Raw genomic sequence first — 115,343 nt, forward strand, 5'->3', positions numbered from 1 at the left:
CGGCCGAAGCGTCTTCAGGGCAAGCCAGTAGGGTGAACCACATGGGAGCGACACGCAGGTACGGGCAGGCGTGCCCACTCGCCACGGCGATGGACGTGCTGGGCGAGCGGTGGACCGTACTCATCCTCCGCGAACTCCTGCTGGGCCCGAAGCGGTTCACCGAGATCCTCGGCCGCATGCCGTCGATCGGCCCGAACCGGCTCACCGACCGGCTTCGAACCCTGCACACGATCGGCGTCGTCTCCAAGGCCGAGCCGACGTCGGAGTACACCCTGACCGAGTTCGGCGAAGGGTTGAGAACCCCGATCATCGGACTCGGACTCTGGGGCCTGGGCCTGATGGGCAACGGCGTTGACCCCTCTACCGCCCGTCCGGACATGGTGGCGCTGTGCATGACCGAGGCGACGGATCCCGGTCGCCTGGCCGACTTCGCCCTTGAGTGCGACGTCGATGCCGGCGCAAGGTTCTCCATGACCGTCAGCGACGGAGTCCTCCGGGTCCGGTCCGGACCGTCACCCGCGTCGTCCCCCTCCACGATCGCCTGCGATGCGGGAACGTTCATCGCGCTGTCCCTTGGAAGTGAGACGCCGTCCGACGCCGTCGGCTCCGGCCGCCTGACGACAGGCGGCGACATCGCGGCGGTCGGTCGTCTCTTCGAGGCCTTCGCCGACGCGGCTCGACGGCATACGACAGTTCGGTCGGCCCCGTTGCCGACCTGATCTCCACTCTGCCGCTCCCTGCCGGGAGGGCCGGGTGAGGCCTCAGGCCCCGCGCTTGCGACGGAAGGACGTCCTGCCGTTTCGCCGCACCATCGAGATGGTGGTGGCGAGACGACCGCGGCGCAGGTCGGGTTCGAGGCCCGCGCCCAGTCGGTGCAGTTGGTCGCCGTGCCAGCTGAGGTCGAGCACACCGTCGAGCGCCTTGAGGTCGGCGACCTTGCCGAGCACACGGCGCATCCCGAAGCGCAGCTGGTGTGCGACGACCGCTTCAGCGCGACCCGTGAGGATTACGTCCGCGGCATCGGGCGTCGTGGCGGTGGGCCGGCCCATACCGACAACGTCGCACTCGCCCGTGGCGACGGCGTCCTCCATCGCGTCACGGGAGCGGAAGCCACCCGTGACTGCCAACGGGACCTCGCCCACCAGGCCGCGCACCGTGCGGGCGTACTCCAGGAAGTACGCCTCGCGGGCGCGCGTCGACGCCGCTGAGGCGCCTGTCATCGCCGGCGACTCGTAGTTGCCGCCGCTCACCTCGATCAGGTCGAGTCCTTCCTGCGCCAGAGCCGCGACGACCGAGCGGGACTCCTCCTCGGTGAATCCACCGCGCTGGAAGTCGGCCGAGTTGAGCTTGACGGAGACGGCGAAGCCAGGTGACACCCGTGACCGTATGCGGCGCACGACCTCAAGGACGAAACGCATCCGGCGCTCGGGGTCGCCGCCCCACTCGTCGTTGCGCCGGTTCGACAGCGGGGAGAGGAACTGGTTGACCAGGTATCCGTGAGCGCCGTGTACCTGCACCCCGGCGAAGCCGGCCGTCTCGCACACCGCCGCCGCGGTCGCGAACCGCTCGATGATGTCCTCGATCTCCGCGGACGTCAGCTCGCGGGGTTTGGTGGCGCCCGGCAGGTTGAGCGTGACCGGGCTGGGCGCGACCGGTGTGTGCCCGAGCGCGAGCATGTTGGCCTGACGGCCGGGATGGTTGAGCTGTACCCAGGCCGGAATGCCGGCGTCCTTGGTCGTCGCAGCCCATCGAGTCAGTGCATCGAGGTCGCGGTCGTCCTCGATGACGACGTTGCCCGGCTCGCCGAGCTGGGTGCGGTCGACCATCACGTTGCCGGTGATGATCAGTCCGTACCCGCCCCGGCTCCAGGTCCGGTAGAGCTGTTCGAGGCGGTGGTCCGGGGCGTTGCGCTTGTCGGCGAGTCCCTCGCTCAGCGCGGACTTCATGATCCGGTTCGGTAGCACCTGGCCGTTGGGCAGGGTCAGGTGGCCGTGCAGGGAGGTCATTCAGATTTCCTTCGATCGGGAGGGGCGCGTGGACATGGGTGGGGGTAACGCGGGTTGTCGACCCTGTCCCGGCGTTGCTGGGAAGCGTCGCGGTCAGGCGAGTTGACGCTTCAGGATCTTGCCGGTGGACGTCATGGGCAGCGCGTCGACGAACTGGACGATGCGCGGGTACTTGTACGCGGCGAGCCGCTCCTTCGCCCAGGCGGCGAGCTCCTCCTCGGTCGTGTCATTCCCGGCTTTCTTCACCACGACGGCCTTGATCTCCTCGCCGTGGGAGTCGTGCGGTACGCCGATGACAGCGACGAGCGAGACCGCGGGGTGCTCCATGAGCACCTCCTCGAGCTCGCGCGGGTAGACGTTGAAACCGCCGCGGATGATCATGTCCTTGGACCGGTCGACGATGTAGTAGAAGCCGTCCTTGTCCTTGCGGGCGAGGTCGCCGGAGCGGAACCAGCCGTCCTTGATCGCCTCAGCCGTGGCCGTGGGCCGTTTGTAGTAGCCCTTCATGACGTTGTGTCCCTTGATCGCGATCTCCCCGATCGCGTCGGGGGCGCCCTTGACCTCGGACCAGTCGTCGTGGATGAGCTTCATCTCCACGCCCGGGATCGGCACTCCGATCGACCCGACGCGGGGCTCCTCCCCGAACCGGGAGAAGGAGGCGATCGGGGAGGTCTCGGACAGTCCGTATCCCTCAAGGATCGTGACCCCGAAACGGTCCTCGAACTGCTTGTGGATCTCGGCGGGCAGGGCCGCGCCCCCGGCCACCGCCACGCGAAGGTTCGCGGCCAGGCGGGTGACGTCGACCGTCTCGTCGAGCGCCGCGAGAAGTCCCCAGTACATCGTCGGGACCCCGGCGAAGAACGTCACGTCGTGGGCGAGCATGAGACGCAGCGCGGCCTGCGCCTCGAACCTCGGCTGGATCACGAGCGTGCCGCCGAAGGCGAAGGCGCCGTTCTGGATGACGGTCTGGCCGAAGGCATGGAACAGCGGCAGCACGCACAGGTAGGTGTCGGGGCGCTCCGGATCGGAGGCGAACAGGTCGGTGCCGGTGAGCGCGTTGTCATACACGTTGCGGTGCCGCAGCTCCGCGCCCTTGGGATGGCCGGTCGTACCGGACGTGTAGAGGACCACCGCGGTGTCGTCCTCGTCACGTTCGACCGTCCGGAACGTCATGGGCTGTCCGGCCACGGCCGAGGTGTAGGACTCCGGCGTCTCGTCCCCGGACCACTGCGCGCCGCCACTCTCGATCAGAAAGAACTCGGTGCAGCCCGCGCTCGCCCGGAACCCCTCCCACGCGGCCTCCCCGATCGGCAGCTCCGGCGTGCCCTCGAAGGCGAAGTACGCCTTCGCGTCGGAGTCGGTGAGGTGGTAAGCGACCTCGCGGGCCTTCAACAGCACGTTCAGCGGCACGACCGCGGCCCCGGCCTTGAGGATGCCGAAGTAGATGCTGGAGAAGTGGGGCAGGTTGGGGCAGGACAGTGCGACCTTGTCCCCCGGCTGGATGCCGCGCGAGACGAGCAGGTTCGCGACCCGATCGGCCGCGGCGTCGAGGGCGCTGTACGTGACGCGGTCGTCGCCGAAGACGATCGCGGTGCGCTCCGGGTAGAGGGACGCGGAATCCGTCAGCAGTCGTGACACGTTGCGGCTCGGTTGGTGCATCGTCGTTTTCCTCGTTCTCGGGCCGGGCGGTTGGGGTCCAGCGGTCGGGGTCTAACGGTCGGGGTCTAGACGAAGGCCGGAGGCGGCACGAAACCGTCCAGTTCCCTGCCCAGAAGCGCGGCGAACTCGATGGTGGTGAGATCGCCGCCGCTGGGGCCCATGGCCTGCAGACCGATGGGCAGTCCGCTCCTGCCCTTGCGCACCGGGATGGTCGTCGCCGGCCCCCCGGAGACGTTGGCAACGGCGCTCCACTTGACCTGGTCCCAGTAAGGACGTCGCACACCGTCCACTTCGAAGGGCCGCCCGAACCAGTCGATCAGCTTGTTGTGGTGGGCTGGGGCGGCTGTCGGGGTGACCGGCATGAGCACGATGTCGAAGTCCTGGAAGAACTCGAACCATCGCTGCCGGATCTCGTTGCGCACCATGTGGGCCTGCAGCCAGTGGTAGTGGGACTGGAAGGTTCCGAGCAGGGCGGGACCGGCGTCACCCCGCGGGTGTTGGACGAGCCGGGCCAGCGTCGCTGCGCTGGAGGCAGGAGCGAGGCCGGTGCGGTCGCCCGCGCCGAAGAGCAGGGGCTGGAAGGCCTTCCCATGATTCGTCGCGATGTCGATGGGGAGGCTGGCGGGCTGGACCGTGATCTTCGCGCCGGCCGCCCGTAGCACGGTGACCGCGTCGTCCACGGCAGCCGCGATGTCGCTGTCGACCGGACACGCGGGATCCTCGCCCCAGACGGCAACCCGGAAGTCGATGAGCTTGGTCGCACGCGGCGGTGCGAGCGTGTAGCTGAAACCACCGTCGTAGTCGGCCGGCCCGACCGTAGCCCGCAGGACCGGGACGAGGTCACGGGCGTCGCGGACCTGCGCGCCGCCGCAGCCCATGTCGGCCTCCGTCCACCGTCCCGTGCCTGGGCCGTAGGGCACATGCCCGATAAGGGGTATCGACCGCCAAGTCGACTTGTGCCCGTACAGTCCGTTGAAGTGGGACGGGATCCTGGTCGATCCGCCGATCTCCGAGCCGAAGTCGAACGCTGTGAGGCCCGCAGCGGTGGCGACGGCGCCGCCCCCGGCGGATCCGCCCGAGGTGCGGGTCGTGTCCCACGGGTTCGAGGAAGGACCGAACACCGGGTTGTCGGCCTGGACGTCCTGGTTGCCCGGAGGCATGTTGCTCTTCCCCATGATCACGGCACCGGCCGAACGCAACCGCTTGACCGCCTCGGCGTCCTGGCCGGGCACGTAGTCCTTCAGGTCCGTGCGCCCGCAGACGGTGCGCATCCCGGCTGTCTCGAAGCTGTCCTTGACCGTGATCGGCAGGCCGTGCAGCGGACCGAGGTCCTGCCCCGCCGCCCGCGCGGCGTCCGCTTCCCCGGCCTCGCGACGGGCACGCTCGGGGTCGAGGGTCACCACCGCGTTCAGGGCGGGGTTGTGGGTGGCGATCCGCTCGAGATAGACCTCGACAAGTTCCCGGCTTGAGATCTCACCCGCGGCCAGTGCGCGTGACTGCTCCACGGCGGACTGGAAGGGGACGTCACTCACGGCATGCCTCATCTCTGACTCCGACGGTGCCGAATTGAATGTTGGTCGTAATATTACATTCGGCAGACCATAGACCTGGGGTGGGGTGGAAGGCAATGGTTTTGCGAAACGACAGGGGGATCCTGTGGGGCGGTACGACAAGGAGCACCAACAGGGGGCGCGGCAACGGATCATCGAGGCCGGGCCGGCGGTTCAAACGGAACGGGATCGACGGGCTCCGGCTCTCCGCGCTGATGTCGGATACCGGTCTGACCAGCGGAGGCTTCTACGCCCCCTTCGCATCCAAGGGCGACCTCGTTGCCGATACCGTCGCGGAGGAACCGCGCATGCAGGCCGCGAGGTAGGGCACTCTGTGGCCCGGCGCCAGGGGCTCGAGGATCTCCTTCGCGACTCTCCGTCGCCCGAGCGCCGGGATCAGTGCGGCGTCGGATGCCCGGCCGCCCTGCTCGACGAGATCGGCCCCAGCGGGCTGTATGTCCGCGCTCTGTCCGGCCACCGGCCTTCATCTTATGGTCGTAGTGTTAAGTCAGGGAGACTGGAAACCGCAAGAGGGGCCCACCCGCGGTGAGTTGAGGAGCTCCGCGAACGTCCAGAGGAGATGTAGAAGGCGGCCGGAACCGGTCATCCCCAGCGGTGATCGCGAAGTCTTCCGCTTGCTGCACCCCGTGGTGAAGCGAGCAAGTCGGAAACGACTCCCGGCGCCCGTCGCCACGCGGGCCGTGCCCGATGTCCACGCACGCGGCGGCCAGTGCCTGTTCGCTCGCGGCTGCCTGCTGTCGCAGCGCCTCGGGCATGGTGCCCGCGGGGCCGAGGCGCGTGACGACTCCGCGGGCGTACTGCTCGGCACCCGCGATCGTTTCGGTGAGCACGCCGGCGGCCCACTCGTGGTGAACGGGCCGCCTCGCAGTTTGCGGGCAGGGATCGCCCTGTGCGTTGTCGATGCGTCAACTGAAGTCGGTCATGGAACAACACCGGAGTCGCCGGACGTGATCGAGTCGCTCGTTCCCGGTTCTCGGCGCGGCTCCGATGCCGGGCCGGTTCATCATCGTGTTCGCAGAGTGGTGTGTGCGGTGGTGCCCAGCGGATCGGGCGACAGGGCTCCGCGGAAGGTGCGCCGGTAGGCGAGCGGCGAGACGCCGATGGCGGCGTGCAGGTGTTCTCGTAGTGACGTGCCGCCGGCGAAGCCGACCTGGCCGGCGATCTCGTCCACCGGCAGGTCGGTGGTTTCCAGGAGGTGTCGTGTCCGGTCGACGCGTTGCTGGATCAGCCAGCGTCCTGGGCTCATGCCCACTTCTTCGGTGAAGCGGCGGGCGAAGGTGCGCAGGCTCATGTGGGAGTGCTCGGCGAGTTCCGTCAGGGTCATCGGCTCGTGGATGTTCTCCAGGGCCCACTGGCGGGCGGCGGCCGTCCCGCTGGCCTTGCTCTCGGGTACCGGGTGCTGGATGTACTGCGCCTGACCTCCGTCGCGCCACGGGGGGACGATGCACATGCGTGCCACCTGGTTGGCGACTTCGCTGCCGTGGTCCTTGCGGATGATGTGCAGGCAGACGTCGAGCCCGGAGGCGGCGCCGGCCGAGGTCAGCACGTCCCCGTCGTCGATGAACAGGACGTCGGGATTCAGGGCGACCTGGGGGAACCATTCGCGGAAGAGGTCCGTGACCACCCAGTGTGTGGTGGCGGGCCGTCCGTCAAGGAGTCCGGCGGCGGCGAGGACGAAGGCGCCGGTGCAGATCGACACGAGGCGTCTGCCAGGAGCCGCAGATGCGAGCGCCTCCACCACGGACTGCGGAACCTCCCGGGTGACGGCGGTGGTGACGAAGGGTGGGATGACGACGGTGTCGGCGGTGCGCAGCGCCTCCGGGCCGTGCTCGACGGTGATCGAGAAATCGGAGTTGGTGCGGACCGGTCGGCCGTCGACGCTGCAGGTGAGGACCTCGTAGCGGCCGTTCGCGGCTCCGAAGACCCGGCTGGGAATGCCCAGCTCGAAGGGGTACACCCCGTCGACGGCCAGAACGACGATTCGGTGAGTGTGCGCCATGGCAGGATCCCGTCGGAAGTTGGCGTTCATGCCATGGTAGCGAACACTGGCGGCAGCCACGCTGGACCCATGACGCATACCGACACCATGCGGGCCGTCGGTCAAGACACCTACGATTCCACCGAGTTCGGAGACCAGAGCCCCGTGCACACCATCGCATCCGTTCGCCGCCGCACCCTCGCCGCCGCGATCGCGGCGATCGCGCTCACCGCTGTCGGCGTTGCCCCCGCCGCGGCTGCCGACTCCTCGACGGCCGCCCCACTCTCCCAGGTTCCCGGCCGCGGTGGAGAGCCGGGGATCTCTGCTGCCGGGTACGGCGAAAACACCCGTCTCGGCTACCAGAAGGCGGTCGCCGTCCAGGTTCTGAGAGGTGTCTTCGAGCGGGGAGACATGAGCGTCGTCGACCGTTTCGTACGGCCGGACTACGTCCAGCACAACCCGCTGGCTCCCGACGGTGCCGAGGCCCTCAAGGCTTTCGGGACCGCCTGGCGGCAGCAGTACCCGGATGCCACGTACGACATCAAGCGAGTCATCTCCGAGGGCGACCTGGTACTCCTGCACTCCAGCATCGTCCTGGCTCCCGGTACCCGCGGGATCGCCGCCTTTGACATCTTCCGTTTCCAGGGCGGGAAGATTGCCGAGCACTGGGACGTGCTGCAGGACGTGCCGGCAACCACGGCCAACGGCAACGACATGTTCTCCACGATCAGCCGGCCGCAGACCGAGGCGCCGGGCCCCGCGTACCTCACCACGTACAACGAGAAGCTGGTCACCGCGTTCGTCGAGCAGTACTTGGTGAAGAAGGACCTGTCTGCCATCGACACCTACGTGGGCCCCGAGTATCACCAGCACAACCCGTACATCCCCGACGGTGTGGCGGGCGCGAAGGCCGGACTGGGGGCCTACTACGCACAGTTTCCGCAGCTGGTGGCCACCCCCAAGCGGGTGATCGCCGAGGGTGACCTGGTGGCCGTGCACAGCCACACCGTCAACGTGCCCGGCGAACGCGGCCAGGCGGTCGTGGACCTCTTCCGGGTGCGGGGCGGGAGGATCGTCGAGCACTGGGACGCCGTGCAGGACGTGCCGGAGACCTCCGCCAACGACAACACGATGTTCTGACGGCCTCCGGGGCGTCGTCATTGCCACTCGCCCCTTGACCGTGCGGCCCGTGCAAGGGCCGGCCATTGCATTTCAATCGACTGCACACCCCTCAAGACGCCTCGTTCCTGACGGGTTCCGACGGGACGGCGTATGCGGGCCGGGTGTGCCCAACAGGCCCCATGGAGGTGCCACATGTCTGATCACGCCGCCGTTGAGCTGAGCCCAGAAGCGATCGAATTCGCGGACTGGATGGCCGGACTGGCGATTCCCGAATCGGAGCTGGACGCGACGCGCACCCGGGTGGAGAGCGTCCATCTCAAGGCCCGGGAGCCGGAAGGCGTCACCTATCGGGAGGTGGACGCGGGCGGAGTTCTGGGAATGTGGTGCGAACCGGTCGACTCGAACACCGACTACGTTCTCCTGCACAGGCACGCTGGCGGCTCCGTGGTGTCGTCGGCATTCGTCGACCGAAAGCTCGCAGGTCATATCGCCAAGGCCGCAGGCGTCCCTGTGCTGGTCCTGGACTTCCGGCGGGCGCCGGAACACAAGTACCCGGCTCAGCTGGATGATGCGGAGGCGGCCTTCAACTGGCTGCTCTCCGAAGGATATGCGCCGGGGAACATCATCACCATCGGTCACTCGGTCGGTGGGTTCATCGCTGTTGCTCTGGCGCTTCGCCTCCGCGAGAAGAAGCAGCCGCTGCCCGGCGCCATCGTGTCGATCTCCCCCTGGTGCGACCTCGAGATCGCCAACGAGACCATGGAGACCAACGCCGAGACGGACAAGATACTCAGCAAGGGGATCCTGGAGTTCTTCCGGGAGTCCTGGGTCGGCGGCACGGGCATCGCGTTCACGGACCCGAGGATCAATCTGAACCGGGCGGACCTGAGCGGTCTGCCCCCGACCCTCGTCTCGTGGGGAACCTACGAGATCCTCGCCGGTGAGGACGAGGAGTTCGCCGCTCGCGTCAAGGACGCCGGAATCGACACGGCGACCGTGGTGGTTCCCGGAGGCCAGCACTCGTACGTCTTCGGCGCCGGCCGCGTTCCGGAGGTCGACGCCGCGATCACTCAGATCGGCGCGTGGGTCCGCGAGAAGATCAAGATCTGATCGGCCCGGGCTCAGCCATGGCGGGATCGGGTGCGTGGAAGGTGCGATGGGCGTGCTTGGATGCCCGCTTCACCTCCGGGACATCGCGCCGGGGATATGAGATCTCTGGCGAGGTTGATCTCGCCGGGCTCGGGCGGAGGGCCGGTGCCCAGGTGGCTGGGTAGCACTCCACAACCAACTGGGTGACGGGCCCAGTGAATTCCAGGCGGACTCTTCCGTCCGGCGTTCGCTGGGCCCGGGATCTGTCGCCCCGCCGAGGTTCAACGATCAGCAACTCCCGGCCGCGCGTCCCGATATACGGAACCGGTGAGGACACAACAACCACACCTTCAACGACAGCGCCGTCCGCCCCGTTCCGCATCGACATCGTGCGACCGTGGTGCCGGCGGGTGCGCCGCCGGGTTCATCACCCCTCCTCACGTGGTCAGCAAGGATCGTCCCCAGCAGGGTCGCCGAGGTGGGCCAGTGCCCAGACTCGGAGTTCCTCCAGGGCCGGGCGGATCGCCACTCCGGCCTGCGTCAAGCGATAGCGCACGCGCAGTGGCGGCCCTGGCCTCACCTCGCGCACGACGAGGCCCGCTGCCGCCAGGTAGGCCAGCCGGTCGGAGAGCATGCGCTCGCTGATGCCGGGAACAGCGCGGTGCAACTCCGTGAAGTGCGCGGGGCCGGCGAGGAGCACGGCGATGAGCGGACCGCTCCAACGCTTGCCCAGCAGATCGAAGACGCGCGTGGTCACCGCGTCCACCTGGCGGCTCCTACCCTGCTTGCGCCGCTCGCCCGTGCCGCCCCGCCTCTCCATGGTTCCCTCTCGCTGCGGTCGTGCGGTCGAGGTTGCCACCGACACTGATGGGGAAAGCGGCATCGTGGTCTCTCTTCTTCGTCTGCGGGGTTACCGGCAGGCCGGTGGTACGGTCACCGACGACACGCGTCGGCCAGGAGCTTTCGCGACACGCGAGGCCCGACCGTGCCAGCGGTCGGTTCGGCGGCGGACCGCCGAACCGGTGAGCGAGATGGCCGACCGCCAACGCACCATCGGCTCCCCGCGGAAATCGATCGACACGACGGGGCTCTGAGGGCCGGGTGGGACCCGCCGCAGCCATAGGCGGATGGCACCGCCCCGGACCGTGCGCACGATGCGGGACGGAAAGCAGCGTCGACGGCACGGTGTCCGACAGTGGCAGGATCCGCAGCTCAGGCCGTGGGTACGGCGGGCTGGGCGATGAGGGAGGCGTCACCGCCCTGGACGGCGTTATGGACGCCGGCGATCGCCTCGTGGGGCACTCCGAACGGGACTGCACTGACGTCGGACAGGCGTGCCCACTGCTTCGGGGTGAGCTGAACGTCCAGAGCGCCCAGGTAGTCGTCGAGCTGCGTGAGATTGCGCGGGCCGATGATCGGGATGAACGAGGTCGAAGCCTGGGCGGCACGTTCACGAAGCCAGGCAACCGACACCTGGGCGGGCGTTGCGCCGGTCTCCTCGGCGATGGCCAGGACGGTGTCGACGACGGCTGTCTTCTGTTCGGTGCTCTCGGTGTGGATGACCGCTTTGAGATCGGTCAGCCGCCCCTCGGTGCTGCCGCGGTACTTGCCGGTGAGCAGTCCGCCGCCGAGCGGGGACCACAGGGCGGCGCCGAGCCCCAGGCTCTCGGCCATCGGCAGCAGCTCGCGGTCGGCGGTCCTCTCGATGAGGCTGTACTCGATCTGGATGCCCGCGACCGGTGCCCAGTTCTTGAGCTCCGCGAGGGTGGCGGCGCGGGAGACACGCCACGCGGGGAAGTTGGACAGGGCGGCGTGGAGGATCTTGCCGGACCTGACCAGGTCGTCCAGTCCGCGCAGGATCTCCTCCATGGGCGTGAGGTCGTCGGGGAAGTGGACCCAGTACAGGTCGATGTAGTCGGTGCCGAGGCGCTTCAGGCTCGCCTCCAGCGAAGCGACCATGTTCTTGCGGCTGTTGCCCGTCCTGGAGATGCCGGGCCGCGGGGCGGCGCCGTTGGTGAACTTGGTGGCCAGGACGAAGTGGTCCCGGTCGGCGGCGACGAACTTCCCCACCAGCTCTTCCGACTCACCGAACTGGTAGCCGTCCGCGGTATCGAGAAACGTTCCGCCGGCCTCGGCGAACCGGTCGAACATGCGGCGCGCCTCGTCCGGCTCGGCACCGGCGCCCCAGCCGGTGCCGAAGTTTCCTGTGCCGAGTGCGTACTCGGAAACACGCAGTCCTGTCCGGCGTCCGAAGGTCGTGTAACGCATCAGGTCTCCTTGGTGCTGATTTCGCATCGTGGTCGGGGCGGGCGGTAGCGGATCGGGCGCGTGTCGGGACGGTAGCCCGGCGTGGCGACAGGGAGCGCCGAACCCGCCCTGAACGGATGCGGCGCCGACGAACCACCCATCCGCGGTGGCGCGATGCCATGTGACTAAGTAAGACGATCAGTCTACTTAAGGCTCCACCGTAGCGGGCTTGCCGGTCTATGTAAAACGATCGGTATCCTTAAGGCTGTGACCGAAACTCAGCCAGTACGCCGGCGCCGTGGGCGTGGCGCCCGGGAGCGGATCCTCAGAGCGGCGACCGAGCTGTTCACGGCGCAAGGAATCAACGCGACCGGGATGGATCAGCTGTCGACCGTCGCCGAAGTGTCGAAACGCACTCTCTACACGCACTTCCCCAGTAAGGACGAGCTCGTCGGGGCATACCTGCAGTCTGTGGTGGACGCTCTCCTGCCCGTTCACTCGTCACCCGCCCAACCGGCACGGAACCCGCGTGATCAGCTCCTCGCTGTCTTCGACTGGAAGCCGACGGAATCCACCGCCCCGTTCCGGGGATGCCCGTTCCTGAACGTGAGCGTCGAGGTGCCCGACCCTGGGCACTCCGCCCACCAGCTGGCCGCGGAGTACAAGAGGGAGTTCGCCCGCCGCCTCACGGAGATCGCACGGGGGGTCGGCGTCGCCGACCCCGAAACCCTCGGTGAGCAACTGGCGCTGCTCTTCGACGGCGCGGCCGCACGCGGCACTGTACTCAACAGCAGCCACACCGGCGCGTGCGCGCGATCCATCGCTGAGTTGTTGGTCGATGCGGCCCTCGCCGATGTCGGCCCGGAATCCCCGTGATGAAATTGGCAACCTCCCTGGCGAAAGCGTCACCACTCCAGACGAACGGCGAAGCGGGCCGACCGTCTGGAAGCCGGCCGGAAGCCTCCATTCGCGTGGTGGTGCGCGAGGTGCCGCCCGCCGAGGACAGGCCTTCGCCGAGCGTGTACTCGCGTTGTCGGCCAACCTTGACGACGACGGCACCGTGCCCGTGATCTTCTCCAGCGGACAGGAACCCTTCCTGGAGGAGATCCGGCTGGACAACTACCGTGGTCGTATCGGGCAGCTGCACACGCAGGTTGACTGGGGGTGGGGCGATGTCGCCGAGGCCATGCGTCGAGCAGTAGGGCACTACCAGGAATCCGGAGCCGCTGATCCCGCCTTCATCGTGACCCAGGTCGGTGATGAGCCCTGGGACAAGGCCGAGGTCCGCTCTTTGCTGCAGAACACTGCATCACTTGGAGTCTTCTGGCTGTTCGTCGGGTTCGGGCGCGGCAAGCTTGCGTTCTACAAGAACCTCAACGCATCCGCCTCTGTCACCTTCACCAACGTCGCCTTCTACGACGCGAGCAAGAACCCGGGATCCGTGCCCGACGAGCGGTTCTACGCCGGCCTCGTCGATGCCTTCGCCGCCTGGTTGCGGCACTGAACCAGCTTCGGATTAGCCCGTGCCCACAGCTGCCCCACGGTCGCTGAGTCACCAGCTGAGCAGCCTCATCACCTCCGATCAGGCTGTCTTGAACCTCCAGCGCTACTTTGGCACCGGCCTGCCGCGCGAAGCGGTGCCGTTCACGGGAAGTCGTTTCGAGCACCTCGCTGGAGGGGGTGACCGCCCGGCAGTCGCGAACTCAGTGACCGCTGATGACCTGATCGCGGTGCAGACCTTGTCGGTCAGGATTCCCGCGCAGGCCGCCCTGGACCTCCTTGAAGGCGACCTTGGTGTCCGGGTGTCCAAGTTGCTGAGCAGTGTTCGCTTCGACATCGACATGGTCGAGGCTGCCGACCTGGCCGACGGATCGCCGGCACACACTGCCTGGCACCTTCTTCGTGACCAGCCTGGAATCGGGTGGGTCGCGGCCGGCAAGCTCCTCGCCAGGAAGCGCCCGCGGTTGCTGCCTGTCTACGATCGGGTTGTTCGATGCGTCCTCGGGCGGCCCAAGTCTTTCTGGCTCGACCTGCATGCCGCGCTGCGTGTCGACAACTGGGCGCTGCATCACGAGCTGATGGCCCTACGGCAGGCCGCCGGCCTCCCCGAGACCGTCAGTGTGCTGCGAGTCTGTGACGTGGTGGTCTGGATGCATCACCGTACAGATCATCAACAGGGAAGCTGTATCTGGACCTGAAGTCCGTCGGCCGCACACGGGGGAGCCTCACGCCCGGAGGACAGCTGGATCTCCTGCTCCAGCGACACGCCCTGTGACCTGCGCTGTACCAAAGTGTCAACTATCTCTCTGATTCCGTACCTACAGTCGCTGAACCTAGTTGGCATCGGTGCAGGTCACAAATGTTGCCTGGTGCCAACCAGCAATCCTTGTCACACCGGTGTGATCACCGACGCTAGTTGTCACATACCGAGGATAGGTGGCACCAGAGACCTCTGCGGTGATGGTAGCCCAGCGGCAGCCGTTCAAGATCGATCGAGTGGATACCTTCTGCTGGGTCGCGAGTTCTCCGTCGGCGTCGCCTCCGAGGTTGCCAGGGGATCTTGGAGATGCCGTTCGCGGGTTCGTGGGCAGTGGATACCTGATCCGGGGTCGTCGTCGGCCCGTGCAGACCGACGGCTGCGAGGAGGAAGTGGGTGACGGCCTCGCCGACGGCGAGTGTATTGAAGAGCATCACGCTGAGTGCGGGTACGCCGGGGACGTATCGGGCTTGCTCGCATTCGGTTCGGCCTCGGGGTGCATCTCGATAGCGAGTTCGGTCGGGTCTATGCGGCTGTTGCATCACATGTAGCCGATGCCGCGGGCGATCAAGCGTGTGGCGCTGTGAACCTGCCCGACGTCCGTCCGGAGAGACAAGAAGTCTCTGGCGTCGTTGTGCTTGGGCACACAGCCGCTGGCGTAGAAGCAGGAGGCGTTCCGGTACGCAGGGCCGAACTGGCCCGGTGGGCTTCGGGCTTGTTGTCGGGGCGGTTGCCGGTGGTGTGGGTGAAGGTTACAGAGGCACCGTGGCCGGGGTGTGGCGGACGCTGCCGCCGCTGTCCGGGCGGGTGCAGGTCGCGGATGAGACGGGGCGGGTCCTTGAGGACGTCCTGATCCGTCTCGCCGGGCCGCGGACCCGTGGGTGCGACGGACGCGGTCGCCGCGGCCGAGACTGCGAGGCGGATCGCACGCACGCAGTGAATGTCGGAAAAGACAGCCGGTTTACGGTGTGTGACTCTAGGGTGCATATATGAGGGTTCCCGCGCGTCTGCGCATCACCGTCGACGAGGTGACGTTCGAGCACGGCGACGTAATGGCGCGACACCGTCTATGCCGGGAACGGGCCCAGGTTGACGCAGATTTGCGGGCTGTGACGAAAGCGCGGCGCAGGGCGGGCAGCAGCGCTGCCGCGACCGACGCACTGATCGAGCGATATGTCATAGCCCTCGACCGGCTCGGCAAACGGCTTGGAGAGCACTTCCTGGTTGGGGAAGCCGGTGCCGCTCTCGCTGCGGCGCTGCGGGCGGGGGAAGGGCTGCGGCTCGCGGTTGAGGTCGTCGACCCTGCCCTTACTGATCTGCCGTGGGAGATGACGGTACTGCCGGGGCAGTCGGAACCGTTCGCCCTAGACCGGCGATTGCAGGTGTTTCGTACAGTACCGGACCGGCCCCAGATGGCAGCCCCGCCGACTGCCGGGCCGTTACGGATCCTCGCCGTGGTCGCCAGCCCTGAGCACGGCGACGCCGAGCGGTTGGACTACGAAGCCGAAGTCGACCGGATCCTGTCCGCGACCGATCCCGCAGTCCACGGTGGTCAGGGAGCTCAGTTCGAGAAACTGGAGTGGGGCTCCCTCGCGGCGGTCGAAGCGAAGTTGCATACCGGACAGTTCCACGTCCTGCACGTGACGGCTCACGCCGCTCCCGGGGTACTGATGCTCGAAGACGACGAGGGTTACCCCGACCACGTATCCACCTCCCGCTTTGCCGCAGCCTTGGTGTCCTCGGGTCACGTACCACCTCTCGTCGTGCTCTCGGCGTGCTCTACGGGGTCGGGCATGCAGCCCGGCTTCGAGGACGCGGAAGAGTTCACAGGGATGGCTCGGGGACTGCTCCAGCACGGGGTCCCCGCTGTCCTGGCCATGACAGCGGCGGTGAGTGACCTCTATGCGACCGAACTCGCTGGCATGTTCTACCAGTTACTCGCCGCAAACGCCGGACTCGATCCGCTGACGGCGTTGACCCAGGCTCGCCAGGACCTGGAGAAGGCGCGGAAGCAGGCCGATCGGACGGCACATGGTCGGGCGCAGGTGGAATGGTGGGTGCCGACGCTGTACACGCGGGTAGATCCCGGCCCCCTGTACACGCCCGCCCAACGGCCGGTACCCCAGCGGGCGGCCCGTTCCCCATTCATCGGTCGCCGCGCCGAACTGCGCACCCTGGGACGGCACCTGAAGTCTCCTGAGCCGCACATAGCGCTCCACGGCCTCGGCGGCAGTGGGGTCAGCAGCCTGGCCAACGCCCTCGCCGAACGGTTGCCGGGAGCACCACAGATTGTCCGTATCGGCTGTGACCAAGGTGTTGGTGGTGTCCTCGACAGCATTGCTGATGCCCTGAACCTGACCCCGTGGCAAGGCGTCGGTCCGTGGGCCCGTTACCTCAACATGAATTGGCCTGCGATGCTGCAATGCGGCCCGCTGCTGCTCCTTGCCGAGGTATCCGACGCCACGCTCTTGCCTCCGGGGGAGCCGGACGGAGCCAACTGTCTGCTCGCGGACCAGCAACTCGCCTGGTTCTTCACTGCCTGGACCCAGTTCACGCCGACCATGCCGCTGGTCCTCACCGCCCACAGGCGATTCGACCTTCCCGGTAACCCCCGTGTGCACCAGCATCAGGTCGGGCCTTTGCACCCCGTCGAGGCTCGCCTGCTCGCCCGACGGTTGCCTGCACTGGACGCAGATGCGCAGGACCAAGTTTTGCAGGCGGTCGGAGGCCATCCGGGCATTTTCCAAGGGATCGCGGCGCGGACGGGGCAGGGGCTGCCGCCCGGGAGTGGCGTGGTGGATCGACTCATTGAGTCCTGCATCGACGATGCAGCGGACTCTGTCCGCCTGGCTCCTCCACTTGTGGACGCCGACTGGCGGTTGCTGCTGGACGTGGCGGTATTCAAGGTGCCGGTCGGGGCTGATGCGTTCGGAACACCGGGTCACGGTGCGCTCGACTCCGCGCTGGATCGCCTCTGCGCAGCAGGGCTGGTCGTTCAGGGGGGTGACCGCTACCTCGTCGACCGCTGGGTCGCTCGTGTCCTGCTGCGGGGGCGGCCTGCTGATGCGGCCGACGCGCACCGGCGTGCCGCGGCCTACTGGCGGCGTGACGGGCAGCCCGCCAACCCCGCTGTCTCGCTGCTCCAGGCCCGCGACCATCTGAAGGCGGCCGGCGAACTGGCCGACGCCTTACTGGTCAACGACCAGGCATGCCGGGTTCTGGCCGACCTCGGCCAGTGGTCGCAGGCGCAGCGCCATTACAAAACCGCGCAGGTCTGGGTGGATCCGGCATCCGCAGACGCGGCGCGCATCGCGCGGGGCATCGGTGATCTCTGGGTCCTCGCGGGAGATGACACCAGGGCGCAGCGCTACTTTGACCGTGCCCTGGTCACATTCCGCCGGGTCGGCGACGAGGCAGAGATCGTCGAGACCCTGCGCCGGCTCGGCGTCCTCGCCATTCGCAACGACGAAAAGAGCGAAGGCCAGGGAATGCTCGTTCAGGTGCGGGAACGCGCGGAAGCACTCGGGGCGACACTCGGCATCGCCGACACCTATCGATACCTCGGTCTTGCTGACCTCAAGCAGAATCACTACACCGAGGCCGAAACACACCTGCGACGAGCCCTCGCACGCTATGAAGCCGAACAGGACCACCGGTCCGTCTGCCTGGTGCACATCGATATCGGAGACCTGTACCGTTCGCGCAAAATGTATTGCGAGGCCCTTACTGCCTACCGGAACGCCCGGATGATCACAAAATCTCACCCGTCGGTCGCCGCCGTGGCGCTAAGCCTCATTTGCCTACGTCTGGGCAGCCTTTCTGCGGACATGGGCCTGATTAATGAGGCTGAAGAGCTTTACAACGAGGCGCTGGAGTTGCAAAAGACCGCCATCGACCTGCCCGGCCAGGCCCGAACGTACCGGATGATGGCGGCCCTGCACCGGGATGAGCGTCACAACTTTGAGTCCGCCGTGGAGGCTTTAGTCGAGGCACTGGACCTCGCCGAAGATGTCGACGACGATCAGACTCGGATCGAGGGGCTCGCCGAACTCGCCGATCTCTACAAGTGGCAGGGCAAGCACCACGTTGCGATGGTCACCGCGGCCCAAGCCTTCCAGATCGCGCGCGGGAGCGCCGCACCTTTCGCTATCGAAAAACCTCTGGATGTACTCAACCATGTCCGGGAAAACATCGGCGTAGCAAAGTTTAACGAAGGCCTGAGGACGGCTACCGATTCCGTCACGCTGAAGCATCTGCGTAGGTGGCTTCGTCGGCACCGGAGAATGTACGCTCCCTCACGCGTCATGATCGGGCGAAAGTTGCTGGCCTTTGCCGCAATGCAGGAGCGAACTAAGCCCCGTCGACTCCACGACAATACCCGTCGGTACATAACCGGCTACCTCGCCGAACTGACGTGGCCGATATTCGCGCTCGCCGTGGTAACCGCTGTCGGAGTCCTCGTGACGGGTTCGCTACTGTGCCACACGGGCCAGCTGGAAGCACTGAAGGCTACGCTATTCATGGTCCTGGCAGGCGTCGAGGTCGCCGCAGCGGCGCACATCGCCACCGCACTGCGGGGCCCGCGCCAGGCGCCCAATTGGTTCATCGCCACGGTCGGTCAGCCCGTCGCACCATTGGCCGGGCTGATGAGCTGGCTGGCCGGGCTGGGAAGTCTCCCGGCGGGGCTGGCCGCGATACCCAGCGTGCTGAAACCCCTGTTTTATCCCCGGTGGCAGCTGCAGAGGCCCTACGGGCAGGATTGGCTGTACTGGCCGCAGGTTCAGCTCGGATTCCACGGCTTCGTTCGGCTCTGTGGATACGCGCTGCTTATGTTGCTGGCGTTCATAATGTACGCCGCCGTCACGGTGTGGCTGCGTACGGGCCAGCCCCTCGCGTGGCCGGAGCAGCTTCGCCCAACCGGCCTACGCCGGGCATTTCGCAGCGTGCACATCCAAGTCGTGTTGAGGACAGTGGCGGACGGTCGAAGACGCCAGCACACCCGGGAAGACCTGCTGAAATGGCGGCGAGAGCTGCTCCAGTCAGCGGTGAAAGCACAGCGCTTCGGAGCAACCTCAAGGGTCGTCGACGCGCTCATTGTGGCGTACGACCTCGACATGAATGCCGGAGAGTGGTCGACGACGCGGGAAGCCGCCCACGAACTGGCAACCCGGATGCGCGAGAGTACCGAGGAGGTGATGGGCGCTGCGCCACCCACCGCGGTGCTCAACCTGCTTGGCCAGGCCACCGAACGCGAGCCCGTACGGGCAAGGGCCGCGCTCGCCGCCTACTGCACCGGCTCGATTCTGTCCGGGCTGGCACGCCGAGACGCCGATCGTCATCACCTGCTGGAGGCGGCGGTGCGCGCCGTCACTCTCTACACCGAGCTGGTACCCACTGATACCAGGCGATTCCAGCCGTTCAGCTCCATTGCCAGTGCCGATGCGGCCAAGGTCTTCCATGCTGTCGGGTTGGCGGACATTGCCATCGACTATCTCCGCTCCGCGATCAGCGCTTTCCGGGAACACCCCTGGGGTGTGGGATGGTGGCCAACGGACCTTGTGCGCCTGCATGTTGAACTTGCCCAGAGTTTCGTTGCGCTGCACCGGACCAACGCGGGCACCAGCGTCGTCCACGAAATGCTCGCCGACATCAACCAGTACTTTGCCGGGCCGGATCAGCTGCCCGCTGACCTCGGCACCGCGGTCAACGAGCTACGGGACTGGGCCGACAGAGTCGACAGCGCGAACCGACAGGCCGGCAGGGGACCCCGATGACCATCCCCACGACCGCGTACGCCGTCGCCGTCTTCCTGGTGCTGGTCCTGCCCGGCACCGTCTACGGCGTAGTCCGGGCGGCCGTCTCCGGCACCCGTCCCCACGACCGGGACTGGTCACCTCGGATTCTGCAAGCAATCCTTGTCAGCGTCCTACTCGACACCGTGTACGTGATGTTGCTCGGAAAGGTGGCGGTCAGCTGGGTCAGCGAGGGCACTGGCACCCTGCGGGCGCAGCCTCGCCTCGCCGCTCTCGCCATCCTCTGCCTTGGCCTCATCGTCCCAGCACTGCTCGCCTACATCCGGCATGGAGAGCCACGCTGGCGTCAGGTAACGGTGATGGGCCGGTTCCCGGTCAAAGTGCCGACCCGCGGCACTACAAACTCGCCCGTGCCGACAGCGTGGGATCAGGTCGCCAGCCGGCTGGAGGGCCGGTGGGTGCGGATCAGGCTCAGCGACGGCCGATGGGTCGGCGGCTGGTTCGCCACCAAATCGTTCGTCAGTACCTACCCCGAATCGCGCGACATCTTCATCGAGGACCAGCACCACATCGCCCCGGACGGCACAATCGGCGAGCAGGTGCCCGCGACTGCCGGGCTCTGGGTGTCACTCAAGGACGGTGACATCGTCGAATGGCTGTACCCCTAATCACCTCCCGGCCCCAAGGAGACACTGCGATGCGAGGCATCTGGCCCTTCCGCCGCCGTAAGCACGCTGAGCGCGAATTCGGCGACCGCCGAGACCTACAGGACACCCGTACAGCGACCGCCCGGATCGCACCGCAGAAACCTGCCAGCCCGCCACCCGGGCGCTCGGGGAGCAGTACCGCGTCCGACGACACCCGAACACCGGACACGGACTGACGTAACCGGGTTTGTCAACGGCCGCCATGGGCCGGTTCGTGGCGGCTTCGCCTGTCCGTGCGAGAGTTCAGCCGTAGGAGCAATGCGCCCCTCACGCATCGACCTCGGCCTACTGGCAACTCCCGGGGCCCAAGCAACTGCAGGTCTTCCATGCCCCTCCGACTCCTACTGGCCCTAACAAAGCCTCTTGACGTGGCGGTGGGTGATGAGGCAGACGGCGATTCCGAGGAAGGCTTCGTGGACGTCGTCGCGTCGTTCCCAGCGGATGCGTAGGCGGCGGAAGCCGTGCAGCCAGGAGGTTGGGTCCGCTCGACGGCCCAGCGGAAAGTGCCCAGACCGGTCCCGTGCGGTTGTCCGCGTTCGGCGATCGCGGGCCGGATGCCGCGCTGGCGCAGGAGCCGGCGGTACTTGTCGTGGTCGTAGCCGCGATCGGCGAAGAGCATGTCGGGCCGCCTGCGCGGCCGGCCGACGACTCCGGCCACTGCCGGGATCTTGTCCAGCAGGGGCAGCAGTTGGGTGACGTCGTTGCGGTTGCCGCCGGTCAGTGACACCGCGAGCGGGATGCCCTGCCCGTCGGTGATGATGTGGTGTTTGCTGCCCGGGCGTGCGCGGTCGACCGGGCTGGGTCCGGTTTTGGGCCTCGCCAAGCCGCTCTGACGTGGGAGGAGTCGATCACCGCCCGGGACCAGTCCAGCTGGTTCTTCGAGCGGAGCTTGTTCAGCAGCAGCTGGTGGAGCTGGTCCCAGACGCCGGCTTCGTTCCAGGCCGCCAGGCGGCGCCAGCAGGTCATGCCCGAGCCGAACCCGAGCTCCTGGGGCAGGTACTCCCACTGGATGCCGGTGTGCAGGACGAACAGGATCCCGCACAGGGCCTGACAGTCGGGCACCCGCGGCCGTCCCTCGACCTGACCACGTCCGGCCGGGTCCGGGGACGTCCGACACGACGGGGGATGCGCAGTCGTGCCATTACGGCAGTCGTGCCATTACGTCAGTGAAGGCGGGCGCGTCGCCGGCCTGTCCTGCCGTGAGTACGAAGGCCAGAGGTCGGCAGTTGCCGTCGGCGGCGAGATGGATCTTCGTCGTCAGCCCACCTCGGGAGCGACCGATGGCGTGGTCAGCGGGCTCGTTGGCCGGAGCCCCCTTTTGCGGGCTCCGGCCGCATGTTGATGTGCTCGAACGACGGTGGAGTCGACGGACACCACCCAGCTCAGGTCCTCGTTGGCGTCCGCCTGGGCCAGCAAGGCGGTGAACACTCGCTCCCAGGTCCCGTCGAGCGCCCAGTTCCGCAGACGACTGTAGGCACCCTTCCACGAGCCGAACTCGGCAGGCAGATCCATCCACGGAGATCCAGTCCGGTACTTCCAGACGATCGCGTCGACTACCTGCCGGTGATCACGCCATCGTCCACCTCGGCGAGGAGTCCGGTCCGGCAACAGAGGCTCGATCCTGGCCCACTGGGCATCGGTCAACACGCTCAAGACAACGACAGGCGGCCCGCGCCGCAACGGCTCAGAACCCGGCCATGGACTTGTCAAACACTCCGCCCAGCGCACCGTAAGCGCTGCAGCGAACCGAATGCCTTGCTCTGAGCTTCAGTGAAGATCCGACTGGACCTCGGTCAGTCGATGCCTTCGACGATGCGGAAGTCGCGCTCGACGCCGTCGGAGAGGGCGACCAGCGCCTCCTGGTAGGCCGCACTCTCGTGCGCCGCGACGGCCTGCTCGAAGCTGTCGAACTCGATCAGGACAGTGCGCTCGGCGATTCCGGCGTCATGCGCCACGACCCGACCGCCACGGACGAAGGTCCGACCGCCCCCGGCCTTGACGGCCGGACCGGCCAGCTTGTTGTAAGCAGCCAGTTTCTCAGGGTCTGCAATGGTGCGGTAGACGCTGACCCAGTAGCCCTTGGGCATGGAACCTCCAGTGTGGGGATGAGTGCATCTGACTTACGGGTTGGTCTCGGACGAGCGTCGGCGGGCGAGAGCGAGGCTTGTCAGCGTCGTGATCGCCATGGCGCCGATGCCGACCAGCGCCGCGGTGGTGTAGGCGCTGTCGTCGGGGAAGAGGTGGCCGGGGTCGGTGCCCGCGGCGAGGATCAGGCCGCCGATGGCGCTGCCCAGGGAGTACCCGACGCTGCGGACGACGTAGTTGAAGCTCATGGCGCTCGACGTCTCGCTCTTGGGGGTGACGGCCAGGATGACGCCGGGCATCGCGGCCGAGAAGCCGCCGACGCCGAAGCCGAGCACGCCCATCGCCGCGAACAGTTCGGCCAGGTCCGACCGGGCCGCCGCGAACAGGGCGAACCCGCCGCCGACCACGACGGCGCTGCCGGCCAGGAGCAGGGGGTCGGCGATCCGCGTCCGGACCCGCGGCGTGAGCTTGCCGGCGACGAACCCCAGCACCGAGAACGGGATGAGGACCAGCCCGGCGACGAAGGTCGTCAGTCCGAAGCCGTAGCCGGCGCCGTGCGGCGTCTGCGCGTACCGGGTGATGAGCGTGAGCAGGAGGTACATGCCGATCCCGCCGACGAACATGGCGAGGTTCGCCCCGGCGACCGCCGGGTGCCGCACCGCCCGCACATCGACCAGGGGCGTCGTGCTGCGCAGCTCGATGACGGCCCAGACGCAGAGCAGCACCACCGCGACGACGGCGAGGCCCGCCGCCAAGGCGAGGTGCCGGCTCCACAGATTCCGTTCGCCGGCGAGGAACAGCACCAGGAGCAGCGCAGCGGCCAGGACGACCGCGCCTGCCACGTCCACGTGGGCGGAGCGGCCTTCGGGGGCTTCGGGCATGGAGCGCCACGCGGTCAGGAGGGCGGCGGCGGTGACGACCAGGCCGAGGCCGTAGGCGGCCCGTACCCCGCCGAGCTCGGCGAGCAGTGCGGCCAGCGGGTAGCCGACGCCGGCCCCGATGATCGAGACCACCGAGATCAGGGCGATCACGGCCGCGCTGCGCTCCTCGGGGAGGTGGTCCCGGGCCACGCCCATCATCAGCGCCGTCAGCCCGAGCCCGACGCCCTGGGCCGCCCTGCCGGCCAGCAGCCACGCGAACGGCAGCGGCAGCACGGTGAGCGCGCTGCCGGCGACGACGACCGCCAGCGTGGCGAGGACCGTGGCCCGCCGGTGCGGGCCGGCTCCGAGCCGGCCCAGGACCGGCGTGGCGACGGCGCCGCTGAGCAGCGCGACGGTCAGCGTCCACTGCGCGCTGCCGAGCGAGACGTGGAACGAGGTCGCCACGCTGGTGATGAGCGGCGTCCCGAGGCTGGCGACCGCCGCCACGACCAGAGCGATGAACATCAGGGCGGGGACCAGCAGCCGCGCCTCGGAACGCGCCACCGGGAACGCCTTCACCGCGACCCCGCCGACCGGCTGCCCGGTCACTGCTTCGGCCCTTCGCGGTCCTGGCTTTCGAGCTCTGCCAGATGCTTCAGCGCCGGAAGAGCCGCCACCAGCGCCTCGACCTCGTCGCCGGTGAGCTCACCGATCAACCGCTCGAACGCGTGGACGCCCGCCTGGCGCCGCGTCCGGACATAGGAGGCGCCGGCCTCGGTCAGGTACACCAGCGTGACCCGCTTGTCGGACGCGTCGCCCCGCCGCTCGACCAGGCCGGACTCCTCCATCACCCGTACCAGGGCGGTCATCGCGGGCTGGGTGACGCCCTCGACCGCGGCCAGATCGGTGATGCGCCGCGGGCCGGTCCGGTCCAGGGTGGCCAGGGTGGCGGCGGACGTCAGGCTCATGTCCCGGGGCAGGCGTCTCGCGGCCCTGGTGGCCAGGCCGTAGAGGGCTGCCCCGATGGCGGCGGACGCGCCAGGAGCGGCGTCTTGACGACTCATGCTCGAAGCATAGCTTTTTTATATTTATAGTTTATGGAAATGGTCGACTGGCGCGGGCGGCCTCGACCGCTGGGAGCCGGTGACGTCGCGGTGCGCTGCCGCATCGACTTCAAGTACGCCCTCGGCCTGGAGCTGGAAGACCCCGGCTTCCACCACAGCGTCCTGTCCGACTTCCGCGACCGGCTCGCCGACGGCGACCGCGCCGACCGGCTGCTGGGCCTCGCGCGCACCCGGATCCGGCGGGCCGGCTTGCTCAAGGGCCGCGGCACCCAGCGCACCGACTCCACCCACATCCTGTCCGCCGCACGGGAGCTGACCCGCCTGGAGCTGGTGACCGAGGCGGTCCGCGCCGTCTTGGAGGCCATGGCCCACCACGCGCCGGAGGTGCTGGACGAGCTGGTTACCGCCGAGTGGGCGGAGCGCTATGGGCGGCCGGTGCGCCTGTGTTCCCAGCCCCGCCATCCCGTCGCCCGGCTCGCCCAGGTGGGCGCTGACGCTCGCGAACTGCTCGGGCGCCTCCATGTCCGCTTCCCCGGCGCGCCCTCCCGGCGCAGGCCGAGGTGCTCCGGCAGATCCTGGTGCAGCACTTCCTGGTCGACGGGCGTGGCAGGTTCCGGCCGCGCACCGAGCGCGATGGCCGGCCGCCGTCGCGGGTGCGGCCGCCTCTCACGTGTCCGGTCCTCTGGGCACCATGGTCCCCTCATGTGAACCGGGATCGCGTGCTTGTGACGGCGGCGGTACGACAGGTGATGGTCAATCAGTTTCCAACGTAGCTGTCGATCCAGGACAGTCCACCAAGATCGAGATGGCGACGCGCTCGGGTGACCGCGACATAGGCGAGACGAGCGTCAGTATCGCTGACGGGTTCAGGGATATGGCGCACCTCGGAATCCTGTTGGTCGGTGTCCTTGGGGGTGGGAAGTCGTCACCGATCCGAACCGTTGGCCATTCGCGGCCCTTGGCCATGTGAGCGGTGGAGACGATTACCTCGGCATCCTCCTCGTCGGCGAGCTTGCCGACCGCAGCGAGGATCGCCTCAGGACCGTGCGTGTCGACCAGGTCGACGAAGGGCTGGAGGTCGCCGCCTGCGGGGTCGTACGCCGCGTTCCTGTACTTCGCCCCAGGAAGCGAAGAGGACGAGTTCGGGATGACTGGTTCGGCGGCCTTCTTTGAGGTCGCGTGCGGCCAACGCCAGTGCGGCAAGTGTGTATCCGCCACGGGCCAGGGCGACGCGGCGGCCTTCGGAGAGGAGCCGCATGACCTCGGCCATGGCGCCGATGTTGGTGCGACACAGCACTGCATCCGGGTTGGCGATGTCTCCGACTTGCGTCGGCATCGTCTCGGTTCCGGTCAACCGGAGGGGCGCCTCGGCGAGTTCGAGCCAGCGGTTGGCCTGTTCGGCGAGGAGGGGGCCGAAGCGGAAGGAGCGGGTGAGGGTGAGTGCGGTTGCGTCATCGAAAGCGGTCATCACGTCGCGCGCGCCGCGCCAGCCGTAGATGGCCTGGGCGGAGTCGCCCGCCATGACGAGCTGGGCGTGGTCGCGCTGCGCATGGAAGACTTGTTCCAGGGCGGGGTTGGTGTCTTGGGCTTCGTCGAGGAAGAGGAAGTCCGCTTCGATCTTCGGCTGGGTCAGGGCCCACATTTTTCGATAGGGGTCGTGTTCGAAGTGGACGACGCCCTGGTCGGGGTTCTGAAGGTCGGCCCACGCTTTGACCGCGAACGGAAAGACCACGTCGGCGAGTTGGGTGTGCTCGGCAGATGTCGCCAGGCGGCGAAGCCGCGGTACATGGTGGCGGCTGAGAGCTCCTGAGCCATGTCTCATGAGACATCTGGGCGCAGCTTCGCCGGGGTTCGCTTTGAGCTCCTGGTTCGACGCTTCCGGCGTGCCGGTGGGTGCGTCGCTCCGGAGGTGGGGGAGGCCGGTATGCCACTCGGCCTGCAACGTGGCGATGGAGGACTTCCTCCGGCTGTACTACGGCTCGAAGTGACGGAGTCGCCGCTCAGGCCAAGCGGCTGGGCTGGACGGCGACGACTGTTCGAACAACGGTCGCCGGGACGGATGTACGCCTCGACCTGCTTCGCAGACTTTCCGAGAGGAGCGGCGCGAGTAGTAGGTCTGGCACGCGTGTCACCCCACCGCCTTGTCAGGCCGCGGGGTGACAGGGAGAGGCAGGGGCAGGGGACGGCCGTCTCAGCCGTCAGCGCTCGGTCAGCTGCTGCTCCCCCGGCAGGCGCCGGCCGCGCACGTGTCGAGCCAGGCGGCGAAGTCCGCGTCGTCACGGGTGCCGATGCCGGTGCTGTAGACCGCGTAGGCTCCGGCGTAGTCGCCGGTGCGGAACTTGGTGAGCATGGCCTGCACGTCGTCCGGGTGGTTCTCGATCATGTAGCGGACGGCCAGGTAGCCCCATGGGTAGGTGCGGGTCAGGTCGGAGTTGGCGTACGTGCTCTGCCACAGGGTGCTCAGGGCGTAGGTGTGCTTCCCGGCATCGGAGAGCGCCTCGGTGTCGGGCACGCCCCGGTAGCTGTACGAGACGTACTCGGCGAAGCCCTCGATCCACCAGATGTCCGGGACCGCCTGGCCCGCGGAGAAGTCGCCGTACGTGTCGTAGCGGCCGTCGAGGTAGTGGGTGTACTCGTGGTTCAGGTTCCAGATGTCCGCCGGGAAGCCGTCGCCCCTGCTCTTCACGTAGGCGACGAAGCGGGCCTGGTTGTTGGGGTCGGCGGGGTTGCCCTCCAGGTATTCGCCGCCGTTGTCGGTGCTGTTGCCGAAGATCCAGCCTGAGTATGTCTGGTAGTCCCTGGGGCTCGCGAAGACGACGATCTGGATGTTGCTGTTGCGGTCGTCGGCGACCGGGCCGCTGTCCCTGACAATGCCGTGGAAGTAGGCGTCCTGTCCCTGCACGCTCTTGCAGGCCTCGGCGAGCGCCGAGTCGGTCAGGGACTGGGCCAGGAAAGTATGCCCGTCATCGCACTTGTAGGTGAGGGGGAGTGCCGCCGCGGTGAGCTTGGACGTCAGGTCGCAGGTGTCGTAGTACGAGCATTGGGCCGCGTCGTGCGCGGAAGTCATCTCGGCGGCGCCGACCCACAGCGGAGTGGTCGGGCCGGTGATCGAGGAGGCGCCGAGCAGGCCCTTCACCATCGGCCGCACCTTGTCCTGGAGCCCGGCCGTGTCGAGGAAGCGCGCCGTCTCGGTTCCGGCGTTGGAGGCCATGAAGTACCAGGTCCCGCTCAGCATCGACATGTGGTTCAGGGTGAACGAGTCCAACGTGTCGATGATGCTCGGGTCGGCGGTGACAGCGCTGATGAATGCGGGGTTGAAGTGGCCGCGGAAGAGCGGGGTGAAGACGTCGTTGACGGCCGATTCCATGCTCCAGTAGGCGTCGTAGGAGCTGTCGTAGGCGTTCAGCACTCTCTTGTACGTGTCCAGGTAGCGAGCCTGCTCGTTGGCGCTGTCCGTCAGGATGATGACGTCGCCCAGGACGTTGCCGTGTTCCGAACTGACGTCCATGAAGTGGCAGTTGGCGGTGAACCCGTCCAGTCCGCCTTCGGTGGCAGCAGCCAGGGTCGGGCCGTAGTCGCCGACGTCGGCCGAGTCGTTGTACTGGACGTAGTAGCCGGCGCGCAGGAACAGTACGAGCTGCCACACGTGGGTGGAGTTGTCGCCGGGATACGACTGCGACGCGTCCCGGAAAGCGTTGGCGACGGTCACCATCTGCGCCTGGCGAAACACGTTGCGGGCGTCCCTACCGGTGATGCCGAACAGCGTATTGATGCAGTCGGTGGTCGAGTCCTGGATGTACGCGACCAGTTCGGATTCGGTACGGGTGCCGAAGTCGGCCGGTGTGCACGACGCGGCTGCCGCGTGTTTCGTGGCTCTGGGAGGCCGTACGGCCTTCGAGGTCGAGGGGGTCTGCGGCAACTGCGGGCTGAGCGGCCGGACATGGCCGGCAGCCAGCCGCCCGCTCTGGACGTCTGCTCGATCGGACGCGGCGGTGTTCGCGCCGAGCGGCGACAGCGCGCGCGGTTTGGGCTTGGTCACGGCGGTGGTCAGGGGAGCAGCCGTTGTGGCGGTCTTCGGTCCGGCTGCTGCGAGGGCCGGTGCGGCCAGCAGGCCTGCGATCAGGGCGCTGACCGCCAGGCCGACGGCCAGAAATCTGGACGCGAATCTGGACGCGAATCTGGACGGACATCCGGGATGGAATCCGGGCAGGGCAGGTCGACGACGCATCAATGGTCCTTCGTGAGTGGGGGGCGCTTCGAGCACGAGCGGCGAGGCGTGAGGGGAACGTCCCACTCACAGGGGCCAACGGCAACGGACCGAGGGATACGACAATGGCGGGGCGGGCCATAACATCTGTGCCCGCAGAGGTAGTTGACGGTCAGGGCGGGACGCCGAGCAGGTCTCCGCCTCGTGTTATGGGTGCGGCGGAAAAACGGTATGGGGCGGGGCGGCCCCCTGCTCCCTACGATCCCGGTATGACGACGAAGAAGCCGCTCCACACCGGTTCGCACGACCTTCCGGTCTCCTCAGCGCTCGCCGAGTTCCTCATGGGGAACTGGGAGTCTTCGCCGCGCGCCGATCCGCCCCCGCAGTCGATCGCACCGTGGGCGGCCAAACGGCGCGACCGGCTGTCCGCGCGCTTCCCCGGCGAACGGCTCGTCATTCCCTCAGGCGTCCTCAAGGCACGCAGCAACGACTGCGACTACCGGTTCCGGCCGCACACCGCGTTCTCGTACCTGACGGGTGGGACCGAGCCGGGCAGCGTCCTGGTCCTCGAACCGACCGCCTCCGGTCACGAGGCGGTGCTGCACGTCCGCCCTCGATCCCCGCGCGACACCGGGGAGTTCTACCGCGACCGCCGCTACGGTGAGATCTGGGTCGGCCGCCGCGCCACCCTCGATGAGGCCTCCTCACTGCTCGGCGTGGCGACCCAGGGCCTCGACGACGTGCCCGCCCGGCTGAGCGGCGCGCGGCCGACCCGCTTGCTGCGCGGCGTCGACCCGGAGACCGACGCGCTGGTCGACAGCACCGGCCGTGAAGAGGCCGACCTCGAATTCGCCTCGTTCCTGTCCGAGATGCGCCTGGTCAAGGACGAGTGGGAGGTCGAGCAGCTGCAGATCGCGGTGGACGCCACGGCGGCAGGGTTCACCGATGTCGTGCGCGCACTGCCCGAGGCCGTCCGCCATCCGCGCGGCGAACGCTGGGTCGAGGGCGTCTTCGGCCTGCGCGCCCGTCTCGAGGGCAACGGCCTCGGCTACGAGACGATCGCCGCCGCCGGAGCGCACGCCTGCGTACTGCACTGGATCGCCAACGACGGTCCGGTCCATCCCGGTGACCTGCTGCTGCTCGACGCCGGCGTCGAGTCGGACACGCTCTACACCGCCGACATCACGCGTACCCTTCCGGTGAGCGGCACCTTCACCGCCGCGCAGCGCGACCTTTATGACCTCGTGCTCGCCGCGCAGGACGCGGGTATCGCAGCGGTCCGGCCGGGCGCGCGCTTTCGTGACTTCCACCTCGCTGCGATGCGGGTCATCGCCGAGGGGCTGCACTCCTGGGGCCTGCTCCCGATGACGCAGGACGCGGCCCTTGAGCCCGAGAGCGGTCTGTTCCGCCGCTACACGTGGTGCAGCAGCGGCCACATGCTGGGCATGGACGTCCACGACTGCGCCGGGGCCCGTGCCGGGCAGTACCTGGACGGCGTCCTGGAGGCGGGCCACGTCCTCACCGTCGAGCCGGGCCTGTATCTCCAGCCGGACGACCTGACGCTGCCGCCGGAGTTGCGCGGCGTCGGCGTGCGCATCGAGGACGATCTGGTCGTCACGCAGGACGGCGCCCGCCTCATGTCGTCGGCGTTGCCGCGCACCGCGTCGGCGATCGAGACGTGGATGGGCGAGCTCCTGGCCTGATCCTGCGTCCCAAGGCGCGGGCGCCGCCGTAACTGGCACTAGGAACGCGGCAGATGGAACGTCTGCGCCGCCCACGCCTGGAAGTGCGCCGACCGCGTGATGAGGTCGCGGTAGGACGCGTGCGCGGAGCTGAACAGTGTCTCCGTGATGTCCTCCGTGACCTGGTCGCGGCGCCATGCGAGCAGATAGCGGGTCCACAGCGGTGTGCCGGTCAGCGGTTTGACGATCACGCCCTGGTTCGGCAGGGTCGTAGCCTGCACGATGGAGACGCCGAGTCCCTCGGCGATCATGTCCTGGAGCTGGAGCCGGTCACCGAGGTACTCATGCACGGCCGTAGGCGTGAACCCGGCTGCCGCGCAGGCCGCGTAGAACACACCCGGCCAGCCGGCACCGTCGTCGGGGGTCAGGAACCAGGCCTCGTCAGCGAGTTCGGCGAGGGGGACCTCCATGCGGTGCTTGAGCCGGTGACCGGCGGGCAGGGCTACGAACGCGGGTTCGTTGACGATCTCGCGATGCGCCACGGCCGCGGAGTGCCGCAGCTCCAATCCGGGGTAGTCCGCGGCGATCGCGGCGTCCAGCTCGCCCTTCTCCAAGTGCTCGACTATCTCCGACGACGGGTAGACGCTGCTCACCGTCAGGGTGAGATCAGGCCTCCGGCTGCGTATGCGGACGACCATGCCGGACAGGACGGGCGAGTTGGTCGCCGCAAGGCGCAGGACCCGGGGTGCTCCGACGCCGTCCCGCGCCGGACGGCGCCTGATGGCATCTGCACGGGCCAGAATGTCGCGCGCCTGAGTCAGGATCTCGAGGCCGTACCGGGTCGGCTCGACTCCCGACGCGGTACGCACGAACAAGTCCTCACCGAAGAGCCGCTCGATCCGCCGCAGTTGGGTGCTCATCGCCGGCTGCGAGTACTTCAGGAGCGTCGCGGCTCGCCCCAGACTCCCGGCGTCGGCGATCGCACACAAGGTCCGTAGATGCCGAAGCTCCAGGTCCATCGTCCGGGCTCCTCGTCTCGACGCTCCTGCCGTCCGCGGTCACCGGGCGACTCTAGCGGTGGTTCATCACCGCGCGTTCGGCCTCGGGGTGCACCTGCCCCGGCCAAGGTGACCAGGCACGAGGCTCCCGAACGGCGGAGCGAGTGCACGTGGCATCTGTTCGCCGGCGGCCGGCAACCGACAGAGCGGAGCGTCGGAGTGGGCAGGGTCGGGATCCGCTTCGCCCGGCAGCAGCGAGGTGAGGACTTCGGCGGTGACGGCACTGTGCCCCGGTTCAGCAGTGTCCCACCCCGGTGGAGGGACGACTCGTCGGCCAGTTTCCATCCCGCTGGCCGACGGAGGTGCGCTCGGTCCCGCTGTTCCCCTCCTGCCGGACAACAGGGGCAACTACTTCAACCAGGTGTCCCTGGCCCCCGGAGTATGGCGGGTGGTCGGGAAAACCGGATCCGAGCGTCCGGCCGGCACGATCGACGACCTCCTCGTCGTCGCCGAGGCCTGAACCAGGAACGCCCTTCCCGCCGGGCGGGTGGGCGGCGGCCCACTCCGGTCGGAATGCGGCATGGTTTCCCGCAGCTCCAGGAGTCACACTGACAGGGTGGACGCGCTTCGTACGGGTGATAAGGGGTTGTTCGGTCCCTCCTCGGTAACCTGGCAGATGCACGGTGATCCCATGATGTGGGTCGCCGGGATCCGCGCGCTCTACCTCCAGGCCCTGCACCCCCGCGCAGTCCGGGGCGTCCTGCAGAACTCCGACTTCCGGCGCGACGCCTGGGGCCGGCTGATGCGCACCGCGAACTTCGTCGGCACGGCGACGTACGGCACCACCGAGGCCGCCGAGAAGGCCGGTGCCCGGGTCCGGAAGATCCACACCGTGCTCAAGGCCACCGACCCGGACACGGGGGAGCGGTACCGGATCGACGAGCCGGAGCTGCTGCTGTGGGTGCACTGCGCCGAGATCGACTCCTATCTGCACGTCCTGCGCCGCTCGGGGTTCCCGCTGACGGACGCGCACGCCGACCGGTACGTCGACGAACACCGGGTCAGCGCACGCCTGGTGGGCCTCGACCCCGCCGACGTACCGGCGAATCGGGCGGAGCTGGCCGCCTACTTCGAGAAGGTGCTGCCGGAGCTCGCCGCCGGGCCCGAGGCGCGGGACGTGGACGACTTCCTGCTGCGACCACCGATCCATCCCCTGCTCCGCCCGGCGCGCGCCCTGCTGTGGCGGCGCGTGGCGCGTCTGGCGTACGGCGCCCTGCCGCCGTACGCCCACGAGCTGTACGGCAGACCCGCACCAGCCCCCTCCGTGGTGACCCGGCGCCTGCGTGTCACGGGCACCGTGCTGCGCTGCGTTCCCGCACGTCTTCGCTGGCAACTCCCGCCCAGACACATCCTGCGGGCCATGGCGCGGCTCGGCCCCGGCTCCCGACCGGCGCCGTACAAAGTCGGCAGATAACTCGCCATACTGGACGGGCCAGGGGAGGGCGCGGCGAGCAGCGACGGGGGCGATCGCACGAGATGGCGGAGACCAGGCTGATCCAGAGCCGGTACCGACTGCTCGATCTGATCGGGCGGGGAGGTATGGGTGAGGTGTGGCGCGCCCGCGACGAGTCGCTGGGGCGGCAGGTGGCCGTGAAGTGCCTCAAACCGCTCGGCCCGCACCACGATCAGTCGTTCACCCGTGTACTGCGGGAGAGATTCCGGCGCGAGGCCCGGGTGGCCGCCGCGCTGCAGCACCGCGGGGTGACCGTGGTGCACGACTTCGGCGAGTCGGAGGGCGTGCTGTACCTGGTCATGGAGCTGCTGGAGGGCCGCAACCTCAGCCAGCTCCTGGAGGACAACAAGCAGCATCCGCTCCCCGTCGCCGATGTCGTCGACATCGCCGACCAGGTGTCCGGGGCCCTCGCCTACACCCACCAACAGGGCATCGTGCACCGCGACCTGAAGCCCGCCAACATCATGCGGCTGGCCGACGGCACGGTGAAGATCTGCGACTTCGGCATCGCGCGCCTCGGCCACGACATCGGCTTCACGGCCCGGCTGACCGGCACCGGCATCGCCATGGGCACCCCGCACTACATGTCGCCGGAGCAGATCAGCGGTGCCCAGGTCGACCAGCGCAGTGATCTGTACTCCTTCGGATGTGTGCTCTACGAAATCGCCACCGGGGCACCGCCGTTCGACCTGGACGACGCGTGGGCGATCCTCGTCGGCCACCGTGACACGCCTCCCGAGCCGCCGCGCCACCACCGCGCCGAGCTCCCCGAGTACTTCGAGCGGATCATCCTGGATCTGCTGGCCAAAGAGCCGGAGAGCCGCCCGCAGGACGCGCGCGAGCTCGGCCGGCGGATCGGCACGGGGCGTACGACTCCGGTGTACGTCCCGACGGTCGTGTCCCCCGCGATCGGCCGTCCCGCCGACGAGCGGCGCATGTTGGAGCCGTCGACGAGGGCTCCCGCACCCTCTTCCTCGCGTGAACCCCGGCTGCCCTCCTGGACCCGGGGCATGACCACCGGCCACAAGGCGACCGGAGCCGGACTGGGCGGCGCCCCGCCGGACGCGGCGGCGGGCCTGACCGGCGAATGGACGGCGCGCCCGAGCACGTCCGCACCGGAGGTGCCGGAGCGCGTCGAACGCCCGACTCCGCCACCGGAGCTGCTCACCACCCTGACGGGCCGGCACAACGCCGGACTGAGCCTCGGGAGGCTCGGCCGATGGACCGAGGCGGGCGAGGTGCACCGCGCGGTCGCCGCCGAACGCGAGCACGTCCTCGGCCCCGACCACCCCGACACCCTCGCCAGCCGCTACGAGGTCGGCTTCACCCTCAGCCGCACCGGACGCGCCGCCGAAGCGCTGCGCGAGTACGCCCGGGTCGCCCGGGGCAGGGAGCGGGCGCTCGGCCCCGACCATCCCGACACCCTGGCCGCGCGTCAGGAAATGGCGTACGTGCTGGGCCAGTTGGGCCGTCACTTCGAGGCACACCAGGCGTACACCGCGGTGCTCGCCGTCCGGGAGCGTGCCATGGGCCCCGACCATCCCGACACCCTGCGCTGCCGCCACAACCTGGCCTTCAACCTGAGCAGGCTGGGCCGCCTGGAGGACTCGTACCGGATGGCGGGCGAGGTCGCCGCCGCGCGGGCCCGAGTGCTCGGTGCGAACCATCCCGACACGCTCGTGACACGCTACGAAGTCGCGTACGCACTCGGTCAGTTGGGCCACTGGCCAGAGGCGTTGCAGACCTATCGGGAAGTCGCCGAGGCACGGGCCCAGGCCCTCGGCCCCGACCACCCGGACACCCTCTCCGCCCGCTACGAGGTCGGCATCAGCCTCGGCCGGCTCGGCCGCAGTGCGCAGGCCCTGGAGCTGTACCGGGACCTGATCGACGACCGCACCCGGGTGCACGGCCCCGCCCACCCCGAGACACTCCGAGCCCGGCACGGCCTCGGCGTCAACCTGGGCCGGATGGGGCGCTGGGAGGAGGCGCTCGCCGAGTCCCGTGACGTGTGGGCCATCCGCGAGCGCGTGCTCGGCCCCGACCACCCGGACACCCTCGTCAGCCGCCGCGAGGTCGCGGTCGGCCTCGGCTGGCTGGGCCGCTGGTCCGACGCCCTCACCGAGTACCGGGGCGTCGCCACCGCCCGCGAACGCGTCCTCGGCGCCGACCACCCCGACGCCCTGGCCAGCCGCAACGACGAGGCACACTGCCTGGAGCAACTGGGCCGGGGCCTGGAGGCGGTGGAGCTGTACCGCCGAGTGGCCGCGTTGCGCCAGCAGCGGGCGGCACGGGGAGGCTGAGAGGCGCCCGTGCGGGGGTTGTGCTCGCCCTGTCCGAGGGGCGGCACCGGCCATACGGCGGTGTCGTGGCCGACCGTGCCGAAGGCCACGCCGGGGCGGGTGCCCGTGCTCGTGCCCCGTCCGGACGCCCGCCGGGTGCCGCGTACCTCTGGCCGTTCTAGATCATCGCGTGCTACGAAGAACCATGCCTGCACACGAGGGATACGACGTCGTGATCGTCGGCGGGGGCCACAACGGACTCGTCGCCGCCGCCTACCTGGCCCGGGCCGGCCGGTCCGTGCTGGTGCTCGAGCGCCTGGGGAGCACCGGCGGCGCCGCCGTGTCCACCCGGCCGTTCGCCGGAGTCGACGCCCGGCTGTCGCGCTACTCCTACCTGGTCAGTCTGCTGCCCCGGAAGATCGTGCGGGATCTGAGCCTCGACTTCCGCGTGCGTGGCCGCACGGTGTCCTCGTACACGCCCGTCGAACGCGGCGGACGGCCCACCGGCCTGCTCGTCGGCGGTGGCGAGCGCCGCACCCGCGAGGCCTTCGCGCGGCTGACCGGCTCCGACCGCGAGTACGAGGCCTGGCAGCGCTTCTACGGCATGACCGGCCAGGTCGCCCAGCAGGTCTTCCCGACACTCACCGAACCGCTTCCCACACGCGAGGAACTCCGCGCCCGCATCGACGACGAGGAGGCCTGGCGGGTCCTCTTCGAGGAGCCGGTCGGCGTCGCCGTGGAGGAGAACTTCGCCGACGACCTCGTACGCGGTGTCGTCCTCACCGACGCGCTCATCGGGACCTTCGCGGACGCCCACGACCCGTCCCTGCGCCAGAACCGCTGCTTCCTGTACCACGTGATCGGCGGCGGCACCGGCGCCTGGGACGTGCCGGTCGGCGGCATGGGCGCCCTCACCGACGCGATCGCCGCGGCGGCGCGCGCCGCGGGCGCCGTGATCGCCACCGGCCACGAGGCGGTGCGCATCCAGACCGACGGACGGGCCGCCGAGGTCACCTACCGCACCGCGGACGGCGAGGGCGTCGCCGCGGCCCGGCACGTCCTCGTGAACGCCTCGCCGCAGGAACTCGCGCACCTCACCGGCGACGAACCGCCCACCCCGGCCGAGGGCGCCCAGCTGAAGGTCAACATGCTGCTCAAGCGGCTGCCGAGGCTGCGCGACACTTCGGTCGACGCGCGCGAGGCCTTCTCCGGCACCTTCCACATCGCCGAGGGCTACGAGCAGTTGGCGACCGCCCACGCGCAGGCCGCGTCCGGCGAACTGCCCACCGCACCGCCCTCCGAGATCTACTGCCACTCCCTCACCGACCCGAGCATCCTCGGCCAGGACCTGGTCGAGCAGGGCTATCAGACCCTCACCCTCTTCGGCCTCCACACACCCGCCCGGCTGTTCGAGCGGGACAACGACGCCGTACGGGCGGAGCTGCTGAAGTCGACGCTGGCGCAGCTGGAGGCGCACCTCGCCGAACCGCTTGCCGACTGCCTGGCCACCGACGCGGACGGCCGCCCCTGCATCGAGGCGAAGACCCCGCTCGACCTGGAGCGCGACCTGCGGCTGCCCGGCGGCAACATCTTCCACCGCGACCTCGCCTTCCCGTACGCCCAGGAGGGCACGGGCCGCTGGGGCGTCGAGACCCGGCACGCGAACGTCCTGCTGTGCGGGGCGGGCGCGGTGCGCGGCGGCGGCGTGAGCGGGGTGCCCGGGCACAACGCGGCCATGGCCGTACTGGAGGGCGCGAACGACTAGGACAGGTCCTGGCTCCGCCGGTCGGTCGTGTGCCGCCGGCGCGGCGCGAGGCCTGGAACTTCGTCGAGGGACCGGCCAGAAATCTGACGGAGCATCAGAAAAGGCCTTCCCTCGGCCGGAGGGCTGCGGCATTCTGCGGCCATGCAGACGGAGCTGAGCAAGAAACTGGGAGTCGAGCACGCCATTTTCGGCTTCACGCCGTTTCCCGCCGTCGCCGCGGCCATCAGTCGCGCGGGCGGATTCGGTGTGCTCGGCGCGGTCCGCTACACCGCACCCGACGACCTCAAACGCGACCTCGACTGGATCGAGGCGAACGTCGACGGCAAACCGTACGGCCTGGACGTCGTCATGCCCGCCAAGAAGGTCGAGGGGGTGACGGAGGCCGACGTCGAGGCGATGATCCCGGAGGGGCACAGGCAGTACGTCAAGGACACCCTCGCCAAGTACGGCGTGCCCGAACTCGCCGAGGGCGAGGCGTCCGGCTGGCGCATCACCGGCTGGATGGAACAGGTCGCCCGCACCCAGCTCGACGTCGCCTTCGACTATCCGATCAAACTGCTCGCCAACGCGCTGGGCTCACCACCCGCCGACGTCGTCGAACGCGCCCACGAGCGCGGGGTGCTCGTCGCGGCCCTCGCGGGCAGCGCCCGGCACGCGCGCAAACACGCCGAGGCGGGCATCGACGTCGTCGTCGCGCAGGGCTACGAGGCGGGCGGCCACACCGGCGAGATCGCCTCGATGGTGCTCACCCCCGAAGTCGTCGACGCCGTCGACCCGCTGCCCGTACTGGCGGCGGGCGGCATCGGCAGCGGACAGCAGGTGGCCGCCGCACTCAGCCTCGGCGCCCAGGGGGTGTGGCTCGGCTCTGTGTGGCTGACCGTCACGGAAGCGGACATGCACGCGCCCGCCGTGACCCGCAAGCTGCTCGCCGCCGGCTCCGGAGACACCGTCCGCTCACGCGCGCTGACCGGCAAACCCGCGCGCCAGCTGCGCACCGAGTGGACCGACGCCTGGGACGACCCGAACGGTCCCGGCACACTGCCCATGCCGCTCCAGGGGCTGCTGGTGGCCGAGGCGGTCTCCCGGATCCAGAAGTACGAGGTGGAACCGCTGCTGGGGACGCCGGTCGGGCAGATCGTCGGCCGGATGAACAGCGAGCGCAGTGTCCAGGCCGTCTTCGACGACCTGACGAGCGGCTTCGAGCGGGCCGTCGAGCGCGTCAACCGGATCGCGGGAAGGGGCGAACAGTCATGAGCACCTCACCCAACGGCTTCTGGGCCCAGGCCACCGCCGACCCCGGACGGACGGTCCTCATCACCCCGGACGGGGACGAGTGGACCGCGGGCCGGCTGCACGCCGCGGCCAACCGGCTCGTCCACGGTCTGCGCGCCGCGGGACTCGAACGCGGCGACGCATTCGCGGTCGTCCTGCCCAACGGCGTCGAGTTCTTCGTCGCCTACCTCGCCGCCTCCCAGGCGGGCCTCTACCTGGTGCCGGTCAACCACCACCTCGTCGGCCCCGAGATCGCCTGGATCGTCTCCGACTCGGGCGCCAAGGTGCTGATCGCCCACGAACGGTTCGCCGACGCCGCCCGCCACGCCGCAGACGAGGCGAAGCTTCCCGCCGCGCAGCGGTACGTGGTGGGCACGGTGGCAGGCTTCCGGCCGTACGCCGAACTCCTCGACGCACAGCCCGACTCGGCGCCCGCCGACCGTACCCTCGGCTGGGTCATGAACTACACCTCGGGCACCACGGGCCGACCCCGCGGCATCCGGCGCCCGCTGCCCGGCAAGCTCCCCGAGGAGTCCCACCTCGGCGGCTTCCTCGGCATCTTCGGCATCAGGCCGTACGACGACAACGTGCACCTGGTCTGCTCACCGCTCTACCACACGGCCGTACTCCAGTTCGCGGGCGCCTCCCTGCACATCGGGCACCGCCTGGTGCTGATGGACAAGTGGACTCCCGAGGAGATGCTCCGTGTCATCGACGCCCACGCCTGCACCCACACCCACATGGTCCCGACCCAGTTCCACCGGCTGCTGGCGCTCCCCGACGAGGTGAAGGCGCGCTACGACGTCTCCTCGATGCGGCATGCCATCCACGGCGCCGCCCCGTGCCCTGACCATGTGAAACGGGCCATGATCGAGTGGTGGGGGCACAGCGTCGAGGAGTACTACGCGGCGAGTGAGGGCGGCGGCGCCTTCGCCACCACCGAGGACTGGCTGAAGAAGCCCGGCACGGTCGGCAAGGCCTGGCCCATCAGCGAACTCGCCGTCTTCGACGACGACGGCAACCGGCTGCCGCCCGGTGAACTCGGCACCGTCTACATGAAGATGAGCACCGGCGGATTCTCGTACCACAAGGACGAGAGCAAGACGAAGAAGAACCGCATCGGCGACTTCTTCACCGTCGGTGACCTGGGCTGTCTCGACGAGGACGGCTATCTCTTCCTCCGTGACCGCAAGATCGACATGATCATCTCGGGTGGGGTCAACATCTACCCGGCCGAGATCGAGGCCGCGCTGCTCTCCCACCCCGCCGTCGCCGACGCGGCCGCCTTCGGCATCCCGCACGACGACTGGGGCGAGGAGGTCAAGGCCGTCGTCGAGCCCGCCCCGGGCCACGAGGCGGGTCCGGCCCTCGCCGCCGACATCCTCGGCCACTGCGAGCGCCTGCTCGCCGGGTACAAGCGTCCCAAGAGCGTCGACTTCATCGAGTCGATGCCGCGCGACCCGAACGGGAAGCTGTACAAGAGGCGCCTGCGGGATCCCTACTGGGAAGGCCGTACGCGAGCGGTGTGACAGCGGAGCAGGCTGTGACCGGGGTGGCCCCCGCCCGTGCGGGCAGGGACCACCCCGCTGCCGTCAGCGGTGCTCGCCCACGCGGATCACCCGCAGCCCGGGCGAGGACAGGATGTCCTTCTCGCAGAACCGGGAGGTGACCCACTTCCCCTCGGAGAACAGCCGCGTCTGGTCGCTGAAGTGCGGCGAGTTCGGGTTCGACGACTGGGAATAGGCCAGCAGCGTACGGGCGACCGGGCAGCGGCCGCCGTCCCACCCGACGGCCTGGATGTACGAGGACCCCGTGGTGACCTCGGTGTAGCCGCCGGCCGCCGCGTCCCACACCGGCTCGGCCTTGTTCCACACCCCGAGCGACTCCGTGCCGCCCGGCACGGGGATGCGCTGACCGCCCCGGACGACGACCTGGTGCGCGCCGAGCGTCGCGTCCAGCGCGATGCCCGCCGCCCGCAGCTCGCTCACCGCGTCGGCGAGGGCCGTGGCCACGCCGGGCGCTTGCGTGTTGAGCGTGTTCGGCGTGCGCACGGGGTCCGCCGCCGAGAACGGGACCTTCCAGAGCTGCGCGGGCACGGTCACGGCGGTCAGCCGCCGCCAGAACCGGTCGAAGAGCAGTGCGCCCCGGCTGCCGGTCTTCATGGAGCGGTCCCACGTCTTCAGCACACCGCACGCCTCGCTCACGTCGACGTCCTTGCCGTCGCTGCCCGTCGCCGTCCCCCCGGGCAACGCGGCACAGGCACGGGCCGTGTCGTCGGCGATGAGGTCACCCGAGGTCGCCCGGTTCGCGAACTGCTGCGCCTGCAGGTCCCGTACGGTCAGCTCCCCCTTCGCGGCCATCGCGGACACGTCCGCCTTTGCGCCGCGCGCACGGGTCGACAGCTGCGAGCCGATCGGCCCGAAGACCCGTTCGTACCCGGTGAGCGGCCGGTCCGTATTGGCCAGCCAGGCACTGTCGTTGGAGTTCTCCGCGTACGGCGCGTCCTTGAGGACCGGCATGCTCGTGGGCCCGAAGATGCCGGGCTGTACGGCGTCGGGGTCGCTGCCCAGCGCGCAGTCGCCGCGGGAGCCGTCGAGGACCGCGATACCGGACGACGGATAGAGGGCCTTGCCCAGCGCCGTCGAGCAGCGCTGCGCCAACTCGTCGGTGATCCGCGGAAGCACCTGCGACTGCGTGAACAGCGAGTGCCCGCCCGAGTCGGCGGCGACCGTGTTGATCCAGGGCAGCCCCTGTGTGCGCCTCAGCGTCGTGAGGACGTCGGCCGTGCCGCGCGCCCGGCGGAAGCCGAGGGCGGTGTCGGGGGCGCGCAGGTTCTCGGCGTTGGGGTCGTTGAGGGCGTACGCCGTCGTGGACGTCCAGGGCAGCGGGAGTCCCGCGCCGAGCGAGGTGACGACCGGGCCGTAGCGGGTCCACCACTGGGTGCGGGTGACGGGCGGGCCGCCCCGCGCCTCGACGGTGACGGTCCGCCTCGTCATCCGCTGCGGCTGCCCGTCCACCAGGTACGTCGTCGGGTCGGCCGGATCCAGTGTCAGCTGATGGAGGTTGAGGGTGACGCCGGTGGCGACGGTATGGCTCCAGGCGAGCCGTGCGTTGTGCCCGATGGAGACCGTGGTGGAGCCGAGCAGCGTGCCGCCCGCCACGTTCAGCTCGCCGGGGATCGTCTGCTGCGACTGCCAGAAACGACGGCCGCCCTGCCACGGGTAGTGCGGGTTGCCGAGCAGCAGCCCGCGGCCGTTCGCCGTGGTGGCACCGCTGAAGGCGACCGCGTTGGACCCCATGTCGGCGGTGTCGAAGAGTCTGCGGGCGGCGCGCGCGGCACTGCGCGCGTCGGGTATGCCGACGGTCGTACGCGCGGCGGCCGTCGCGGGCGGCTGCGCGGCCGTGATGCCGTCGACCGCGCGGCCCTGACCGCCGAGCACCGCCAGCGCGAAGGTACGCGCGGCCACGTCCACCGCGGTCACGGGCCGGACCCAGGCGGCGCCCCGGCAGGCCGGATCGGTGATCCGGTTCTGGGCGAGCCAGGCGTTGTAGCCGGCTGCCCAGCCCCGCATCAGATCCTTGGAATCGCGGCTCGGACCCCGTGGCGCGGGCACCGCGAGCAGCTTCTCGATGGTGTCCGTCGCACGCACGCCGCGGAAGTAGAGGTCGCTGGAGAGGTTCTCGGCCGCCGAGGACAGCGAACCGTCCGGCTCCGCGTCGGGACCGAAGAAGCGGGAGCGTTCGCCACGTACGGTCACGAACCCGTCGGCGAGGGTGCACACCTGGTCGGCGGCCTGCGCCCAGCCGGTGCCGAAGCCGAGGTCCGCGTAGTTCTTCGCGAGGATGTGCGGAATGCCGTACTCGGTGTAGCGGATCACGGCGGACAGACCGCCGGCGGACGGGTGGGACGGAGAGTGCTGACGCTCCTGGCCGTTCGCGGCGGTCGCGGGCAGCGCGGCCGAGGCGGTGAGAAGGGCTACGGCCAGGACGGCGAACCGTCTGGGGCGGATGCGCATCGTGCCTCCCGACATCATTGAGGGAAGGGGCGGTTGAGCGTAACAACAGCCACAGACGTGTGACCTGGTGTCAGCACGTTCCACGGCGGGGTTGATCCTCTTCGCGCCAAGGGCGCGGGAGGCTTGACCCCGTTCGCGGGCCGGAACGAGGATCACGGCACAGCAGTCGGACGAAGGAGCAGGTCATGACGGCGGGTCACAACCCCACGGTGGCGGCGGGACGGAGCGTCACGGTCGACGGGGTGCTGCGGCGCAGCGCCCGGCGGACCCCCGAACGCGTCGCGATCCACTACCGCGACCGGTCCTGGACCTACGCCGAACTCGACGAGGCCGTCTCGCGCGCGGCCCAGGTGCTGCGCTCCTCGGGACTGGCACCGGGCGACCGTGTCGGCGCCTACGGCCACAACTCGGACGCGTACCTGATCGGCTTCCTCGCGTGCGCGCGCGGCGGGCTGGTGCACGTGCCGGTCAACCAGAACCTGACCGGTGACGACCTCGCGTACATCGTCGGACAGGCCGGCTGCGGACTGGTCCTGGCCGACCCGGACCTGGCCGGGAACCTCCCCGAGGGAACCCGCGTGCTCGCCCTGCGCGACAGCGACGACTCGCTGCTCGCTCGACTCGACACGACCACGCCGTACGACGGACCGGAGCCCCGCGGCGAGGACCTGACGCAACTCCTCTACACCTCGGGCACCACCGCGCTGCCCAAGGGCGCCATGCTGACCCACCGTGCGCTGGTGCACGAGTACCTCAGCGCGATCACCGCCCTCGATCTGCAGGCCGGCGATCTGCCCGTCCACTCGCTGCCGCTCTACCACTCGGCGCAGATGCATGTGTTCCTGCTGCCCTATCTCGCGGTCGGCGCCGTGAACGTCATCCTCGACGCGCCCGACGCCGGGCAGATCCTCGACCTGGTCGAGGCCGGTCACGCGGACAGCCTGTTCGCGCCGCCCACCGTATGGATCGCTCTGTCCAACCGGCCCGACTTCGCCACCCGTGACCTGAGCGGACTGCGCAAGGCGTACTACGGGGCGTCGATCATGCCGGTGCCGGTTCTTGAACGGCTGCGGGAGCGGCTGCCGAAGCTGGCGTTCTACAACTGCTTCGGCCAGAGCGAGATCGGACCGCTGGCCATGGTCCTCGGACCCCACGAGCACAAGGGGCGGATGGACTCGTGCGGGCGGCCGGTGCTGTTCGTCGAGGCGCGGGTCGTCGACGAGTCAGGCAAGGACGTGCCCGACGGGGAGCGGGGCGAAATCGTCTACCGATCACCGCAGTTGTGCGAGGGCTACTGGGACAAGCCGGAGGAGACCGCGGAGGCCTTCCGTGACGGCTGGTTCCACTCCGGGGACCTCGCCGTGCGCGACGAGGAGGGCTACTTCACGGTCGTCGACCGGGTGAAGGACGTCATCAACTCCGGTGGCGTGCTGGTCGCCTCGCGCCAGGTCGAGGACGCGCTCTACACACACGACGCCGTCGCCGAGGTGGCCGTGGTCGGGCTCCCGGACGAGCGGTGGATCGAGGCGGTCACGGCGGTCGTGGTCGCCCGTACCGAGGTCTCCGCGGCCGAACTCCTCACTCACGCACGCGAGAAGCTCGCCGCCTTCAAGGCGCCCAAGCGGGTCATCTTCGTGGACGCACTGCCACGCAACGCCAGCGGGAAGATCCTCAAACGCGAGCTGAGGGACCGCTTCGCGGACGCACGGGCCGAAACCGCTCAGGGGTAGGGCGCCCTGGCGGAGACGGCCGGTGACCGTCGTGTCCGACCGTCACCGCTCGCCCCGGGACGGGCCCGGCGTGGGCGTTCTCCCTGACCTGGGCTTCCACGGAGGGCTGTTGCTCGCCCCGCTCCGCTTCGAGCGCGTCCGCACGTCGATCGCGGGCCACTTGGTGCCGGGGTCGCGGCCGTCGGTCGCGATGGCCGCCGCGGGTTGCGCCGCATGCGTCAGCGGGTCGCCTCCGTCGCCACCGAGCGCGCCCACCGGTAGTCGGCCTTGCCGCTGGGCGAGCGCTGGATGGTGTCGGTGATGACGAGCTGGCGGGGGATCTTGTAGCCGGCCAGGTGACCCCGGCAGTGGGTCTGGATGTCCTCCAGCGAAGGCCTGCCCGCGCCCTCGCGGAGCTGGACGACCGCCGCCACATGGTTGCCCCACTTCTCGTCCGGCACCCCGGCGACCAGCGCGTCGTACACGTCCGGATGGGACTTCAGGGCCTGCTCGACCTCCTCCGGATAGACCTTCTCGCCACCGGTGTTGATGCACTGGGAGCCGCGGCCGAGGACGGTGACGATGCCCTCCTCGTCGACCGTCGCCATGTCGCCGAGCAGCACCCACCGCTCGCCGTCCTTCTGGAAGAAGGTCTCGGCGGTCTTCTTCGGGTCGTTGTAGTAGCCGAGGGGCACATGGCCGCGCTGTGCGACCCGGCCGGGTTCACCGACGGCGACCGGCTTGTACGTGGCCGGATCCACCACCTGCGTACGGGAGTTGACCCGCAGCCGGAAATCCTGTCCGGCCCCCGAGTCCGCGGTCGCGGTGCCGTTGAAGCCGGACTCCGAGGAGCCGTAGTTGTTGAGCAGCATCACGTTCGGGACCAGTGACTGGAACTGCTCGCGCACCGTCTCCGACATGATCGCGCCGGAGGAGGACACGCTGAACATCGAGGAGAGGTCCGTGCCCTTCATCGGCCCCCGCAGTGCGTCGATCAGCGGGCGCAGCATCGCGTCGCCGACCAGCGACATGCTGGTGACCTTCTCCTTCGCCACCGTTCGCAGGACCTCTTCGGGCACGAACTTGCGGTGGATCACGACCCGTTGGCCGAAGTTGAACCCGATGAACGCCGTCAGTGTCGAGGTGCCGTGCATCAGCGGGGGAGTGGGGAAGAAGGTGATGCCCTCGCCGCCGGCCGCCACCCGCTCGGCGAGCTCCTCCGGCTTGCTGACCGGCTCGCCCGTCGGGGCTCCGCCGCCCAGCCCGGAGAAGAACAGGTCCTCCTGGCGCCACATCACACCCTTGGGCATGCCGGTGGTGCCTCCGGTGTAGATGATGAACTGGTCGTCCGCCGAGCGCGGCGGGAAACCCCGCTCGGGGGATCCGGCGGCCTCGGCCTCGGCGAAGTCCAGGGCGGGCAGGGAAGCCCCGTCGGTCGCCGCGCTCCCCACCCGCAGGAGATGCCGCAGCGCCGAGGCCCGCGGCAGTGCCGCCGCCACCCGGTCGGTGAACTCCGCGTCGAAGACCAGCGCCACCAGATCCGCGTCCCGGTAGAGGTAGACCAACTCCTCTTCCACGTAACGGTAGTTGACGTTGACCGGCACGATCCGTGCCTTCAGGCAGCCCAGCACGGTCTGCACGTACTCGACGCCGTTGTAGAGGTGCAGTCCGAGGTGCTCGCCGGGGCGGATGCCGCTGTCGATCAGGTGATGGGCGACGCGATTCGCCGCCGCGTCGAGTTGCGCGTACGTCAGACGGCGCTCCGCGCCCGTGCCCGGATGGTCGATGTACACGAGGGCCTCGCGGCCCGGAACCACGTCGACGACCGACTCGAACAGGTCGGCAAGGTTGTACTCCACCGCTCCTCCTGACGTCGTGCGTCCGGTCCCGCCCCTCGGCTCGACGGCCATCAGAGCAAAGCCCGCCACAACTGGGAAGGGCCCGCGCAGAAGAAATCTGACTGACTGTCAGAAAACTCTTGTACTGGTCCCGCGCCTACTGCAACCTGTTCTCGTTCCAGAGAGCCTGTCTGACGGGAGGACGGCAATGGGTGGTACGGAACACCTCACCGTGCAGCGCGAAGGCGCCACACTGGTACTCACGCTCAACAGGCCCGAGGCCAAGAACGCGCTCTCGCTGCCGATGCTCGTCGGTCTGTACGACGGCTGGATCGAGGCCGACGAGGACGACGCGATCCGCTCGATCGTGCTCACCGGTGCGGGGGACGCCTTCTGCGCCGGCATGGACCTCAAGGCGCTGGCGGGGCGGCGCATGGAGGGCCAGCAGTACCGGGACCGGCTGAAGGCCGACCCCGATCTGCACTGGAAGGCGATGCTGCGCCACCACCGCCCCCGCAAACCGGTGATCGCCGCCGTCGAGGGGCACTGTGTCGCGGGCGGTACCGAGATCCTCCAGGGCACCGACATCCGGGTCGCGGGGGAGTCGGCGACCTTCGGGCTCTTCGAAGTCAAGCGAGGGCTGTTCCCCATCGGCGGCTCCACGGTCCGCCTGCAACGCCAGATCCCCCGCACGCACGCCCTGGAGATGCTCCTCACGGGGCGTCCGTACTCGGCCCGGGAGGCCGCCGGGATCGGCCTGGTCGGACACGTCGTGCCCGACGGGACGGCGCGGCAGAAGGCCCTCGAGATCGCCGAACTGATCAACGCCTGCGGTCCGCTGGCCGTCGAGGCGGTGAAGGCGTCCGTGTACGAGACGGCCGAGATGACGGAGACGGAGGGCCTCGCGGCCGAGCTGACCCGCGGCTGGCCGGTCTTCGACACCGCCGACGCGAAGGAAGGCTCCCGAGCCTTCACCGAGAAACGCCCACCCGTCTATCGGCGCGCGTGACGTCCGGGGTCGTGACGGTGCGCGGGGCCGTGACGGGCGTGATCCTCGCCCTCCCCCCCCGACGGAGTCGTGACGCGCACGATCCCCCTCCCCTAAGGAGACAACCGGGATGCCCGAAGTCCTCAAAGCCCCCCTCGTCGTCGAGTTCCCCTTCACCCGGTCGCTCGGCCCCGTCCAGAGCGCGTTTCTCACCGGGCTGCGTGAGCGTGTCGTCCTGGGTGTGAAGACCGCCGACGGCCGGACGCTCGTCCCGCCCGTCGAGTACGACCCCGTCACCGCGGAGGACCTGGGCGAACTCGTCGAGGTCGCCCCCACCGGCACCGTCACCACCTGGGCCTGGAACCACGAACCCCGTCGGGGCCAACCCCTCGACACCCCCTTCGCCTGGGTCCTGGTCCGGCTCGACGGCGCGGACACCGCCCTCCTGCACGCCCTGGACGCGCCGGGCCCCGAGGCCGTACGCACCGGTATGCGCGTGCGGGTCCGCTGGGCGGCGCAGCGCACCGGTGCCATCACCGACATCGCCTGCTTCGAGCCGTACGACGGAGACCGCCCGCGGATCGCGGGCCACGACGGGCGGTTCGAGGACATGGTCACCGGCATCGTCGCGCCCGCGCGCCTCGACTACGTCTACTCGCCCGGCCGCGCCCAGTCCGCCTACATCAACAGCCTCTCCTCGCGCCGCACCGTGGGCGAGCGCTGCCCGTCCTGCCGCAAGGTGTACGTCCCGCCGAGGGGCGCGTGCCCCACCTGCGGTGTCGTCACGTCGGAGCAGGTGGAGGTGGGCCCGCGCGGCACCGTGACCACGTACTGCATCGTCAACATCAAGGCCAGGAACCTCGACATCGAAGTGCCGTACGTCTACGCGCACATCGCCCTCGACGGCGCCGACCTCGCGTTGCACGGCCGGATCGGCGGCATCCCCTACGACCAGGTGCGCATGGGGCTGCGGGTGGAGCCGGTGTGGACGGAGGGCGGCCGCTATCCCGACCACTACCGGCCCACCGGCGAACCGGACGCCGAGTACGACACGTACAAGGAGCTGTTGTAGATGCCGCCCATCAGGGACATCGCCGTCGTCGCCTTCGCGCAGAGCGACCATCTGCGCACCACCGACGAGCTCTCCGAGGTGGAGATGCTCATCCCGGTCCTGCACGCCGTCCTCGACCAGACCGGGCTGAAGACCAGCGACATCGGTTTCACCTGCTCCGGTTCGAGCGACTATCTGGCGGGCCGCGCCTTCTCCTTCACCATGGCCCTCGACGGGGTGGGCGCCTGGCCGCCGATCTCCGAGTCGCACGTGGAGATGGACGGGGCCTGGGCGCTGTACGAGGCGTGGACGAAACTGCTCACCGGGGACGCCGACACCGCGCTCGTGTACGGGTACGGGAAGTCGTCACCCGGATCCGTACGGGATGTTCTGACCCGGCAGCTCGACCCGTACTACGTCGCGCCCCTGTGGCCCGACTCCGTCGCCCTCGCGGCCCTCCAGGCGCAGGCGCTCATCGACGCCGGCGAGACCGACGAGCCGGCGCTGGCGGGGGTGGCGTCCCGCAACCGCGCTTTGGCCGCCACCAACTCCCATGCGCAGCTGCGGGGTTCGGTGGCCCAGGGTGAGTACCTCGTACGGCCCCTGCGCGTCGGCGACTGTCCGCCCGTCGGCGACGGCGCCGCCGCCGTGATCCTCGCGGCGGGGGAGCGGGCCCGCCAGCTGTGCGAGCGGCCCGCCTGGATCCGGGGCATCGACCACCGCATCGAGGCGCACGGCCTCGGCGTGCGCGACCTGACGGACTCGCCGTCGACCCGCCTCGCCGCCGAGCGGGCCGGCGCCTTCGAACGGCCCGTCGACACCGCCGAGTTGCACGCACCGTTCACCTCCCAGGAGGTGGTCCTGCGCAAGGCGCTGCGGCTCGGCGAGGAGGTGCGCGTCAACCCGTCGGGCGGCGCCCTCGCCGCCAACCCGGTCATGGCCGCCGGGCTCATCCGTATCGGTGAGGCCGCCGCCCGCGTCCACCGGGGCGAGTCCGACCGGGCGCTCGCCCACGCCACCTCCGGGCCCTGCCTCCAACAGAACCTGGTCGCCGTACTCGAAGGGGATCCGCGATGAGCAAGGAGCCCGTGGCCGTCGTAGGCATCGGCCAGACCAAGCACGTGGCGGCCCGACGGGACGTGTCCCTCGCGGGACTCGTCCGTGAGGCCGCCGGGCGGGCGCTCGCCGACGCCGAGTTGACGTGGGCCGACATCGACGCCGTGGTCATCGGCAAGGCGCCCGACTTCTTCGAGGGCGTCATGATGCCCGAGCTGTACCTCGCCGACGCGCTCGGCGCGGTCGGCAAGCCGATGCTGCGGGTGCACACGGCGGGTTCCGTCGGCGGCTCCACGGCCCTGGTCGCCACGAACCTGATCGCGGGCCGCGTCCACGGCACCGTCCTGACCCTGGCCTACGAGAAGCAGTCCGAGTCGAACGCCATGTGGGGCCTGTCCCTGCCGATCCCCTTCCAGCAGCCGCTGCTGGCCGGGGCGGGCGGCTTCTTCGCACCGCACGTACGGGCGTACATGCGGCGCACCGGCGCGCCCGACACCGTCGGCTCGCTGGTCGCGTACAAGGACCGGCGCAACGCGCTGAAGAACCCGTACGCCCATCTCCACGAGCACGACATCACGCTGGAGAAGGTGCAGGCCTCGCCCATGCTGTGGGACCCGATCCGCTACTCGGAGACCTGCCCGTCCTCGGACGGCGCCTGCGCGATGATCCTCACCGACCGGGCGGGGGCGGCCCGCTCGCCGAGGCCGCCCGCCTGGCTGCACGGCGGCGCGATGCGCAGCGAGCCGACCCTGTTCGCGGGCAAGGACTGTGTGTCGCCGCAGGCGGGCAAGGACTGCGCGGCCGATGTGTACCGGCAGGCGGGCATCGCGGACCCGCGCCGTGACATCGACGCCGTGGAGATGTACGTGCCCTTCTCCTGGTACGAGCCCATGTGGCTGGAGAACCTCGGTTTCGCCGAGGAGGGCGAGGGCTGGAAGCTCACCGAATCCGGTGTGACGGAGCTTGACGGGGACCTGCCCGTCAACATGTCGGGCGGCGTCCTCTCCACCAATCCGATCGGCGCTTCCGGCATGATCCGCTTCGCCGAAGCGGCACTTCAGGTGCGCGGTCAGGCGGGAGAACACCAGGTGGAAGGGGCTCGCAGAGTGCTGGGACACGCCTATGGAGGGGGATCCCAGTTCTTCTCGATGTGGCTGGTCGGGGCCGAGCCACCCACCTCCTGAAAGCGTCCCCCTCACGTGGCCTGTCCGCCGCCGGAACCGATCGCTAGGCTGGCGGCGGACGACGAACCGGGAGGAGCACGGACGTGGCCGAGAGCACCATCGAGCAGCACCCGCTGGCGGGGTGGGACAAGCCTGAGCTGGACCTCAGCAACGCCGAATGGCAGTCCAGCAGCCAAGGGCGGGGAGACGTCCAGATCGCTTTTGTCGAGGGTTTCATCGCGATGCGCAACAGTGACCGCCCCGCGAGCCCTTCCTTGATCTTCACACCGGCCGAGTGGGGCGCGTTCGTGTCGGGCGCCCGCGAGGGAGAGTTCGACCTGACCTGAGCCGACCTGACCCGTCCTGACGTCGAGACGACGAGCGGACGCCCCGTACGAGGAGGCGATACGCGACGTGGGTCCCGTCCAGGGGCCGGTGCCCGAGCCGGGGTCCGGTCCCAGGACGAGGCTTCCTCTTGGGGGGGGCGGGCGATCCGTGAACGGCACGGCGGCCCCGGGCGACCGAACGGCGTGGCGGCCCGCAGCGGCTGAACGGCACGGCGGCCCCGAACCGCTCATGGGTGCACGGGTGCCTATCATTCAGGTCATGGCGGACTCGATCGACGCGGACACCCGGCTCGCCCTGGACCTCGTCCTCACCATCCGGCACGACGGACAGGGCGGAGTGGCCGACGACCTGACGGAACCCGGTGGACTCACCACTTGGGTGCGCGGGCACGCCGACCTGCTGCCCGGAGCCGACGCCTTCCTCGTCGACGCCGCCGCGCTCGCCGCCGTACGCGACCTGCGTGCCGCGATCCGCGCCCTGTTCGCCCGCTCCGTGCGCCCCGGCGACCCCAGCCCGGCCGACGCCGCCCGGCTGCTGCCCGTACCGCAGGCCGTGCTGTGCCTGAACACCGCCGCCGCCCTCGCGCCGACCGTCCCCGTCCTCACCTGGGACGACGGCGCCGAACCCGTCGTACGCCGACAAGCTGTGGGCGGCATCGCACCCCTCCCGGCACTGCTCGCCCGCGCCGCCCTCGCCTTCCTCGCGAGCCCGGACCGGTCGCGGCTGCACGCCTGCCACGCGCCGCGCTGCGTGCGCTACTTCATCAAGGAACACCCGCGACAGGAGTGGTGCAAACCCTCGTGCGGGAACCGTGCACGTGTCGCCCGCCATCACGAACGGCACAGGAAATCCGTGCAGGCCGTAGGGGATTGACCGAAGAATCCGGTCGGTCGGCCGAAGCCCGCACTGGTAGCGGCGGAAGGGCTCCCCACGAGGCGCTACGAGCGTACTCTGAGGTCCCTGGAGGTCACGGTACGCATCCGCTCCCCGCGTGGACCGCACCACCGTGGCCAGGGGGTGGATCATGGGACAGCGCGCTGCACGCAGCAGAAGGACTCTCTTCGAACGGGAGGGTGAACTCGCCGCGGCCGACGAGGCGTTGAACGAGCTCACCGGTCTGCGCGAGGACGGAACCGAAGCATCCGAGCGGCCCCGCGGCGCGCTTCTCGCCTTCGCCGGACGTGCCGGAATCGGCAAGACCACGCTCCTCGCCGAGGTACGGCGCCGCGCCGCGGCCCAGGGCTGCACCGTCCTGTCCGCGCGCGGCGGCGACCAGGAACAGGGCGTCGCCTTCCATGTCGCCCGCCAGCTCCTGCAACCGCAGCTCGCCGGGCTCGCGGAGGCGGAACTCCGCGCCCAGCTGGGGAGTTGGTATGCGATCGTCGGCCCCGCGCTCGGCCTGTGCGCCCCGTCCGAGGGAGCCCCGCCCGACCAGCAGGGCCTGCGCGACGGCCTCGACTGGGTGCTCACCCACCTCGCGGTGCAGCGCGCCCCGATGGTGCTCGTCCTCGACGACGCGCACTGGGCCGACCCCGAGTCACTGAGCTGGCTCGCCGCCTTCGCGCCGCGCGTCGAGGAACTCCCGCTGCTGCTCGCCGTCGCCTACCGGCCCGACGAACTCCCCGACCACGCCGAGGCGTTCAGGGGCCTTCCCGGACGCGCGGGCCAGCGCCCCCTCGACCTCGAACCGCTCAGCGCCGCCGCCGTCGCCGGACTCGTCCGCGAGGACCTCGGCACCCAGGCCGACGACGTGTTCTGCCGTGAGTGCTGGGCGGTCACCGCGGGCAACCCCTTCGAGGCGGTGGAGCTGACCGCGAAGGTCCGCGACCGCGGGCTGGTCCCGACCGAGGAAGGGGCGCACCTGCTGCGCGACCTCGCCGCCGCCGTCAAGGGCAGCGGCCTGATCGCCCGCCTCGAACGCCTCGGCGCCTCCACCGTGCGCTTCGCCTGGGCCTGCGCCGTCCTCGGCACCGAGATCCCGCCGACCCTGGCAGCCGCCGTGGCCGGCCTCGGCACCGAGGAGGCCGCCGACGCCGCGGACGCCCTGCGCGGCGCCCGTATCCTCGCCGGCGCCGACACCCTGGAGTTCGTCCACCCCCTCATCGCCACCGCCGTCTACCGCGCCATCCCCGGCGCCGTCCGCGTGGCCCTGCACGGCCAGGCCGCCTGGTGCGTGATCAACGAAGGGCTCGGCCCCTCCGCCGCCGCCCGCCACCTCATGGAGACCCACCCCGAGGGCGACAACTGGGTCGTCCAGCAGCTGCGCGCCGCCGCCCGCGAGACCCAGCGCGCCGGAGCCCCCGACACCGCCCGCCGCTACCTCGCCCGCGCCCTGCGCGAACCGCCGCCCCCCAAGGAACGGGCCGCGGTCCTCCACGAACTGGGCTGCGCCTCCCTGCTCACCGAACCGGCGACCACCGTCAACCACCTCCGGGCCGCCCTGGAAGAACCCATCACCGACCCGGAGCTGCGCCACAACATCGTCTACCGGCTGTCCCAGGTCCTCGCCCACAGCGACCGGCTCGCCGAGGCCTCCGAGACGCTGGCCCGTGAGATCCGCGTGACCGGCGACGCCCGGGTGCGGCTGCGCATGCAGTCCGAACAGTTCATGTGGGACGCCTTCCGCGCCGACGAACCCGACTCCCCGGCCCGCTCCCGCCGCCTGGCCCGCCTCGCCGACCGGCTCACCGGCCGCGACCTCACCGAGCGCTATGTCATCGGCCTGCGCGCCTGGGACGCCACCCTGCGCGGCGAGCCCGCCCACGTCGCGCTCCACCACGCCGAACGCGCCCTCGCCGGAGGGATCCGCTGGGCCGAGGCCGACCGCGGCTTCGAGGTGCCCGTCCTGGTCGCCCTCACCTTCATGTACGCCGACCGCCCGGGCCGCACCGAGGAACTGTTCGCCGCCGGGATCGCCGACTTCGAGTCCCAGGGCTGGCACGGCGCCCACCTCTCCTTCGGCTACACCCTCCTCGGATACGTGCGCTACCGCCGCGGCCGACTCGCCGAGGCCGAGGACTTCGCCCGCGCGGGCCTCAGGCTCGCCGAACGCGTCGGCGCCGGAACCCCCGTCCACTGGTACGCCGTCGGCGTCATCATCGAGATCCTGCTCGCCCGCGGTCGCGTCACCGAGGCCGCCCAGATCGGCGAGGACCACGCGTTCGGCGCGCCCTTCCCGGCCGCCGTCACCTTCCCCGACGTCCAGACCGTGCACGGCGAACTGCTGCTCGCCCGCGGCCTCACCAAGGAAGCCGCCGCCGAGCTCGAAGCGGCCGGACGCCGCCTGGACCCGCGCGGCATGCGCAACCCCTCCTGGTGCCCCTGGCAGCTCCACCTCGCCCGCGCCGAACGGCACGACGCGCCGGAGCGCGCCGTCGCCACGGCACTCGAAGCGGTGCACCGCGCCCGCCAGTTCGGCGCCCCCTCGGCCGTCGGAGAGGCGCTGCGGGCCGCCGCCGACGTCTCCTCCGGCTCGACCCGCGTCAAGCTCCTCGAAGAGTCCGTCAGCCATCTGGAGCGCTCCCCGGCCGCCTACGAACTGGCCTGTGCGCTGGTCGCCCTGGGCACCGAACTGCGCCGCTCGGGCTCTCCCAAGGAAGCCGCCGAACACCTGTACCGGGGACTGGACGCGGCCGTGCAGTGCGGCGCCGACGGCCTCGGCGACGAGGCCCGCGCCGAACTGGCCGCCGCCGGACTGCGCCCGCGCCGCCTGCACAGCACCGAGACGGACACCCTTACCGCCCGTGAACGCGCGGCCGCCGCGCTCACCGCCCGGGGCCGCACCACGACCGAGGTCGCCGAGGAGCTGGGGACCGAGGAGCCGGCCGTCGTCCGTCTGCTCTCGGCGGTCTACCGGAAGGTGGGCACGGACCGTACGGGACTGGCGGCGGCGCTGGGCCAGCAAACGGTCCGGTAGCCATGCGCGACGGGTCCGGCCGCCCTCGGCAACCGGTCCGGCCGCCCTCCACAACCGGGTCCGGCCGCCCTCGGCAACCGGTCCGGCCGCCCTCCACAACCGGGTCCGCCCACCCTCCACAACCGGGTCCGCCCACCCTCCACAACCGGGTCCGGCCACCCTTCACAACCGGGTCCGGCCATCCTCCACAACCGGGTTCGACAACCGCGCACAGCGGGGTCCGGCGGCCACGCGCGGGGGACGCCCCCGAGGCCCGGTTCGCGCCCGGGCACGTACCATTGCGGCATGTCCTTCCTCCGCCGCCGCAGCGCCACGCCCGCCGGGCCCGACTTCGACGTTCTGGCCATGGATCCGGGTGACTGGCCGGGCAATCTCGGTGCCGGTCTGCTGCCCGCCCCCGACGGCAGCTGCCAGGGTGTCTTCCTGCGCTACGACCTGTTCGGCGGCCGTGGCCCCGCGATGATCATCGGCAATCTGCCCGAAGGCTCCCCGGCCCGCGAGGTCGCCGAGGACGAGATCCCCTTCGAGGTGGCCCAGCTGCTGCTCGCGCTGGAGAACGACGAGGAGGTCACCGTCACCGGGACCGAGGACATCCCGGTGATGCAGGGTGACGGTCTCCTCATCGTGCGCCGTCTCAAGCTCTCCGAGACCCGCATCTCCTGCGTGCAGTTCGACCGCAGCGACAACGTCCTGGTGACCATCGCCGCCTGGGACCGTCCCATCACCGACGACCTGTACGCCCTGCTCAAGCCGCTGCCCCCGGAGCTCTTCCAGCAGGGCTGAGGCCCCGGCGCCGCGTTCAGGCGGCCGGCCGCCACCCGAGTGCCGGACCGAGCCGGGTGGCGATGTCGGTGAGGATCTGCACGTAGTCCTCGTGCCCGAAGGTGAACGGCAGCGCGAACGCGACCTCGTCGACCTCCCGGAACGCGGCATGGGCGTACAGCCGTTCGGCGATCTCCTCGGAGGTGCCGACGAGATCGGGCGCGAACATCATCCGGGCCGGGCCCTGCGGGGTCGCGGTGCGAGGAGTGCGCTTCAGGGCGTACTCCTCGTACTTCTCGCGCTGCTCGGGTGAGGCGCTGTCGGTGGGGATGACGACAAGGCCCTGGGAGACCCGGGCACGGTCGCCCTCGGGGTGGTGGGCGCGGAACGTCCGGATGTGCGACCGCTGGATCTCGGCGAAGTCCTCGGACTCCTCCGCCTTGACGACACTACTGGTCAGCAGATTCATCCCGTGCTCGCCCGCCCACTGCGCGGAGCGCAGGCTGCCGCCCCCGTACCACATGCGCCGGCCCAGTCCCGCGGCGTGCGGCTGGACGCGGTCGGAGAACACCTCGAAGCCTTCGACGCCACTGAAGTCGGTCGCCGATGTGCCGCGCACGAAGTCCAGCAGTCGTTCCACGCGGGCGTAGCTGAAGTCCTCGACGTCGCCGGTGTCAGGGTAGAGGGCCTGCTTGACCTGGTCGTAGTGCATCGGCGGGCCGACGCTGACGCCCGGGTTGAGGCGGCCCCCGGACAGGATGTCGACCGTGGCGAGGTCCTCGGCCAGCCGCAGCGGGTTCTCCCACCCCACCGGGATGACCGCCGTCCCCAGCTCGATCCGGCTGGTGCGCTGCGAGGCCGCTGCCAGCACGGCCACGGGGGAGGAGATCCCGTACTGGAGATGACGGTGTCGCACCCACGCGCTGTCGAATCCGAGCCGCTCACCGAGCTCGATGATTTCCAGCGTCGACTCGTGACCACGCCGCGGGTCGGCCTCGTCGAACAGCCCGATGGTCAAGAAGCCCAGCTTCCGCAAGGGGCGTGAGGGCAGTGGCACGAGGCTCCTCCAACGTTCGCGACGATCTCTGTTGAACAAATGATCTCTGTTGAACAGTCGAACGTCAGCGCCGCGGCGGCTATGCCCGGGGTGGCAGGCGGTTGCCGGGCTTCCGCTCCGGCGTCCGCGGAGTCCGCCGGGTGGCGCGGTTGCGACATGTCCCATCCGCGCCACCGGGAAACGGTGACATCGCGTCCGGCGGCAGCGGATTCTGTGCAGCACCCGAATGAAGATCTCCTCACGCGCACAACCATGCACGGAAAGGTGCTGAGCAGATGAGACGCATCCGCCTCGCGGCGGTGATATCGGCCGGCCTGGCGCTGACCGCCGGCGGGATGCCATCGGCGGCCGGCGCGGCTGGTGTGTCCAGTACGGCCGGGACGACCACGACGACCACGACGGCAACGGCTGCCTCGGCTGTCTCGGCTGTCTCGGTGGGAGGCTCGCCCGGCGGCAGCGCCACCGTGCGGCTGATCACGGGCGACCGTGTGACCGTCACGACGGACGGTGACGGCAAGCGGATCGCCGCCGTCGAGCCCGGCAGCGGCAGGCGCGGCATTCTGTTCCGCACCGTCGAACAGGACGGCGACCTGACGGTGCTGCCCTCCGACGCCCAGGACCTGGTCTCCGCCGGGCGCCTGGACCGGCAGCTGTTCAACGTCAGCGCACTCATCAAACAGAAGTACGACGCGGCGCACACCGACACGCTCCCCCTGATCATCGGCAGGCCGGACGGTGTCCCGGCCTCCGCGATGCGCAGGCTCACCACGCTGACCGAGGACGACGCGCCCGCCCGCACGCTGGACAGCATCGACGCGCAGGCGGTCCGGATCCCCGACGACGACCTGGACAGGTTCTGGAAACAACTCGCCCCCGCCCCGAACAGGGTGAGCGCCGCGGGCGTGGCCGCCACGCCCAGGATCTGGCTGGACGGCCGGGTGGACGCCACCCTCGACCGCAGCACCGCGCAGATCAACGCCCCGGCGGTCTGGAAGGCCGGGTACGACGGCAGGTCCGTCAAGGTGGCGGTCCTCGACACCGGTGTCGACCAGACCCACCCGGACCTGGCCGGACGCATCAGCGAGGCGAGGGACTTCTCCGGCAGCTCCGGCACCGGTGACGCCTTCGGCCACGGCACCCACGTCGCCTCCACGGTCGGCGGGACCGGCGCGGCGTCCGGCGGCCTCCGCAAGGGGGTGGCCCCGGGCGCCGACCTGCTGATCGGCAAGGTCCTGGGGGACGACGGCTCCGGAACCGAGTCGCAGGTCATCGACGGCATGGAGTGGGCCGCCGCCGAGGGCGCCAAGGTCGTCAACATGAGCCTGGGCTCGGACGAGGTGAGCGACGGCACCGACCCGATGAGCCTCGCCGTCGACGAACTCAGCAGCTCCAGCGGCGCCCTGTTCGTGGTGGCGGCCGGCAACAGCGGAGAGCAGGGCCAGGAAACCATCGGCTCACCCGGCGCCGCGGACACCGCACTGACCGTGGGCGCGGTGGACCGGGACGACTCACTCGCCCCGTTCTCCAGCCGCGGTCCGCGCCACGGCGACCGCGTGGTCAAGCCCGACATCACCGCGCCGGGCGTGGGCATCGTGGCGGCACGCGCGGCGGGCACCACCATGGGTGACCCGGTGGACCAGTACTACGTGGCGGCATCCGGTACGTCGATGGCCACTCCGCATGTGACGGGCGCCGCCGCGCTGCTCGCCCAGGCGCATCCGACCTGGAGCGGACAGCAGCTCAAGGACGCGCTCATCAGCACGGCGCACACCGTCGAGGGACAGCAGGTGACCGAGGAGGGCGGCGGCCGCGTCGACGTGGCCGCGGCGGCTCTCGGACCGGTCACCGCCACCGGGAGTGTGGCCCTGGGGCCCTACGGGACCGGTGGCGACGACAACGGCGCCCCGCGCACGGCCACCGTCCGCTACACCAACACCTCGGACAAGGAAGTCACCCTGGCCCTCGCCGCCCACCTGGCGACCAGCGGCGGCCGGGACCTCACGACCGGTGCGCTGCGACTCGGCTCCGACACGGTGCGGATCGCCGCCGGTGCCACGGTGGACGTGCCGCTGACGGTGGACCCCTCCCTGGCCGGCCGGGGCGACTACTACGGTTATGTCACCGCCGCCACGACCGACGGCGCGGTCAAGGTCCACACCACGGTCAGCATCGTGGTGCACGGGCCCGTCCACAAGCTCACCGTCACCACCTACGACCACGAGGGCAAGCGCGTCCAGGCGCTGCCCACCATCTGGGGCCCGGACGGATTCGTCGGCTACGTCAGCACCGAGCCGGCCGTCGCCGAAGTCGAGGAAGGCACCTACCAACTCGACTACTCCAGCCTGGACACGGCCGACGACGGACAGGAACTGCGCCAGGTCGTCGTGCCGGAGGTGAAGGTCACCAAGGACATGGCGGTCACCCTGGACGCGCGCAGGACCACCCAGGTCGACATCCGCACGCCCCGGCCCGCCGAACAGCGCGGCATCCTCAACTACCAGACGTACCGGAAGATCGACGGACACAGCCTCCTCCAGGGCACGATGTACTTCGACCTCGCCAAGCGGCTCTACGTCAGCCCCACCACGGCCGTCACCGACGGCACCTTCGAGTTCGCCTCGCGCTGGCAGCTGGTCGCCCCGCTGATCGAGGCGAAAGTCTCGGGCAGTGACCTCGCCCTGAACCCGTACTACATGCCGAGTTCACCGCTGTTCGACGCCGGCGGCACCACCTTGACCGCCGTGGACGCGGGCACGTTCGACAAGCCCGACTTCAGCCGGGCCCGCGGCAAACTCGCGATCGTCCGCAACGAAGAGGGCACGTACGAAAGGGAGTTGGCCCGGCAGGCGGCCGCCGCGGGCGTACGCGGACTGCTGATGACCCACTTCAGCGACCTCGGCTGGACGCGCTGGAGCCCGGACGGCGAACGCAACGCCGTGCCGACCGTCCGCATCGGCAGGGCGGCGGGCGCCGCCCTGCTCGACCGGCTGAAGAAGCACCCGAGCACCACCATCGGATTCACCGGAACGGCGAAGAGCCCGTACCTCTACGACGTCATGCAGACGTCGTCCCAACAGATACCCCGGCAGGTGGTGTACACGGTCTCCGAGCGCAACAGCGCGGTGCTGCGGACCACCTACGCCGACAACGGAGGAGCACCCTGGGCCAGTGAGCAGCGGTTCGCCTGGCGCCCGTACCAGGACACCGCCTGGCTGCAGTACACCCGCTACGTGCCGACGGGCTTCGTCCGCACCGAGTACGTCAGCGCGAACGACACGACCTGGCAGCACCTGGTGCATCACACCACCACGTTCGACGTCGACATGCCGCTGGCCGTGGGCATGAAAGACGATCCCCGCACCTACCGGGCGGGCCAACAGCCGGCAGAGCGCTGGCAGGGGGCAGTGGTGCGCCCCTCGATCCCCCGGGGCACCACGACGCCCTCGGTACGGACCGGAGACGTACTGGCCCTGCGCATCCCGGAGTTCACCGACTCCACGGCGGGTCACTGGTCACGGCTGCTCGCCGGTGACGGCGGCGGGGTGGGCGGACTGGCCACGGCGGCCGACGCGCCGGGCGGTGACACGGCAGCCGCGGCGCTCTACCGCGACGGGGTGAAGGTCGCCGACGCCGGCAGCGCCTGGACCGATTTCGAGGTCTCCCCGGGCGCGGCCGACTACCGGCTGGACCTGACGACCTCGCGCGTGGACGACGAGTGGGCGTTCGCCGCCCGTACGGACACCTCCTGGTCCTTCCGCTCCGCGACCACGGCCATGGCGACACCGCTGTCCCTGCTGCAACTCGACTACGACGTACCGGTCGATGCGCACAACGCGGTGGGAGCCGGGCGGACGCACACCATCGGCCTGGCCGTGCGCGCCCAGGACGGGCAGCCCGCCCCGCGTGGAGTGTCCCTGCGCGTGGAGGTGTCCTACGACGACGGCAGGCACTGGGGCGGTGCGGCGGTCCAGGGCCGCGGGCACAACGCCTTCCGGGCCACCATCACCAGGCCCTCCGGTCACGGCGACGCGTATGTGACCCTGCGGGTCACGGCGAGGGACCGGCTCGGCAACACTGTCCGACAGACCGTGCAACGCGCCTACCTGCAACGGGGGTAGACACGGCTGCGCACAGCGCGCACGGCGGGTGCACGGCGGAGTGACGCGGCCGTGCACCCGCCGCCCGTCCACACGGATGCAGTACGGTGTTCAACGGTTGGACGGGGTGGGACCAAGGAGAGCGCCGTGACGCTGGAAGCCGCCGGGGTCACCGATGCCGAGGAGTCCGCCTACCGGATCCTGGTGACGATGAGCAACGCCTCGGCACGCGAATTCGCGATGCGCTCGGGTGCCACCACCGCGGACGCCGCACAGACCCTCGAGGCGCTCACGGCCAGGGGACTGGCCAGTCACACCGACGGATCACCACGGCTCTACCGGGCCACGCCACCCGATGTGGCCCTCATGCCCCGGCTCAAACGCAACGCCGACGCCCTCGACCAGGCCCGCGCCACGGCCACCGCCCTGCTGGCGACCTACCGGGACACCATGCGTCGGCGCGACGCCGGCGAGCTCATCGAGGTGATCACCGGGGCGGACGCGCTGCGCCAGCACCTCCGCCGCATCCAGGCGGACACCCAGGACGAGATGCTGTGGTTCTGCAAGGCCCAGTACGTCGCCATGCCGTCGGGCAGCAACGAGGCGGAGTTCGACGCCCTGGCCCGCGGGGTGCGCTATCGGGTCCTCTACGAGAAGGCGTTCTTCGACGACGAGGGAGCCGTGGACAACGTTATCGAGGGCGTACGGGCGGGTGAAGTCGCCCGCGCGGTACCCCATCTGCCCCTGCGGCTCGCCGTGTCCGACCGCGCCATCGCCATCTGCCCCCTCGTACCCGGTGGTCCGCACGGCAGCCCCGAGGAACCCACCACTGCCCTCGTGCGCGACAGCAGCCTCCTCGCCGCGCTCATCGCACTCTTCGAACGCTACTGGGACGACGCCGTACCCCTGCACGTCGACGACACCGGAACGGTCAGCGGCACCGACGGGACATCCGGCGCCGACTCCCTCTCCACCACGGACCGACGGCTGCTCTCCCTGCTCGTCGCAGGCGTCACGGACAAGGCGATCGCTTCGCAACTGGGCCTGAGCAGGCGTACGGTCCAGCGTCATATCCAGCAACTGATGACGTTCGCCGGGGCGGCCACCCGTATGCAACTGGCCTGGCAGGCCGCTCGCCGGGACTGGGTGTAGCGGAGATGGGCCCGGCGCCCGTCTCCGGGCAGCACGCCCGCCACCGATAGGAGTCCCCATGACCGACGGTTCACTCATCGTGGAAAGCCTGAAGGTCGGTACCCACCTGAAGGACCTGCGGATAGAAGCCCGGGAGATCTATCGGTTCCGTCCGCAGAACGTCGGGCCCGGGCAGCCGGACGTCTGGACGGTCATCGAGTTCAGCGTGGCGGCGGCACGCGCGGCGGAGGTCGCCGAGGCGATATCGGAGGCCTTGGACCAGCCCGGCTGGTACGCGGATCTGCGGTCCGCCGATGAGACGTTCGTGGTGTTCCCCGGGCGCGTTCTGCGTTATGCGCGGGGCGATCGCGCGGCCCGGGCCGAGGCCCGGGCGGTGGGCTGGACCTTCGGGGTGCCGGAACACCAGCTCGACTGGTCGGAGTAACGACGGTACGGGAGCCGGGGCCGGGGGCGCTGTCCGCGGCCCGGCCCCCGCCCCTCGGCACCTATGCGCGCGAGCGCGTCAGGTTCACGTCCGCCGCCCGCACGAACGCCACCCGGTGGCCGAACTGGATCTCGTAGTACATGTCCTTGCCGATCACGACCCGGTGCGGGGCCGTGTCGAACGTCGGCGCGTAGAAGTACTCGCCCGGCACCTTGTCACCGACCGCGTACTTCTGGCCTGCCAGGATCTTGTACGGCAGCGGCGAGACGGCCTGGACGGGCACGCCCGCGGGGTACGCAGCCGCTTCCGGGTAGGCACGCCCGTACACGGGGATCTCCGTGACGCCGGCCTTGGGGGTCACGACCTGACCCGAGGCGTTCACCGCCGTCGGCCGGCTCTGAGGGTTCTTGAACCAGGCCTTCTGGCCCAGGTACCAGATCGCCGTCCAGTCGCCGTCACGGTCCGCGACCGCGTACCGCTGTCCGGTGGAGACCCGTGAACCCACGTCGTTCACGTCGATCGTCGAGTCGTCGCCCTTGGGACGCAGCCCGACGTCCTTGATCAGGGGCGAGGTCTCGTCCGGCCGGGAGTAGAGCCGCACCTCGCTGGAACCGTGCGCCGCGCAGGGCTCGCCGCTGGTGACACAGCCCGTGTACCGGGGCTGGTTCTCCGCGAAGTCCGGCAGGACGGTGAGCAGACCGCCGCTCGTCCTGGTCTTCGCCTTCGTCGCACCCTGGAAGGGGTGGCCGAGCAGCGTGAAGTAGTGCTGCCAGTCCCAGTAGGGGCCCGGGTCCGTGTGCATGCCGGGGATGGTCGACGTCGTCGGGCCCGGCACGTTGTCGTGGCCCAGGATGTGCTGCCGGTCCAGCGGCACGCGGTACTTCTCAGCGAGGTAGGTCACCAGCCGCGCCGAGGCCCGGTACATCTCCTCCGTGTACCAGGCGTCCGGCGAGGCGAGGAATCCCTCGTGCTCCAGGCCGATCGACTTGGCGTTGATGTACCAGTTGCCCGCGTGCCAGGCCACGTCCTTCGCCTTCACATGCTGGGCGATATGACCGTCGGTCGAGCGCAGGGTGTAGTTCCACGACACATAGGTCGGGTCCTGGACCAGCTTCAGAACGCCGTCCCAGCTGCCCTCCGTGTCATGGATGACGATGTACTTGATGCTCTGCGACGCGGGCCGGTCACCGAGGTCGTGGTTGCCGTAGTCACCGTCGCCGAACTGCGCGTACGGGGCCGGAATCCACTCGCAGGACACGGTGGTGGGGCACTGAGTGTCCTTGGCGGAGACGGTACGCAGCCCGGCCCGCCGCAGCCGCGCGGTGTCGGGGCGCAGTCCGGGCCGGGCGGCGAGCGCGACCTGCTGACCGGCGTCCGTGGTGCGCTCCTCGCCCTCGCGGATCACTCCGTAGACGTCATTGGCGTATGTCGCCGCGGTCGCGGTGTCGTCCGCGCCGGAGAAGCGCGCCACCGCGCCGTACCAGTCGGCCGCGTCGTTGCTCAGCGGCTCACCGAGGTCCTTCTGCGCGGCGGCCAGGAGCGCGGCCCCGCCCGCCACGTTCGCGGCTGCGTCCGTGCGCAACCGCTCCTCGGGCAGGCCGGTGAGCCGGGCCGCCTTCGTCAACGTCTTGAGCCGGGCCGGGAGTGGGGAGTTCTGCGGCACCTTGGTGGTGGGCAGCAGGGCCGCGCGCGAGCTGTCGCCGCGGGCGTCCTCCGTGCCCTCACTGTGGTGCGGTGCCTCCGCGATCGCCGTCCGCGCGTCGGTGAGGTGCATGGGGCCGTAGCCGCCGCTGACGCTCGGCGCGCCGGCGTGCGCGTCCCAGCGGGACTGGAGGTAGGAGACGCCGAGCAGGACGCTCAGCGGCACGTGGTACTCGGCGGCGGCGCCGGCGAAGGCCCGCTGGAGTCCGGCGGAGGACGCCTGCGCGGTGCTGTTCGACGGTGCCGCGCCGAGCAGCGGCAGCAACATCGCCGCCGAGGCGACGGCGCCCGCGGTACGGCGCGCGCGTCTGTGCCCGGCGGTGGCCTCGGGGTCGGTGAAGGATCCTCGCAATGCAGCCTCCTGGGACGGTCGAGCGCGGTGGGGCGTGCGGGCCGAACGTGGGTCAGTGGTATCGGCTCTCCGACGATCCGTCAATCATGCCCAGGAGCAGGCGGTTTCCCATGTCAGCCGGCCACGAACAGGTTTTCGTGGCGGCGGCGGGACGGCCTGCAAGGCGTCAGTGGAGTGGACCGGTGGCGCGAACGGGTGAACATGCCCTGGAAGGGATACCGGCGGGGAAGCGCCGCTCGTCGTACATCGGCGCCCCCGGCAGTGCCCCCGCATGACGAAGGCCCGCGGTGTGCCGCCGTTCAGGCGCACCGCGGGCCTTCGTCCCCGTCAACGAGTGCCGACCGCCGCTCGAACGGCCCGACGGGCCATCTGGCAGTCGTCGTGCAGCCGCCGCAGCAGCAGCCGCTGTTCCTCGCCGGACGGCACAGCACCCGGATGGGCCGGTCCCGGTGCCGCCGGGGTCGCGTCGTGCATCGAACGCTGCACGGCCGTCTCGTACGTACGGATCTCCCGGGTCAGTACGAGCATCAGGTTCACCAGGAAGGCGTCGCGCGCCGCGGGACCGGCGGACTGCGCGAGCTGACTGATCTGGCGGCGCGCCACGGGAGCGTCACCGAGGACCGCCCACAGCGTCGCCAGGTCGTAGCCCGGCAGGTACCAGCCCGCGTGCTCCCAGTCCACCAGCACTGGACCGGCCGGTGAGAGCAGGATGTTCGACAGCAACGCGTCCCCGTGACAGAACTGGCCCATGCCCTGACGGCCCGCCGAGTGCGCGATGCCGTGCACCAGCTTCTGCAGGTCGCCCATGTCCCGGTCCGTGAGCAGACCCAGCTCATGGAAACGGGAGATCCGCTCCGCGTAGTCCAGCGGGGCGTCGAACGTCCCCGCCGGCGGCCGCCATGCGTTCAGGCGGCAGATCGCACCCAGTGCCGCCCGGATGTCCGCGCGGGGCGGCGCCTCGGCCGGGTGCCGCTGCAGCGCGGCCACCCGTCCCGGCATCCGCTCGATCACGAGGGTGCAGTTGTCCGGGTCCGCCGCGATCAGCCGGGGCACCCGGACCGGCGGCCGATGCCGCACGAACGATCGGTATGCCGCTATTTCGTGCCTGATCCGCTCCGCCCAGATCGAGGAGTGGTCCAGTAAACACTTGGCGACCGCCGTGCTGCGCCCCGTTGTGCCGACGAGGAGCACGGAGCGTCCGCTGCGGCGCAGTACCTGGACCGGAGCGAACTCCGGACAGATCCGGTGCACCGACGCGATCGCCGTGCGCAGCTGCGCGCCCTGGGGGCCGGACAAGTCGATTCTCCCGCTGAGCGGTTGGGTGCCGAGCCCCGGAACGCGCCGCGTCCTGCCGGCGCCGAGCACGGGGGCCGCCGGTCGAGCGGGGTCGAGGTAGGGGCCGCTGCCCGCCGCCGCCGGGCGGGGGTGAAGCGACCGGGGCGGAGCGGACACGGAGGACGATGCTGTGTACATGGGCGAAACAGATCCCTTCGTGTGCCTGCAAGTTGCTGCGCTACCCGCCCCGGCCGCCCTGGTACACCCTGGGGGAATGTCCCTCGGCAACCGGGTCGGGGTGGCGCTTTCCTACCTGACACCGGATGCCCAGTGGCAGACCATCTGGCGCACCCTGGCGAACCCTGGCGAATAGTCGCTCAGCAACTGACAGAGGGTTACTGTCAACTCAGCCGAGAACCTGGGGGCTTGACGTGAACGGACAACCCAACACTCGTCTGTCGGATCTGTTCGGCCTGGCCGGCTGGTCCAAGGGCGAACTCGCGAGGCTGGTCAACAAGCAGGCGGCGGCCATGGGTCACCCTCAGCTGGCGACCGACACCTCACGGGTGCGGCGTTGGATCGACATGGGAGAGATCCCGCGCGATCCGGTTCCGCGAGTGCTGGCGGCTCTTTTCACCGAGCGTCTCGGCCGTGTCGTGACCATCGAGGACCTCGGTCTGGTGCGGCACGGGCGTGTGGGGAAACGGCCGGGCGGCGGGAATGTGGAACATCCCGACGGTGTGCCGTGGGCGCCCGAGCGAACCGCTGCGGTCCTCACCGAATTCACGGGAATGGACCTCATGCTCAACCGACGCGGCTTGGTGGGCGCGGGTGCCGCGCTCGCCGCGGGATCCGCACTCAGCAGTGCCATGCACGACTGGCTCCACACCGATCCGGCCCTCATGGCCGACGCCCCTGTAGTCGACAATCCCCTGCACGCCGACCCCGCTGGGTTCGACCGTTACGAGGCCGCCCCCATCGGGTCGCAGGAGATCGAGGAACTGGAGCGCTCGGTCGAGGTGTTCCGGGCCTGGGACGCGGCCCGCGGCGGCGGGTTGCAACGCAAGGCCGTGGTGGGCCAGCTCAACGAAGTGGGAGGCATGCTCTCCTACCGACACCCTGACCATCTGCAGCGCCGCCTGTGGGGCGTCGCCGCCAATCTCGCCGTCCTCGCGGGCTGGATGTCGCACGACGTCGGCCTGGAGCCCACGGCCCAGAAGTACTTCGTCATCGCCGCGCACGCGGCCAGAGAAGGCGGCGACCGGCCGCGCGCCGGGGAGGCGCTCTCGCGCGCCGCCCGTCAGATGGTGCACCTGGGCCGGCCCGACGACGCCCTGGACCTGATGAAGCTCGCCAAGTCGGGCTCGGGTTCCGAGATGTTGCCGCGCGCCCGCGCCATGCTCTCCACGATCGAGGCCTGGGCTCAGGCGTCGATGGGCAAGGGCCAGGCCATGCGGCGCACCCTGGGGGAGGCGGAGGACCTCTTCGTCTCCGACAAGGGTGATGTGCCACCGCCGAGCTGGATGCAGATGTTCGACGAGGCGGACATGCACGGCATGCAGGCCCTGGCCTACCGGACGCTCGCGGAGCACGACCCGGCCGCGGCGACCACGGCGCAGCGCCACGCGAAGGAAGCGTTGCATCTGCGGGAGAACGGGCGGCAGCGGTCACAGATCTTCGACTGGCTGTCGCTGGCCTCGGCGTGCTTCATCGCGGACGACCCCGAGCAGGCGGACCGCTATGCCCGGCTGGCCCTGGTGTCGATGGGGGCGAACTCCTCCCACCGCACCTGGGACCGACTGCGCGAGATGTACCGGCTCACCGCCGAGTACTCCGGCTACCCGAAGATCCACGAACTGCGTGAGGAGATCCAACTCGCCCTCCCCAAGGGCTCGCTCAGGCCGAAGCGCGGGGGCACCACCACACAGGCATGAGTACTCCTCGCCGTGTGCACAGAAAGGGTTCCAGTGCGCAGAAAGGGTTCCAGGCCGGGTCGTTTCCAGGTCGGTCCGTGAGCCGGTCCAGGCGAGGTCTATGAGCCGATCCTGGCGATGAGCACGCAGGCGTCGTCCTCGCGCTCACTCTCGCCGCATTCCTCGACAACCGCCCGTACGCAGTCCTGGGCCGTGCGGGCTCCGCGGAAGCGCGGGGCCAGGTCGAGCAGCCTCTGCACGGCTTGCGCTCCGTAGTGCCCGGGGACCAGTCCGTCGGTGTGCAGGAGCAGCAGGTCGCCGTCTTCGAGGGTCTCTTCGGCCTGCCCGTAGACGGCCCCCGAGGTCGCCCCGAGCAGCACGCCGTCCGGCGCTGCCAGCATGCGCCCCGTCCCGTTGCGGAACAGCAGCGGGGCGGGGTGTCCTGCCTGTGCCCAGGTGAGGGTGCGGGTCGCGGGCCGGTAGCGGCAGCAGACGGCGCTGCCGAGCGACGGCTGCACCGAGGCGTCGAGCAACTGGTTGAGCCAGGACATGAGCTGCCCGGGCTGGGTGCCCGCGACGGCCATGCCGCGCAGGGCGCCGAGCAGCATCGCCATGCCCGAGGCGACGGTGACTCCCTGCCCGGTGAGGTCACCGACACTCAACAGCGTCGCTCCGTCGGGCAGTTCCATCGCGTCGTACCAGTCGCCGCCGATCAGCGCGCTGTTCGAGGAGGGCAGATGGCGGGCGGCGAGGTCCAGGGCCTCGGGGCCCCGCTGCGGGAACCGCAGGGAGCCGCGCCAGGGCGGCAGCACGGCCTCCTGCAGCTGGACCGCGAGCCGGCGCTCGCTCTGCGCGTGGTGCCGGTGCAGCTGAAGCGACTCACGGCTCTCGCTCACCGTCCGCTGGCTGCGGCGCAGTTCGCTGATGTCGCGCAGCACGGCCCACATCGCGGCGGTGCTGCCGTCGGTGTCGAGCACGGGCTCGCCCATCATGTGCACGGTCCGTACCCCGCCGTCGGGGCGCACGATGCGGAACTCGCCGTCGATGGGTTTCGCGTCGATGAGGCAGTCGGTGACCATCGCGGTCAGCATCGGCCGGTCCTCGTCGAGCATCAGCGACGGCAGTTCGTCGAGGGTGAGCGGGGGAGCGGCGGGGTCGCGGCCCAGGATGTCGTAGAGCTCTCCGGACCAACTGGCCTCGTCCGTGAGCAGGTTCCACTCGGCACTGCCCACCCGGCTGAGCAGCGAGCCGCGCCGGGGCGCGGCCGACACGGCGGGCGCGCCGGCCGGCTCCGCGGGCACCGGCGGGGGTCCGTCCCGCAACTGTGCCAAGTGCGCGTCGAGGTCGTCGAGTTGGTGCACCGCCAGATCGCACAGCGCCCGCTGCCAGCGTCCTTGGGGGTCCGTGCCGTCGAAGGGAGCGTCCCGCCGTACGGCGTCCATCTCGCCGCGCAGCCGTCGCGTCTGCGAAATGAGCGCGTCGACCGAGCCGCGCGGGGGCGGCTGGGCGGCTGGGCGGTCCGCAGAGAGATGGGACGGCATGACGCACTCCGATGGGGGACGGTACGACCAAGGCTGGGGGGAAGGACCGTTACGACTGTTGCACAGCCCGCGACGCCCTGTAAGGGATTTGGCAACACACGATCCGGTGGTGCTTCTGGCATATGCCGCAGTCCAGACGGACGGGTCGACCGGCCTGGGTTCGGTACACGGGTCGCGCGCCCAAGTCGTAGAAAGCGTACGTGACTTGAGGGGTTCCAGGGGTGGCCGGGACCCTCCTTCATTTCTTTGTTCGACGGTCATATGTACGCCGCGTGTCCATGCCGGGGAACGAGGGGCCCGCGTTCACAGTGAACGGACGAAAGGCGGCGGCGTTCGGCCGCTGTTCATTCGTCCCTCACCGCATCGGTATGACCCTTGGCGATTGCCGCGTGCACGCTGGCGCGCGGTGTGCCGCAGGGGCACTCCGGTGACGAGGGGGCGGGCGAATGACACCGATCAGCCGAAGAGGCTTCGTGGGACTCGGCGCATCCGTGGCGGCGGGCGCCGCGCTGGGCGTCGGCTCGCGCCCGGCGGCGGCCGCCGGCGCGACGACCGGCACCATCTCAGACGTACGGCACGTCGTCGTCCTCATGCAGGAGAACCGCAGCTTCGACCACTACTTCGGCCGCCTCAAGGGCGTCCGTGGCTTCGACGACCGCAGTGGCCTCACCCTGTCCGGCGGGTACTCCGTCTTCAACCAGCCGAACGGCGCGGGACGGCAGTACCCGTGGAAGCTCAGCTCCACGCCCGCCGCGGGCGGCAAGGACGGCGAGACCCTCGCGCAGTGCAACGGCGACCTCCCGCACTCCTGGTCCTCGCAGCACTCCGCCTGGAACAAGGGACGCCTCGACAACTGGGTCTCCGGCGTCGGCAACGTCCGCTCGCTCGGCTACCTCGACCGCTCCGACATTCCCTTCCACTACGCGCTCGCTGACAACTACACGATCTGCGACGCCTACTTCTGCTCCGCACTCAGCGCGACCGGCCCCAACCGCACCTATCTGTGGAGCGGCAAGGTCGACGGCTCCAGCTACGACGGCGGCGACGAGTCCGGACTGACCTGGCAGAACTACGCCGAGGCGCTCCAGACGGCCGGAGTGACCTGGAAGGTCTACCAGAACGCGCAGGACAACTACGGCGACAACGGCTGCGCCTATTTCAAGAAGTTCGCCTCCGCCAAGGCGGGCGACCCGCTGTACGACCGCGGCATGGCCTCCGTGCCGAAGGCCTCCGGCTCCACTCCCGACGACATAGCCGCCGCCATCAAGGCCGACGTCCTCGCGGGCACCCTGCCCCAGGTCTCCTGGGTGGTCGCCAACCAGGCCTTCTCCGAGCACCCCTACGCCCCGCCCGGGGACGGCGCCCACTTCGTCGACCTGGTGTACAAGGCCCTCGCGGCCGACCCGGACGTCTTCGACTCCACCGTCCTGTTCCTCAACTACGACGAGAACGACGGCTTCTTCGACCACGTGCCGCCCCCGGCCCCGCCCGCGAACACGGCGGGGGAGTTCCTCAACGGCGTCCCGTACGGTCTCGGCTTCCGTGTCCCGATGCTCGTCATCTCGCCCTGGACGCGTGGCGGCTGGGTCTCCTCGGAGGTCTTCGACCACACCTCGGTCCTGCGCTTCCTGGAGACGTGGACGACGGCACTCGGCAAGCCCGCCGCCTGCCCCAACATCAGCGCCTGGCGTCGCAAGGTCACCGGCGACCTCACCGGAGTCTTCGACTTCGGCAACCCGGCCTACGGGACGGTCCCGCTGCCCGCCACGAGCGTGCTCGGGATCGCCACCTGCGGCCCCCTGCCCAACCCGGTGCCGACCACCAACGCCCTGCCCGCCCAGGAGCCCGGCACCCGGCCCGCCCGCGCGCTGCCCTACCAGCCGAACGGTTACCTGGACCACCTGGAGTTCGGGACGAGCGGCAAGATCCTCGCCTGGTTCACGATGGCCAACCAGGGCACCCCGGCCGGCAGGGCCGCGCACCTGTCGATCCACCCGAACGCCTACCGCGACACCACGCCCTGGCAGTACACCGTCGAGGCCGGTGCCACCGCCTCCGACTCCTTCAACATCGGCTCGGGGTACGGCAACGGCAAGTACGACTTCACCATGGCCGGCCCCAACCGCTTCCTGCGCCGCTTCAAGGGCGACGCGACTCAGGCGGGCAAGTCGGCCGAGGTGAGCACCCGTTACGCCACCGAACCCGGCACCGGCAAGACCGCCCTCTACTTCAAGATGACCAACTCCTCGGCCGGCCCGGCGAAGTTCACGATCACCTCGAACCAGTACCGCGGCGACGGGCCGTGGACGTACACCGTCGCCGCGGGCGGTTCGACCGAGGACTTCTTCAACGCCGTCGCGTACCAGAACGGCTGGTACGACTTCACGATCACCGTCGACTCCGACGCGAGCTGGTCGCGCCGGTTCACCGGGCACATCGAGACGGGCCGGGCGAGCGTCAGCGGCTGATCACGCGTAGAGGTCCGGGCGCGGGGCGAGTTCGACGCTCACCCGGGCGCCGCTCTCCAGCGCCCGGACCCCGGCCTCGGCGACGGCCGAAGCCGCGTACCCGTCCCACGCGCTGGGCCCGGTCACCTTCCCCTGTCGGGTGGCGTCCACCCAGGCCTGCACCTCACGGTCGTAGGCGTCGGCGAACCGTACGAGGTAGTCCTGTGCCACCTCCTCGCGGGCACCGCCCGCCGTCGTCACCACCATGGTGTGCTCGTCCCCGATCCGCGCGCTCCCGGACTCGCAGACCGCCTCGCAGCGCACCTGGTAGCCGAAGCCGGAGTTGACGAAGACCTCGACGTCGACGAGAGCGCCTTCGGCCGTCTCGAACACCACGAACTGGGGGTCGAGAAGACCCTCGGGGGCACCCGCGGACGGCCGCGGGCGCAGCACGGTGACGGCGGTGAGCTCCTGGTCGAGCAGCCAGCGTGCCACGTCGATCTCGTGCGAGACGGAGCTGTTGACCAGCATCGCCGACGTGAAGCCGGGCGGGGAGGACACGTTGCGGTGCGTGCAGTGCAGCATCAGCGGACGCCCCAGCCGCCGACTGTCCAGCAGGGACTTCAGGCGCTGGTACTCGGCGTCGTACCGGCGCATGAACCCGACCTGCACCAGCCTCCGGCCGAGCCGCGCCTCCGCCTCCACCACCCGCAGTGCCCCGGCCGACTGGGGCACCATCGGCTTCTCGCACAGCACCGGCAGGCCACGCTCGAAGGCCGCGAGCAGTGCCTCCTCGTGCGCGGGCCCGGGGGAGGCGATCAACACCGCCTGTACGCCGGGCGCGTCGAGGGCCGCCGCCACCTCGGTGTGCACCGAGACACCGTCGATGCCGGCGACGGCGTCCTTGGCGCGCCCGGTGTCGGGATCGGCCACCGCTGCGACCCGGGCGCCGTTCACCACCCGATCGATCCGCCGTACATGGTCGGCTCCCATATGACCCGCACCCAGGACCGCGACACCCAACAGCTCACTCACGCGCTCACCTCTCCGGCAGACAGCTCTGGAGGCGATTGTCTGCCGGAATGATCAGTAGCGCAGCACCCCGGCGATGCCTTTCGCGTCGACGAGACTGCCGTCGGGGACGAAGCGGACCTCCGCTCCGGTCTCCAGACACTGTTCGACGATCTCGTCGACGATGTCCTCGCGGGCGTCCAGATCTCCGCTCTCGGCCGGGATCAGATGGTCGCCGCCGTCGTCGCGTACTGTCACGCGGTAGTTCTCCTCGACGGCCAGCAGCCGGACCCGGCCCTGGGAGGCGTTCTGCCACACCTCGTCGACCCCGGCCGCGAACTCCTTGCGGCCACGGGCCGACTCGAGTTCGCGGGCCACCGCGTCGGTGTCCCTGCGCTCCTCGGCGCTGACCAGCGGACGGACCGCCTGCCACACGGCGTCGGGGGTGCCGTGCGCGAGTCCGCCGTGCGGGATGTGCGTGGCGTCCTTGGTGACCGTGCCGACCTCGTCGAGGAGGGAGAGCGCGGCGGTCTCGCCGGTGACGTACAGCGGACGTGGATCCTCGCGCAGGACGGCGCTCATCGCGGTGTCGGCGTCCCGCACGAAGTGCTTGGTCCGTTCGTCGCGGAAGGTGCTCGGCAGGTCTCCGATGCGCTCCTTGCGCTCGGCGTTCGGGTCCTCGAGGCTGCGGGTCCGCGGGAAACCGCCGATGCGCTCCTCGGTGACCCGGTCGGCGCCGCCGTTCCACAGCGTCACCCGGTCTGCCGACACCGCGAGCACCCAGAACGGCCGCTCCGATACCTGCGCGGCGACGAGGTTGCGGGTCAGGAAGGTGTCCGAGAGCACCACGCGTTCGGGCACCGTGCGGGCCAGCGACCACACCTGGTGCTCGCCGGGTGCCGCGAAGATCGCGAGGCCCTCCTCCGCGTGCGCCAGGTCGACCTCCGCGAGGGCCTGGTCGAGCTGCTGGACGAGGTCGGTGCGCCGTTCGCGGGTGACCGCCGGATCGGACTCGATCTGTTTCTTGGCCTCGGCCACGACATTGCGCAGCCGGACCGGATCCTGGGCGTTGTCGGGTTCGCGGCGGTGCGTGGGCGTCAGCACCGACACCGCGGGATAAGGCCGCGGCCTGCGCAGCATGGTGAGGGTCGCTGGGCTGAGTGCGTGCTCCATAACAGCACGATAGAGCCGATTCAGTTATCGGGCATTTGGGGCAATTGATTGTTAGTGTCGCTCGGGTCGCCAGATGACGTTCCCCGCGTCGTCGTCGCACGACGACGCCCGCCTCCGCAGGACGCCCATGACGCAGGCCGACACCGAAACCCATGCGCCCCCGGCCGCCAAACTGACGCTGCCGACCCTCACCACGATGGTCGTCGGCTCCATGGTCGGGGCCGGGGTCTTCTCCCTGCCGCGCCTCTTCGCCCAGGAGACGGGCGTGGCGGGCGCCCTGATCGCCTGGGCCGTCGCGGGCACCGGAATGCTGATGCTCGCCTTCGTCTTCCAGCGGCTCGCGGTCCGCAGACCCGACCTCGACGCGGGCGTGTACGCGTACGCCAAGGCCGGTTTCGGCGAGTACCTGGGCTTCTTCTCGGCGTTCGGCTACTGGGCCAGCGCCTGCGTCGGCAACGTGACGTACTGGGTGCTCATCATGTCGACGATCGGGGCCGTCGCCCCAGCACTCGGCGACGGTGACACCCTGCTCGCCGTCGCCCTGTCCTCGGTGGGGCTGTGGTGCTTCTTCCTCCTCATCCGCAGAGGCGTGAAGGAGGCCGCGGCCATCAACCGGATCGTCACCGTCGCCAAGGTCGTGCCGATCCTCGTCTTCGTCGTCCTGGCGCTCTGCTACCTCAAGCCCCATGTCTTCGCCGAGAACTTCGCCGGCGCCGACTATGCCGGTTCGCTGTTCAACCAGGTCAAGGGCACCATGCTGGCCACCGTCTTCGTGTTCCTCGGTGTGGAGGGCGCGAGTGTCTACTCGCGGCACGCCCGGCGCCGCGAGGACGTCGGCCGGGCGACCGTCCTCGGCTTCCTGAGCGTCTTCGCCATCTTCGCCTCCGTCACCATCGTGTCGTACGGACTGCTGCCGATGAGCGAGATCGCCGAGCTGCGGCAGCCCTCCATGGCCGGGGTCCTGGAGAGCGCGGTCGGCACCTGGGGCAAGGCCTTCGTGAGTGTCGGCCTGATCGTCTCGGTGCTCGGCGCCTATCTCGCCTGGACGTTGATGGCGGCCGAGGTGCTCTTCGTCGCGGCCGAGGACGAGGACATGCCCCGCTTCCTCGGCCGCTCCACCGCCGCCGACGTGCCTGTGCCCGCGCTGCTGATGACGACGCTGCTCACCCAGGTCGTGCTGGTCGTCACGCTGTTCTCGGACGACGCGTTCAGCTTCGCGCTCGACCTGACCAGTGCGCTCACCCTGATCCCGTTCCTGCTGGCGGCGGCCTTCGCCCTGAAGACCGCACGGGGGAGTCCCGGCGGTGACCTGGCGGTCGCCGCGCTCGCCACCCTCTACACCGCGTTCCTGCTCTACGCGGCCGGACCGAAGTACCTTCTCGTCTCCTTCATCGTCTACGCGCCCGCCACGGTGCTGTTCGTGATGGCCCGGCGCGAGCAGGGCAGACGGCTGTTCTCACCCCGGGAGCTCGTCATCCTTCTCGTCTCGATCGCCGGCGCGGTCCTGGGGATCGCCGCCCTGGCGCTGGGCTGGATCAGCCTGTGACCCGCCCGTCCCCGCTCCGGAGAAAGGCACACCGTGACCAGTCAGGACACCACCGGCCGCCCGGCGTACGGCGTCCACTCCGAGGTCGGCAGACTGCGCAAGGTACTCGTCTGCGCGCCCGGTCTCGCGCACCGCCGGCTCACTCCCACCAACTCCGACGGCCTGCTCTTCGACGACGTCATGTGGGTCGAGAACGCCCGGCGCGATCACGCCGACTTCGTCGACAAGATGCGCGAACGGGGCGTCGAGGTCGTCGAACTGCACGATCTGCTCGCCGGGACCATGGCGCTCCCGGTCGCCAGGGACTGGCTCCTGGACCGGAAGATCACCCCGAACGAGGTCGGTGTCGGACTCGTCGACGGCACCCGCGCCTTCCTGGAGACACTGGAACCGGCCCGGCTCGCCACGTTCCTGATCGGCGGTCTCGCCACCGCCGACCTGCCCGAGGACCACCGCTCCGCCCACCTCGCACTGGCCCGCGAGTCCACGGGCGCACACGAGTATCTGATGCCACCGCTGCCCAACACCCTCTACACCCGCGACACGACCTGCTGGCTGTACGAGGGCCTCACGCTCAACCCGCTGTACTGGCCGGCCCGGCACGACGAGACGCTCCTGATGAAGGCGATCTACACCTTCCACCCCGACTTCGCGGGCTCGACCGTGTGGTGGGGCGATCCCGAACGGGACTGGCGGGAGGCCACGTTCGAGGGCGGGGACATCATGCCGGTCGGCAACGGCGTCGTGCTCATGGGCATGAGCGAGCGCACCTCACGCCAGGCCATCACCCAGGTCGCGGCGGCCCTGTTCGAGAACCGCGCCGCCGAGCACGTGATCGTCGCGGGCCTGCCGAAGCTGCGCTCCGCGATGCACCTCGACACGGTCTTCACCTTCGCCGACCGTGACCTGGTGACCCTCTATCCGACCATCATGGACGCCGTCCGCACCTTCTCCCTGCGCCCGAGCGACAAGGCCCCCGGCATCGAAATCACCGACGAGGGCGCACGCCCCTTCACCGAGGTCGTCGCCAAGGCCCTCGGGCTGTCCGAACTGCGGATCGTGGAGACGGGCGGGGACGTGTACGCCTCCGAGCGGCAGCAGTGGGACAGCGGCAACAACGCGGTCGCGCTGGAGCCGGGCGTGGTGGTCACCTACGACCGCAACACCCAGACCAACACCCTGCTGCGCAAGGCCGGGATCGAGGTCATCACCATCGTCGGCGCCGAGCTGGGGCGTGGCCGGGGCGGCGGGCACTGCATGACCTGCCCCATCATCAGGGATCCGGTGGAGTTCTGAACGCTCAGAACGCGTCCGGATCCGCCGCGTTCCAGTCCGCCTCCCAGGACGCGGGCGGCTCAGCGAGCAGTACCCCGGGCTCCAGCCACTCATAGAGCTGCGCGTACGACCGTACGGTCGCCGGGTCCGTACGCCGCAGCAGCTGATGCGGTCCGAGCTCGGCCGGATCGCGTACCCCCATGGCGGCCATGATCCGGCTCGCGCTGCGGACCGTGGCCCGCTGGTAGCGGTGCACCCGCGCCGACTTGTCGGCCACGTCCAGCGCGCGCACCCGGCGCGGGTCCTGGGTCGCGACCCCGACCGGGCAGGTGTTGCTGTGGCAGCGCCGGGCCTGGAGGCAGCCGAGCGCCCACATCATCGCGCGGGCCGCGTTCGTGTAGTCGGCACCCTGCGCCAGCCGTTTGACGATGTCCGAGCCGGTGGCGACCCGGCCGCTCGCGCCGATCCGCACACGGCCGCGCAGCCCGCTGCCGACCAGCGCGTTGTGCACCGTGATCAGCCCTTCGGTCAGGGGCGTACCGAGGGAGGTGGCGAACTCCGGCGGCGCGGCCCCCGTACCGCCCTCGGCGCCGTCGACCACGATGAAGTCGGGCGAGACCCCCTCGGCGAGCATCGCCTTGCAGACGGCGAGGAACTGGCGGCGCGAGCCGACGCAGAGCTTGAAACCGGTCGGCTTGCCGCCCGTCAGCTCCCGCATCCGGGCGAGGAAGCACACCAGCTCGCGCGGGGTCGAGAAGACCCGGTGGTACGGCGGTGACACCACCGCCTCGCCCTCCGGGACGCCGCGGGCCCGGGCGATCTCGGCGCTCACCTTGGCGCCGGGCAGCACCCCGCCGATGCCCGGCTGCGCCCCCTGGGAGAGCTTCAGCGACACGCACTTGACCTCCGGCAGCGCGGCCTTGTCCGCGAACTCCCGTGCCTCGAAGCCGCCGACAGGGGTGCGGCAGCCGAAGTACCCGCTGCCGATCTCCCAGATCAGGTCGCCGCCGCCCCGCAGATGGTGGTCCGAAAGACCGCCCTCGCCGGTGTCGTGCGCGAAACCGCCGAGCGCAGCGCCCCTGCTGAGCGCCAGGATCGCGTGCGAGGACAGCGCCCCGAAGCTCATCGCGGAGACGTTCAGCAGGGCCATGTCGTACGGCTGGGTGCAGTCCGGGCCGCCGACACGCACCACGGGCGGCTCGTCCGGCATCTCGACCGGACGCATCGACGGTTCCAGGTACTCGTACCCGTCCCCGTACAGGTCCAGCCCGGTGCCGAAGGGCTCCTCGGCCTCGACGCCCCCGGCGCGCTCGTACACGATGGCGCGCACATCACGGTCGTCGGGCCGCAGGAGGAAGCGGAGGTGGCCGAGCAGGGGACGGTTGCGCAGGACCGCGTGGCGGCGCTGGGCCAGGTCCCGGACGGCGAGCGCGGTCAGGGCGAGCAGTACGGCGGCCGCCCACCACCACCAGGGCGAGACGGCCCATGCCAGGACCAGCGCCCCGGCCGCACCCAGGGCGACGAACAGTGGCAAGAGCATCCGGCGCACACCATGAGTCAAACCCATGGGACGCGAAGGGGCGAAAGCGGGCATGTCGCTCGGGTCCCCGAGGATCCCCCACGGGCGCCCCGGCGGATGTTGAGGAAGACTTTGCCTGTGGCCGATTCCCGTTCGCGGACGCCCGGCAGCGGGCCGATCCGCCCGTCCGCGGGATGCAAAGCGCGGCCGAAACCGTCGGGGTGACGGGTCCGGTCAGGTTACGCACGTGTTGACGTCACTTGCGCACATGACACAACCTCGTCATATAGCTGCCCAATACAACTGGTTTTGTGGAGGCGTCGGCCCGCCCAAGAAACCGCAGGCAGGCGCGGTGTTCCGGCAGAACCGGACGCGGGAGGTAACACATGTGCGGCATTACCGGCTGGGTCTCCTTCGACCGCGACCTGCGCGCCGAGGCGGAGACATTGGATGCAATGACGGAGACGATGTCCTGCCGGGGCCCCGACGACCGTGGCACCTGGACCGAGGGGCCCGCGGCCCTCGGGCACCGCCGGCTCGCGATCATCGACCTGCCCGGTGGACGCCAGCCCATGACCGCCGAGACCCCGGACGGCACGGTCGCGCTCGTCTATTCGGGGGAGGCCTACAACTTCACCGAGCTGCGCCGCGAGCTGACCGACCGCGGGCACCGTTTTTCGACCGACTCCGACACCGAGGTGGTGCTGCGCGGCTACCTCGAATGGGGCGAGGCGCTCCCCGAGCGGCTCAACGGGATGTACGCCTTCGCGGTCTGGGACGGCCGGCACGACAAGCTCGTGATGATCCGCGACCGCATGGGCATCAAGCCCTTCTACTACTACCCGACCCCCGACGGCGTCCTCTTCGGCTCCGAACCCAAGGCGATCCTCGCCAATCCGCTGGCCCCGGCCCGGGTCCGCCTGGACGGACTGCGCGAGCTGTTCACCTTCGTCAAGACGCCCGGACACGCGATCTGGGACGGCATGCGCGAGGTGGAGCCCGGCACCGTCGTCACCGTCGACCGCTCCGGTCTGCGCCGCCGCGTCTACTGGCAGCTGGAGACCCGGCCGCACACCGACGACCGCGACGCCACCATCGCCACCGTCCGCTCGCTCCTCGAGGACATCGTGCGCCGCCAGCTCGTCGCCGACGTGCCGCGCTGCACCCTGCTCTCCGGCGGCCTCGACTCCTCCGCCATGACCGCGCTGGCCGCCCGGCAGCTCGGCGAGCACGGCGAGAAGGTCCGCAGCTTCGCCGTCGACTTCGTCGGCCAGACCGACCACTTCGTCGCCGACGAGCTGCGGGGCACCCCCGACACCCCCTTCGTGCACGACGTGGCCCGCGCCTCGGCCACCGACCACCAGGACATCGTCCTCGACGCGCACGCCCTGGCCGACCTCGACGTCCGCGCGAAGGTGATCAGGGCCCGCGACCTCCCCATGGGCTTCGGCGACATGGACGCCTCCCTGTACCTGCTCTTCCAGGCCATCCGAGAGCACTCCACGGTCGCGCTCTCCGGGGAGTCGGCGGACGAGGTCTTCGGCGGCTATCTGCAGTTCTTCGACGAGGAGGCCCGCAGTGCCGAGACCTTCCCCTGGCTCGTCCGGTTCAGCCGGGACTTCGGCGACGACGCCGACGTACTGCGCCCGGACCTCACCAAGACGCTGGACCTGGAGTCGTACGTCGCCGACGGATACCGCACGGCCGTCGCGGGCATCCGGCGGCTCGACGGCGAGAGCGACTTCGAGTACCGGATGCGGCGGATCTGCCACCTCCACCTGACCCGCTTCGTCCGCGTCCTGCTCGACCGCAAGGACCGCGCGAGCATGGCCGTCGGCCTGGAGGTGCGGGTGCCGTTCTGCGACCACCGGCTCGTCGAGTACGTCTACAACGCGCCCTGGTCCCTGAAGTCCTTCGACGGACGGGAGAAGAGCCTGCTGCGGGAGGCGACCGCCGACCTGATCCCCAAGTCGGTGTACGACAGGGTCAAGAGCCCCTATCCGTCGACGCAGGATCCCAAGTACGCGATCGCCCTCCAGGAACATGCCAAGGACCTCCTGGCCCGGCCCGCGCACCCGGTCTTCGACCTCGTCGACCGGGAGCGGGTCCACCGGGCCGCCCACCGCGACGGCCCGCAGGTCACGCAGGCGTCGCGGCGGGGCCTGGAGCGCACCCTGGACCTGGCGCTGTGGCTGGACATGTACGCCCCGGACGTGCTCCTTACCTGAGTGCCCGGTCGGCGGCCGCCTGCGAGGGCTTCCACCACGAGGTCACCGGCTCCCACACCAGGACGACGCGACCGACGCCCAGCTCACGCGCGGTGAACGCACGTCCGAAGCGCACGGGGTCCGCCGAGACGCTGATCCCCTCCACCCGGCGGGCCTCCGGGTCCGCCGGATCGGCGATGGTCCGCAGGGCGGCGTAAGCCGTCCGTCCCGCCTCGAGCAGGTACGGCCTGCTGCGCCCCGCGGGCACCGGCAGGGCGGCGCCGTCGAGGTCCCCGAAGACAACGGTCGGGATGCGATCGACGGTGCACGCCCGGGTGGAGCGGTTGGTGACGCCGAGGTGCAGCAGGGTGGGGTCGGCGGAGCGGTGGGCGTGGACGGCGACGGCCTTCTCCGCGCACTGGGCGGGCCGCGCGGCGGCCGAGCCGCTCTGCGGCACGGCGAGCAGCAGCGTCACGGCGACGGCCGGGAGGGCGAGAACGGGTCGGAAGCGCATCGGTGGGTTCCCCCTGTTTCGGTCACGAGCGGTGTCACGAGCGGTGTCATGCGCGGTGTCATGCGTGGTGTCACGGTCGGTGAGTGATGCCTGCTCAGTGTGACGGCCCAGGTGTCCTTCGGGTTGTGTCCGACCACTCAGGGCGGCGTCGCGTCCTCCGGGCCGCAGGAGCTGCCGTTGTCCGGCAGTGAGCCGTACAGCAGGAAGTCGGTGACCTTCTGGCGCACGCACTTGGACGACGCGTACCCGGTGTGGCCCTCGCCCTTGTTGTCGAGCACGACGGCCGCGGAGCCGAGCCGCTCGGCGGTCTCCTCGGTCCAGCGGTACGGGGTCGCGGGGTCCCCGCGGGTGCCGACGAGGAGCATCTTCGGCGTGTGGACATCGCGTACCTTTTCGCGGATGTAGTCGCTGCCCTTGGGGCGGCCGTAGCACATCAGCAGCTGGTTGAGGCGCAGCGGGCCGAAGATCGGCGACGCCTCCTGGTAGGCGGCCTTCAGTTCGTCGATCTCCTTGGTGAGTTGCGCGGCGCTGGGCCGATCGGGGTCGTCGGCGCAGTTGATCGCCAGGAGTGCGGTCTCGAGGTTGTCCGGGGGCACGTCCGCGGGGTCGACCAGCCCGCTGTACGTGGCGTGCGGCAGGGCGACGCCCCCGGCCGCCTGCAACAGTGGGCTCGGGTCGCCGTCCTGGACGAGTGAGGCGAGGGACCGCTCGAGCTTCGGCCACTCCTTGCGGTTGAAGAGTTCGAGCCCCATGGTCGCCACCAGGTCCTGGCCGGAGAACTGCTGCCCGAGGCTCGTCGGCACCGGGTCCTTGTCCAGCGAGTCGACGAGCCGGGCGACCCGCTGACGGGCATCGCGCGGATCCTGCGCGAACGGGCACGAGGTGTCCTGGGCGCACCAGGTGAGGAAGTCCTCCAGGGCGGTCTGCTGCCCCTCGGCGCTCACCAGGCCCGACTCGGACAGCGGCTCGGTGAGCGTGTCCACGCCGTCCAGCACCATGCGGCCCGTCTTGTCGGGGAACTGGCTCGCGTACACCGCGCCCAGGCGTGTTCCGTACGAGAATCCCAGGTAGTTGAGCTTCTTGTCGCCGAGGGCCTGGCGCATCACGTCCAGGTCCCGGGAGGCGTTGACCGTGCCGATGTGGGCCAGTACCGGGCTCGAGTGCCTGGCACACGCGTCGGCGTCCTTCCGCACCTGCTTGAGGAGTGCCTCCGGGCTGCTGTCGTGGGTGGCGGGGCCCGCCGAGCCGGAGGCCTGGCCCATGTCGCCGCCGCAGCTGACGGGAGAGGACCGGCCGACACCGCGCGGGTCGAAGGTCACCACGTCGTAGCCATTGGTGAGCGGCATGAAGTCCTTGCCGCCGGCGGCGAGCTGCGGGACTCCCGGGACGCCGGGGCCGCCGTAGTTCAGCAGTACGGATCCCCTCGACGCGCCGGTGGCGCGGTAGCGGGCCAGCGCGAGGTCGAGCGTCCCGGCCCCCGGGTGCGCGTAGTCCAGCGGGACGGTCACCTGCCCACACTGCAGATCCGCGGGCATGCCGTCGCCCTTGCAGGTGCCCCACTTGATCTGCTGGTGGTAGAAGCGGGACAGGTCGGGGTCCTGGGCGGCCGTCGCCACCCCCGAGGGCAGCCCCGCCGCCAGCAGGGCCAGTGCCACGACGCCGGCTCCGGCGTACGCCCAGCGTTGGTGCGCGGACAGCATGGATGCCTCCAGGGACGCCCGGCGTCGTACCGGGCGCCAGGGGATAGCTCCTCGCTCACGATATGCGGGTGTCCGGGGGCGCGCCTCTGGGCGGGCGTTCGATAAGCGTGACCCTCGATGGGGTGAAAACACGATCAGCCATAACGTCGGATGGTTCTCCCGCGTTTTACGCGGTGCGGGTGAGTGCCCGCGTCCATGTCTGGAAGGCAGGGAACCTATGAAACGGGTTACCCGAAATGGTTTGATCGCCGCGGCCGCCGCCTCGGGCGCGGCGATGGCCGTGACGGTGCCGGCGCACGCAGACGCCTCGGCGGACGGCGGCACGGCGGCTTCGGCCGGGCTGATCTCCGGCAACACCCTCCAGCTCCCGGTGCACGTCCCCGTGAACGTGTGCGGGAACACCGTGAACGTGGCCGGGCTCCTGAACCCCGCCGCGGGCAACGGCTGCGCGAACGTGAGCGAGGGCGGGGGCCCCGGCGTCGGCGGGCGGAGCCACGGCAGGAGCGGCGAAGGCGCTGGTGGCGTGGCCCGTGGCGGTGCCGTCACGCGCGGCGGTGCCGATGCGGTCGGGAGCGGAAAGGATTCTCCGGGCGTGCTCTCGGGCAACGGCCTGCAGCTCCCGGTGCACCTCCCCGTGAACGTCAGCGGCAACTCCGTGACCGTGGTCGGCCTCGGCAACGCGTCCGTGGGGAACACGTCCACGAACACCTCCGGCGACCACCCCCAGCCGGTGAAGACCGCCCCGAGGCCGCACACGACGCCCAGGGCGCAGGGGACGCCGTACCAGGCCCCGCCGCGCCCCATGGCCTCCCTCGCCCACACGGGCGCCGACCAGACGATGCCGGCGGTCGCCGCGAGCGCCGCCCTGCTGCTGGGCGGGGCCGTGCTGTACCGGCGATTCCGGCCCACGGGGGTCCGCTGACGCGCTGGGCCCCACCGGGCTCACGACCGGTGGGGCCCCGTTCGGGTGGCTTCCGCGAGCGGTGCCCGGGCGGGGTCAGCGCATCTCGGGAAGGTCATCGCGCAGGATGCTGTAGCGCACGCCGTCGCGCCACCGGCCGTCCCGGAACGTCACACTGCGCAGCACGCCCTCGCGGGTGAACCCGGTCTTCTCCAGGGCGCGTTGCTCGGCGATGTTCTCCGCCTCGGTGTCCGCCTCGATCCGCACCACGGTCGTGTGCGCGAACAGGTAACGGACGAGCTGCCGGTGGGCTTCCGTGCCCCAGCCCTTGCCGCGCGCCTCCGGCAGCAGGCCGATGCCCATGTTCCAGTAGTACGTGCTCGGGGTGGGCCGGATCTTGCGCCACCCGACGAAGCCCAGGCGCTCCTCGCCGCGCACGACCATCAGATGGCCCGCGTCGTCGCCGAGCATGCGGTCCTCCGCCCACTTGCGCTGCCAGCGGTCCGGGTCCCGCCAGCCGAACCACTGGAAGGGTGTGGCGGTCTCGGGTTCCGTCAGGAACCGCTCCAGGACGGGCAGGTCGTCCTCGGCCACCGGGCGCAGGTTCACGTCGTCGACACTCATGGACGGCAAGCCTATGAGTGACGGAGGCTGAAATCCGTGGAGATCGGGAAGGATGCTGCGGGCGCGGGCGACCGCCGCGCACCGCCGCCGCAAGCGAATGGAGCGCACACATGACTTCTCCGGGTCCCGCGGATCTCGTCGTCGCCCGGGCTTCGCTCGACGACTGGTCGGTGATCAGCGGGTGGGCGGGGGACGAGGGATGGAACCCGGGGCTGTCCGACGCACCGAGCTTCTTCGCCCAGGATCCCGAGGGTTTCTTCATCGGCAGGATCGACGGGCAGCCGGTCTCGGCGGTCTCGGTCGTGACGTACGACGCCGACTACGCCTTCCTGGGCTTCTATCTCGTACGACCGGATCTGCGCGGCCGCGGCCACGGCCTCACCACCTGGAAGACGGCCCTCGCCCACGCCGGCGGCCGGACCGTCGGTCTGGACGGTGTGGTGGCGCAGCAGGACAACTACCGCAAGTCCGGCTTCGAACTCGCCCACCGCACCGTCCGGTTCATCGGAACCGTGCCGGCGGAACAGATGCCACCGGGGGTGCGGGCCGCCGCAGCGGCCGACTTCGCGTCGATCGCGGCGTACGACAGTGCCTGCTGCCCGGCCGACCGCCCCCGCTTCCTGGAGCGGTGGCTCACCGGTCCCGGCCACCGCACCTTCGTCCGCGTCGCCGACGGCCACCTCACCGGCTACGCGGTGGTCCGGCCCGCCCTCGACCGCCCGCGGGTGGGCCCGCTGTTCGCCGACACCGCCGGGGATGCCCGCGCCCTCCTGCTGGCGCTGGCAGCCGACGCTCCCGGGGGCGAGGTCGCCATCGACATCCCCGAGTCGAACGCGCCGGGCGTCGCCCTCGCCGAGGAGTTCGGCCTCACCCCCTCCTTCGAGACTGCCCGGATGTACACCGGCCCGGTCAGGCCGTTCAACGGCGAGCGCGTCTTCGGGGTCACCACGCTCGAACTCGGCTAGGTCCTGTCGGCCCTGGGCCTGTCCGGCGGATGAGGTCCGGCGTAGGTTCAGCCGGCGGCGCGTTCGGCAGGCAGGCGGCGGCGCAGGGCGGTCTGCTGGACGGCGGGTGGGTTGTAGGCCATGTCGAGCCTCCCGATGTCGGTGCCGGGCGGCACGATCGCGTCGATCCGGTCGAGGATCTCGTCGGTCAGAGTGGTCTCCGCGCCCGCGAGGAGGTCGTCCAGGTGGGCCATCGTCTCGTACGGCGACGGTGCCGTCCCGTGCGTACGCCAGATCCGCGGGCTGCTCGACTCCGGGCTCACCACCGAGATCATCCGTGTCATCCTGCCGTTCCTCTCCGACCCCGGTGAGATCCCTCTCCACTCCGGGTGCCTGAGCCAGGAGACCGCCGCGCGCCTGCGGGGCGAGATCGACCGCATCCAGAGCCGTATCGGCTGCCTGGCCCGCAAACGGGACGCGCTACGGGCCTGCCGCGACACCGTCCAGCCGGGAACCCCGCGGACTTGAGCTGCCCGGCTCACGGCGGGCGTCAGTTGGCGAGCGCCCGGGCGCGCTGGGCGGCCTCGCTCACGGATCCGCGGTGCACCGAGCCGTGCCCGGGCAGCAGGACGTCCGCCGGGAGTGCCTCGATGAGCTTCAGCGACGCGAGGGCGTTCGCGCGCTCGGCGTGGAACATGGCGGGCAGCAGTTGCGGGCCCTGTATGCGCGAGGTGGGGTGACCGCTGACCAGGGCGTCGCCGGAGATCACGATGCCGGCGTCCGGCAGGTGGTAGACGCAGTGTCCGGCGGTGTGCCCGGGTGTGTGCACCGGCACCGGACCGCCGGGAAGGTCGAGCGCCCCGTGGCCGGGGAACGGCTCGGGCCGGGTCATCCGGACGTCCGCCGTGCCGCCGGACCTGATCGCGTGCATGGCCCAGGGCAGCACGCCGGGACGCCAGGCCTGGCGCATCACCTCGCCCACGCTCACCTGCTGGAGGAACTCGCGGCGCGCGTGCGGCACCTCCTCCTCGTGCAGATGGACCGGGACGCCGAAGGTGCTGCTCAGATACTCGGCCGACCCGAGATGGTCGTTGTGCGCGTGGGTGATGAGTACGGCGCTGATGGCCTCGGGGGAGTGGCCGAGCGCGTCGAGGGAGGCGAGGACGTCCGGACGGTCGCCCGGGTATCCGGTGTCGATCAGGGTGACGGCGTCCCCCTCGGTCAGGATCACCCAGTTGGTGTTGCTGCCGTGAACCAGATGGATTCCGGCCGCCACCTCGACGATCGCGTCCTCGCGCATGACCATCCCGATGCTTGAGATCTTTGCCGGCCAGGTCGGGCCGGATCGCACTGAAGGTACCGCGTGCGGGTGGCGACGCGACGGGCGGCCTCCGGGACACGGACGCGTTCACCGACGGCGTGGCCGAACGTGAACGGGCCCTGTCGGCAAGGGACTTGACGCGCCCGCGGAGTGGCGGCTCCCATATGGCGAGTCTCGTTGACTTTTGTTCGAGTCTGCGAACAAACCGCTCAAGGGAGAGCCGTATGTCCCCCCATTCGCACACCAAGCGCCTCAGAGGCCTCCTGAAGCGCGCAGCCGTTCATGGCGCCGTCCTGGGCCTGGCCGTCGCCGCACTGGCCGGAGTCGGACGCTCCGCCACTTCGCTCACCGCCGAGCCGACCGCCGTCAGCACCAACCAGATCGGGGTCGCCCCGGCCCCGATGGGCTGGGCGTCCTGGAACACCTTCGCCAGCGTCATCGACTACGACACCATCAAGGCCCAGGCCGACGCCCTCGTGTCGTCGGGCATGGCCGCCGCCGGCTACAAGTACGTCAACATCGACGAAGGCTGGTGGCTGGGCACCCGCGACAGCAACGGCAACATCACCGTCGACACCGCCAAGTGGCCGGGCGGGATGAAGGCCGTCGTCGACTACATCCACAGCAAGGGCCTCAAGGCCGGGATCTACACCGACGCGGGCAAGAACGGCTGCGGCTACTACTACCCGACGCCCTCGGGAACGCCCGCCGCACCCAACACCGGTATGGAGGGCCACAACCAGCAGGACCTGGAGACCTTCCAGAACTGGGGCTTCGACTTCCTGAAGATCGACTGGTGCGGCGGTGACGCCGAGGGCCTCGACCAGGAGACGACGTACAAGGCGATCCGCGACGCCAACACCGCCGCGACCGCCGTCACCGGCCGCCCGCTCGTCCTGTCGCTGTGCGAGTGGGGCACGGGCAACCCCTGGAACTGGGCCGCCGGCACGGGCGCGATGTGGCGCACCAGCACCGACATCGTCTACTACCCCGACAACCCGACGATGACCAACATCCTGGCCAACTTCGACAAGTCGCTGCACCCCGCCGCCCAGCACACCGGCTACTACAACGACCCGGACATGATGACGGTCGGCATGAACGGCCTGAGCGCGGCCCAGAACCGCACCCACATGGGCCTGTGGGCGATCGCCGGCGCCCCCCTGCTCGCGGGCAACAACCTGGCCACCATGAGCTCGACGACCGCCTCGATCCTCACCAACTCCGAGGTCGTCGCGATCGACCAGGACCCGCGCGGCCTCCAGGGCGTCAAGGTCGCCGAGGACAGCACCGGCCTGCAGGTCTACAGCAAGATCCTCTCCGGCACCGGGAAGCGCGCGGTCCTGCTGCTGAACCGCACGTCCGCCGCGGCGAACATCACCGCCCGCTGGCAGGACATGGGTCTGACCACCGCCTCCGCCGCCGTACGCAACGTCTGGTCGGCGTCCAACGCCGGTTCGTTCGCGACGAGTTACACCACCAGTGTCCCCGCGGGTGAGGGTGTGCTGCTCACCGTCTCCGGCACCGAGGCGTCCGGGACGACGTACGAGGACACCACCTCCGCGACGACCCCGGCCTTCACCGGAGTCACGGCGTCCGCCGCGGGCACCAAGCTGATCGACATCACCTACGCCAACGGCGGTACCGCGGACCGCAAGGCGACGCTTCAGGTGGGTGGCCAGTACGCGCAGACGCTGGCCTTCCCGCCCACCGGCTCGGCGACCACCTACCGGACCGTCTCCGTCCTCGCGTCCCTGGCGAAGGGCTCCAACACGCTGACCTTCGGGGCCTCGGGCACCGCGCCCGACATCGACGCCGTGGCCGTGCGCGCGGTCCCGGGCACCAACGGGACCGCGGTTGTCGGCACCGGATCCGGACGGTGCCTGGACTTCTTCAAGAGCACGATCACCAACAACAGCCAGGCCGAACTGTGGGACTGCGGCGGTGGCCAGAACCAGACGTTCACCTCCACCTCGCGCGGTGAACTGGTGGTCTACGGCAACAAGTGCCTCGACGCCTACAACAGCGGTACCGCCAACGGCACCAAGGTCGTCCTGTGGGACTGCAACGGCGGCACCAACCAGAAGTGGACCTTCAACTCCAACGGAACCGTCACCAACAACGTCTCGGGCCTGTGCCTGGACGCGCTGGGCGCCGCGACGGCCAACGGAACCCTGATCGATCTCTGGTCGTGCAACGGCGGATCCAACCAGCAGTGGACCCGCAACTGAACCACGCCTGACCAGCGACGAAACACCGGGGTGGGGTGGCCCGATCGACTCCGCCCCGGTGCGCAGCCGTTGCCCTATGCGCTCCGGGGTGCTGGAGTGACCCCATGGATCACGTTGCGGTACTGGCCCTGTTCGACCGGGACATGCGGGAGGGCGCGCGGCCCGACAGCCCGGGAGCCGGGGTCGAGCGCGTCGGCAAGGTGGTGCGCCAGGTCGGCACCGAGCAGGGCTGGAACGGGGTGATCTGGTCGGACCTGGACGAATCGATCGCCGATGCCGCCATCGCCGAGCAGATGCGCTACTTCGGCGAGCTCGGCCGCGAGTTCGAGTGGAAGCTGTACGGGCACGACAAGCCCGAGGGCCTGGGAAAGCGGCTGCGCGCCGCCGGGTTCGTCGCCCAGCCCGAGGAGACCCTGATGATCGCCGAGTTGGGCGACCTCGCGCTCGATGCCCAGCCGCCCGAGGGTGTACGGCTGCTGCCCGTCACCGACCGCGCGGGCGTCGACCTCGTCGCGGACGTCCACAAACAGGCCTTCGGTACGGAAAGCACCCGGATGCGCCACCAACTCCTCGCCCAGCTCACCGGCGACGAGGACAACGTCGTCGCGGTGGTGGCCCTCGCCGGTGACGTCCCGGTCAGCGCCGCCCGCATGGAGATGGTCCCCGGCACCCGCTTCGCCGGCCTCTGGGGCGGCGGCACCATCGACTCCTGGCGCCGCCGCGGCATCTACCGTGCGCTGGTCGCCCACCGCGCCCGCGTCGCCGCCGAGCGCGGCTACCGCTACGTCCAGGTCGACGCCACCAGCCAGAGCCGCCCGGTCCTCGCCCGTCTGGGCTTCGAACCCCTGACCACGACAACGCCGTACGTGTACGGGTGACGCCGGACGCCGTCCGGGCAGGGACGGCGTCACCGACCGCGGGCCGGCCCCGTCAGCGGCGCACCTTCACCCGGTCGAGCGCCGCGACGCCCACCGCCGCGAGTCCGATCTGAATGACCCACTCGATCCAGTCGATGCCCTTCGTGTCCGCCACGCCGAACGCGGCGGCGATCCCCGAGCCGATGAACGCGGCCACGATGCCGACGAGGATCGTCCACAGGATGCCGATGCGCTGGCGTCCCGGGACCACGAGCCGGCCCAGTACGCCGATGATGATGCCGATGAGAATGGCACTGATGATGCCTGAGATCTCCATCTCCGCCCCTTTTTGTCAGGACCCCCGCAGTTAGGTGTGTTCCCCCTGCGGGCGAAGACAGTCCGTTCCGCTTTCCGGCCGTCCCGCGCCCGCTCCGGCGGGCTCCTGTTCAGTCGCGTTCCTGCCATGTACCGTTCAAGAATCTGTCGCGCGGCAGACGGCCAACCACCGTTCTACGCGCGCAGACTTGGCGCCCGCACCGCCTCTCCCCACCCCTCATGGAGGTTTGCAGGATGCTCGGATTCAGACGATCACGCCACAGACTCACCACGGCCGCCGCCGTGTTCGGACTGCTCGTCGCGGGTGCGGCCGTCCAGGCGTCCGCGGCCGCTCCGGCCGCCGCCGCGACCCCGCACCGCATCCTGTTCGACAACGCCCACGCGGAGACGGCCGGCAACGCCGACTGGATCATCTCCACCAGCCAGCCCGACCCACTGGGCCAGGACTCCTCGCCGTCGGCGGAGACCGACTGGACCGGAGCCCTCTCCTCCTGGGGTGTGGCCCTGCAGAAGACCGGCGACTACAGCCTGAAGACGCTGCCTTCAGGCTCCAGCCTGGCCTACGGCGGCTCGACGGCCACCGACCTGTCGAACTTCGACACGCTGGTGCTGCCCGAGCCCAACACGCTCTTCACGACCGCGGAGAAGACCGCGATCATGACGTTCGTGAAGAACGGCGGCGGTCTGTTCATGGTCTCCGACCACACCGGAGCCGACCGCAACAACGACGGTGAGGACGCGGTCGAGATCCTCAACGACCTGATGACCAACAACAGCGTCGACTCCACCGACCCGTTCGGCTTCTCCATCGACACCCTCGACATCAGCTCCGGCTACCCGGCGGCCATCAGCGACAGCACCAACGCCGTCCTGCACGGCTCGTTCGGCACCGTCACCAAGAGCCTGATCGCCGACGGCACCACGGCCACCCTCAAGCCGGCCGACAACTCCGCCGTCAAGGGCCTGGTCTACCGCAGCGGATACTCGGGCAACACCGGCGCCTTCTTCGCCACCAGCACCTTCGGCAGCGGCCGAGTGGCGTTCTGGGGCGACAGCTCACCGATCGACGACGGCACCGGCCAGTCCGGCAACACCCTGTACGACGGCTGGAACGACACCGGCGCCACCAACGCAGCCCTCGCCCTGAACGCCACCGAGTGGCTCGCGGGCGGCAGCAGCAGCGGCGGTGGCGGGGGAGGGGGCGGCGGTACCTGCACGGCCGCCCAGCTGCTCGCCAACCCCGGCTTCGAGTCCGGCAACACGTCCTGGACCGCGACCAGCGGTGTCATCACCAACAGCTCCAGCGAGGCCGCCCGTACGGGCTCCTACAAGGCCTGGCTGAACGGCTACGGCTCGGCCAACACGGACACGCTCTCCCAGTCGGTCAGCATCCCGTCCGGCTGCGCGGCCACCCTGAACTTCTATCTCCACGTGGACACGGCCGAGACGACCACCAGCACGGCCTACGACACCCTCAAGGCCCAGGTGCTCAACAGCAGCGGCACGGTCCTGTCGACGCTCGCCACGTACTCGAACCTGAACGCCGCGGCGGGCTACACGCTGCGCAGTTTCGACCTGTCCGGCTATGCCGGGCAGACGGTCGCCGTCAAGTTCACCGGCACCGAGGGTTCCACCCTGCAGACGTCGTTCGTCCTCGACGACACGGCGCTCAACGTGAGCTGAGCGCGAACGAGCGAGAGGGCGGGCCCGGGAGCGGGCCCGCCCGTCGTGCGCCGGAGTTCGACGGGTCCGGCGAATCAGGCGCGACGCACCTTGACGCCGTCGGCCTCGAAGTCGTAGACGTACTGATTGATCCGCAGTCCGTCCACGGCTCCGGTCCACAAGTGGTCGCGGCCCTTGCCCACGGCGGCGGAGTAGATGACCGGCACCGCGCCGCCGTCGTCCAGTGAGCTCTTCACCTGCGCGAAGGTGCAGTGGGCGGCGTCGTTGCAGGCGGTCTCGCCGCCGGTGAGATACCAGTAGCCGCTCGTGGTGGCATTGATGTAGCCACTCCAGCGGTTCGTCACCGTGAGCGCGTCCGGCACCCATACCAGCGTGGAGTAGGTGTCGCCCGGATGCGCGCTCACGTTCGGATTGATCTCGAACTTGATGTTCGGGAGGTTCGCCGGGCCGCCGTAGTCGACGTTCTCGCCGGTCTGGAAGACGTGGAATCCGACCTTGTTCAGGCCGAGCACCGGGTCCCCGAAGAAGTCGACCTCGTTGCCGAAGTCGACCTTCTCGCTGTGAGGAGTCAGCGAGGTGGAGTTGTCCGCCACTTCGATTCCGAGGCTGCCCCTTCCGTAGGGCGGCCTGCCGGAGGAGTCCAGCACGCCGAACGAGCCGTAGGGGCCGTTCCTGAGAGCGGCGACGGGGGAGCCGATCGTGTTACGGGTGATCACGCCCCAGTGCTCCGAGCGCACTCGGTTTCCATCAGCGAGAGCGGGCACCGATCCCGGGACGGTCGAGGCGAGGATCGCGGCCAGTGCGGTGACCGCAAGCGCCTTTCCTCGGCTCACGCCAAAACGAGCTTTCACGCTCACTCCTTGCAGGTAGTCGAAGGGTCGGACGTGCGCCGGTGTTCGATCGGCGCGACGGCCGTCACGCTATTCGACTCTCCGTGACGAAAGCGGTAGCGACATACCGTCGGCATATGACTATTCAGGTCATAATGCATAAGAAGCGCGGGTGAAAGTCACTCTCCGTGTCGGTCGGATTCGGTGTCGGCCGCCGGGACGGTCGTCTCCGGCGTGTTCCATCCCGAGACCCGTACCCGGGGCACCGAACCGTGCAGATCGGCCGTGCGGTAGGTGGCGGTGAGCGTCGTGGACTCGCCGGGCCACAGGCTGACCTGGTTGTCGGACCACTGGACGGGCAGGACGGGCTTGCCGGCCGAGTCCACGAGGTGCACGTCGGTCAGCAGCGACGGCGTCCTGCCGGTCCCGGTGTTCCGCAGCGTGACCGTGGTCATCGAAGCGCCGTCCACGCCGGCCGAGGTCGAAGCCGTCGCCGAAACCGGGACCTGTGCCATGGAGTCGAGCCCCTTGAGGTCCGCGTAGCTCGTCGTCGGCGTGTAGTACCAGTCGGTCTTGGCCCAGTCGAGGGTGTCGGACTTGGTGGACAGCCAGTAGACGTTGCGGCTGACCTCCTTGCCCTCGGCATCGGTGAGGACGAGGCGTGCCAGATAGGCCGTCGACAGTCCGCTCACGGAGGACGGCACGGTGAGGGGAGTGCTGTGGGCGCCGTCCCCGCCCACGTCCACCCCGGTCGCGGTCCCGTCGTACTTCTGCGTGCCGTCGGTGTTGAAGAGCGTGACCCGGGCCGTGAGTCCGGACGCGGCGGCGTGCCGGTTGTTCACGACGACGATCGAACGGGTGTCGTAGGAGTACTGGATGTGCAGCGGCTCGTTCGCCTTCCTGGCCCCGAAGTAGGCACCGCCCTGGTCGAGGTAACGGTCCATCAACTGCCAGTGCAGCGACGTCCATCCGCTGTTGAACATCCAGTAGACGACCCCGGTCGCGGGCTTGGCGGAGTCGGTGGCGTTGCGCCCGTACGCCTCGTACTGCGCGCGTACGTTCTCGTACTGGGCGAGCTGCGCCTTGCGCACGTAGTCGGTCAGGCCGCTCGGCACTCCGTACCGTCCCGCGAGCGCGGCGTCGTACAGCTTGAGCGTGCCGAAGGTCGACGACGGTGAGCGGTGGTACTGCTTCGTGGTCGGGCTCTTCCACAGGGTGTCCAGCTCGGCGGGGGACATCATGCGGCGCAGGGTGTCGAGGGTGGGGATGTCGGGGCCCGCGCTGGTCTCGGAGTTGAAGCCGGTGGCGCCGCCCTCGCGCTTGGCGTACCAGTAGTTCGGCGGGATCCAGTCGTAGGGACCGGTCATCTTCATGCCCGAACTGCCGCTGACCGGGGAGGACTTGTCGGAGGCGGCGGCGACCACGGGGTTCGGCCAGTCGGCGGCGGCCAACGCGTCGAGGTAGTTCTTCTCGATCGTCGCGTCCGGCGCGAAGTCGCTGCCGATGAGGAAGGAGATGACGCTCGGGTGGTCGCGCAGCCGGGCGGCCTCGGCGGCCATCGACGCCTTGGCCACGGGGTAGTCGGCCGCGGTCCACTTGTCGCCGGCCTCGCTGCCGTTGACGTTCCCCTCCCACTTGTCGCAGCATTCCCAGCCGGGCAGTGTGAGGATGCCGTACCGGTCGGCGAGGTCGAAGAACTCGTCCGGCTCGATGTGGCCCTCGAGGCGGATGGTGTTGAGGCCGAGGTCGAGCGCGTACTTCAGCCGGTCCTCGACATACGTCCGGTCCCAGCGCAGGAACTCGTCCGGGGACCAGCCCCCGCCCTTGATGAGCAGCCTGCGGCCGTTGACGCTGTACTGCCGGGCGCCGTCGGAGTTGAGGGGCGCCTTCACCTCACGGATGCCGAAGTCCTCGTGCGCGGTGTCCGAGGCGGTGCCGCCGACGGAGGCCGTCAGGTCGAGGCCGTACAGCGGCTGTCCGCCCATGCCCGCGGGCCACCACACCTTCGGCGCGCTCAGCTGCAGGCCGGGGGTGTCGGCGGGGGAGAAGGTGACGGTCTTCGTCTCGTGCGCGGCGAGCGAAACGGTTTTGCTGAAGGAGGCGTCCGAGCCGATGCTGCCGGACACCGTCGCCGTGACGGGAGCGCTCGTCTCGTTGCGGGCCTGTGCCTTGACCGTCAGGTCCGCGGAGGCGAGCGAGGGGACGGCGAGCTCGGTGACGACGTGCGCGTCGCGCAGTGCGACCGGACCGCCCCGGCGGACGAGAACGTCACGCACGATGCCCATGTTCTGGTCGGGCGGGGGCTGGAGCCAGTCCAACCAGCCCATGGTCAGGTGCTTGTTGGGCTCGTTGGGCCGGATGCGGAAGGCGACCGTGTTCGTGCCCGACCGCACCAGCGAGGTGATGTCGAGTTCGTGCCGCGTGTAGGCGCCCGTGACATCGGCGGCGGTGGCGACCTGCTTGCCGTTGACGTAGACGTCGGCCGCCGAGATCACCCCGCTGAAGTCCAGGTAGCTGCGTTCGGTGGTGTCGGCGACCGTGAAGTCCGAGCGATACCACCAGGGGACCTGGAAGTCGGTCTTGGGGATCTTCTGCTGGTTGGTCGAGAAGAACGGGTCGGCGTACTTCCCGTCCGCGAGCAGCGCCGCGAGGACGGTGGAGCGGGAACCCGCGGGGTACCAGCCGCTCGCCGGATAGCCCGGGCTCGAGACGTCGGACGCCGCGTCCGTGACCTTGGCCGTCGACTGGATCGCGTACCCGGACAGCGCGGTGGTGCTGCCCGCGGTGGCGGGCACCGGGGTGACCGGCACGTGTACGGGCGCGTCGGGTCCGGCGCTCCGGGACCCGGCCCACGCGCTGGTGGAGAGGGTGCACAGGAGGCACAGGGCGACGGCGGCCGTGGCGGAACGCCGTCCTGGGGCAGGGCGATGGAACACGGTGGTCTCCTTGGGGGTGGGGAGCATCCGCGCTACGAGACTGCATGTCGGCACTGCGAGGCATGAGCAAGGCAGGAGCAAGGAGGCGCGAGCCGGGTCTGCAAGTTAGGAAACTTTACTAACTGGCGCACAAGCTAGGCGGCCGAGCAATCCGTGTCAATCACCGAAGGCGAGTGCCCGGTTCAGGACGCCGAGCGTCGCTCGAACACCACGTCCCTCGCGGTACCGAGGGCCGTCGCCACCGCGCCCAGCAGAACCGCGTCCTCGCCCAGCCGACTCGGCACGATCTTCGGACGCAGGGGCGTGAGCGTACGCAGGGTCTCGCGCACGGGCCGCAGCAGCAGGTCGATGCTGTGGCCCACGCCGCCACCGAGCACCACCAGATCGGGATCGAGCACCGCGGCGGCCGCGGCCACCGTGTAGGCGATCCGCTCGCCCTCCAGCCGTACCGCCCGCACCGCGGCGGAGTCCCCCGCGCGCGCCGCGTCGAACACGGCCTTGGCCGTGAGCTGGCCGGTCATGCCGAACTGCCGCGCGGCCTCGACGACGGCCTCCCCCGACACCGCGTCCTCCAGCGTCTCCGGCTTCTGCAGCCCCGGCCACGGCAGGAACCCGATCTCCCCGGCCCCGCCGCGCGCCCCCGTGAACAGCCGCCCCTCGCTCACCACGCCCATGCCGAGACCGGTGCCGATCAGGATGTACGTGAACAGCCGGCTGCCCGCGCCGACGCCGTACGTGTACTCACCGAGCGCCGCGAGGTTCGCGTCGTTGTGCACCTCCAGCGGGATGCCCAGCTCCTCGCGCATCCGGTCGAACAGCCCCGCACGGCCCCACCCGGGCAGATGCATCGCGTACCGCACCCGGCGCCGTTCCTCGTCGTACACGCCCGGCGTGCCCACCACCGCGTGCGCCACCTCGTGAGCTCCCGCACCGGAGTTGGCCACGACCTGACGGGCGGTGGAGACGACGAGGTCGGCCATGGCGCCCGAACTGCGCGCCCGATTGCGCACATCGGCGCGTGCGACCACGCCGCCGTCCAGATCGGCGACCGCCACCCGCAGCCAGCTGCGCCCGATGTCGATGCCCAGCGCGTACCCGGCCGCGGGATCCGGGGCGTAGAGCACCGCCACCCGGCCGCGCTCGGGTGCGTGAGTGCCCGCCTCACGCACCAGCCCCGCCTCCTCCAGTGCCGCGAGCGCGCTGGAGACCGTCGGCTTGGACAGCCCCGTCTCCCGGGCGAGCTGAGCCCGTGAGGCGGCGCCGCCCGTACGCAGCCGGTCGAGCAGCAGTCGCTCGTTGGTACTGCGCAGCCGCTGCCGGTTCCAGGGCTGTTCGGGCTGCGCTATGGCGTCGCTGGCGGGCATCGCACCATTCTCACGCATGCCTTGTACCCTCTTGACGCATCTAGTAAGTCTCCTTAACTTTATCGCCCAGTCAGCCTCGCCGGGCCGGCCGAAGGGGAGCCCGCCTCCCCGCGTCCCGATATCAGGAGACCCCTATGTCCGGTAGCCCGCCACCCACCGGCGGTTTCGTCCGCCGCGTCGGCCTGTTCCAGGCCACCGCCATCAACATGAGCCAGATGTGCGGCATCGGCCCGTTCGTGACGATCCCGCTGATGGTCGCCGCGTTCGGCGGCCCGCAGGCGATCATCGGCTTCGTCGCGGGCGCGCTGCTGGCCCTCGCGGACGGCCTGATCTGGGCCGAACTGGGCGCGTCCATGCCCGGCTCCGGCGGCAGTTACGTGTATCTCCGCCAGGCCTTCCAGTACCGCACCGGACGCCTCATGCCGTTCCTGTTCGTCTGGACGGCCATGCTCTTCATCCCTCTGATCATGTCCACCGGCGTGGTCGGCTTCGTCCAGTACCTCGGCTACCTGGCCCCCGATATGGGCAAGACGACGGGCGACCTCATCGGCCTGGCCGTGGTCGCCCTCGTGGTGCTGCTCCTGTGGCGCGGAATCGAACACATCGCCCGCATCACGGCGGTCATGTGGGCGGTCATGATCACCTCGGTTTTCCTGGTGATCATCGCGGCGGCCACCGACTTCAGCGCCCATCTGGCCTTCACCTACCCGGCACACGCCTTCGAACTGACCAGCAGCCACTTCTGGATCGGCTTCGCCGCGGGCCTGACCATCGGCATCTACGACTACCTGGGCTACAACACCACCGCGTACATGGGCGCCGAGATCAAGGATCCGGGCCGCACCCTGCCCCGCTCCATCGTCTTCTCCATCCTCGGCATCATGGCGATCTACCTCCTCCTCCAGATCGGCACGCTCGGCGTCATCGACTGGCACCGCATGACCGATCCGACGGACATCGCCTCCACCTCCGTCGCCTCGGCCGTCCTCGAAAAGACCTGGGGCAAGGGAGCCGCCGACACGGTCACGATCCTCATCCTCATCACCGCGTTCGCCTCGGTCTTCACCGGACTCCTCGGCGGCTCGCGCGTCCCCTACGACGCCGCCCGCGACCGCGTCTTCTTCCGCCCGTACGCCAAGCTGCACCCCAAGCACCGTTTCCCGATGCTGGGCCTGGCGACCATGGGCGTCATCACGGCGATCGGCTTCCTCATCGGCCGCCACACCGACCTGGCCACCCTGATCCAACTCCTCACCACCGTCATGGTGATCGTCCAGGCCCTGGCCCAGATCGTCGCCCTCTCCGTCCTGCGCAAGCGCCAGCCCACCCTCCACCGCCCCTACAAGATGTGGCTCTACCCGATCCCCAGCCTCCTCGCCCTCGTCGGCTGGCTCACGATCTACGGCTACGCCGACAAGAACTCCCCGGGCCGCCACCCCATCGAATGGTCCCTGGCCTGGGTGGCCCTGGGCTGCGTCGCCTTCGTCATCTGGGCGAACCTGGAAAAGGTGTGGCCCTTCGGCCCGAAGGAGATCAAGGAGGAGTACCTGACCCCCTCGACCCCGGACCCGGAGCCCGCCGGAGCCTGAACAGCCCACCGCCCGCACCCGACGACGCACGGAAGGGGCCGTGCCGGTACGCCGCGAGCCCGTCGCTCACGCTCGGATCTGGAAACGGCTCCCTATGGGGCAACGCCTGATCCGGCGGCGACGGGCTCGACGTAACGGCACGGCCCCGACCCACCCACGACTGCGTCGGCGCCCGTCACCCCCCGATCCCCGCGCAACGCAACGCCGCCCGGACCTCGTCCGCCGGATCCCCCCGGTGGTAGGGCCGCTCCGAGGGCTCGATGCCGTCCAGGAACTCCTGATACCGGACGGCGTACGTGAGGTGGGCCAGTGGCCCGGCGAGGTCGAGCGCCCGAGCCGGGTCACTGCCGGGCACCCGCGATTTCCAGGCCGCCACCCAGGCCCGGGCGGCCGCCGCACGACCCGACTCGGGAAGGAAACCCTGGACGCGCAGACCGTCGAGCACCGGATTGCCCCCATAGGCATCGGCGAAGTCCATCACGACGGGCGCCCCACCGTCGCTGCGCCAGTTCCCGGGGTGGAAGTCGCCGTGCACCAGCGTGTCGGGCAGCCCGCACTCCGACAGAAGCTCCCACCGCCCGGCCAACTCCCGCGCTCCCCGCACCTCCCGCTCGGTCAACTCCTGCGCGAGGGGCCCGTCGAGCAGATCACGAACCGCCACCTCGAGAACCGGCGCACGCCAGTCCCGCACCCCCGCCACGAAGCCGCTCTCACCCGAACCCCCGGAGGCGACCGCGGCCTGCGCGCCGACGAACCGCTCCATCGCCGCACCGACCGTCTCCGGCGAGGCCCCCCAACAGTCCTCACCGGGAACGTGCTCCATCAGGACGCGCCGCTCACCCGCGCCGAGGAGCGGGGGAACGAGCCCCGGGTCGACCCCCGCGAACGCGGCGATGACGGCGGCCTCGTCCGCCGCGAAGCGCGGTGTCGCCTTGAGCCAGACCGGACCACGCGCGGTGGGCAGACGAAAGAGCCCGGCCAGATTCCAGGTACGCCGCTGCACGACCGGACCGTTCACCGGCCGCCCCGCCGAAGCCAGCTCCCCGGCCGCCCAGTCGAGCAGCTCGCGCAGCCCTTCCGCCCGGGCCCACGGCGACCTGAGCGCCTCGGAGCCGTCCAACGTCCCTGGTTCGAAGGGTCGTTGACCCAGCAGACCGCTCACCGGACGCTCCAACGCCTCGACGTGGTACGTCACATGGCCATCCCGCCCGCCCGCACCCCCCACCACGTCCAGCAGACGAAGTACCAGCACGGGCACCCCGAGCAGTCCCTCCAACCACCCGACGACCGGACCCACTTCGGACCACCAGGGAACGTCCACGGCGAACGGCCCCGCGCTCCCGAGGAACTCGTCACCCGAAGTCACCCGCGCACTCACAGTTCTTGTCACCGCGCGAGTGTGAACGACCGGATGCGCCCCCGGCCAGCGATTATCGGCGGCCGGGACGCGCGCATCGGAAGGCACGGATATCGGACGACACGCGCATCGGAAGGGGAGCGGAGCCGATGCGGCGACTCCGCTCCCCTTCCCCCGGGTCCCCCAACCCGGTCCCCCCTCGGGCCCTGTGGCCTTCCGGGCCGGAGCGCCCCCCGCGCGCCCCGGACCGAAATCCTTCTGTCCGACCCGGACCCGGGGGCCGGACAGCACATCGAACGAAACCCCCGGCGTCAGCCCTCGGCCTCGGTGTAGACGAAGGTCTCCAGCAGCCGGCGGTCCGCCGCCCGGTATCCCGGACACACCACGAAGGCGACGGGGCGCCCGGCCTCGCACGAGGGCCAGAGAGCGTGTTGCTCCGGATCCGCCGGGGCGCCGGACTCCACCGCGAAGTCGAAGTGGGTGGCATGGCCACTGCCGCTCATGGCCCGGAACAGATGGGCGGCCTCCGTGCCGACCCGCTCCAACAGCCGCTGGTGGCGCGCGTCGAGCCCCACCACCCCGGCGTCGGTGGCGATGCGGGCCAGTGCGGCGAGGTCGGGCTCGCCGAGCCCACCCTGCTCGTCGGGGCCGAACAGCACCACGCACAGCCGGCTGATCAACTGCGCCTGGCGCCGTACGGCATCATGGGGGCGCTCCGCCGTCAGCCGCGGCTGGATCAGATCGGGCATCCGCTGGGTGTACAACGCCCGCAACCGCTGGGCGAGTTCGTAGTGGACGAGAAAGTCCTCACGAGTGAGATCGTCCCGCCCCGCCACCTGGGTGACCCGCACCAGGTCCAGCGCCTCGCCCTGCTCGTCGAGCGCGCGGCGGGCGTCCGCGACGGCCGTCTCCAGCGTCCGGGCCCGTTCCTCCGCGCGTTCTTGGCGCATCCTCAACTCGATCAGCCGGTCACCCAGCGGGTCGAGCGCGGCGAGCGCGGCCCGCTGGTCGTCCGCGGCGGCCTCCAGCTTCCGGATCCGCGACTCCAGGGTGTCCAAGCCGTCCAGCCTGATGCTCACTTCCTGCGGCCGCTTGCCCTTGTCGCGGTTGAACAGCACGTCTCCTCCTTCGGGGCGGTAGGCCATGGCTATACGCGGTCGAAGTCGACGGAGACCCGGCTGGTCTCTCCGGTGGCGGGGTCGAACACCTCGACCCGGAGTTCGGCGGCGCCGAAGTAGAACAGCAGCATGATCGGACGCTCCCGCAGCGGTCTGCCGACGGTGCCGGACAGATCGACGGTCAGCCGGCCGATCTCCTCGGACCCGTCCTCGTCGACGTACCGGGGATCGGCCTTCGCGGAGCGGTACAGGCGTACGTCCAGCTCGTCCTGGTCCTCGCGGACCGGCACGATCCGGAAGGGGTGGGCGTCGTTCACCCGCACACTGTCCAGGCGCCGGACCGCGACACCGAAGCGGCCGACACACAGGAGGTCGCCCTCGTCGTCGCGGTACATGCGCATCGTGGAGTCGACCCCCTCCTCGAAGGGCTTGGCCGTCTCGAAGCCGTAGGTGTACTTGGCCTGCCGGGAGACGAACACGTCCGGCCGGTAGGCGAAGTGGACGGCGCCCTCCAGGACCGCGAGGGCTGGGTCCGGCGGGACGAGGATGCGGTGCCGCTCGCCGAAGCGAGCCCGCATCCGCTCGCGCAGCCACGGGGAGCGGGCGAATCCGCCGACCAGGACCAGGGTCTCCGGCTCCGCGCCCACGCCACTGGTCCGGCCGATGGTCGCGAGCTGCTCCGCGACCTTGTCCAGGATGCCGTCCACCCGCTCGTCGAGCAGCCCCTCCACCTCCTCGGGAGGCAGGACGATCTGCCGCGGCAGCCCGGCGGCGTCGAGTGTCAGCCGCGCCCGCACCTGCTCGTCCAGGAGCTCCCACACGGTGACCGGAACCTCGATCCGCACCGGGTCCAGCACACGGGCGACCGGATCCGCCTCCTGGTCCAGTTCCACCGTCGCCTTGGCCCGCTCCCACTGCCCGGACAGCTTGAGCAGCTCGCCGGGGTGATCCCGTTCGATCCGCTTCAGGGCCGCAGGACCGAAGCGGTCGCCGAGCGTCTTGTCGAGGAAGGCCTGGTTGACGTATTCCGAACCCAGCCACCCACCGGTGGCGAGGCCGATCTCGCGCAGCGCGATGGACGGACCGGCGTCGCCGTGCGACTCGTACGCCGTGATGTCGACCGTGCCGCCGCCGCAGTCGACGACCACGGACCGGAAGCCGTCGAGGTGCAGGGGCAGCCGGGCCCGCCGGTGCGGACCCGAGGCGGCGTCGGGCATCCGCAGATGGCAGTACAGGGCCGCCGCCTCCGGCTCGATGGCCAGCAGCAGCCGCTCGGGATCACCGGGGAACCCCGCGTCCACGGCCAGCCGCCGCAGCACCGCCTTGTCCTCGTCGTCCCAGATCGCGGGGACGGTGATGCACCAGCGGACCTCTCGTTCCGTGTACGTCATCCTCTTGATCTCCGCGGTCGCCAGTTCGCGGATCTCCTTGAGGTAGGCGGTGACCAGTTCCCGTATCAGACCGCGGTCGCAGCGGTCGACGAAGCCGCCCGTGATCGGCAGGTCCGCCATCGAACCGCCGCTCTTGAGCGCCGTCTTGAAGGCGTAGGCGTAGCCGAGCCCTTCGGTCTCCCCCTTCGCCAGGGCCTCGACCCACCGAGCGCGCGCCTCGTGGCCCCAGGCGACCGTGTCCCCGCCGTCCGTCACCAGGATCGCGGTCAGGTTCTTCGGACTGTCCAGCTGCCGGCCGGGGAACCGGGTGAAGAACTGGACCCGCCTGGTCAGCGGATCGTCGTTGAGCGGCGTTCGCACCGTCCAGGCGAAGCCGGTGCCGTGCGTGCCGAAGTCGACGGCCGCCACCACCTTGGCTTCGTCCGATCCCATGACCAGTGCTCCTGTCCGCCGGTGCTCGCACCCTTGCTCGCTGTAAGCTCGCTCACAGACAGAGTGGTGGGTTTCCGCGGCGACGTGGAGCGGTCGGCTGTTGCCAACGCTTTCTGGCAACACAGGGCGGGGAGCGGGCCGTTGGGAGGATGGCGATCGAAGAGAACGCGTTCGGCGCAGAGCTGCGCCGACGTCGGACGGCGGCCGGCAAGTCACTGAGCGAGCTGGCCGAAGAGGTGCACTGCAGTCGCAGCTTTCTGAGCAGAATCGAGACGGGCCAGCGCCGTGTCACGCACGAGCTTGCGCAGCTGTGCGACGAACGGCTGGAGGCGAAGGGCGCGCTGCTCGCCCTGGTTCCCGATCCGTCCACCGAGCGGATCTCGAAGACGATCGGCCCGGGCCCGGGGGAGCGGGCGGCCAAACTGGTCAAGTCCGGTGCGGGCAGGGGAGGTTCCCCCGCCGCCCGGCAACGGGACCAGTTCGACCGGCTGCTGCGGCGCGGCGACCTCAGCCACACCGCCGGGGACATGCGCGAGGCGGACCGGCTCTACCGCGCGGCGTACGCGCGCGCCGAGGCGGATCCGACGGCACGGGCGGAGGCCGTCATCAGGATGGCCCGCCGCTGGTCGGACCCCGGGCAGGTCGACCACGAACTGCTCCAGCTGATCAGGGAGAGCCTGGCCGCGCTGGGCGACGACGGGAGCGTCGAGGCCGCCGGACTGCGCCTCAGGCTCAACGCGCATCTGGCGAAGAAGCTGTCCATGGCGGTCAGCCAGGACACCGCCGCCGGCCAGGCGGGCCCGGAGCAGGGCGCACGGCTGGCCCGCAGCACGCTGCGCAGGCTGTCCGTGGACGGCAAGGACGACGAGGTGGCCTGCGAGGTGCTCACCGAATGCCGGTGGGGACTGTACGACTTCATGTCCACCGCCGAGTCCCTGACGCTCTCCGAACGCCTGCGGGACGCCGCGGCCCGGCACGGCTCGGCCTACTTCCGCGGCGAGGCGCTCATGGCCGTGGCCCTCGACCAGCTGCGGGCCGGCAAGGTGTACAGCGCGCTGGCCACGGCGAACCAGTACCGCAAGCACGCCGCGGACACCCGCGGCGTGCTGACCACCTGGCAGCAGCACACCCTGGACGCCCTGCTCGACCTGTGGCACGGCCGGTTCGACAAGGCCGCGGGCTGGATCTTCGGAGACGCGCTGACGTTCGTCGAGCGATTACCCGCCGATCTGGCCGTCCCCGCCGACAACCTGCACCAGACCCGCCTCGGCCAGGCCTACTGGCTGCTGCGCGAACAGGGCCGGATGGCGGACCTGTTCGCCTCCGGTCTGGCCGACACCGTCGAACGGCACGGCTACTTCCCCGTCTGGCGGGCGGGACTCGCGCTCGCGCTGTGCGAGACGGGTCAGTACGCCGAAGGGGCGGACCGGCTCGTCGGATTCGCCCACGACACCGCCGGCTTCAGCCGGTTCCCGCCCTCCGGATGGGCGGTGCCCACACTGGTGCTGCTCGCCGAGGTGAGCGCCGCGCTCGACGCCCGGGGTGGATTCGAGGCCGAGCTGCGCCAGGTACTGCCGGTCCTGCGGGAGCGGCTCGCCGCCCACGACGGCGAGCAGATCGCCCTCGCGGGTTGGCCCACCGTGCTGATCGGACCGACCGCCCGCGCCCGCGGACTGCTGGCCCTGGCCGCCGGAGAGCCGGACACCGCCCTCGCCCACTTCCGCACCGCGACCGAACCGGTCCGCTCCTCCCAGCCCCAGCTGGCCCGCCTCCGGCTGGCCCAGGCCCGCGCGCTGCGCAGGTCCGACCGCCCCGGCGCCGCCGCCCACGCCTCCGGACTGCTGCGAGAGGCGCTGCGCGTGGCCCGGACGTACGGCATGGTGGCCCTCGCGGCCGAGTGCGCGGCCCTGCTGGACTCCACGGCGGACGCCTGAGCCCGTCCGGGCGGATCACGTCGGATGGAAGCGACGGTGCCTCATCGGCACAGGGGGCCGTGCCAAGCCCCGCGTCTTCGGCACGATCCGCCGGACAGGCCCTGGCGATCGGCCGACGAGAATGTCCGTACCGCCTGGCAGCCGCAGGGACACCCGTGCCGCCGTCCCCTTTCGCGTGGGACCGGCGGCACGGGTGGTGGGGAGCGGACGGGCTACGGCTTGCGGGCCACCACTCCATACATCGCGATGTCTTCGTCGCGGATGTCCGTCTCCGTGCCGTCCGGGTGCCACTTGTGGACCTGGACGACGCCGGGCTCGACGAGTTCGAGGCCCTCGAAGAACTCCTCGGCCTCCGCGTGGGTGCGAAGCCGCATGGGCATGTTGCGGGCCGCGTACTCACGGGCGACGCGGGCCACCTCGTCGGGCGCGAACTCGGCGGTGCCGATCGACATCGCCAGATAGCTGCCCGAGGGCAGGGGCTCCAGGAGACGCCGGACGATGCCGACCGCGTCGTCCTCGTCCAGGACGAAGTGGACGATCGCGATCACCGTGAGGGCGACCGGCTGGGTGAGGTCGAGGGTGTCGCGCAGTTCCGTCGCGCCCAGGATCGTCGCCGGGTCGAGCATGTCCGCCTCGACGTACGCGGTCTTGCCCTCGGGGGTGCTCGACAGTAAACCCTGCGACAGGGTGAGGACGATGGGGTCGTTGTCCACGTAGACGACCCGGGAGTCGGGGGCCACCGACTGGGCGATCTCATGGAGGTTGGGGGAGGTGGGGATGCCGGTGCCGATGTCGAGGAACTGGCGTATCCCCGCCTCCTTGGCCAGATAGGCCACCGCGCGGTTCATCCAGTCGCGGTTGGCTTTCATGTGGATCGGCAGGGCGGGCCACTCCCGCGCCATCGCGTCGCCCGCCTCCTTGTCGGCGGGGTAGTAGTCCTTACCGCCCAGGATGTAGTCGTAGATGCGCGCGGAGTGTGCGCTCTCGGTGTCGATACGGTCGGCAGGCCATCCGTTGTCGGGCAACGCCGCCCCTCCCATCAAGTCGTCGGTGCACAGCGGGGGTTCGTGGGGGAAAGATCACTTCGTGGGGAACGAGAACGTCGTGGGGGAAAGAACAGGGCATAGGAATCAGACAAGGTTGTCAGAGGAGGAAGTCGGCCTCCCCCGCCTTGACGCCCGCAAGAAAGCTCGTCATTTCACGGGGCGTGAAAACCAGGGCGGGTCCTTCGGGATCGGTGGACTGACGCAGCGCGATCCGGCCGTCGCCCAGTTTCTTCGCCTCGACGCAGGCGCCGCCCGCGTCGTCGCTCCACGGCTTGGACCAGCCCTGCGTGCCCAGTTCCCGGGACGGCATACCGTTGCGTATGTGGTGGTGCACTCATAGCTCCTTGCGAATCGCACCGAGAAGTTCCTCGGTCTTCCTGGCGGGCGCCGACTGTGCGCCCAGCCGGTCCAGGGCCTCGCGGTACACCACGACGTCGTCGTCCTTGTCGAGGTAGACGGCGCCCACCAGACCGCTCAGATAGACGATGTCCGGCAATTCGCGTGCCCTGAACCGGAAGAGATGGAACGCGCCGGCCCGCATGGCCGGATGCGGGCCGTTTCTGAACGGCATGATCTGCAGGGTCACATGGGGGAGCTCGTTGACCGCGATCAGATGGTCGATCTGCGCGCGCATCACCTCGGGCCCGCCGACCGGCCACCTCAGCACGGTCTCGTCCATCACCACCCAGACGCGCGGCGGAGCGGGCCGGGACAGCAGCTCCTGACGGCGCATGCGCAGCGCGACCCGGCGCTCGGTCGCCTCGGCCGAGGCGTGCGGATTGCCCGCGCCGAGCAGGGCGCGGGCGTATGCCTCCGTCTGCAGCAGCCCGTGCACGAACTCCGCCTCGTACGCGCGGATCTGGAGGGCCGCCTGCTCCAGGCTCAGATACGCCGCGAACCAGTCGGGCAGGACATCGCGGTACGTGTGCCACCAGCCGCGCTTGTTGGCCTCGCGGACCGACTTCAGGAAGGTGTCGATCTCCTGCTGGTCCGTCACGCCGTACGTCTGGAGGAGCTTCTCGGCGTCGGTGAGCCGGAGCCGGGCCACCTTGGCGGCTTCCATCCTGCGGATGGTGGAGTGGCTGACGCCGATCGCCTCGCCCGCCTGCTCGTATGTCAGCCCGGCCTGGGTGCGCAGCTCCTCGAGCTGCTTGCCGAGAATCATGCGCAAGACGGAGGGGGCGCCGCCCCAGTCGGTCTCCGTGGACACGCCTTACCCCCTCACAGCGGGCTTCGAGGTCGCAGTCTGTCACGATCATCCGTCAACGGGGGAAGCATGCACCTGGCACATTGCAATTTTCAACTTGTCGGTTGCGAGGTGTTGTTGGCAGCTGCCACAGTGGTCCTATCGTCCCTGGCCCGGTGAAGGGAGTGGTTGTGCGGCCCAGTTGGGGGAGACGGGGTTGCAACGTGATGTCCTGCGCGGCGAGTTGTGTACATCTCGCGGCAGTGCGGGGCCACGGGGGACGGCATTGGCACCACTTGTGGTGCGAAGGCAGACGAAAGGCGAACGGCGATGACCCCGCCCTCCCTCCCCCAGCCTTTAGGCCTACCGCCAGGGGACGAATATCCCCATCGGGCAGGTGTGTTCGCCCTGCCCGCGGCCCCCGCCTCGGTGGGTATGGCCCGAAGAGACGTCCGTGAGTGGCTCACCGAGTGGGGCATCGACGCCGAGACCCGCGACAACGCGATTTTGGTGACCTCCGAGCTCGTCACCAACGCGCTGACGCACACGGCGAGCGAGTGGATCGTGTGCAGGGTCCACATCGCCGAGGAGCGGCTCCACATCGAGGTCGAGGACCAGCACCGCGGCTGGAGCCTTCCGGCCCAGCGCAGGCCGGGGCCCGACGACCAGGGTGGACGAGGGCTCCTTCTGGTCGGCGCCCTGAGCAGCGACTGGGGCGTCAAAGACACCGCCGACGGCTCCGGGCGCATCGTCTGGGCCGTACTGCCGTCGAAGGGAGGAGACACCGTGTCGACCGGCTCGCCGGCGACCGTGACCATGGCCCGGCCCATCCCCCACTCGGCCGAAGGATCTTTATCTGATGGAACGACAGCACATTCCTGACCTGCGCGATCACCAGCCCGCCGGACACCCGGGCGACCACCTTTCCGCCCTCGACGGCCAAGACCGTCTCCCGGCCCCCGACGGCCGAGGCCCTCTCCTGGCCCCCGACGGCCGCGATCACACCGCCGCCGTCGAACCGCGCCCGTATCCCGCCGTCCTCGGCCTGCGCATGTACCTCCCCACCGCGCCGCCGCACGAGTCGCCGGCACGACTGGCGATACCCGCCGAGTTGTCCGCCGGCCTGGGATACGACGCCGTGGGCACCTCCCCGGAACACGGGGAGCGGATCATGGACTGTCTGCCCCGTGTCGGTTGTGTCTTCGCCGACGACGAGCGGTGGTGGTGGATCGTCCCCTCCGGCTCCCACATAGGCGTCACCTGGCCGCCCTCCACCAGCTACGCGGTGGGCGCCCGGCTGGCCGACCCGTCCTGGACACGGGCCCTGCTGCGCTCGCGGTCCGACCGCCCCCGTCTGATCCACCGGCCCGAGGGCGACTCGCCGTACACGCCGCCGATTCCGCTCTACTTCCTCACCTGCCGCCTCGCGGGCAGCACCCCGAGCTGGTCGCTCGGCGCGGGTATCTAGAGACCTGCGGCTCTTCGGCCCGCCAACACGCAAGCAATCACCTGGGCAACTGTCCGTGGCCGGTCGGCTGCCCCGATCGGGATGTGTGCGGGGCGGGCGTGAAGGAGGCCGGTCCGTGTGGGCGGGCCGGCCTGTGGGGTTGTCCGTTTCCTTTCGTGGGCCTGGGCTCAGCTCGGGCATCGACTCGCGGGGCTGAGCCCGGGTAGGGGGGCCTCCGGAGGTGGTCCCGGGAGTGTCCGTCGGGACCGCTCCGAAGGGTGTCCGTCGGGCCTACGCCCGAGGAGTGTTCCTTGTCGTCGTGACCGCGCACAGCGCCCCGAGCACCACGGCCAACGCGCCGATGATGATGTTGTTGATGACGACGCCGGTGTCCGGGCTGGTTCCGACCACCCACGGTGAGATGATCATCCACGCGCCCATCGCGCAGATGGCCCAGCTCAGGCCGTACATCCTTTCGGGGGCCCTGGTGAATCCGAGGGCCAGCAGGCCTATGGCGATGCCCATGATGAGGTTGTGTGTCGCCAGGGCGGGCTGGCTCGTCGTGTAGTGGAGTATCCATGGGGACGCGGCGCAGTACAGACCGAGCAGGAACACCGGTCCGTCGACGAGCGCCACATCGCGGCCACCGAGTATGCGGTCATACCGCTCCCGCATTTCGGATGTATCGGGGTGGGTCGTGATGTCACTTCTGGGGTGCGAGACGTTGGCCATGAGTCGTCTCCTTCGTTCTGTGCAGGCCTGACCGCTTCTGGCGCGGTATGCGGTTGGCGCCGCTTGTTTTCATTGTGCGCTTATTTCTTCTTTATGTGTAGAGGTGGCTTTTTGCTCCGCCGGGGCGGGATCGATCGTCAGGGGGTGGTGAGGAGGCGGGCGACGGCGCGGTGGGCCCGCGTGGGTGCCTGTGGGTCGCGATGGAGCTGGATGGACTGATTGGCCGCCAGGGCCACACCGTTGAGCTCGAAGGCGAGCTGTTCCACATCGGTGTGCGGCGGCAGTTCGCGGGCCTCGACCGCCGTGCCCAACTCCGCCGCGACATATGCCGACCACGAGGCGAGCGCGTCGAGCACCGCGTCGCGGACCGGACCGGGCCGGCCGTCGAACTCGCTCGCCACCGAGGTGAGGAAACAGCCGCCGTGCCCCTCACCCTCCGTCATGTAGTCGATCCACTCGTCGAAGGCGCGCGTCAGCCGCTCCGTGCCGGGTCTGGCGCCGACGGCACGGGCCGGCACGCGTAGCCGGAACCTCTCGACGGCCGCGGCCAGAACGGCGAGTTGGAGCGCTTCCTTGCTGCCGAAGTGGCCGATCACTCCGGCCTTGCTCATCTCCAGATCGGTCGCCAGGCGGCCGATGGTGAGGCCTTCGAGGCCGTCCGTGGAGGCCAGCGTCAGGGCGCTGTCGATGATCCGGCTCCGCGTGGCGGCGGTTTCGGCAACGGACTTGCGGGGGCTCATGCCGTCACTTTAACCTAACGACCGTTCGCAATTAGCTGACGATCGTTCGGTAGCTATGTGCTCGGGTCCGTGAGCGGGCGGTACCGGGCGCGTGCGAGGGCCCCATCGAAGCGATCCAGCGAAGCGACCCACCGAAGGGACTCACCGTGAAGATCCATCACCTGAACTGCGGCTCCATGCGGACGATCGGCACCGAGGAGGGGAGTCTTCCCGCGGTCTGCCACTGTCTTCTCGTGGAGACCGACCGGGACGGGCTCGTCCTCGTCGAGAGCGGCATCGGTACGCAGGACGTGGCGCGGCCCGAGGAGAGCCTGGGCCCGGACTTCCTCGGCCGGGCCCAGCCCGTCCTCGACCTCGCGGAGACCGCCCTGCACCAGGTCACCGGGCTCGGCTTCCGCCCGGAGGACGTCCGGCACATCGTCCTCAGCCACCTCGACCTCGACCATGCCGGGGGACTGCCCGATTTCCCCTGGGCCAAGGTCCATCTCAGCGAGGCCGAACACCGCGCGGCGATGGCGGCCCCCGGGGCTCACCCCGAGGACCGCGTCCGCTACCGCCCCGCCCAGTGGGCGCACCGGCCGCACTGGGTGACGTACGCGCGGCCGCACGGCGAGGCGTGGTTCGGCTTCGACGCCGTGCGCCCGCTGGAGGGCTTGGACGCCGAGATCCTGCTGGTCCCGCTCGGCGGCCACACCCGCGGCCACAGTGCGATCGCCGTCGCCGACGGTGATCGCCGGCTGCTGCACTGCGGGGACGCGTACTACTTCCACCACGAGATCGACCCCGACCACCCCCGGGGACACCCCGGCATGGACGTCCTCCAGCAGATCACCGAGGTGGACCGGCCGCTGCGCCTCGGCAACCATGCCCGTCTGCGGGAACTGGTGCGGCTGCACGGCGACGAGGTGGAGGTCTTCAGCGCACACGACCCGTGGGAACTGGCGCGCTACGCGGGCGGGGCCGAAGGTCCGGGAACGACTCCGTCGTGATCGCGGTCCACCCCGGCCGGGCCCCGCTGCTGCCGGCGGATCGGCTCGCGGGGGCGAGTTCGGGCATTCAGCCGACGGCCTGCGCGCGCAGACAGCGGCGCAGTTGGTGCAGTCCGCGCCGGGAGTGGCTCTTGACGGTGCCCAGTGGCCAGCCGGTGCGCTGGGCGATCTGGGGCTGGGTCAGGTCCTCGTAGAACGCGAGGTGCAGCACCCGGCGCTGGGGCGCGGGAAGTCTGGCGAGCTCGCCGCGCAGGAGGACGCGGTCGAGCACGGTCTCCGGGCGGCTCTGGGTGTCGTCGACCGGGCCGAGGAGGGCTCCGGCGGCGGCGACCAGATCGGTACGGCGGGTGCGCGCCGAGAGCGCGTCGGCGATCTTGCGGCGGGTGATGCCGACGAGCCAGCCCACGAACGCGCCCCGCTCGGGGCGGTACCCCCGACGGCCCTGCCAGGCGGCCAGGAACACCTGCTGGGTGACGTCCTCGGCCTCCCGGGCGTCGCCCAGCGAACGTCCGGCCAGTGTCTGCACCAGGGTTCCCCAGCGGTGGTAGGCGGCGGTCAGACACTCCTCGTCGCCGTCCACGAGGCCCTGGGCCAGATCCGTGTCGGAGAGCGCCTCGCACCGCCCGTCGACGCACTGCTCGGTGATGGAATCCACGGTCATGGCCACGGCTCCTCGGTTCGGGCGGGCTCCCGGTCACCGTGCGCTTCCCGCGCCGCGCCCGGTGATCCCCATCGTGTGAACCGAGGCACAAGACGGACAACTCGCATCGTTTGTGCGTCGTATAGTCGCCGCATGGGCGAGAACCAACCGGCACGGCGGCGGGAGGCGGCCGCGCGGCCCGTCGAAGCGGGCGTCACGACAGGGTCCTTGGCCCGCCGCCTCGGGGTGTCGCCCACGACCCTGCGCTCCTGGGACCGGAGGTACGGAGTGGGGCCCGCGGTGCGTTCCGACGGGCGGCACCGCCGCTGGACGCCGCAGGACGTGGCGATGCTCGAGGAGATGTGCCGGCTGACCGCGGCCGGGGTACCGCCCGCCGAGGCGGCCAGGACCGCCCAGGAGGGCGTCGGGCGGAGTCGGCCCGAACCGGAGCCCGGGGGAGACGACCGTCCCGGTGGGCATCGTTCGCAGGCGGCCGGCGCGCTGCCGCTCGGTGACGTCCGTCAGGAGTGCAGGGGTCTCGCGCGCGCCGCGGTCCGCCTCGACGCACCGACCGTGGGCGACCAGCTGGCCTCCCTCGTGGCGCGCTACGGCGTGGTCCTCGCCTGGGACGAGGTGATGGTGCCGACCCTGCACGCCGTCGGACGCAAGTGGGAGTCGTCCGGCGACCGTTACGTGGAGGTGGAACACCTGCTGTCCTGGCACATCTCACGTGCCCTGCACCGGGCCACCGCGCCGGTCGGGCCCGTGGGAACGCAGGCCGCCGCCGCGGGTCCGGTGGTGCTGGCGTGCGTCCCGGGCGAACAGCACAGCCTGGCGCTGGAGGCGCTGCACGCGGCGCTGGTCGAACTCGGCCTGCCGACCCGGATGTTCGGCGCGGCGGTTCCGACGGAGGCGCTGACCGCCGCCGTACGACGGCTGGGCCCGAAGGCCGTACTGCTGTGGGCCCAGACGCGTTCGACGGCCGACCTGCCTTTGGCCCGGCATGTCGCGGACACCCGGTGGGGAGTCAAGGGGGCCCGCAGTCACCCGGCCGTGCTGCTCGGCGGGCCGGGCTGGGCGGGCCGCTCGGCGCGGGGGATGCTCCGCCCGCCCGGGCTTCGGGCCGCCCTCGGGACCCTCTCGGCCCTGTACGACTCAGCCGTCCCGGCCACCCGGAGCTGATCCCCCGCGCGCCGGTGGGCCGGGAACGGCTCAGCCGACCGTCCCGGTGGGCGAGGGGGAGCTGCCGGCGGGCGCGGTGAGTACGGCGGTCGGCTCACCCGGCGCGGGCGCAGGCGGCGTGAGATCGGAGGCGGGCAGCTTCGGCGGGGTGGTCTCCTGGAACAGCACCTGGTCGAAGTTGACCAGTCCGGTCTTCTCCATCACCGTGATGTGGTCAAGCACGGTGGTGTTGGCCTGGTCGGCCAGCTGGCGGACCAGCGAGTTCTCGGTGGTGGACCGGATCTTGGCGATCGTGTTGAAGATCGAACCGTGGGTCACCCGCAGGATGTTGGCGAAGTCGGTGTCGAACTGCTTGCCGGTGTCTCCGCTCAGGGTGGACACGAAACCCTGCTGCTGAGGAGACGGCTTGTTGGGGATGGTGATGCCGAGTGCGGCGGCGACCTTGCGGTCGGCCTCGTCCAGCGCGGCATGGCCCTTGATCAGGTGGTCACCGGCGGTCCTGACGGCCGGGATGGTGCCCTTCTGAAGACCCAGCATGCCGACGGGGTACTCCCACAGCCCGGCCGCCCGCACCTTGACGACGAAGTCGCGGTCGGCCTCGGTCAGCGGGCCCGTCGCGGTGTTGGCGATGATGCGGTTCTGGGCCGTGGCCGTGGTCTGCAGCCCGAGCATGCTGGGGTATGCGAGCGCGGCGAGAGTCATGACCAACGCACCTGCCACGAAGACGGTTCCTGCGGTTCGTGCAATGCGCATTGAGCCTCCTGGCGGGGCGGCGGCCCGGAGTGAGGCTCCGGTGGGCCGCTCGGTGGATCCGGTGCGTGGATCCGGTACGGGTGTGTCGGACGTTCACCAGTACGGATGTGCGGGCCGGAGAAATCTTTAGGGGGAGTAAAATCCGTGCCGCCACCCGCGCAGTCGCGAACCGCTGGGCCACCGTCTCATCTGCGGTCCCACCCGCCGCGATGCCGCTCAGCCGTGATGCCGCTCAGCCGTGATGTCGCTCAGCCGCGATCCCGAGCGGCCCTGAACCGGGCCAGCCCGTCGGAGAGTTCGACGACGGGCTCCGGGTAGTCGTACGCCGCGCGCTCCAGGCCCTGGAGTTTCCAGGGTTCGTGCACCGCGCCGCCCGCGAGCCCCGCCAGCTCCGGCACCCAGCGCCGGACGTACTCCCCGTCCGGGTCGTACCGCTTGGCCTGCGTCACCGGATTGAGGACGCGGCCCGGCCGCGAGTCCGTGCCCGTTCCGGCCATCCACTGCCAGTTGAGCTGGTTGTTCGCGACATCGCCGTCCACCAGCAGGTCCAGGAAGTGCCGGGCCCCGATCCGCCAGTCCACGTACAGCGTCTTGGTGAGGAAGCCGGCGGCCAGCAGCCGTGCCCGGTTGTGCATCCAGCCCTCTTGGCGCAGTTGGCGCATCGCCGCGTCGACGACCGGATAGCCGGTGCGTCCTTCCTTCCACGCCCGGATGTCCCCGCGCGCGGTCCTCCCCGAGCGCCAACGGTCGTGCTTGGTGCGGTAGTCGGCCACAGCCGCGTCAGGCCGGGCGGCGAGCACCTGGTGGTGGAAGTCCCGCCAGGCCAGTTGGCGTACGAAGGTCTCGGCGCCCGGGCCGCCCGCCGCGCGCGCCCGGTGCACGAGTTCGACCGGGGACAGGGTGCCGAAGTGCAGATGGGGGGAGAGCCGGGAGGTGGCGTCGCCCGGCAGGTCGTCACGGCCGTCGTCGTACGCGGTGATCCCCGCCCGCAGCCAGGCCGTGAGCCGCTGCCTGCCCTCCCGCTCGCCGCCCCGCGCCAGCCCCGGCGACAGCCCGGACAGACCCGTGCGGGAGGGGATCTCCTCCGAGCCGACGCCGTCCGGCACCCGGATCGCCCGGGGCGCGGCGACCGCGTTGCGCAGCGGCTCCTGCGACCAGCGCCGGTAGTACGGCGTGAACACGGCGAAGTGGTCCGAGCTGGACGGCGTGACGGCGCCGGGCGCGAGCGCGGTGATCACGGCGTCGTGGACATGGAACCGGCACCCCCCACCCTCCAGGGCAGTGCGCAGCCGCTCCTCACGGCGGCGGGCGTAGGCGCTCACCCCCGCCGCCATGTGCACCTCGTCGGCGTCCGCCTCGGCGACCACCTTGCACACCTGCGCGACGACATCGCCGCAGCGCACCACGAGACGGCCGCCGCGCTCGCGCAGTCCGACGTCCAGGTCCGCCAGACAGTCCGCGAGGAACGCCATGCGGTTGGGCGCCGTGAACCCCACTTCCGCGACGCCGTCGTCCCGTACGAACAGGGGCACCAGCGCGGTCGAGCCGTCCCGCGCCGCGCGCAGCGCCGGATGGTCGTGCAGGCGCAGATCCGAGGTGAACAGGACGACCGAGACGTTCATGGGGTGACTCCGGGACAGGGGGAGGCGGTGCTGTGACGGGGCGGCGACGAGTGCGGCCAGGACTGCTTCGGGCCCGCGGTCCCTGGCGGATGCGGTCATCGGCGAGTGGATGCGGGACTCAGCGGGACGGCACGACGGGCTGCCGCGCCCCGGACGGTACGTCGGCCTCGGCCGCCGCCTTGGCGATGTTGCGGGCCATGCCGCCGAACGCGACGGCGTGGAAGGGCGAGATGCTCCACCAGTAGGCGTGTCCCAGCAGGCCGTGCGGATGGAACAGCGCCCGTTGCCGGTAGCGGGACCGGCCCTCCGCGCCGGGCTCGGCGTACAGCTCCAGCCAGGCGAGGCCCGGCAGTCGCATTTCTGCGCGCAGTCGCAGCAGACGGCCCGGCTCGATCTCCTCGACGCGCCAGAAGTCGAGCGAGTCACCCACGCGCAGCCGGGCGGCGTCGCGCCGTCCGCGCCGCAGGCCGACACCGCCCACCAGCCGGTCCAGCCGGCCCCGGAGCGCCCAGGCGGGCGGGAAGGAGTACCAGCCGTTCTCACCTCCGATGCCCTCGATCACCCGCCACAGCGCCCAGGGCGGCGCGTCCACCGCCTGTTCGCGTCGATCGGTGTAGAGGCTGCCGCCCGCCCAGTCGGGGTCGGTGGGGAGGGGATCACTGGGCGCGCCGGGTACGGAGGCCGAGGACCACCGGGTGGTGACCTGGGCGTCCTGCACCCGTTGCAGGGCCAGCGACACCGCCTCGTCGAAGCCGATCGGACGCGCCGGGGGATCGGGGACGTACCGGGCGATGTCGTGTTCGTGGCAGACGACCTCGTGGCGCAGCGATTCGGTGAGCGGGCGCGCGATGGACGCGGGCACCGGGGTGACCAGGCCGACCCAATGGCTGGAGAGCCAGGGGGTGAGCACCGGCACGGGCAGGATCAGCCTGCGCGGCAGCCCGGCGACGGCGGCGTACCGCTGCATCATCTCCAGATAGGTCAGGACCTCGGGACCGCCGATGTCGAAGGCGCGGTTGACGTCGGCGGGCATCCGCGCGCTGCCGACCAGGGTGCGCAGCACGTCCCGTACGCCGATCGGCTGGATCCGGGTGCGCACCCAGCGGGGCGTGACCATGACCGGGAGGCGTTCGGCGAGGTAGCGGAGCATCTCGAAGGAGGCCGAGCCGGAACCGATGATCACGGCCGCCCGCAGGACCGTGGTCGGCACGCCCGACTCCAGCAGGATGCGGCCGACCTCGGCGCGCGACCTGAGGTGCGGCGAGAGGCGTTCCTCGGGGACACCCGCCGGGG

Annotated in this window: 84 protein-coding genes and 4 pseudogenes (1 of these 88 running past the window's edge); 44 read left to right on the top strand and 44 right to left on the bottom strand. The window is 70.2% G+C overall.

Annotated elements, in window-relative coordinates:
* Positions 1–41 precede the first annotated feature (41 nt).
* A complete protein-coding gene (locus ACIRA5_RS30865) occupies positions 42–719 on the top strand; it encodes a winged helix-turn-helix transcriptional regulator (RefSeq protein ID WP_403696103.1) in 678 nt (225 codons plus the stop codon).
* A 42-nt stretch (positions 720–761) separates the two neighbouring features.
* Here ACIRA5_RS30865 and ACIRA5_RS30870 read toward each other — a convergent pair whose 3' ends face one another.
* The 4 genes from ACIRA5_RS30870 to ACIRA5_RS30885 form a co-directional block, all read right to left on the bottom strand.
* Positions 762–2,006 carry an NADH:flavin oxidoreductase/NADH oxidase family protein gene (locus ACIRA5_RS30870; protein WP_403696106.1) on the bottom strand — a complete coding sequence of 415 codons (1,245 nt, stop codon included), beginning with the start codon at positions 2,004–2,006 and terminating at the stop codon, positions 762–764.
* 93 nt (positions 2,007–2,099) lie between these two features.
* Positions 2,100–3,665 (bottom strand): long-chain fatty acid--CoA ligase, encoded by a 1,566-nt coding sequence (locus ACIRA5_RS30875; RefSeq protein ID WP_403696108.1) that lies wholly within the window; start codon positions 3,663–3,665, stop codon positions 2,100–2,102.
* 65 nt (positions 3,666–3,730) lie between these two features.
* The gene (locus tag ACIRA5_RS30880; protein WP_403696110.1) at positions 3,731–5,197 is read right to left on the bottom strand and encodes an amidase; all 1,467 of its coding nucleotides are present in this window, start codon (positions 5,195–5,197) and stop codon (positions 3,731–3,733) included.
* Positions 5,198–6,239: 1,042 nt separating this feature from the next.
* Entirely contained in the window at positions 6,240–7,235 is a 996-nt protein-coding gene (locus tag ACIRA5_RS30885) for a GlxA family transcriptional regulator (RefSeq protein ID WP_403696113.1), read from the bottom strand.
* Positions 7,236–7,304: 69 nt separating this feature from the next.
* On the opposite strand from ACIRA5_RS30885, the gene ACIRA5_RS30890 reads away from it, so the two are divergent.
* Positions 7,305–8,354, top strand: a complete 1,050-nt coding sequence (locus ACIRA5_RS30890) for a nuclear transport factor 2 family protein (RefSeq protein WP_403696115.1) — start codon at positions 7,305–7,307, stop codon at positions 8,352–8,354.
* A 174-nt stretch (positions 8,355–8,528) separates the two neighbouring features.
* The gene (locus ACIRA5_RS30895; RefSeq protein ID WP_403696116.1) at positions 8,529–9,446 is read left to right on the top strand and encodes an alpha/beta hydrolase; all 918 of its coding nucleotides are present in this window, start codon (positions 8,529–8,531) and stop codon (positions 9,444–9,446) included.
* Between the two features lie 424 nt (positions 9,447–9,870).
* Here ACIRA5_RS30895 and ACIRA5_RS30900 read toward each other — a convergent pair whose 3' ends face one another.
* Both ACIRA5_RS30900 and ACIRA5_RS30905 read right to left on the bottom strand, forming a co-directional pair.
* Positions 9,871–10,245, bottom strand: a complete 375-nt coding sequence (locus ACIRA5_RS30900; RefSeq protein WP_403696118.1) for a winged helix-turn-helix transcriptional regulator — start codon at positions 10,243–10,245, stop codon at positions 9,871–9,873.
* Positions 10,246–10,637: 392 nt separating this feature from the next.
* Positions 10,638–11,693: an aldo/keto reductase gene (locus tag ACIRA5_RS30905; RefSeq protein ID WP_403696120.1), complete on the bottom strand. Its 1,056-nt coding sequence runs from the start codon at positions 11,691–11,693 to the stop codon at positions 10,638–10,640.
* A gap of 246 nt (positions 11,694–11,939) precedes the next feature.
* On the opposite strand from ACIRA5_RS30905, the gene ACIRA5_RS30910 reads away from it, so the two are divergent.
* The 5 genes from ACIRA5_RS30910 (at position 11,940) to ACIRA5_RS30930 (ending at position 20,350) form a co-directional block, all read left to right on the top strand.
* The gene (locus ACIRA5_RS30910; RefSeq protein ID WP_403696123.1) at positions 11,940–12,548 is read left to right on the top strand and encodes a TetR/AcrR family transcriptional regulator; all 609 of its coding nucleotides are present in this window, start codon (positions 11,940–11,942) and stop codon (positions 12,546–12,548) included.
* Positions 12,526–13,176 (top strand): VWA domain-containing protein, encoded by a 651-nt coding sequence (locus ACIRA5_RS30915; protein WP_403696125.1) that lies wholly within the window; start codon positions 12,526–12,528, stop codon positions 13,174–13,176. Before ACIRA5_RS30910 ends, ACIRA5_RS30915 begins: the two co-directional genes overlap by 23 nt.
* Positions 13,177–13,264: 88 nt before the next feature.
* Positions 13,265–13,870 (top strand): DUF6308 family protein, encoded by a 606-nt coding sequence (locus tag ACIRA5_RS30920; RefSeq protein WP_403696128.1) that lies wholly within the window; start codon positions 13,265–13,267, stop codon positions 13,868–13,870.
* A gap of 1,048 nt (positions 13,871–14,918) precedes the next feature.
* On the top strand, positions 14,919–19,703 hold the full coding sequence (locus ACIRA5_RS30925) for a CHAT domain-containing protein (RefSeq protein ID WP_403696130.1): 4,785 nt from the start codon (positions 14,919–14,921) through the stop codon (positions 19,701–19,703).
* Positions 19,700–20,350 (top strand): DUF6338 family protein, encoded by a 651-nt coding sequence (locus ACIRA5_RS30930; protein WP_403696133.1) that lies wholly within the window; start codon positions 19,700–19,702, stop codon positions 20,348–20,350. The genes ACIRA5_RS30925 and ACIRA5_RS30930 overlap by 4 nt, the downstream gene beginning before the upstream one ends.
* A 389-nt stretch (positions 20,351–20,739) precedes the next feature.
* Here the strand turns inward: ACIRA5_RS30930 and ACIRA5_RS30935 are convergent.
* The 5 genes and pseudogenes from ACIRA5_RS30935 to ACIRA5_RS30955 all read right to left on the bottom strand — a co-directional run.
* Positions 20,740–21,493: pseudogene (locus tag ACIRA5_RS30935) on the bottom strand (IS5 family transposase); the annotation flags it as partial.
* Positions 21,472–22,042, bottom strand: a pseudogene (locus ACIRA5_RS30940) (IS5 family transposase); the annotation flags it as partial. The pseudogenes ACIRA5_RS30935 and ACIRA5_RS30940, both read right to left, overlap by 22 nt.
* 140 nt (positions 22,043–22,182) lie before the next feature.
* Entirely contained in the window at positions 22,183–22,476 is a 294-nt protein-coding gene (locus ACIRA5_RS30945) for a DUF1330 domain-containing protein (protein ID WP_403696136.1), read from the bottom strand.
* A 33-nt stretch (positions 22,477–22,509) separates the two neighbouring features.
* On the bottom strand, positions 22,510–23,943 hold the full coding sequence (locus ACIRA5_RS30950; protein ID WP_403696139.1) for an MFS transporter: 1,434 nt from the start codon (positions 23,941–23,943) through the stop codon (positions 22,510–22,512).
* Positions 23,940–24,302 (bottom strand): MarR family winged helix-turn-helix transcriptional regulator, encoded by a 363-nt coding sequence (locus ACIRA5_RS30955; protein ID WP_403696551.1) that lies wholly within the window; start codon positions 24,300–24,302, stop codon positions 23,940–23,942. Before ACIRA5_RS30955 ends, ACIRA5_RS30950 begins: the two co-directional genes overlap by 4 nt.
* Before the next feature lie 135 nt (positions 24,303–24,437).
* Here ACIRA5_RS30955 and ACIRA5_RS30960 point away from each other — a divergent pair, with 135 nt between their 5' ends.
* Positions 24,438–25,106 carry a transposase gene (locus ACIRA5_RS30960; protein WP_403696142.1) on the top strand — a complete coding sequence of 223 codons (669 nt, stop codon included), beginning with the start codon at positions 24,438–24,440 and terminating at the stop codon, positions 25,104–25,106.
* Positions 25,107–25,155: 49 nt separating this feature from the next.
* Here ACIRA5_RS30960 and ACIRA5_RS30965 read toward each other — a convergent pair.
* Positions 25,156–26,199, bottom strand: a pseudogene (locus ACIRA5_RS30965) (UvrD-helicase domain-containing protein); the annotation flags it as partial.
* Between the two features lie 408 nt (positions 26,200–26,607).
* Entirely contained in the window at positions 26,608–28,626 is a 2,019-nt protein-coding gene (locus tag ACIRA5_RS30970) for a collagenase (protein ID WP_403696144.1), read from the bottom strand.
* A 248-nt stretch (positions 28,627–28,874) separates the two neighbouring features.
* On the opposite strand from ACIRA5_RS30970, the gene ACIRA5_RS30975 reads away from it, so the two are divergent.
* Positions 28,875–30,308, top strand: a complete 1,434-nt coding sequence (locus ACIRA5_RS30975) for an aminopeptidase P family protein (protein WP_403696147.1) — start codon at positions 28,875–28,877, stop codon at positions 30,306–30,308.
* A 38-nt stretch (positions 30,309–30,346) separates the two neighbouring features.
* Here ACIRA5_RS30975 and ACIRA5_RS30980 read toward each other — a convergent pair whose 3' ends face one another.
* A complete protein-coding gene (locus tag ACIRA5_RS30980; protein ID WP_403696150.1) occupies positions 30,347–31,306 on the bottom strand; it encodes a LysR family transcriptional regulator in 960 nt (319 codons plus the stop codon).
* A gap of 253 nt (positions 31,307–31,559) precedes the next feature.
* Between ACIRA5_RS30980 and ACIRA5_RS30985 the strand changes: the two genes are divergently transcribed.
* From ACIRA5_RS30985 to ACIRA5_RS31010, 6 genes are all read left to right on the top strand, one after another.
* Positions 31,560–31,805 (top strand): hypothetical protein, encoded by a 246-nt coding sequence (locus ACIRA5_RS30985; RefSeq protein WP_403696153.1) that lies wholly within the window; start codon positions 31,560–31,562, stop codon positions 31,803–31,805.
* Between the two features lie 60 nt (positions 31,806–31,865).
* Complete coding sequence (locus ACIRA5_RS30990; protein ID WP_403696156.1) at positions 31,866–32,759, top strand: oxygenase MpaB family protein; 894 nt, start codon at positions 31,866–31,868, stop codon at positions 32,757–32,759.
* 62 nt (positions 32,760–32,821) lie between these two features.
* On the top strand, positions 32,822–35,098 hold the full coding sequence (locus tag ACIRA5_RS30995; RefSeq protein WP_403696159.1) for a tetratricopeptide repeat protein: 2,277 nt from the start codon (positions 32,822–32,824) through the stop codon (positions 35,096–35,098).
* A gap of 184 nt (positions 35,099–35,282) precedes the next feature.
* Positions 35,283–36,842 (top strand): NAD(P)/FAD-dependent oxidoreductase, encoded by a 1,560-nt coding sequence (locus ACIRA5_RS31000; protein ID WP_352051934.1) that lies wholly within the window; start codon positions 35,283–35,285, stop codon positions 36,840–36,842.
* A gap of 141 nt (positions 36,843–36,983) precedes the next feature.
* The gene (locus tag ACIRA5_RS31005) at positions 36,984–38,096 is read left to right on the top strand and encodes an NAD(P)H-dependent flavin oxidoreductase (RefSeq protein ID WP_403696162.1); all 1,113 of its coding nucleotides are present in this window, start codon (positions 36,984–36,986) and stop codon (positions 38,094–38,096) included.
* Positions 38,093–39,643 carry an acyl-CoA synthetase gene (locus ACIRA5_RS31010; RefSeq protein ID WP_403696164.1) on the top strand — a complete coding sequence of 517 codons (1,551 nt, stop codon included), beginning with the start codon at positions 38,093–38,095 and terminating at the stop codon, positions 39,641–39,643. The genes ACIRA5_RS31005 and ACIRA5_RS31010 overlap by 4 nt, the downstream gene beginning before the upstream one ends.
* Positions 39,644–39,706: 63 nt before the next feature.
* Here ACIRA5_RS31010 and ACIRA5_RS31015 read toward each other — a convergent pair whose 3' ends face one another.
* On the bottom strand, positions 39,707–42,130 hold the full coding sequence (locus ACIRA5_RS31015) for a penicillin acylase family protein (RefSeq protein ID WP_403696165.1): 2,424 nt from the start codon (positions 42,128–42,130) through the stop codon (positions 39,707–39,709).
* 185 nt (positions 42,131–42,315) lie between these two features.
* Between ACIRA5_RS31015 and ACIRA5_RS31020 the strand changes: the two genes are divergently transcribed.
* Positions 42,316–43,860, top strand: coding sequence for an acyl-CoA synthetase (locus ACIRA5_RS31020; protein WP_403696168.1), 1,545 nt, complete (start codon positions 42,316–42,318; stop codon positions 43,858–43,860).
* A 218-nt stretch (positions 43,861–44,078) separates the two neighbouring features.
* On the opposite strand, the gene ACIRA5_RS31025 is transcribed toward ACIRA5_RS31020, so the two are convergent.
* Positions 44,079–45,698, bottom strand: coding sequence for an acyl-CoA synthetase (locus ACIRA5_RS31025; RefSeq protein ID WP_403696171.1), 1,620 nt, complete (start codon positions 45,696–45,698; stop codon positions 44,079–44,081).
* A 187-nt stretch (positions 45,699–45,885) separates the two neighbouring features.
* Between ACIRA5_RS31025 and ACIRA5_RS31030 the strand changes: the two genes are divergently transcribed.
* The 8 genes from ACIRA5_RS31030 (at position 45,886) to ACIRA5_RS31065 (ending at position 54,982) form a co-directional block, all read left to right on the top strand.
* The gene (locus tag ACIRA5_RS31030) at positions 45,886–46,686 is read left to right on the top strand and encodes a crotonase/enoyl-CoA hydratase family protein (RefSeq protein ID WP_403696173.1); all 801 of its coding nucleotides are present in this window, start codon (positions 45,886–45,888) and stop codon (positions 46,684–46,686) included.
* A 109-nt stretch (positions 46,687–46,795) separates the two neighbouring features.
* Complete coding sequence (locus ACIRA5_RS31035; protein WP_403696175.1) at positions 46,796–47,737, top strand: Zn-ribbon domain-containing OB-fold protein; 942 nt, start codon at positions 46,796–46,798, stop codon at positions 47,735–47,737.
* Positions 47,738–48,793, top strand: coding sequence for a thiolase domain-containing protein (locus ACIRA5_RS31040; protein WP_403696177.1), 1,056 nt, complete (start codon positions 47,738–47,740; stop codon positions 48,791–48,793).
* Positions 48,790–49,956, top strand: coding sequence for a thiolase domain-containing protein (locus ACIRA5_RS31045; RefSeq protein WP_351700017.1), 1,167 nt, complete (start codon positions 48,790–48,792; stop codon positions 49,954–49,956). Before ACIRA5_RS31040 ends, ACIRA5_RS31045 begins: the two co-directional genes overlap by 4 nt.
* 83 nt (positions 49,957–50,039) lie before the next feature.
* Complete coding sequence (locus ACIRA5_RS31050) at positions 50,040–50,282, top strand: DUF397 domain-containing protein (protein ID WP_403696179.1); 243 nt, start codon at positions 50,040–50,042, stop codon at positions 50,280–50,282.
* Between the two features lie 259 nt (positions 50,283–50,541).
* Entirely contained in the window at positions 50,542–51,156 is a 615-nt protein-coding gene (locus tag ACIRA5_RS31055; protein WP_403696181.1) for a CGNR zinc finger domain-containing protein, read from the top strand.
* A 151-nt stretch (positions 51,157–51,307) separates the two neighbouring features.
* Complete coding sequence (locus tag ACIRA5_RS31060; RefSeq protein WP_403696184.1) at positions 51,308–54,199, top strand: ATP-binding protein; 2,892 nt, start codon at positions 51,308–51,310, stop codon at positions 54,197–54,199.
* A 285-nt stretch (positions 54,200–54,484) separates the two neighbouring features.
* Complete coding sequence (locus tag ACIRA5_RS31065) at positions 54,485–54,982, top strand: hypothetical protein (protein ID WP_054232928.1); 498 nt, start codon at positions 54,485–54,487, stop codon at positions 54,980–54,982.
* A 16-nt stretch (positions 54,983–54,998) separates the two neighbouring features.
* Here the strand turns inward: ACIRA5_RS31065 and ACIRA5_RS31070 are convergent, their stop codons facing one another.
* The gene (locus ACIRA5_RS31070) at positions 54,999–56,018 is read right to left on the bottom strand and encodes an LLM class flavin-dependent oxidoreductase (RefSeq protein WP_403696187.1); all 1,020 of its coding nucleotides are present in this window, start codon (positions 56,016–56,018) and stop codon (positions 54,999–55,001) included.
* A 275-nt stretch (positions 56,019–56,293) separates the two neighbouring features.
* Here ACIRA5_RS31070 and ACIRA5_RS31075 point away from each other — a divergent pair, with 275 nt between their 5' ends.
* The 3 genes from ACIRA5_RS31075 (at position 56,294) to ACIRA5_RS31085 (ending at position 61,691) form a co-directional block, all read left to right on the top strand.
* The gene (locus tag ACIRA5_RS31075) at positions 56,294–60,136 is read left to right on the top strand and encodes a S8 family peptidase (RefSeq protein ID WP_403696190.1); all 3,843 of its coding nucleotides are present in this window, start codon (positions 56,294–56,296) and stop codon (positions 60,134–60,136) included.
* A 126-nt stretch (positions 60,137–60,262) separates the two neighbouring features.
* Positions 60,263–61,267 carry a helix-turn-helix domain-containing protein gene (locus ACIRA5_RS31080; RefSeq protein WP_403696192.1) on the top strand — a complete coding sequence of 335 codons (1,005 nt, stop codon included), beginning with the start codon at positions 60,263–60,265 and terminating at the stop codon, positions 61,265–61,267.
* 58 nt (positions 61,268–61,325) lie between these two features.
* Positions 61,326–61,691, top strand: coding sequence for a hypothetical protein (locus ACIRA5_RS31085; protein WP_168505739.1), 366 nt, complete (start codon positions 61,326–61,328; stop codon positions 61,689–61,691).
* Between the two features lie 61 nt (positions 61,692–61,752).
* Here the strand turns inward: ACIRA5_RS31085 and ACIRA5_RS31090 are convergent, their stop codons facing one another.
* Both ACIRA5_RS31090 and ACIRA5_RS31095 read right to left on the bottom strand, forming a co-directional pair.
* Positions 61,753–63,744: an N-acetylmuramoyl-L-alanine amidase gene (locus ACIRA5_RS31090; protein ID WP_403696195.1), complete on the bottom strand. Its 1,992-nt coding sequence runs from the start codon at positions 63,742–63,744 to the stop codon at positions 61,753–61,755.
* Between the two features lie 327 nt (positions 63,745–64,071).
* Positions 64,072–65,217, bottom strand: a complete 1,146-nt coding sequence (locus tag ACIRA5_RS31095; RefSeq protein WP_403696198.1) for an aminoglycoside phosphotransferase family protein — start codon at positions 65,215–65,217, stop codon at positions 64,072–64,074.
* A gap of 233 nt (positions 65,218–65,450) precedes the next feature.
* Here ACIRA5_RS31095 and ACIRA5_RS31100 point away from each other — a divergent pair, with 233 nt between their 5' ends.
* On the top strand, positions 65,451–66,953 hold the full coding sequence (locus ACIRA5_RS31100) for a hypothetical protein (protein ID WP_403696200.1): 1,503 nt from the start codon (positions 65,451–65,453) through the stop codon (positions 66,951–66,953).
* Positions 66,954–67,051: 98 nt separating this feature from the next.
* On the opposite strand, the gene ACIRA5_RS31105 is transcribed toward ACIRA5_RS31100, so the two are convergent.
* Entirely contained in the window at positions 67,052–68,473 is a 1,422-nt protein-coding gene (locus ACIRA5_RS31105; protein WP_403696202.1) for a PP2C family protein-serine/threonine phosphatase, read from the bottom strand.
* Positions 68,474–68,919: 446 nt separating this feature from the next.
* On the opposite strand from ACIRA5_RS31105, the gene ACIRA5_RS31110 reads away from it, so the two are divergent.
* Positions 68,920–70,941, top strand: coding sequence for a phosphocholine-specific phospholipase C (locus ACIRA5_RS31110; protein WP_403696205.1), 2,022 nt, complete (start codon positions 68,920–68,922; stop codon positions 70,939–70,941).
* On the opposite strand, the gene ACIRA5_RS31115 is transcribed toward ACIRA5_RS31110, so the two are convergent.
* Entirely contained in the window at positions 70,942–71,955 is a 1,014-nt protein-coding gene (locus ACIRA5_RS31115; RefSeq protein ID WP_403696207.1) for a Gfo/Idh/MocA family protein, read from the bottom strand.
* A gap of 51 nt (positions 71,956–72,006) precedes the next feature.
* Positions 72,007–73,104 (bottom strand): chemotaxis protein, encoded by a 1,098-nt coding sequence (locus ACIRA5_RS31120; protein WP_403696210.1) that lies wholly within the window; start codon positions 73,102–73,104, stop codon positions 72,007–72,009.
* Positions 73,105–73,231: 127 nt separating this feature from the next.
* Here ACIRA5_RS31120 and ACIRA5_RS31125 point away from each other — a divergent pair, with 127 nt between their 5' ends.
* Both ACIRA5_RS31125 and ACIRA5_RS31130 read left to right on the top strand, forming a co-directional pair.
* Positions 73,232–74,650: a basic amino acid/polyamine antiporter gene (locus tag ACIRA5_RS31125; protein WP_403696553.1), complete on the top strand. Its 1,419-nt coding sequence runs from the start codon at positions 73,232–73,234 to the stop codon at positions 74,648–74,650.
* A 33-nt stretch (positions 74,651–74,683) separates the two neighbouring features.
* Positions 74,684–75,946 carry an arginine deiminase gene (locus ACIRA5_RS31130; RefSeq protein WP_403696212.1) on the top strand — a complete coding sequence of 421 codons (1,263 nt, stop codon included), beginning with the start codon at positions 74,684–74,686 and terminating at the stop codon, positions 75,944–75,946.
* Positions 75,947–75,950: 4 nt separating this feature from the next.
* Here the strand turns inward: ACIRA5_RS31130 and ACIRA5_RS31135 are convergent, their stop codons facing one another.
* Positions 75,951–77,465, bottom strand: coding sequence for an FMN-binding glutamate synthase family protein (locus ACIRA5_RS31135; protein ID WP_403696214.1), 1,515 nt, complete (start codon positions 77,463–77,465; stop codon positions 75,951–75,953).
* 365 nt (positions 77,466–77,830) lie between these two features.
* On the opposite strand from ACIRA5_RS31135, the gene asnB reads away from it, so the two are divergent.
* Positions 77,831–79,672 carry an asparagine synthase (glutamine-hydrolyzing) gene (gene asnB, locus ACIRA5_RS31140; RefSeq protein WP_403696217.1) on the top strand — a complete coding sequence of 614 codons (1,842 nt, stop codon included), beginning with the start codon at positions 77,831–77,833 and terminating at the stop codon, positions 79,670–79,672.
* On the opposite strand, the gene ACIRA5_RS31145 is transcribed toward asnB, so the two are convergent.
* Both ACIRA5_RS31145 and ACIRA5_RS31150 read right to left on the bottom strand, forming a co-directional pair.
* Positions 79,665–80,165 carry a DUF4232 domain-containing protein gene (locus ACIRA5_RS31145; protein WP_403696219.1) on the bottom strand — a complete coding sequence of 167 codons (501 nt, stop codon included), beginning with the start codon at positions 80,163–80,165 and terminating at the stop codon, positions 79,665–79,667. The two genes, asnB and ACIRA5_RS31145, sit on opposite strands and share 8 nt — an antisense overlap.
* A gap of 137 nt (positions 80,166–80,302) precedes the next feature.
* On the bottom strand, positions 80,303–81,865 hold the full coding sequence (locus tag ACIRA5_RS31150) for an alpha/beta hydrolase (RefSeq protein WP_403696221.1): 1,563 nt from the start codon (positions 81,863–81,865) through the stop codon (positions 80,303–80,305).
* A gap of 217 nt (positions 81,866–82,082) precedes the next feature.
* Here ACIRA5_RS31150 and ACIRA5_RS31155 point away from each other — a divergent pair, with 217 nt between their 5' ends.
* On the top strand, positions 82,083–82,787 hold the full coding sequence (locus tag ACIRA5_RS31155; protein WP_403696224.1) for a chaplin: 705 nt from the start codon (positions 82,083–82,085) through the stop codon (positions 82,785–82,787).
* A 75-nt stretch (positions 82,788–82,862) separates the two neighbouring features.
* On the opposite strand, the gene ACIRA5_RS31160 is transcribed toward ACIRA5_RS31155, so the two are convergent.
* On the bottom strand, positions 82,863–83,390 hold the full coding sequence (locus ACIRA5_RS31160) for a GNAT family N-acetyltransferase (RefSeq protein ID WP_403696227.1): 528 nt from the start codon (positions 83,388–83,390) through the stop codon (positions 82,863–82,865).
* Positions 83,391–83,500: 110 nt separating this feature from the next.
* Between ACIRA5_RS31160 and ACIRA5_RS31165 the strand changes: the two genes are divergently transcribed.
* Positions 83,501–84,355: a GNAT family N-acetyltransferase gene (locus ACIRA5_RS31165; protein ID WP_403696230.1), complete on the top strand. Its 855-nt coding sequence runs from the start codon at positions 83,501–83,503 to the stop codon at positions 84,353–84,355.
* Positions 84,356–84,402: 47 nt separating this feature from the next.
* Here ACIRA5_RS31165 and ACIRA5_RS31170 read toward each other — a convergent pair.
* Together ACIRA5_RS31170 and ACIRA5_RS31175 are read right to left on the bottom strand one after the other, a co-directional pair.
* Positions 84,403–84,591: pseudogene (locus tag ACIRA5_RS31170) on the bottom strand (aldo/keto reductase); the annotation flags it as partial.
* A 293-nt stretch (positions 84,592–84,884) separates the two neighbouring features.
* Complete coding sequence (locus ACIRA5_RS31175) at positions 84,885–85,634, bottom strand: MBL fold metallo-hydrolase (protein ID WP_403696233.1); 750 nt, start codon at positions 85,632–85,634, stop codon at positions 84,885–84,887.
* Positions 85,635–85,879: 245 nt separating this feature from the next.
* On the opposite strand from ACIRA5_RS31175, the gene ACIRA5_RS31180 reads away from it, so the two are divergent.
* Together ACIRA5_RS31180 and ACIRA5_RS31185 are read left to right on the top strand one after the other, a co-directional pair.
* Positions 85,880–87,886: an RICIN domain-containing protein gene (locus tag ACIRA5_RS31180; protein ID WP_403696236.1), complete on the top strand. Its 2,007-nt coding sequence runs from the start codon at positions 85,880–85,882 to the stop codon at positions 87,884–87,886.
* Positions 87,887–87,990: 104 nt separating this feature from the next.
* Entirely contained in the window at positions 87,991–88,764 is a 774-nt protein-coding gene (locus tag ACIRA5_RS31185) for a GNAT family N-acetyltransferase (RefSeq protein WP_403696239.1), read from the top strand.
* A 52-nt stretch (positions 88,765–88,816) separates the two neighbouring features.
* Here the strand turns inward: ACIRA5_RS31185 and ACIRA5_RS31190 are convergent, their stop codons facing one another.
* A complete protein-coding gene (locus ACIRA5_RS31190; RefSeq protein WP_403696242.1) occupies positions 88,817–89,080 on the bottom strand; it encodes a GlsB/YeaQ/YmgE family stress response membrane protein in 264 nt (87 codons plus the stop codon).
* 233 nt (positions 89,081–89,313) lie between these two features.
* Here ACIRA5_RS31190 and ACIRA5_RS31195 point away from each other — a divergent pair, with 233 nt between their 5' ends.
* Entirely contained in the window at positions 89,314–90,762 is a 1,449-nt protein-coding gene (locus ACIRA5_RS31195; protein WP_403696245.1) for a hydrolase, read from the top strand.
* 74 nt (positions 90,763–90,836) lie between these two features.
* Here ACIRA5_RS31195 and ACIRA5_RS31200 read toward each other — a convergent pair whose 3' ends face one another.
* From ACIRA5_RS31200 to ACIRA5_RS31210, 3 genes are all read right to left on the bottom strand, one after another.
* Positions 90,837–91,613, bottom strand: a complete 777-nt coding sequence (locus ACIRA5_RS31200; protein WP_403696248.1) for a hypothetical protein — start codon at positions 91,611–91,613, stop codon at positions 90,837–90,839.
* Between the two features lie 158 nt (positions 91,614–91,771).
* Complete coding sequence (locus ACIRA5_RS31205; RefSeq protein WP_403696251.1) at positions 91,772–94,528, bottom strand: glycosyl hydrolase 2 galactose-binding domain-containing protein; 2,757 nt, start codon at positions 94,526–94,528, stop codon at positions 91,772–91,774.
* A 182-nt stretch (positions 94,529–94,710) separates the two neighbouring features.
* On the bottom strand, positions 94,711–95,892 hold the full coding sequence (locus ACIRA5_RS31210) for an ROK family protein (RefSeq protein WP_403696254.1): 1,182 nt from the start codon (positions 95,890–95,892) through the stop codon (positions 94,711–94,713).
* Positions 95,893–96,026: 134 nt separating this feature from the next.
* Between ACIRA5_RS31210 and ACIRA5_RS31215 the strand changes: the two genes are divergently transcribed.
* On the top strand, positions 96,027–97,481 hold the full coding sequence (locus tag ACIRA5_RS31215; RefSeq protein WP_403696257.1) for an APC family permease: 1,455 nt from the start codon (positions 96,027–96,029) through the stop codon (positions 97,479–97,481).
* Between the two features lie 175 nt (positions 97,482–97,656).
* Here the strand turns inward: ACIRA5_RS31215 and ACIRA5_RS31220 are convergent, their stop codons facing one another.
* From ACIRA5_RS31220 to ACIRA5_RS31230, 3 genes are all read right to left on the bottom strand, one after another.
* On the bottom strand, positions 97,657–98,871 hold the full coding sequence (locus ACIRA5_RS31220; protein WP_403696260.1) for an aminoglycoside phosphotransferase family protein: 1,215 nt from the start codon (positions 98,869–98,871) through the stop codon (positions 97,657–97,659).
* Between the two features lie 278 nt (positions 98,872–99,149).
* Positions 99,150–99,956 carry a hypothetical protein gene (locus tag ACIRA5_RS31225; protein ID WP_403696263.1) on the bottom strand — a complete coding sequence of 269 codons (807 nt, stop codon included), beginning with the start codon at positions 99,954–99,956 and terminating at the stop codon, positions 99,150–99,152.
* 29 nt (positions 99,957–99,985) lie between these two features.
* Complete coding sequence (locus ACIRA5_RS31230; RefSeq protein WP_403696266.1) at positions 99,986–101,779, bottom strand: Hsp70 family protein; 1,794 nt, start codon at positions 101,777–101,779, stop codon at positions 99,986–99,988.
* A gap of 149 nt (positions 101,780–101,928) precedes the next feature.
* Between ACIRA5_RS31230 and ACIRA5_RS31235 the strand changes: the two genes are divergently transcribed.
* Complete coding sequence (locus ACIRA5_RS31235; protein WP_403696269.1) at positions 101,929–103,713, top strand: helix-turn-helix domain-containing protein; 1,785 nt, start codon at positions 101,929–101,931, stop codon at positions 103,711–103,713.
* Positions 103,714–103,925: 212 nt separating this feature from the next.
* On the opposite strand, the gene ACIRA5_RS31240 is transcribed toward ACIRA5_RS31235, so the two are convergent.
* The 3 genes from ACIRA5_RS31240 to ACIRA5_RS31250 all read right to left on the bottom strand — a co-directional run bounded on the left by ACIRA5_RS31240 (position 103,926) and on the right by ACIRA5_RS31250 (position 105,969).
* Positions 103,926–104,738: an SAM-dependent methyltransferase gene (locus tag ACIRA5_RS31240; protein ID WP_403696271.1), complete on the bottom strand. Its 813-nt coding sequence runs from the start codon at positions 104,736–104,738 to the stop codon at positions 103,926–103,928.
* Positions 104,739–104,856: 118 nt separating this feature from the next.
* Positions 104,857–105,069, bottom strand: coding sequence for a DUF397 domain-containing protein (locus ACIRA5_RS31245; RefSeq protein ID WP_054233852.1), 213 nt, complete (start codon positions 105,067–105,069; stop codon positions 104,857–104,859).
* Between the two features lie 24 nt (positions 105,070–105,093).
* Positions 105,094–105,969, bottom strand: a complete 876-nt coding sequence (locus ACIRA5_RS31250) for a helix-turn-helix domain-containing protein (RefSeq protein WP_403696273.1) — start codon at positions 105,967–105,969, stop codon at positions 105,094–105,096.
* Positions 105,970–106,344: 375 nt separating this feature from the next.
* Between ACIRA5_RS31250 and ACIRA5_RS31255 the strand changes: the two genes are divergently transcribed.
* Together ACIRA5_RS31255 and ACIRA5_RS31260 are read left to right on the top strand one after the other, a co-directional pair.
* The gene (locus tag ACIRA5_RS31255) at positions 106,345–106,827 is read left to right on the top strand and encodes an ATP-binding protein (RefSeq protein ID WP_403696276.1); all 483 of its coding nucleotides are present in this window, start codon (positions 106,345–106,347) and stop codon (positions 106,825–106,827) included.
* Positions 106,805–107,413 carry a hypothetical protein gene (locus tag ACIRA5_RS31260; RefSeq protein WP_403696277.1) on the top strand — a complete coding sequence of 203 codons (609 nt, stop codon included), beginning with the start codon at positions 106,805–106,807 and terminating at the stop codon, positions 107,411–107,413. Before ACIRA5_RS31255 ends, ACIRA5_RS31260 begins: the two co-directional genes overlap by 23 nt.
* Before the next feature lie 270 nt (positions 107,414–107,683).
* Here ACIRA5_RS31260 and ACIRA5_RS31265 read toward each other — a convergent pair whose 3' ends face one another.
* Together ACIRA5_RS31265 and ACIRA5_RS31270 are read right to left on the bottom strand one after the other, a co-directional pair.
* Positions 107,684–108,124 carry an SPW repeat protein gene (locus ACIRA5_RS31265; protein WP_403696280.1) on the bottom strand — a complete coding sequence of 147 codons (441 nt, stop codon included), beginning with the start codon at positions 108,122–108,124 and terminating at the stop codon, positions 107,684–107,686.
* 137 nt (positions 108,125–108,261) lie between these two features.
* Positions 108,262–108,864 (bottom strand): TetR/AcrR family transcriptional regulator, encoded by a 603-nt coding sequence (locus tag ACIRA5_RS31270; protein WP_403696283.1) that lies wholly within the window; start codon positions 108,862–108,864, stop codon positions 108,262–108,264.
* Between the two features lie 146 nt (positions 108,865–109,010).
* Here ACIRA5_RS31270 and ACIRA5_RS31275 point away from each other — a divergent pair, with 146 nt between their 5' ends.
* The gene (locus ACIRA5_RS31275; RefSeq protein ID WP_403696286.1) at positions 109,011–109,853 is read left to right on the top strand and encodes an MBL fold metallo-hydrolase; all 843 of its coding nucleotides are present in this window, start codon (positions 109,011–109,013) and stop codon (positions 109,851–109,853) included.
* Between the two features lie 67 nt (positions 109,854–109,920).
* Here the strand turns inward: ACIRA5_RS31275 and ACIRA5_RS31280 are convergent, their stop codons facing one another.
* Positions 109,921–110,514, bottom strand: coding sequence for a sigma-70 family RNA polymerase sigma factor (locus tag ACIRA5_RS31280; RefSeq protein WP_403696289.1), 594 nt, complete (start codon positions 110,512–110,514; stop codon positions 109,921–109,923).
* A gap of 132 nt (positions 110,515–110,646) precedes the next feature.
* Between ACIRA5_RS31280 and ACIRA5_RS31285 the strand changes: the two genes are divergently transcribed.
* Positions 110,647–111,675: a MerR family transcriptional regulator gene (locus ACIRA5_RS31285; RefSeq protein WP_403696291.1), complete on the top strand. Its 1,029-nt coding sequence runs from the start codon at positions 110,647–110,649 to the stop codon at positions 111,673–111,675.
* 30 nt (positions 111,676–111,705) lie between these two features.
* On the opposite strand, the gene ACIRA5_RS31290 is transcribed toward ACIRA5_RS31285, so the two are convergent.
* The 3 genes from ACIRA5_RS31290 to ACIRA5_RS31300 form a co-directional block, all read right to left on the bottom strand.
* Entirely contained in the window at positions 111,706–112,428 is a 723-nt protein-coding gene (locus ACIRA5_RS31290) for a DUF4142 domain-containing protein (protein ID WP_403696293.1), read from the bottom strand.
* 248 nt (positions 112,429–112,676) lie between these two features.
* Positions 112,677–114,050, bottom strand: a complete 1,374-nt coding sequence (locus tag ACIRA5_RS31295) for a cryptochrome/photolyase family protein (RefSeq protein WP_403696555.1) — start codon at positions 114,048–114,050, stop codon at positions 112,677–112,679.
* A gap of 118 nt (positions 114,051–114,168) precedes the next feature.
* On the bottom strand, positions 114,169–115,343 hold the 3' portion of the coding sequence (locus ACIRA5_RS31300) for an SDR family oxidoreductase (RefSeq protein ID WP_403696296.1). It continues 361 nt past the right edge of the window; the window shows 1,175 of its 1,536 coding nt (coding positions 362–1,536); its start codon lies beyond the right edge, outside the window; the stop codon is at positions 114,169–114,171.

The sequence above is a fragment of the Streptomyces sp. NPDC096311 genome (genome assembly GCF_044763085.1).
Taxonomy (GTDB): Bacteria; Actinomycetota; Actinomycetes; order Streptomycetales; family Streptomycetaceae; genus Streptomyces.

Bases quoted from the DNA above. Each gene is read 5' to 3' on its own strand.
- ACIRA5_RS30865 (WP_403696103.1), top strand. From the start codon at position 42: ATGGGAGCGACACGCAGGTACGGGCAGGCGTGCCCACTCGCCACGGCG.
- ACIRA5_RS30870 (WP_403696106.1), bottom strand. From the start codon at position 2,006: ATGACCTCCCTGCACGGCCACCTGACCCTGCCCAACGGCCAGGTGCTA.
- ACIRA5_RS30875 (WP_403696108.1), bottom strand. From the start codon at position 3,665: ATGCACCAACCGAGCCGCAACGTGTCACGACTGCTGACGGATTCCGCG.
- ACIRA5_RS30885 (WP_403696113.1), bottom strand. From the start codon at position 7,235: ATGGCGCACACTCACCGAATCGTCGTTCTGGCCGTCGACGGGGTGTAC.
- ACIRA5_RS30890 (WP_403696115.1), top strand. From the start codon at position 7,305: ATGACGCATACCGACACCATGCGGGCCGTCGGTCAAGACACCTACGAT.
- ACIRA5_RS30895 (WP_403696116.1), top strand. From the start codon at position 8,529: ATGTCTGATCACGCCGCCGTTGAGCTGAGCCCAGAAGCGATCGAATTC.
- ACIRA5_RS30900 (WP_403696118.1), bottom strand. From the start codon at position 10,245: ATGGAGAGGCGGGGCGGCACGGGCGAGCGGCGCAAGCAGGGTAGGAGC.
- ACIRA5_RS30905 (WP_403696120.1), bottom strand. From the start codon at position 11,693: ATGCGTTACACGACCTTCGGACGCCGGACAGGACTGCGTGTTTCCGAG.
- ACIRA5_RS30915 (WP_403696125.1), top strand. From the start codon at position 12,526: ATGTCGGCCCGGAATCCCCGTGATGAAATTGGCAACCTCCCTGGCGAA.
- ACIRA5_RS30925 (WP_403696130.1), top strand. From the start codon at position 14,919: ATGAGGGTTCCCGCGCGTCTGCGCATCACCGTCGACGAGGTGACGTTC.
- ACIRA5_RS30930 (WP_403696133.1), top strand. From the start codon at position 19,700: ATGACCATCCCCACGACCGCGTACGCCGTCGCCGTCTTCCTGGTGCTG.
- ACIRA5_RS30945 (WP_403696136.1), bottom strand. From the start codon at position 22,476: ATGCCCAAGGGCTACTGGGTCAGCGTCTACCGCACCATTGCAGACCCT.
- ACIRA5_RS30955 (WP_403696551.1), bottom strand. From the start codon at position 24,302: ATGAGCCTGACGTCCGCCGCCACCCTGGCCACCCTGGACCGGACCGGC.
- ACIRA5_RS30960 (WP_403696142.1), top strand. From the start codon at position 24,438: ATGGTCGACTGGCGCGGGCGGCCTCGACCGCTGGGAGCCGGTGACGTC.
- ACIRA5_RS30970 (WP_403696144.1), bottom strand. From the start codon at position 28,626: ATGCGTCGTCGACCTGCCCTGCCCGGATTCCATCCCGGATGTCCGTCC.
- ACIRA5_RS30975 (WP_403696147.1), top strand. From the start codon at position 28,875: ATGACGACGAAGAAGCCGCTCCACACCGGTTCGCACGACCTTCCGGTC.
- ACIRA5_RS30980 (WP_403696150.1), bottom strand. From the start codon at position 31,306: ATGGACCTGGAGCTTCGGCATCTACGGACCTTGTGTGCGATCGCCGAC.
- ACIRA5_RS30990 (WP_403696156.1), top strand. From the start codon at position 31,866: ATGGTTTCCCGCAGCTCCAGGAGTCACACTGACAGGGTGGACGCGCTT.
- ACIRA5_RS30995 (WP_403696159.1), top strand. From the start codon at position 32,822: ATGGCGGAGACCAGGCTGATCCAGAGCCGGTACCGACTGCTCGATCTG.
- ACIRA5_RS31000 (WP_352051934.1), top strand. From the start codon at position 35,283: ATGCCTGCACACGAGGGATACGACGTCGTGATCGTCGGCGGGGGCCAC.
- ACIRA5_RS31005 (WP_403696162.1), top strand. From the start codon at position 36,984: ATGCAGACGGAGCTGAGCAAGAAACTGGGAGTCGAGCACGCCATTTTC.
- ACIRA5_RS31010 (WP_403696164.1), top strand. From the start codon at position 38,093: ATGAGCACCTCACCCAACGGCTTCTGGGCCCAGGCCACCGCCGACCCC.
- ACIRA5_RS31015 (WP_403696165.1), bottom strand. From the start codon at position 42,130: ATGCGCATCCGCCCCAGACGGTTCGCCGTCCTGGCCGTAGCCCTTCTC.
- ACIRA5_RS31020 (WP_403696168.1), top strand. From the start codon at position 42,316: ATGACGGCGGGTCACAACCCCACGGTGGCGGCGGGACGGAGCGTCACG.
- ACIRA5_RS31030 (WP_403696173.1), top strand. From the start codon at position 45,886: ATGGGTGGTACGGAACACCTCACCGTGCAGCGCGAAGGCGCCACACTG.
- ACIRA5_RS31035 (WP_403696175.1), top strand. From the start codon at position 46,796: ATGCCCGAAGTCCTCAAAGCCCCCCTCGTCGTCGAGTTCCCCTTCACC.
- ACIRA5_RS31040 (WP_403696177.1), top strand. From the start codon at position 47,738: ATGCCGCCCATCAGGGACATCGCCGTCGTCGCCTTCGCGCAGAGCGAC.
- ACIRA5_RS31045 (WP_351700017.1), top strand. From the start codon at position 48,790: ATGAGCAAGGAGCCCGTGGCCGTCGTAGGCATCGGCCAGACCAAGCAC.
- ACIRA5_RS31055 (WP_403696181.1), top strand. From the start codon at position 50,542: ATGGCGGACTCGATCGACGCGGACACCCGGCTCGCCCTGGACCTCGTC.
- ACIRA5_RS31060 (WP_403696184.1), top strand. From the start codon at position 51,308: ATGGGACAGCGCGCTGCACGCAGCAGAAGGACTCTCTTCGAACGGGAG.
- ACIRA5_RS31065 (WP_054232928.1), top strand. From the start codon at position 54,485: ATGTCCTTCCTCCGCCGCCGCAGCGCCACGCCCGCCGGGCCCGACTTC.
- ACIRA5_RS31075 (WP_403696190.1), top strand. From the start codon at position 56,294: ATGAGACGCATCCGCCTCGCGGCGGTGATATCGGCCGGCCTGGCGCTG.
- ACIRA5_RS31085 (WP_168505739.1), top strand. From the start codon at position 61,326: ATGACCGACGGTTCACTCATCGTGGAAAGCCTGAAGGTCGGTACCCAC.
- ACIRA5_RS31095 (WP_403696198.1), bottom strand. From the start codon at position 65,217: ATGTACACAGCATCGTCCTCCGTGTCCGCTCCGCCCCGGTCGCTTCAC.
- ACIRA5_RS31105 (WP_403696202.1), bottom strand. From the start codon at position 68,473: ATGCCGTCCCATCTCTCTGCGGACCGCCCAGCCGCCCAGCCGCCCCCG.
- ACIRA5_RS31110 (WP_403696205.1), top strand. From the start codon at position 68,920: ATGACACCGATCAGCCGAAGAGGCTTCGTGGGACTCGGCGCATCCGTG.
- ACIRA5_RS31120 (WP_403696210.1), bottom strand. From the start codon at position 73,104: ATGGAGCACGCACTCAGCCCAGCGACCCTCACCATGCTGCGCAGGCCG.
- ACIRA5_RS31125 (WP_403696553.1), top strand. From the start codon at position 73,232: ATGACGCAGGCCGACACCGAAACCCATGCGCCCCCGGCCGCCAAACTG.
- ACIRA5_RS31135 (WP_403696214.1), bottom strand. From the start codon at position 77,465: ATGCTCTTGCCACTGTTCGTCGCCCTGGGTGCGGCCGGGGCGCTGGTC.
- asnB (WP_403696217.1), top strand. From the start codon at position 77,831: ATGTGCGGCATTACCGGCTGGGTCTCCTTCGACCGCGACCTGCGCGCC.
- ACIRA5_RS31145 (WP_403696219.1), bottom strand. From the start codon at position 80,165: ATGCGCTTCCGACCCGTTCTCGCCCTCCCGGCCGTCGCCGTGACGCTG.
- ACIRA5_RS31150 (WP_403696221.1), bottom strand. From the start codon at position 81,865: ATGCTGTCCGCGCACCAACGCTGGGCGTACGCCGGAGCCGGCGTCGTG.
- ACIRA5_RS31155 (WP_403696224.1), top strand. From the start codon at position 82,083: ATGAAACGGGTTACCCGAAATGGTTTGATCGCCGCGGCCGCCGCCTCG.
- ACIRA5_RS31160 (WP_403696227.1), bottom strand. From the start codon at position 83,390: ATGAGTGTCGACGACGTGAACCTGCGCCCGGTGGCCGAGGACGACCTG.
- ACIRA5_RS31165 (WP_403696230.1), top strand. From the start codon at position 83,501: ATGACTTCTCCGGGTCCCGCGGATCTCGTCGTCGCCCGGGCTTCGCTC.
- ACIRA5_RS31175 (WP_403696233.1), bottom strand. From the start codon at position 85,634: ATGCGCGAGGACGCGATCGTCGAGGTGGCGGCCGGAATCCATCTGGTT.
- ACIRA5_RS31180 (WP_403696236.1), top strand. From the start codon at position 85,880: ATGTCCCCCCATTCGCACACCAAGCGCCTCAGAGGCCTCCTGAAGCGC.
- ACIRA5_RS31185 (WP_403696239.1), top strand. From the start codon at position 87,991: ATGGATCACGTTGCGGTACTGGCCCTGTTCGACCGGGACATGCGGGAG.
- ACIRA5_RS31190 (WP_403696242.1), bottom strand. From the start codon at position 89,080: ATGGAGATCTCAGGCATCATCAGTGCCATTCTCATCGGCATCATCATC.
- ACIRA5_RS31195 (WP_403696245.1), top strand. From the start codon at position 89,314: ATGCTCGGATTCAGACGATCACGCCACAGACTCACCACGGCCGCCGCC.
- ACIRA5_RS31210 (WP_403696254.1), bottom strand. From the start codon at position 95,892: ATGCCCGCCAGCGACGCCATAGCGCAGCCCGAACAGCCCTGGAACCGG.
- ACIRA5_RS31215 (WP_403696257.1), top strand. From the start codon at position 96,027: ATGTCCGGTAGCCCGCCACCCACCGGCGGTTTCGTCCGCCGCGTCGGC.
- ACIRA5_RS31230 (WP_403696266.1), bottom strand. From the start codon at position 101,779: ATGGGATCGGACGAAGCCAAGGTGGTGGCGGCCGTCGACTTCGGCACG.
- ACIRA5_RS31235 (WP_403696269.1), top strand. From the start codon at position 101,929: ATGGCGATCGAAGAGAACGCGTTCGGCGCAGAGCTGCGCCGACGTCGG.
- ACIRA5_RS31245 (WP_054233852.1), bottom strand. From the start codon at position 105,069: ATGCCGTCCCGGGAACTGGGCACGCAGGGCTGGTCCAAGCCGTGGAGC.
- ACIRA5_RS31260 (WP_403696277.1), top strand. From the start codon at position 106,805: ATGGAACGACAGCACATTCCTGACCTGCGCGATCACCAGCCCGCCGGA.
- ACIRA5_RS31265 (WP_403696280.1), bottom strand. From the start codon at position 108,124: ATGGCCAACGTCTCGCACCCCAGAAGTGACATCACGACCCACCCCGAT.
- ACIRA5_RS31270 (WP_403696283.1), bottom strand. From the start codon at position 108,864: ATGAGCCCCCGCAAGTCCGTTGCCGAAACCGCCGCCACGCGGAGCCGG.
- ACIRA5_RS31280 (WP_403696289.1), bottom strand. From the start codon at position 110,514: ATGACCGTGGATTCCATCACCGAGCAGTGCGTCGACGGGCGGTGCGAG.
- ACIRA5_RS31285 (WP_403696291.1), top strand. From the start codon at position 110,647: ATGGGCGAGAACCAACCGGCACGGCGGCGGGAGGCGGCCGCGCGGCCC.
- ACIRA5_RS31290 (WP_403696293.1), bottom strand. From the start codon at position 112,428: ATGCGCATTGCACGAACCGCAGGAACCGTCTTCGTGGCAGGTGCGTTG.
- ACIRA5_RS31295 (WP_403696555.1), bottom strand. From the start codon at position 114,050: ATGAACGTCTCGGTCGTCCTGTTCACCTCGGATCTGCGCCTGCACGAC.